The sequence below is a fragment of the Collinsella sp. AM33-4BH genome (assembly GCF_003469205.1).
GTDB lineage: Bacteria > Actinomycetota > Coriobacteriia > Coriobacteriales > Coriobacteriaceae > Collinsella.
The window spans coordinates 57,672-173,014 of record NZ_QSIN01000004.1; the positions used below are offsets into that span (position 1 = coordinate 57,672).

Sequence of the window (115,343 nt, forward strand, 5' to 3'; positions counted from 1 at the left end):
TCTCGGCGGGCGTCACGTGGATGCAGTGGCCGAGCATGGTGTCGGGACCCAGCAGGTTGTGCTGCAGCAGGCGCTCGACGGGACTGATGCCACCGCGGTTGAGGCGGGAGTCCCACACGTCATTCATGCCCTCGCACACATGGATGTGGAAGCCGGTCAGGCCGTTGTTGGCCTCGGCCATCTTGTCCATGGTCTCGTCCGACAGCGTAAAGGTGGCGTGACCGCCAAACATGGCGGCGATCATGTGGTTGTCGTTATCGCGACGCTCCTTGGCGGCCCACTGGGCAAATTCGGCGTTCTCGGCAATGGCCTGGTCGCATTTTTCCTGGCCGCGGCGATCGGAGACCTCGTAGCACAGGCACGAACGCATGCCCAGCTCCTGAGCTGCATCCTTAATGGTAAAGAGGCTTCCCGGGATTTCGCAGAAGCTCGCATGATGATCGAAGATCGTGGTGACGCCATCGCGGATGGAGTCAAGAATCGTGGCATAGGCGCTGGCCTTGGTGCCGTCGAGCGTCAGGTTGTCATCGATCTTCCACCACTGCTGCTCAAGATTCTCCAGGAAGTTGGTGGGGTTGCAGCCCTTAATGGCAAGGCCGCGGGCCAGACCCGAGTAGATGTGGGTGTGGCAATTGATGAGTCCGGGCATGATGAGGTTGCCCTGGGCGTCGACGTACTCGGCATCCGGGTACTTGGCCTTGAGCTCGCACTCGGGACCTACTTCGACGATCGTATCTCCGTCAATGGCGACCGCGCCGTTGGGAATGAACGGGGTCTGAGCGTTGCGGGTAAAAACGGAACCGTTAGCGACCAGAAGCATGAATGCTCCCTTCAACATCAGGGGCGGGGTTTGACACCTCTGACATGGCGGAGTGCGAAGCGCCGGCCTACACCGGAAACGGGCCCTCTCCCGTCAACGCTTCACCAAAGGGACAAACCCTTTGAAGTGCGGCTTGGCGCCGCATGACGTCGGCGGACGAGGCGATGCGCCCGCCGACGAATAGCACCGAATTGGTTACTTCTTGCTCTCGGGCAAGACCAGATCCACGGCAGCGTCCTTGGCAGCATCGATGTGCTGAGCCACGACCGGCGTCTGCGGAAGGATCAGGTTAAGGACAATGGCCATAATGGCGGTGGGGGTTACGGCATTGGAGCCGATGACGGTGGATACCCAGGCGGGCATACCCTCGCCGGCAAGGCAACCGCTGGCCATCCAGATACCCAGGCCAAAGACGACGGAGGTACCGACGATGGTGGTAGTGCGCTGCGTGAGGCCCTCGCGGGTGAACATGCGCACGCCGTTCATGGTGATGGTGCCGAAGACGCCGACGGTCGCGCCGCCGATGACGGGCTGCGGGATAGCGGAAAGGACGGCAGAGAGCTGCGGGAACAGACCGGCGATGGCAAAGACGGCCGCGATGATCACAAAGACCCACTTGTTGACGACCTTGTTGGAGCAGATGATGCCCACGTTCTGGCCAAGGGCGCTGGTGGGAAGACCGCCCAGCAGGCCGCCGACCATAGAGGTGAGGCCCTGGGACACGATAGCGCCGGAGAGCTCGCGCTCGGTGGGCATACGGTCGATGGAGCCCAGGCAGGCGGCGGAAACGTCGCCGATAACCTGGATGGCAACCATGGGGAACACGACAGCGAGGGTAATGCAGACCTCGGGATCAAACTCGAGCGCGTAGGGCATGAGCTTGGGAAGGGCGAAGACCTGAGCGGTGGCGACGCTGGAGAAGTCGATCATGCCAAAGGGGATGGAGACGATCATGCCAACGATCATGCCAAAGAACACGGATCCCAGCTTGAGCGTGCCCTTGCCAAAGTTGGCGAGCGCAAAGACCACGGCGAAGGTGATAAGAGCGACGCACCAGGCCTGCGGGGTGCCCCATAGCGGCGTACCCATACCGCCGGCCATATACTTGACGGCCGTGGGATAGAGAGAGACGCCAATGGAGAAGATGACCGTACCGGTCACGACGGGCGGGAACAGCCACTTGATCTTGCTGTAGGCCAGACCAAAGAGGACCGCGACGGCGCCGCCGACGATCTCGCCGCCCAGCAGCGCACCAAAGCTAAAGCCCGAGGCACCCATGGCCTGCAGAGCCGGCAGGAACGCGAACGAAACGCCCATGACGATGGGCAGGCCGCCGCCGATGCGACGGAAGGGAGCGAAGGCCTGAAGGGCCGTGTCGATTGCCGAAAGAATGAGCGCGACCTGGATGATGTCGGTGCTCTGCTGGCTATTAAAGCCGTAGACGCCGGCCATGATGACAGCCGGGGTGATGATGCCGGCAAACGATGCCAGTACGTGCTGAAGGGCACACGGGATCATTTCCTTAACGGGAGGCATGCCTTCACGAGTGAACAGGGCTTCAGTGCCGTTCTTAACCGTCTCCTGGGTCATTTGACCACCAATCCTCGAAATAGTTGTTTTCGCATCTAACGCTCTATTGTGACGCAGTGCGGGGTTGAGGTTGTGCCTTCGTTGCATATCGTATTAAAGATGATTCTCATTCTCAATAATAATTTTTTGTTATCAGACTATTCTTCAGCTGAGATAATGCATTTCCGCAGGTCAGGAACGTGTCTGTTCAAAATAACATCTAACTTTTCTTTTGGTCGACCGTTTACCGCCAAATACCTACCGCTCATCTGTATTACGCAATGTACCTGCGAATATGTGAGTCAATAGACACCGTGTTACCATGAGAAAAAATTGTTATGATCATTTCCGATTTCACCCAAAGGAGTTGCCCGTGAACGAGACCGTACGTCGCTTTTTGCCGATGGTCGATTTTCTGGAGCAGATACTCGGCAAAAACAGCGAAATCGTGCTGCACGATTTCTCGGATCCCGACCACGCCATCGTCGATATTCGCAACGGCATCGTGAGCGGCCGCAAGGTCGGCGGTCCCGCCACCGATCTGGCACTCAAGATCATGCACGACGCCAAGTATCGCGACCTGCCGTTTATTACGGGCTACGAGGGGCGCGGTGCCGGCGGCAAGACGTTGGAGTCAGCGACGTACTTTATCCGCGAGAATGACGAGATCGTCGGTATGCTCTGCGTCAACACCGATCTCTCGACCGTGCGCTCCATCAACGCCATGGCGCAGCAGCTCATGGCGTGCTTCGACGCGGCGCCGACGCGCACGGAGCCCGCCCCTATCGAGGTCGAAAGCCTTTCGGAGTCCACACAGGAGCTCATCGACCGCAGCATTGCCGAGTTGCTGAGCGCGCGCGGGCTGGATGTAGCGTCGCTTGGTCAGAGCGACCGCGTGGACGTCATTCGCCACCTCAACGGCAACGGGGTGTTCATGCTCAAGGGCGCCGTGGCCTGCGCCGCCACCTCGCTGGGCATCTCGGAGCCCAGCGTCTACCGCTACCTGCAAAAAGTCCGCAAGGAGGGCTAACGAGCAAAATGGAGCGCGGCTCCACAAGCGATTCGTCACCTGACAAAAGACCCTGCAGCTCGCACGCGCTGCAGGGTCTTTTTGCATGTCATGTTTAGTTGTGGTCAACGCCTTAGAGAGCGGCGACGACCTCGATCTCGACCAGACCGCCAGCCGGAAGAGAGGCAACCTGGAAAGCGCTGCGCGCGGGGAACGGGGCCTCGAACTTGGAGGCGTAGATCTCGTTCACGGCGGCGAAGTCGGCAATGTCAGCCAGGTAGACTGTGGTCTTGACGACATCGGCAAAGGTGGCGCCGGCAGCGGTCAGCAGGGCCTCGACGTTAGCAAGGGACTGCTTGGCCTGGGCCTCGACGCCCTCGGGCATCTTGCCAGTTGCGGGATCGATGCCCAGCTGGCCGGACAGGAACACCATGTTGCCGGTCTGGATACCAGGGGAATACGGGCCGATGGCTGCGGGTGCGTTATCGGAAGACACGACGGTCTTGCTCATGTTTTTCTCCTTACAAGTAAAAGGGAACGGGAGCGCGGCGTTCACACCGGGAGGCACAGTTCGGTCTGAACACCGCGCTTGATTGGGATAGTACTCAAGGTGTCCGCGCGATGCAAGATTATTATCACGTTGCGAGAATATTTTATCGCCCAACGGTTTCCCCGGACCGCTGAACGGTTCTCATGTGAAGCAGCCAGTCCAAGCTGCTGAAGACTTTATCCCGCTTAGAGCACGGGCATCGCCTGCCGCGACGGCACCACTATACTTTTGATTATCTGAGCATTTTGAAAGGCAGGATATGACCGCAACCGCCAGTCGAACCAACAACCGCAGACCCGAGCTTTTGGCGCCCGCCGGAGGGCCCGAGCCCTTTGCCGCCGCACTCGCCGCCGGGGCAGACGCCATCTACTGCGGCATGGGCAGCTTCAACGCCCGCCGCAAGGCCACCAACTTTACCGACGAGGCCTTTGAGCAGGCCTGCCGCGCCGCGCATCTGGCCGGCTCGCGCGTCTACGTCACGGTCAACATCGTCATCAAGGAATCCGAGATGAGCGATGCGCTGCAGCTCATCCATCGCTGCTCCACGCTGGGCGCCGACGCCTTCATCATCCAGGACTGGGGCCTGTTCTTTGAGGTCAAACGCACGATGCCCAGCATCGAGACGCATATCTCGACCCAGACGAACATCCACGACGACCGCGGAACCCTTTGGTGCCGCGAGCAGGGCGCCGACCGCGTGACCCTCTCGCGCGAGCTTTCCATCGACGAGATTGCCGCCATTCACGATGCCGCGCCCGATGTGGACCTTGAGGTCTTTAGCCATGGCGCCATCTGCTTTTGCTATTCGGGCCTGTGTCTGCTTTCGAGCTTTGCCATGGCGGGACGATCGGCCAACCGTGGCATGTGCGCCCAGCCCTGCCGCTTGCCCTACGAGCTGATCGACGAGAACGGTCGCTCGCTCTCCCCTGCCGGTCGCGAGCGCGCGCTGTGCCCGCGTGACACCAACACCTCGCAGCTTGTTCGCCGTCTGTATGACGCCGGCGCCGCGTCGCTCAAGCTCGAGGGCCGCATGAAGGCGCCCGATTACGTGTACTCCATCGTTGATGTGTATCGTCACGAAATTGACGACATGCTATCCGGAGCCACCGTTGCCAAGGACGAGAAAGCCGCCCGCCAGCGCCAGCTCAAGCGCTGCTTTAACCGCGACTTTACGCACGCCTATCAGGACGGTACCTCGGGTGACGAGATGATGAGTTACGAGCGCTCCAACAACCGCGGCCAGATCGTGGGCACGGTGCTCGGCAGCCACCTGGCCAACCGCGATGTGCGCGGGCTCAAGCCCGACGACCGCCGTCGCCGCGCCGCCATCGCCCGCATTGAGTTGTTTGAGCCCGTGGGCAAGGGCGACCTGCTGGAGCTTCGCCACGACGATGAGTTCGACCAGTTCCTGACCACCATCGCCGCCGATGATGCCGCTGCCGGCGATGTTATCGAGTGTCGCGTGCCCCGTAGCATGCCCGAGGGCTGCCGCGTGCGCGTGATTCGAAGCCAGCGCGCTATTGACGCTGCCAGCGCCGCGCTCAAGCGCGATGTGCTGCGCCGCCGAGCTGTTGATGTATCCGTCGTGGCGCGCCTGGGCAAGCCGTTTACTGTCACGCTCACCTGCTGTGACGACCCCGCGCTCACCGCCACCGCCACGGGCTTCACCGTCGAGGCCGCCAAGACCCGCGCCGTCGAGGCATCCGATCTGGTTGAGCACGTCGGGCGCATGGGCTCCTCTCCCTTTGAGGCCGCGAGCTTTGACGTGGCCCTCGACGAGAGTTGCGGCATGGGCTTTTCCGCCGTGCACAAGGTGCGCGCCGCCGCTTGTAAGGCGCTGGAAGAGGCCATTCTGGCACCGTACGAGGAGCGCGCCCGCACGCTCGAGCTACCGGCGATTGTCACCAATGATTCCCGCCCCGCGCCCGAGCACTACCGCGATGAGCCGCAGATCTGCGCTACCGTCACCTCGCTCGAGGCCGCCGAGGCCGCTCGCGCGGAGGGTGCAACGCGCATCTACATGACCACCGACGCGCTCGAGGCTGTCGGACTCTCCCCTGCCGATGCATTTGAGCAGGGTATTGTGCCCGCACTCGACGAGGTCTGCCGCGCCGTTGACCACGTCCGCGTTGACCCATGGGTTGTTGCCGGCGCCACGGTCGCTATTGGCAACATCTCTGAGCTTGCCCTGGCCGCCCAGGTTGGCGCCACGGCCGAGATTCGCTCTTGCCTGCCGGTGCACAACACGCCCTGCATGGAGGCGCTTGCCGAGCGCGGAGCCGGTGCGTTTTGGCTCTCGCCCGAGATCACGCTCGACGAGATTGTCTCGCTCGGCGCCGCCGCGCCCGCGGCTCTAGGCATCACCGTCTTTGGCCGCCCGCGCGTTATGACAAGCGAGCATTGCATTCTGCAGGTTGCCAACGGTTGCATCCACGATTGTGCCAGCTGCCGCCTGCGTGCCCGTAAGCTCTCGCTCAAGAATATCGACGGAAAGGTCATGCCGGTGCGTACCGACATCCACGGCCGCTCACGCTTGTACGACGCCTACCCCATCGACCTCACGCCGCAGGTACCACAGCTGCTCGACGCCGGCGTCCGTCGTCTTATGGTGGACGGCACACTGCTCGAGACGGATGAGGTGGGCCGCGCCACCGCTCGCGTCCGCCGCGCCGTCGAGGCAGCGCAAGCCGGCCGCAAGCCCGCCGCCCGCCTGCGCGGTGCCACCTCGGGCTGTATGTTTGTGGGAATCAGCTAACCGAAAGGCTTACACGTGAACGAAGAACCTCAAGTCCTCTACTGCGACGCCTGGCTCATGGCCATCGACAAGCCCGCCGGCATGATCGTCCACGGCGACGGCACCGGCGAGCGCACGCTCACCGACTACGCCAGCGACCTGCTGCTGGCGATGGGCGACGGCTTTGCCGCGACCGACATGCAGCCGCTCAACCGCTTGGACCGCGACACCACCGGCGTGGTGCTGTTCTCACTCGACAAGCAGACGCAGCCCGCCTTTGACCAGATGATTATCGACCACGCGTTCGAAAAGCACTACCTAGCGCTCGCCGAGGGCAAAATCGACTGGAACGAGAAGCTCATCGACAAGCCTATCGCCCGCGACCGCCACGATAGCCGCAAGATGCGCGTTGGCGCCAGCGGCAAGCCGTCTCAGACGCGCGTCAAGGTACTCAAGCGCCTTAAGAGCCGCCGTGGCCTGCCTACGCGCTCGTATATTGATGTCGAGCTGCTCACCGGCCGCAAGCACCAGATCCGCGTGCACCTGGCAAGCGAGCATCATCCCTTGATTGGCGACGACCTGTACGGAACGCCGCGTCCCTGCGGCCTGATGCTCCACGCCCACAGCGTATCCTTCACGCATCCCGTAACCGGCGAGCACATCCACATCGAAGCCCCCTGCCCCTGGGAGCCTTAAACCACCACAATGGGGACAGGCACCTTTGCGGTGGTTTTGACGCAATGGCTTAGCCGCGGTCCCAAAACGTCTCGATCTGTAACAGTTAGAGCCCATTTTCCGGTCTATCTGTTACAGATCGAGACATTCGAATCCCCCTCAAGGGAAAATCTCAATCTGTAACAATAACTCGGCAAAATCGATCCCAAATGTTACAGATTGAGACAAAGGAACGGCGCAATTCGGAAGTATTTCAATCAGTAACACCTAGCCCACTTTAAGCGGTCCAGTTGTTACAGATTTAGACTAAACCGGTAGACAACGAAAGCGGCAACGCCCGTAATGGACGTTGCCGCTTTTCTATTGAGAAAACTACTCAGTTTTCATTACTAACCACCACAATGGGGACGGGCACCTTCGCGGTGGTTTTGGCCTTAGCCCGTCCCTGCCGTTAGACCGTGACGACGTTGTCCATTGCCCGGTACTTGGCGGGGACCTCGCCTGCGGTAATAATCGTTGCATCGCGGAAGTCCGCGAACTTGACGGGCGCCACCATGCCAAATTTACTGGCGTCCGAGATTACGAAGCGCTTGGCCGTATGGCGCATCGAGATACGCTTTACTTGCGCCTCCTCGATATCGGGCGCCGTGAAGCCCTGCTCGGCGGCAATGCCGTTAGAGCCCCAAAAGCCGCAGTTGAAGTTGTAACGGTCTAAGGTTGCCAAGGCATCGGGGCCAACGAGCGCCTCGGTCTCGGGTTTGAGCTCGCCGCCCAGCACCACGGTACGCATGCCGCGCAAAGCGAGATGCTGAGCATGGAGCACGGAATCAGTCACATAGGTGACACCTTCAAGGTGTGGAAGATGCTCGATGAGCCTGAGCGTCGTCGAGCCCGAGTCGATGTACACAAAGCTCTCGGGCTCCACCAGCGCCGCCGCACGGGCGCAGATACGTTCCTTGTCGTCGTTATGGAGATCGCTGCGCTCATTAAGCGTTAGGTCGCGCGTCACGTGCGCGCGCTCAAGGCTCGTCGCCCCACCGTGCACCTTGGCGATACGGTGTGCGCGATTGAGCGTCTGCAGGTCGCGCCGAATGGTAGACGCCGTCACGCCCAGGGCCTCAGCAAGCTCCGGTACGGTAACCGAGCCCGTCTGCTGCACCATCGACACGATTGCGTTGAGCCTATCTTCCGCAAGCATCGCTTACTCCTCCTCGGGGTACACGACTCCCCAATCGGCGCGAAGCTTGGTCATAAGCTCCATAACATCAGAAGCATAATCCAGAAGCTCGCGCTTGGAGTCGTCGCCGGCAACGGCCTTCTCAAGATCGGCCATCTCATAACACAGGGCGTAAGCCTCGGTGCCTGCGTGGACCTCCTCGCGGTGGCCGTCCGCAGTCCACACGATGGTCGCGTGATCGGCACGCGGATATTCGTTGACCTCGATGTAGCACTTGTCAAAGCTGATGACCGAGCGCTTGGGCTGCTTGGAGTGAAGCGTAAGGCTCACGACGCCCAGCTGCTGCTCGGCATTGCGGCAGACGATGCCGCCCGCAACATCGACTCCAGTCTCGCAGGTGTTGCCTAGAGACACGACCTCGGCGGGCTGGCTCGCCATAAACAGGCGCATGACGGACAGGGCATACACACCAATATCGAGCATGGCACCGCCGGCAAGGTTGCGATTGTAGAAACGGTTGGTCAGGTCGCCGTACTCCTTGTAGCTACCAAAGTTGAGCTGAGCGAGGTTCATGCGGCCGAACTCGCCGGCATCCATGCGGCGACGCAGCTCTTGATACAAGGGCATGTGGAGCACCGTGGTAGCGTCCATAAGGACCACGTTGTGCTCGGCGGCAATGGCACGGGCCTCATCGAGTTCAGCGGAATTGAGGGTAATGGCCTTCTCGCAGAGCACGTGCTTGCCGGCTGCCAGGGCAGCGCGCAGATAGGTGATATGAGTGTTGTGCGGGGTAGTGATGTAGACGGCGTCGATGCCAGGATCGGCGTAGAGGTCCTCAACCGTGTCGTAGACCTTCTCGATGCCATACTGCTCGGCAAAAGCCTGAGCCTTGGACGGCGTACGGTTGGCGACGCCCGCAAGCTTGCGACCGGCAAGAGCAAGGGACTGAGCCATCTGGTTGGCGATAACGCCGCAACCGATGACGGCCCAATGGAGCTCGGGAGCCGTAAAAATATCGTCGGGGAACGGCTTGTCCTGGACCGAAGCGAACGCTGCTTTGGCGGCTGCCGCGGCGTCGAGCGGAGCCTGCTTGGAATCTGCCATTATGTGCCTCCTGTGTCATAGAACGCCTTGCTTTCTGACAGCTCTATATTCGCACAAACACGCGCTTCTGTGCGCGTTTTTGCGTATCTCACCGCTAAACGGTCATTTTTATCCCGTAAACGGCGCATCTATACGCATATTCACGCAATCCCACGCACGTAAATGCGCACAAATGCGAACCGGTCATTGCTCAGAGACAGGGGCTTATGCTTAGAACTCAAAAGACAGGATGATCCGCTTCGCCTCGTCGCTCATGGCGCGCTGCAGCTCTAAGGACCGTCCCAAACTGCCGACAGAAAAGGAACGTTCCAAACTGCAGACAGAAAAAGAACGTCCCCAGGCGCCGGCATTTCAAGAGCACTCATTTAAGTCTGTCCCCAATGAGTGGGAGTAATCAGAGACCCTTTGCGAGGGAGGCCGGACGTGGCCTTCCTCGTTTTTATTCATGGACTTTAGTCCGTGCCGCGCGGCACGCGCGGCATAGAAAGCCACCCGCTCAGCGGGTGGAGGCCAATTTCCGCTACGCGACAAAAACCTTCCCCCTAGCATGAGGATTGTTCAGGTCATCATACTAGGGGGAAGGTGATTGCTGTGGCCCAGAAAGCCAACAGCCTCGCGCACACGAAATGGCTGTGCAAGTACCGCATCGCACCGAGGCCAAGCTCATCGCCGCCATCGTCGAGAAGCACCCCGAGGTGCGCTTTGCCGCGAGCCGCACCTCGGCCCACGCCGACCTCTACGACCGCATGGAGCAGGCCCTGTGCGAGCGCGTGGCCAACGCGGTGGATGTCGTCCGCTCCGACATCAGCCCCGCGCTTCTTGTCCACACCGGTCCAAACCTCGTGGGTGTGGCGGTCCAGGGACTCTAGTGGAGGCGGGGCGTCCTGCCCCAAAAACAAATGCAAAAGACGAGCACTTCTTGCCGCTCAATTGGCGAGAAGCGCTCGTCTTTTCTTAACGCGTTGTATGGCGGAGAGAGCGCAAGTTACGCGAGCGCCCTTCTTGCCAGCTCGGCCGCGCCGAGGATTCCTTGGTCGCCGCCGCAGCCCGGGGCGCAGATGTAGCTCTCCATGTCCTTAAGCTCGGCGGTCTGGATGTAGCCACCCAGATATTCGAGGGTCTTCTTGCGGACGATGCCGTAGAGCTGCTCCTGGTGCATCACGCCGCCGCCGAGGACGATGCGGCGAGGCGAGTACATGAGCACGAGGTTCGCGCACATCTGCCCCAGATAATCCCCCTCGAGCGCCCACACCTCATCGTTGTCCGCGAGCTCGGCCGCGGGCTTTCCCCAGCGCGCGGCGATGGCGGGGCCGGAGGCGAGCCCCTCGAGACAGCTCGCGTGGCTCGGGCAGACGCAGCGTCCCTCCTCGGTGGGACGGGTCCTTACCAGCATGTGACCGGCCTCGGGGTGCAGCATGCCGTGAAGGAGTCTGCCCGCGCACATGACGCCCGCGCCCACGCCGGTGCCGATGGTCACGTAGACGGCGTCCTCGAGCCCCTTGCAGCAGCCGAAGACCACTTCGCCGAGGCAGGCAACGTTCACGTCCGTGTCGTAGGCCACCGGAATCCCGAGGGCGTCGGCGAACGCGGCGCGAAGACCATGGCCTCGCCACGCGAGCTTGGGCGTCTGGAGGATGGAGCCGTAGCGCTCGTCGTTGGGGTCGACGCAGGTCGGGCCGAAGGCGCCGATGCCCAACGCGTCCACATCGCGGGCGGTGAACCACTCGATCATCTGCGGGACGGTCTTGGCGGGCGTAAGCGTCGGGGTCTCCATACGGTCGAGGACCTCGCCGTCGCCGGACACCACGGCACAGACCATCTTGGTCCCGCCGGCTTCGAGGGCGCCGAGCCTCATTTGCTTTTCGCTCATGTGATCCTCCTTACAAAGGGACGCCCGCAGTCATGGTCAACCGCGGGCGCCCATAACGTTGGCTTGTTTCGAGGCGACCCTACCTGGGCACGCGGTCCTGCCTTGCGGCAAACGGGGCGAGCACGGCGTGCGGCTCGCTTTGGTACCAGTAGGCGACGGTGGAGATGTCGTCCTCGCGCTCGTAGAGCTTGATGTCGTCGTTGCCGAGGTCCTGGAACGTCACGCGCAGGTCCTCCTTGAACGAGATCGGGTCGGGAAGGTGCCACCTGTAGAGGCCGTGCCTGGGCAGCGCGTCGTCGTTAGTCGCGAGCATCGGATTCGGGTTCGGCTTGCCCGCGCTGAAGCGGTCGCGCGTGGCGTCGCGCGTCGAGCGGTACGGGTAGCCGGCGAACAGCGTGTTGAAGCACTGCGCCTCGGGCAGCGCGTGGGGCGGCCTGTCGAGGAAGGCCCAGGCACCGCCGAAGTAGTCCTCGGCTCCCGTCGAGGTGACCGTGGGGAACTCCTCGTCGCCGTCGAGGAAGAACTTCATCTCGCCCTCGCCCCACCAATAGCGCTCCAGGGCGCACAGGGCCATGTAGGTGCCGACGTAGTAGCCCTTGCCGCGCACGCCGTCGAGCACGGTGTAGTCGACGCCCCTGCGGGTGCTGCGCTCGCGGTTAAAGCGGGCGTGGAAGTACATGGCGTCGTCCGGCACGTCGGTGAGCGCGTAGTTGAACGTGTAGAAGATGTACTTAATGAACCCGGGGTGCTCGCTCGTAAGCGTGACCTTGGCGTGCTTCCTGAAGGGCATCTCGAAGTAGCAGTTCATGCCGCCCGTCGGGTTCACGCAGATGGGCATCGAGTTGACGATGGCGCGCTCACCGAAGCCGTTGCAGAAGAAGTCGCCGACAGGGCACTCGACCGAGGGGGTCTCCTCGTCGTCCCAGTAGAAGCGCAGCACGAGGTCACGCATGACGAAGCTGCCGGCGGCGGTCTTGTCGGGGACGGTCATCCAGATGTGGCGGATGATGCCGGGGCCCTCGATGTCCGCGAGCGTGATGGTCTCGCCGGACTCAAGGGGCACGCAGCACGAGCCCTTGCGGCCGACGCCGAGGTGGCTGGCCGACATGGCGGCGCGGCCCTTCTCGCCCGTGATGTTCTCGGGGGTGATGGCGCGGCTTTCCTCACCGCCGTGCATCCACACGTCCTTAAGGAACTCTCTCATCGTCGACCTCCTCTATTCGTCGTCGTCGCACTCGGCGGAACTGGCACCGTTCACGTAGATGATCTGCTGGCGCGCCTCGTTGACGAGGGCGTCGAAGTCGAGTTTCTCGTCGGGGCGCGCGAGCGCGACCGTCATGGCGAGCGGGAGGTTGACACCCGCGATCACGTGGATCCGGTCGGAGGCGAAGCGGGAAAAGCGCTGGTTCACGCTGCCGCCGTACGCGTCGGTGAGGACGACGACCTCGTCAGTGCCCGAAAGAGCCGCCTCGACCGCCGCGTCGAGCCCCTCGCCGTTGTCGTTCACGTAGGCGCACACGGCGTTGACGGCGTCGCCCTTACCCGTAAGGAACTCGAGGGTGTCCTTGAAGCCCTGGGCGAGAAGGGAATGGCTCGCCACAACTATCTTTCTCATTGATTCACCAATCTCTTGGGTCGAAGCTAGGCGAGGATGCCGGCGGCGGAGGCGACCATCGCGAGGACGATCACCACGAGGATGAGGGCCGTCATGCTCGCGTTCTTCTTGGTAAGAAGGTAATACGCGCTTCCCGTGATGGCGGCGGGGATCATGGCAGGCAGGATCTTGTCGAGCAGCGGCTGAATCTCCATCGCGACGTCGCCGAAGCTGAAGCTAATCGGGCAGGTGACGCCGATGACCGAGGCGATGAGGCAGCCGACCACGGTGAGGCCGAGCACGGAGGCGGCGGCAGTGAGGTTGGGAAGCTTCTCGCTGAAGTCGGTGACGAGCTTCACGCCCTGCTTGTAGCCGAACTCGAGGGCGTGCATGCGGACCCAGAAGATGGCCAGGATGAGCGCGAACCAGATGCCGGCTCCCACGGGGTTGCCCTCGATGGCCATGTAAGCGGCGATGGAGCCCATGATGGTCGGGATCATGGTCATGAGCAGGGAGTCGCCGACGCCGGCGAGCGGTCCCATGGTGCCGATCTTCAGGTCTTGGACGGCGTCCGCCGCCGCTAGGCCGTCGCGCTCCTCCATGGCCACGCAGGCGCCAAGGATGATGGCGGCGAGCCAAGGCTGGGTGTTGTAGTAGCGGAAGTGGTTGTTGAGCGCTTGCTTATAGTCCTCGTCGTTCGTGTAGATCTTCCTCAGGACCGGCGAGAGGGCGTAGGCGACTGAGGCGCCCTGCTGGGTCTGGTAGTTGAAGGTGCACACGCTCATGAGCCAGCGCCAGTTCGCGTTGCGCAGGTCCTTCTTGGTGACCTTGTAGCCGGAGGGCTTGCCCTCGGCGACGGCGGTGATGTTCTCGTTTTCCATGGTTACTCATCCTCTCCGATGAAGGCGTCTGCGGAAGCGTGGGCGGCGAGCTCGGTGTCCCTCTCGGCACGCTGGTAGAACGCAATCGCGAGGGCAACGCCGACGATGGCGGCGCCGATGATGGGCACGTTCAGGAAGGCCGAGAGGAAGAAGCCGGCGAGCAGGTACTGGAAGTACTTGGCGGTTGGCATGTAGCGGAGCAGCATGGCGATACCGACGGCCGGGAGCATCTTGCCGGCGAGGGTGAGGCCGGAGAGGAACCACTGGGGCATGACCTCGAGGAGCCAGTTGACGGCGGGCTGGCCGAGCGTCACGGAGACAAAGACGGGCAGGGCGGCGCACAGGCCGAAGAGCGCGGGGCAGACCCACAGGATGGCGTTCATCTGATTGAACTTACCCTCGTTGCAGAACTTCTGGGACTTCTCGACGACAAAGCCGTTGAGGATCTTGGCGACGACGTCGAGCTGGATGCCGAGCATGCCGACCGGCAGGCCGATGGCGAGGCCCGTGTCGGAGCCCAGGGTCACGCCGTAGGCGGTGGCGATGATGGCCATCGTGCCGTAGTCGGGAATGGAGGAGCCGCCGAAGCCCGCGACGCCGAGCTGCATGAGCTGAATGGTGCCGCCGATGACAAGGCCGGTCTTCCAGTCGCCCATGACGACTCCGGTGATGAGGCCCCAGAAAACGGCGTAATTGACGAAGATCATCGGGATGCCGTAGTAGTCCACGTGCTTGATGAAGGCCAGCAGGGTCAAAAGGACGACCTGCAGGATAGTGAAGTTGACCATATTTCCCCCTTAGATGAGGTCTGCGACGGAGACGGGCTTGTCGGCGGGCACGAACTGGGCCGTCACCTTGACGCCACGGGCGATGAGCGCCTTGTAGCTCTGGACGTTCTCGGCGGAGGCGTAGGCGCGCTGGGTGAGCTGGATGCCGTCCTCCTTGACGAGCGAGCCGCCGACGACCAGCGACGGGAGCTCGACGCCCGACTCGACCAGGCGAAGCATCGTCTCGGGCTCCTTGGCGATGACGAAGACCTTCTCGCGGTCGTACTTGCCCGCGGCGAAGTTCTTGAGCGCGGTCTGCTCGGAGATGATCGAAACGGCCATGCCCGCGGGGCGCGCCATCCTCATGGTGGACTTCAGGACCTCGTCGCCGGCGACCTTGTCGTCGATGACCATGACTCGGGTCGCGCCCGACACCGGGGCCCACTGCGTCACGATGATGCCGTGAAGCAGGCGATTGTCGATTCGTGCCATAACAACACTCATGTTTGCTCCTATCAAATGAAGTTTTACGTTCGGTACTGCCTCGGCGCTATCCGGATTCGCGCCGGGCAAGGGGTTATCGGATTATTGAGGACGCGCGGTCAGCTTGCGGCGGCGCGGGGAAGGTCACTCGTCGAGCAGGAGGTCCGAGGAGCCGAGGCGCTCTTCTCGCGCCGGGGCGGCGCTCACGCTTATGTAGTCGAAGACATATGCGATCTCGCTTACGGGAACCTCTACGCGATAGCGCGTCGAGATGCTCGAGAAGCTCTGCCTGAAGGACTCGATGAAATCGGCGCGTTCCTCCTCGAAGCGGTCCTGGCCAACGTAGGTCTCAATGGGGTTTCTGGTAACAAGGCGCTCGACGAGACAGCAGAGGTGAACGTAGAGCCCAATGATGGCGTTGCTGCCGATCTTCTCGCCTGTCCTGCGCTGAAGCTCGTGCACGGCGCTCTCGATCTCATGGAATAGCCGCTCCGGGTCGAGGATGGTGATGGAGCGGATGACGTTCTGCAGCGTCATGTTCGAGAGCAGCTTCTCGTGGAAAGAAGAGAGCTCGGAAGCGTCAAGCCACCTGCCGAACACGACATCAACCTTAGAGGCGGACGCCGTCGACATGATGTCCTCGAGGGCGACGAAGGGGACGGAGGCGACCCCGGGGTCTCCCGTGCCGATGACGGCGCAGACGCGGTGCTCGGAGAAAACGGCGTCGTTCGACCCGTTCGCGACGAGCTGCTTGAAGGGCCTCGTGAGCAGGCGCGCGCCTATGGTGCGCGGGAGGCTCTGCGAGACGAGCTGGCGTATCCTCTCCGCGGCGTCGACCCCGGACTCGGAGCAGAAGACGATGGCGTCCTCACGGTTGACGCGCTCGATCACCTTGCAGTGCGTCACGCACGCGGCGGTCGCATCGCCAAGAACCTCGGCGATGGACTTGCCGCCGAGCAGCCCGACCCCGATCTCGAGCGCAAGACCGGTAGAGACGTTGTTCACCACGCCGATAGTGGAGTCGGTAACGTTCTCGAGGGCCTTATAGGCCTCCTCCAAGGAGCCCATGTCGACGAGGAACACGACCCCGGTGCAGTAGGAATGGCGGTCGACGAGGCGCTGGAGCGGACCGACGATGTCCTTCAGCTGCTGGTCGTAGGGCATGTCGACAGCCTCGTACACATGCATGCCGAGCATACGGTTCGCCGCGTCGGCGATGCTCGTCGCCGTTGAGTAGCCGTGGGACAGGATGACGCAGAGCGTCCGAAGGGCCTTCGCATCGCGAGACTCCGATGCGACGCACAGCGTCAGAAGCGTCTTCGTGAAGTGATCGAGCGAGATTCCCAGCGCCCCTTCCACGTCTGCGGCGACCTGATCGGAGACACTCGAGGCAAACGGCAATTCGGAGGTCACGGCACCGAGGAGATGGGAGATTTGCTCCGCACAGGCAGACTTTCGCTTAGCCAGGCCGATACCCGGCCACAACTGCAGGCAAATCTCCTGGGCCAGTAGAAAAGCGACCTTCCTCGAAAGCTCGATGCCATAAGAAGAGCCTGCGTCGGCAAGGACCGCGCCCACGACGCGCTCGAAGGCGCGCGACCTCGAGGAGGCGACGCCGTGGTCGAAGATCAAGTGATCCTCAACGCCGCGCACAGCGGAGACAGCTTGCGAGACAAGCTCGGAGACAGAGAGCTCCCCGGCGCAGAATCGCTCATCGAGGGAGCACAGGGCATCGAGCGCCTGCTCGACCGGCCCTGTGCTCTCGGCGGCATCCAGAGACGCGTCGATCAGAACGCCATCGTCGGGCTGTTGATCGATCTGCGCGGAGGAGAGGAGCCCGCTGGGAAGAAGATACGGGCGAACGACGACGTAGTCGCCCTCGCGATTGAGGAACGCTTTGGCGCAGCAGTTCGTCACGCAGGCGCGCAAGCCGGCGATGTTATCGGAAAAGTCCGCGTTCACGAGGCAACGGTATGCGCCGCGGCTGATCTTCACATCAGAACCGATTCGGCACCCCTCGCTGCGCAGGAAGCTCAAGATGAGATCCTCGCGCTCCTCGGGGGTCCGCTCCTTGAGTGAGGGGACGCGGGCACAGATGGGCATTTTGCTGTAGGCCGAGGAAACCTTCAGGTCATCGGCGGATAGCGTCGTCGAAAGAACGAGGCGAGCGCGCGGCGCATCCTGGGAGGCATCGAGCCCGAGGGCCGTCGCAAGGCAGTGCTCCATCGCAGAGGGAGAGAGTGCCTCGATGCCGTTGACAAAGACCACACCCCCGCGCGCATTCGCGATCGACTCGTCAAGAAGCCCGTTGAACGAGGCGGCGTCCGGGACCCCGGCGCAGTCGATGCGCACATAGGAGGAGTCGCGGGACAGCAAGCCCTGGTTCTTGCCGTACTCGTACACAAGGCGAGAAAGGAAAGACTTACCGACACCCACGCCGCCGCTCAAGAGGATGGGCAGGCCAAACGGAGGGTACTGAACCGCAGCCTTGCACTGCTCGACAACGGAGCTGAGGCTCATGTCGAAGCCCACGGCACGCGCGAAGTCGCGGTGATCGGCGATTCCCGTCGTCTGGATGAGGTCGGCGAGCGAGGCGTACTCGCTTGCAGAGAGCTTTACCTGAAAACGCTTCTGGAACGCGCGGCGATGAAAATAACGGACAGGCCTGCCCGCCACCTTAACCACAAGACCGGCGCGAACAAGGTCGTTGAGGTACTGGCTCGCCAGGCTCCTGGAGATGATGAGTGTCTCGGCGATGTCGGAGGTGGACAGACGGGCAAGGTCGTCGAGCGAGACGGCAGAGGTGAGGGCCTCGAGATGCTCGAGAATCCTGTCCCTCATGTCGACGGGTTTCTTTGCCAAGCTGTCCTGTGTGGTCTTGTCCATGACTTCTTACCTCCTCGTACAAGGAGTATAAGGGGAGAACAGAGAACGGAAGGGGGCGCGTGGGGGAATCAACAGCTCCGAGGAAAAGTCCACCACTTGAGGGGCAGAAAACAACGGCCATTGAACATTCAGGGCCGACGCTCAACACTTCGGCTCGACACTTCGCTTTGGAAAGGGCCCCGGCGCGCCGGGGTCCCAACATAAAGAAGGGCCCCGGCGCGCAGGGCCTAAAGCTTAACCATGCGCGCGGCGATGCGGGCGCAGTCGCAGGCGGCCTTCTTCTCGAAGGTGTTGTAGTCGACGACCCGGCCCTCGGCGCAGGGCTTGTCGCTGATGGCGCGCACGACGACGAGGGGCACGCCGTTGAGATAGGCGGCCTGCGCGATGGTGCAGCCCTCCATCTCGCAGCACAGGTCGCCGAAGATCGCGAGGATTCGCTCCTTCTGTTCCGCGGGCGAGACAAACTGGTCGCCGGAGACGACGCGGCCCTTGAGGACCTTAATGTCGGGGGCGACGGCGGCCGCGGCGGCGCACGCCGCCAGCAAGGGCCGGAGCGGATCGCGCAAGATCAAGGCGTCGCCCGGGAGGTCGGGCGTTACCGTCAGCCGGCGCCGCGTCTGCCGCATCATGAGGGAGAACGGCCTGGCCGGCGCATACGGCAGGAAAAGGTTCAAGGTGCACCCCGGGGCGATCAACGAGGCCGACGTGTCGAACGTCGTCGCGCGCGGCTTCGGCGGCAGGGCGCCGTACACCCATATATGCAGCGACTTGGCCTGCGTGCGCGTCGGGGCGTCGTGGAACTACGTCTGCCTGCTCGTCGACCTCTGCAACGGGGAAATCGTCGGCCACTCCGAAGGATCGAGGAGGGACGCGCGAGCTCCGAGCCAAGCTCTTGGATTACGTGCACTGGTACAACAACTTCAGGATCCACTCGACGCTGGGCTACATGTCGCCGGTCGAGTTCAGGGAGGCGGGGCCGTCCCTCCCGGAATCGTCCAAATAAGTGTTGCCAATCCATAGCCAATCCAGCCATCATCTTCGCGAAGGCGGACGTCAGGAAAAGCTCGGCTTGAGCTCGGTCGGACGCGGTCTGTGGGGCATCATTCAGGCTCAGGGGGTCTCCTTGTCTTCTTCGGTCGCAACCTGAATGATAGGGACGGCCCCTTCTCTCTTTCCCCTTCGTTTTCGACGCGTCACCCTCTCGGCGGGCTTAAGGCCCGCGCTCGCGGGTGCAGGGGCTACGCCCAAACCCCAAAAACGTAACGCCGTGCTCGAAGCGTTTCCGGACGTCAGCGTAATCTCAAATCCCGTTCGTCAACTCATGGGCAAGCCACCTGAGACTACTCATTTCTCCTACTGGCAATGAAGACCTGCGACCTGCAGTTTTGCAAACTGCTTGAAAGCCACCTGCGTTGATTCACTTCCTATTGCAGCTGGCGGCTTGCACGCGAAAAGGCATTTAAGTTTCAAAACGGGCGTTTTCGGCGCTATCGAGCCTCCAAAGGCATCCCGTCGCGCCCTTTGGGACAAAAACAAAAACTCAAAGCCCTGAGTTCGAAAATAGTTTTTGGAGTTGTCCCGACTTTTGTCCCCGAAGCCGACGAAACGCGACAGGGTGTCACCTGGCGGCACTCGATTCGAGACGGCACCGAAAACTGGATGCAACCGGAATGACGGGACGGCAGAACCGAAGCCATCGAGTGGGGATAGAAAAAGGCCCGGGTGCCGTGGCATCCGGGCCTTTGCTAGCAACTTGATGTTGCGGGCAGCTTAGAACTTGTGGCCGCACTTCTTGCAGACGCGCAGCTTGTTCTTGCCGTCCTTCTCGTGACCGACGCGGGTAACCTTACCGCACTCGGGGCAGACGAGATTGACGTTGGAGGCGTCGATGGGAGCCTCCTGCGAAACGATGCCGCCCTGCTGGTTGGCAGCGTTGGGCTTGACGGCCTTCTTGACGACCGAAACGCCCTCGACAACGACCTTGTTCTCGGCGGGGAGAGCACGCAGGATAACGCCCTGCTTGCCGCGATCCTTACCAGAGAGAACCTGAACCTTATCGCCCTTCTTGATATACATATATCTCCCCTAACTACAGGGTCTCGGGAGCGAGCGAGACGATCTTCATGTACTTCTTGTCACGAAGCTCGCGAGCGACGGGCCCGAAGATACGGGTGCCGACGGGCGAACCATCGTTGTTGATGACAACGCAGGCGTTCTCATCAAAGCGAATGTAGGAGCCATCCTTGCGGCGGATCTCCTTAACGGTGCGAACGACGACGCAACGGACAACGTCCTTCTTCTTGACGTTGGCGCCAGGGGTAGCCTCCTGGACAGCACCGATGAACACATCGCCGATGCCTGCATAACGACGCTTGGAACCGCCAAGCACCTTGATGCAGCGAATCTTGCGAGCGCCGGAGTTGTCGGCGACGTTCAGCATGGTTTGCATCTGAATCATGGTAGATGTTCCTCCGAACTAAGAACCGAAGAGAGGTGCGCAGCCTTTATACGGCCCGTGGTATGCAAGCCAGGCATACGCACATCTTCGGAAACGTACAAGTCGTATGAGCGACTGCTTATTTAGCGCGCTCGACGACCTCGATGAGGCGCCAACGCTTCATCTTGGACATAGGACGGGTCTCCATAACGCGGACGGTGTCGCCCACGCCAGCCGTGCACTCCTCGTCGTGAGCGTGCAGCTTCTTGGAGCTGGTCATCATCTTGCCGTACTTAGGGTGACGCTTACGCTCGGTGATGGTGACAACGATGGTCTTGGCACCGGAGACGGAGGTAACGACACCCGTACGGACCTTACGCGAGTTACGCGAATCAGTCATGTTCTCTCCTTAGGTCCTACTCGGCGACAGCGGACTTCTCCGCTGCGATCTCGCGGGCGCGCTGCTCCGTGAGGACGCGAGCGATGTCCTTCTTCACGGTGTTGACGCGAGCGGTGTTGTCCAGCTGGCTGGTGGCCATCTGGAAACGAAGGTTAAAGAGCTCGGCGCGCATTTCCTTCAGCTTCTCAACGAGCTGAGCGTCCGAGAGCTCACGAATCTCTGCGGGCTTCATTAGTTCTCCTCCTTGGCGGCGGCGGCGTCCTCAGCAGCCCACTTGGCCTCGAGAGCGGCCTCCTCAGCCATCTCCTTCTCGATGCGCTGCTCAGCGTTCTTGGCAGCAACAATCTTGGTCTTGATGGGAAGCTTGTGCTGTGCAAGACGCAGAGCCTCGCGAGCGACCTCCTCGGGCACGCCCTTGACCTCGAACATGATGCGGCCGGGCTTGACGACGGCCACCCACTCCTCGGGGTTACCCTTACCAGAACCCATGCGAGTCTCGGCAGGCTTCTTGGTGATGGGCTTATCGGGGAAGATCGTGATGTAGACACGACCGCCACGCTTCATGTAGCGGGTCATGGCAATACGAGCGGCCTCGATCTGACGGTTGGTGATCCAATGGGCCTCGAGAGCCTGGATACCAAACTCGCCGAAATGCAGCTCGGTATTACCCTTGGCCTGGCCCTTCATGGAGCCACGCTGCACCTTGCGGTGAAGAATACGCTTAGGGGCAAGCACTACTGACCCCTCCTCTCGGAGTTACGACGACGAGGACGGGAAGAGCCCTCGAGTGCAGGGTTGGGAACAGGCTGGCCCGGGAGCTTCTCGCCCAGGTAGATCCAGACCTTCACGCCGCAAGCGCCCATGGTGGTGCTGGCGACAGCCGTGCCGTAGTCGATCTTGGCGCGGAGGGTGTGCAGAGGCACGCGACCCTCACGGTACCACTCACGACGGCCCATCTCGGCACCGCCGAGACGACCGGAGCACTGGATACGGATGCCCTTAGCGCCGGCCTTGCGGGCGGACTGGACAGCCTTGCGCATAGCGCGACGGAAGGCAACGCGGCCCTCAAGCTGCTCGGCGATAGACTGAGCAACGAGGTTAGCGTCGAGCTCGGGGCGCTTGATCTCGACAACGTCGACGGAGAGCTGGCCCTTGGAGACGCCAGCGACCTTCTCGAGCTCGGTGCGGAGAGTATCGATCTCGGCACCCTTCTTACCGATGACAACGCCGGGGCGAGCGGTGAGGATGATGACCTTCACCTTGTCGCCAGCGCGCTCGATCTCGACGCGGGAGACAGCTGCGCGGGAAAGACGCTTCTCGAGGTACTTGCGGATCTCGAGATCGTTACCGAGGGTCTTAGCGTAATCCTTCTCTGCGAACCAGCGGGAGCGCCAGTTCTCGGTGATGCCAAGACGGAAGCCGGTGGGGTAGACTTTCTGACCCATACAGCTTTACGCCTCCTTTCGAGGAGCAACGACGACGGTGATGTGGGAAGTACGCTTCAGAATGCGAGAAGCGGAACCCTTGGCGCGGGGACGGATGCGCTTAAGCGTCGGACCCTCGTCAACATAGGCAGCGGCGACAACCAGGTTGTCGGCACGCAGACCGTTGTTGTTCTCGGCGTTCGCAACGGCGGAACGGAGAACCTTCTCGACATCCACGGCGACGGCGCGGTCGCAGAAGTGGAGGATGTCGAAGGCCTGAGCGACAGGCTTGCGGCGGATCAGATCGACCACCAGGCGGGCCTTGCTGGGGGAAACACGCACGTACTTAGCGACGGCGCGAACCTCGGTGGCCTCAGTTTCAATAGACTTAGTTGCCATTTACGGTTAACCCCCTATTTGGCCTTGTGGCCACGGAACGTACGAGTCGGCGCGAACTCGCCGAGCTTGTGACCAACCATGGACTCGGTAACATACACGGGCACATGCTTGCGGCCGTCGTGGACGGCGATGGTGTGACCAACCATCTCGGGGAAGATGGTGGACGCGCGGGACCAGGTCTTCACGACGTCCTTCTTGCCAGCCTCGTTCATCGCGGTGATACGCGAGAGAAGGCGAGTCTCCACGAACGGGCCCTTTTTGAGACTTCTGCTCATAAGTGCTTTCTCCTAAAACTCGGTATCCGAAATTACTTCTTACGGCGACGAATGATATGCTGGTTCGAGACCTTCTTCTTCTTGCGCGTACGAAGGCCCTTCGTCGGCTTACCCCAGGGGGTAACAGAGGGACGACCAGAGGTGTGGTTCTTGCCCTCGCCACCGCCGTGCGGGTGGTCGACAGGGTTCATGACGGTACCGCGGACGGTCGGGCGCACGTTCATGTGACGCTTACGGCCGGCCTTGCCGATGACGATGTTGGCGTGATCGGCGTTGCCGACCTCACCGACGGTGGCGCGGCAGGTAACGAGGATGCGGCGCATCTCGGAGGAAGGCATACGGACGATAGCGTACTTGCCCTCCTTACCCATCAGCTGGCAGGAGTTACCGGCGGAACGGGCGATAGCAGCGCCCTTACCCGGCTGGAACTCGACGGCGTGGATGAGCGTACCGACGGGGATGTCGGCGAGGGGCAGAGCGTTGCCCGGCTTGATGTCGGCGTCAGAACCGGACATGATGGTCTGACCGACCTCGAGGCCCTTGGGGGCCAGGATGTAGCGCTTCTCACCGTCAGCGTAGTGCAGCAGAGCGATGCGAGCGGAACGGTTCGGATCGTACTCGATCGTGGCAACCTTGGCGGGCACGCCGTCCTTGTTGCGCTTGAAGTCGATCACGCGGTAACGACGCTTCACGCCGCCGCCCTGGTGGCGGGTGGTGATGCGGCCGTTGTTGTTACGACCGGCCTTCTTGGGCAGGGGCTCGAGAAGAGACTTCTCAGGCTTGGTGCAGGTGATCTCGGAGAAATCGGAGATCGTCTGCCAACGCCTACCAGCGGAGGTCGGCTTAAGGTGCTTTACAGCCATTACAATCCCTTTCAATAGGAATCCGTTAGCCATCGCAGACAGGGATTCGAGGTTCTGCCTCGGGTGCGATGACACCGGACGTATACACGGTTCCGGGCGTGTCCATTTTATACGCCCAAAACCTTGAGCTCTCGCCTCCCCTATTTGGGAGGCATGAGCTCACTCAACAGCAGCGAGTCTTAGGCCTGGTTGCCAAAGACCTCGATGGTGTCGCCCTCGGCCAGCGTGACGATGGCCTTCTTCCAAGAACGGGTCTTGCCAGCGACATAGCGCACGCGCTTGGTCTTGGGCTTGACCGTCAGGGTGTTCACGCGAACGACCTTGACGCCGAAGATCTCCTCGACAGCGTCCTTGATCTGATACTTGTTAGCATCCTTGGCGACCTCGAACGTGTACTTGTTCTGCTCCATGCCGGAGAAGGAACGCTCGGACACGATCGGACGGATGATGATCTCGTGGGCGGTCATTTATGCAAGCACCTCCCCGAAGTGAGCGGCGATGTCGGCGGGCATCAGCACGGCGTTGTTGTTGACGAGATCGTAGGTGTTGGCCTCGTCGGCAGTGATGATGAACGTCTTGGGAATGTTGCGGAACGACAGGTAGGCGTTGACGTCCTCATCGCGAACGATGATGGTCAGACGCTTGCCCTCAAGGCCGAGAGCCTTGAGCATGGCGACGGCAGCCTTGGTGGAAGGCTTCTCGAAGCCGTAGTCGTCGACGAGCACGAGCTCGCCATCGGCCAGCTTGGCGGACAGCGCGGAGCGCATAGCCAGCTTGACCTCCTTGTTGTTCATACGCTTAGCGTAGGAACGGGGCTTGGGGGCGAAGACAACGCCACCGTGACGCCACTGGGCAGCACGGATGGAACCCTGGCGGGCACGGCCGGTGCCCTTCTGACGCCAAGGCTTCTTGCCGCCACCGGAAACCTCAGAGCGACCCTTAGCAGACTGGGTGCCCTGACGCCAAGAGGCCATCTGGCACTTGACGATGTGGTGCATAACGTGGATGTTCGGCTCGATGCCGTACACCTCAGCGGCGAGCTCGGCCTCGGCGACCTTCTTGCCCTCGCTGTTCTTTACTTCAAACTTTGCCATTTAAGTGTTCTCCTTGGTATGACGCTGGGCTAAATGGGCTGGGCCCTTAGGCCATACGGATGGCGACGAGACCATTCTTGGCACCCGGGACAGCGCCCTTGACCAAGATGAGGTTCTGCTCGGCATCGATGCGGACAACGGAAAGGTTCTTGACGGTAACGCGCTCGTTACCCATGTGACCGGCCATCTTGACGCCCTTGAGGACGCGCGCAGGATAGGCGCACTGACCGATAGAACCGGGGTGACGCTGGAAGTGAGAACCATGCGTCATAGGACCGCGGCGCTGACCCCAGCGCTTGATGCGACCCTGGAAGCCCTTACCCTTGGAGGTACCGATGACGTCGACCTTCTCGACATCAGCGAAATCAGCGACGGTGACGACCTCGCCGACCTTGTGCTCCTCGCCGTTCTCGACGCGGACCTCACGAAGGAAACGGACAGGCTCGACGCCAGCCTTGGCGAAGTGACCAGCCATGGGCTTGTTCACGTTCTTGGCCTTGATGTCGCCGAAACCGATCTGGACGGCGTCATAGCCGTCGGTTGCCTGAGTTTTAACCTGCGAGACAGCGCAGGGGCCAGCCTGGATGACCGTGACGGGAACGACGTTATCGTTCTCGTCCCAAACCTGGGTCATGCCAATCTTGCGGCCGAGAATCATGCTGATCAAGATATGATCCCAACTCTCGCGTGGTCTTGGGACAATGCGTACACCACCGAGCGTACGCCCCTAGAGGACCACTACTTACACGACGTGCTCCCCAGCCTTGTATTTCGCCCGGACTACCTGACAACCCTATTAAGCAGGCATTTTGTCCAGCCAGAATACTCCCCTGGTTACACACAGCTGTTTAGTATACACGGCTGCGGGCGTATCCATCGAGATTCATATTTCACTCACATTGTTTACGCAGGTAAAGTGCGTGGCACGTTCCCAGTGTGCGGCGGAGGGGGCGGGCCTGAGACATATTAAGGTTACTGCTCTACAGTCCTGCTCACGACGGAGAGCACATTAAGTGCTCTCCTGTTCGTGCGGAACTCGCGACAACCTTAATATGTCTCAGGCCCGCCCCCTCCGCCGCACACTGGGAACGCCACGTTGATGTCTGCTTAACTCTGCTCGTTCAGGCTAATGACTTTGTTGGGGGTCCACAATTTGCTGCAACGTGAACTTGCATTGGGGCGCATCGTCCTCTTCTCGCGCATCATCAAAATCGAAGATCATGATGGCGCAATTGGGTAGTTTTGTTGGGAGCTCGAAGCCCTCTGGGGCTGCAGCCTTGATGAATTGGCGGCTGGCACTGCCGTGGCTTACTGCTAGGAGGGTTTCGATGCCCTCGGCGCCCATGAGATTGGTGAGGGTGCCTGCCATGCGCTCCTGTAGCGCCTGGCTTCCTTCTCCTCCGAAGGGGACCAAGTCCTCGCCCGGGTCCCAGACATCGGTGGGCAGGGCGTCGTGGGGGCCTTCTTCGAAGGTACCGTAGCTGCGCTCGATGATGCCTTCGCAGGGCTCGACTGCTGCGTCCGGGCCAAGGAGTTCAATTGCGACGAGACTTGCCGTGTCCATGGCTCGGCCTAAGGGCGAAGAGACCACTTTGTCGGGAACGACGCCGTGGTCCTTGAGCCATGCGGCTGCCATTCCCGCTTGTTTGCGGCCCAGGTCGGTCAACGGAGAATCACAGCGGCCCTGGACCAGCTTTTTGACGTTGAACTCAGTTTGACCGTGGCGGAGTAGATATAGCTTCTTCATGCTCTCCCCTTCTGCATCAGTTGCTTTATCGGCTCGGCCCTACTCGTGGGTATGGCCGACATAGTCTTCGTCGATCGTGATCTTGGCAATCGACTTGGGATATTCAGATTCGACCTTCTGGGCCAATGCCCGTTTGAGGTCATCGGCGCCCATGTCCAAATCTGAGGGACGCACGCAGTCAAATATCACATTGGTGTGCGTGGGGCCCGGCACGCAGCGCAGATCGTGAATCGAAAGGCGGCTATCAATCTGTTGGGCCATGGCTTGAATGCGCAAGCGCATGCTCGCCACCTTTGAATCGTCGGTCACGATGGGATCGTAATGGAGCGTGACGATCATTCCGTCTTCGTTTCTAAACGACTGCTCGATGTTATCGAGCGTGTCGTGACTTTCCAGCGGGCTGGCCTCGGCTGCCATCTCGGCGTGAGCGCTTGCGAACTTCCTGCCCGGGCCGTAGTCGTGAACCATCAGATCGTGGACGCCCAAAACGCCGGGGTAGCTCATGATCTTGTCTCGAATGTGCTTAACCAGCTTAGGATCGGGCGCCTGGCCCAAAAGCGGGCTCACCGTATCCTGGATGAGTTCAAAGCCGCTCCAGCCAATATAGGCGCCAACGGCAAGGCCGACCCATGCATCAAGATTGATGTGCGTCACCTGCGAAACAATTGCGCACGCCAGCACAGCACCCGTGGCTAGGACATCGTTCTTTGAGTCCTGAGCGGTCGCATGCAGCGTCTCGGACTCAATACGATCGCCGAGCTTTTGGTTGAGGGCCGCCATCCACAGCTTAACGACCATCGAAAGCGCAAGGACTGCCACCAGGGCAAGCGAGAACTCGACAGGCTCGGGGTTGACAATTCGCTCCACCGACGACTTCACCAGCTCAACGCCAATCAGCAGCACGAGTGCCGCCACGACCAGACCCGAGAGATACTCGTAGCGACCGTGGCCGTAAGGATGCTCGGGGTCGGCCGGCTTGCTCGCCAACTTAAAGCCCAGCACGCTCACGATATTCGAGCTGGCATCGGACAGGTTGTTCATGGCATCCGCCACGATCGAAACCGATCCCGACAGCACGCCAATTGCACCCTTCGCAGCGCATAGTGCCACATTGGCGAGAATACACACCATGCCCGTCAACGTACCCACGCGTGCACGGTCGCCCTGCGCTCGCTTAATAATCCACTCGACCATCTTTACCTGTCCCCAACGGCCTTACTCGTACACCCATTTGTCCAATAGGTCAGTAGTGTAGACCCTTTATCCCATCGGCACAAAAAAGGCCGCAACCCTTAGGGCTGCGGCCTTGCAAATCGCACTATCGGACAAAAAGCTTAGAGCTTGATGTCGATGTCGACGCCAGCGGGGAGGTCGAGACGCATGAGCGAATCAACAGTGCCCGAGGTGGGGTCGAGGATGTCGATGAGGCGCTTGTGGGTGCGCATCTCGAACTGCTCACGGGAGTCCTTGTTCACGTGCGGCGAGCGGATAACCGTGTACAGGTTGCGCTCGGTGGGCAGGGGGACAGGACCGGAAACGCGAGCGCCGGTCTTCTGAGCGGTCTCGACGATGAGCTTCGCGGACTGATCGACGACCTCGTGATCATAGCCCTTGAGGCGAATGCGGATCTTCTGGGTAGCCAACTTAAACCTCCAAAGAGTGCGAGAGATGTTCTCGCGGATTACGTAACAGGGAGCTCGAACTTAGGCGTTCTTGCTCATGACCTCGTCCACGATGGACTTGGGCGCGGGCTCATAAGAGTCGAACTGCATCGTGTAGGATGCACGGCCCTGGGTCTGGGAGCGAAGGTCGGTAGCGTAACCGAACATCTCGCCCAGCGGCACCTTGGCACGGATGAGCTTGCTGTTCTTGCGATCCTCCATGCCCTCGATCTTGCCGCGGCGACCGGAGAGGTTGCCCATAACGTCGCCCATGTACTGCTCGGGGGTCTCGACCTCGACAGCCATGATCGGCTCGAGCAGCTGCGGATCGGACTTCTTGAGGGCGTCCTTGATAGCCATGGAACCGGCGATCTTAAAGGCGGCCTCGGAGGAGTCGACCTCGTGGTAAGAACCGTCGAACAGGGTGACCTTGACGTCGAGGACCGGGAAGCCGGCGATAACACCGGTGTTCAGGGCCTCCTGGATGCCCTTGTCGATGGACGGGATGTACTCCTTGGGCACGACGCCGCCGACGATAGCGTTGACGAACTCGTAGCCGAAGCCCTCCTCCATCTTCTCGAGCTTGATGACGGCGTGGCCGTACTGACCGCGACCACCGGACTGACGGACGAACTTGCCCTCAGCCTTCTCGACGTCGTGACCAGCGGTCTCGCGGTAGGCAACCTGGGGCTTACCAACGTTAGCGTCAACCTTGAACTCACGGAGCAGACGGTCGACGATGATCTCGAGGTGCAGCTCGCCCATGCCGGCGATGATGGTCTGGCCGGTCTCGTGGTTGGTGGACACCTGGAAGGTCGGGTCCTCCTCGGCGAGCTTGGTCAGAGCCAGGGACATCTTGTCCTGCTCGGCCTTGGTCTTGGGCTCAATGGCAACGTCGATAACGGGCTTAGCGAACTCGATCTTCTCGAGGACGATCTCCTTGCCCTCGGCGCACAGGGTGTCACCGGTGGTGGAGTTCTTGAAGCCGACGCAAGCGACGATGTCGCCGGCGGCAGCGTCGTCACGGTCGATACGCTCGGCGGCGTTCATCTCGAGAATGCGGCCGAGGCGCTCGCGCTGACCGTTGGAAGCGTTGACCACGTAGGAGCCGGACTCAGCGCGGCCGGAGTAAACGCGGACGTAGGTGAGCTTACCGACGAACGGGTCGGTCATGATCTTGAAGACCAGGCCGGAGAAGGGCTCGTCGAAGGAAGGATGACGCTGGATCTCCTCGCCGGTGTCCGGATCGGTACCGGTGACGGCCTCAACGTCGAGCGGGCTGGGCAGGTAGTCGACGACAGCGTCGAGCAGCTCCTGGACGCCCTTGTTCTTGTAGGCGGAGCCCACGAAGACGAGGTTAAGCTCGTTGGCCAGAACACCCTTGCGCAGAGCAGCCTTGAGCTCCTCGACGGTGAAGTCCTCCTCCATGAGGATCTTCTCCATGAGCTCGTCGTCAAAGCTGGCAGCAGCGTCGAGGAGCTCCTCGCGCTTGGTGGCAGCGATGTCGGCAAACTCAGCCGGGATCTCGTCCATCGGCTCGGGGTAGGTCATGCCCTTCTCGTCGGCCTTGAAGTCCCATGCAGTCATGGTGACGAGGTCGATGACGCCCCAGAAGTTGTCCTCGGCGCCCATCGGGACCTGAGCGGCCACGGCGTTAGCGTCGAGACGATCCTTCATGGTCTCGATAGCGTTGAAGAAGTCAGCGCCCACGCGGTCATACTTGTTGATGAAGGCGATGCGGGGGACGTTGAAGGTGGAAGCCTGACGCCAAACGGTCTCAGACTGGGGCTGAACGCCGGCAACGGCGTCGAAGACGGCGACAGCACCATCGAGGACGCGCAGGCAGCGCTCGACCTCGGCGGTGAAGTCAACGTGGCCCGGGGTGTCGATGATCTGGATGCGGTAGTCCTTACCGTCCTTGTTCCAGAAGCACGTGGTAGCAGCGGAGGTAATGGTTACGCCGCGCTCCTGCTCCTGAACCATCCAGTCCATGGTGGCAGCGCCCTCATGAACCTCACCGATCTTGTGGGTCTTACCGGTGTAGTAAAGAATACGCTCGGTCGTGGTGGTCTTACCGGCATCGATGTGGGCCATGATGCCGATGTTACGGGTATCGGAAAGCTTGTACTTAGGCTTAGCCATGTTAGTTCCTTACCTTAACTTACCAACGATAGTGAGAGAACGCGCGGTTGGCCTCGGCCATCTTGAAGACGTCCTCACGCTTCTTGACGGAAGCGCCCAGGCCGTTGGAAGCGTCGAGGATCTCATTGGCGAGACGCTCGGCCATGGTCTTCTCCTTGCGAGCGCGGGAGAAGTTGACGATCCAGCGGATACCCAGAGCGGTGGAACGACGGGAGTTAACCTCCATCGGGACCTGATAGGTAGCGCCACCGACACGCTTGGGCTTAACCTCGAGCGTGGGCTTGACGTTGTCCATAGCCTTCTTGAAGGTAGCGAGAGCGTCGCCACCCTCGGACTTCTCGGCAACGATCTCGAAAGCGGTGTAAACGATGCGCTCAGCGGTGGCCTTCTTGCCGTCAAGAAGGACCTTGTTGATGAGCTGAGTCACCAGGCGGTTGTTGTAAACGGCGTCAGGCTGAACCTCACGACGATTAGCTGCTGCACGACGCGGCATGTGAAATCTCCTTAAGTGTCTACCGTGCGGCGCTTAGGCGGCACACGGCGAAAGTATCAAAACGTTATCTGGCTTATTTAGCCTTGGGGCGCTTAGCACCGTACTTGGAACGGGCCTGCATACGGTTCTGGACCGGAGCAGCGTCGTAGGCGCCACGGATGACGTGATAACGGACACCAGGGAGGTCACGGACACGACCGCCGCGGACGAGCACGATGGAGTGCTCCTGCAGGTTGTGGCCCTCACCCGGGATGTAAGCAGTAACTTCGATGCCGTTGACGAGGCGAACACGGGCAACCTTACGAAGAGCCGAGTTCGGCTTCTTGGGGCTCGTGGTGAAGACGCGGGTGCACACGCCGCGCTTCTGGGAGTTGTGCTGCAGAGCAGCGTTCTTGGACTTCTTGGGCACGGAACGACGGCCCTGGCGAACCAGCTGGTTAATAGTAGGCAAAGCGTACTCCTTCTCGAATGATTCCAGCTTTCTGTAAAGTGCAACGGCTTGAATCGAGGGGTCAGCATCCCCCTACGAAACACGCAGTTCGATAGGATACGTGGCGTTAGCTGTGACGTCAACAGACCACGCCGCCGGGCGTATCCCAAAATTGGCACATTTCCGCAAAGCCTACACAAAAGGAATCCCCTCCTGTGCGTTTGGGAGGATCCCCGGACCGGGCGGCCCAGGTTTTAAGTTTGCTGCTCTACAGTCCTGCGCAAGACGGAAAGCACATTAAGTGCTTTCCTTTGCGTGCGGAACTCGCGACAAATTTAACCCCGCGCCGCCCGGGCCGGGGATCCGACGTGCTCGTCGGGGCAACGTTACCTGCCAAAACGGGACAGGTTTATTTTGGTCGGTTTTATCTGCGGAAACGTCGCGCTCCAGCGGTGATCCGCCCTCATCTGTCATAGGGAAATCGGCGGCGTTTTCGGAAGTATGCGGCAAATTCTGGACCTGCCGAGCACACCGGGGTTTTTCGATAATAAACCCGCAGGTAGAGCGCTTGAGCATATGCGGTGTGGTCGACCCATCGAGATTTTGCCGCATACTTCCGAAATTCAGGCGAATATCGCTCAAAATAACCGTCCATATAACGCAAAAATGGCCGCTTCCCCTAGTGGGAAGCGGCCTCAAGCCTTACGAGTAGACGATGGTAAAGGGTACTTCTGTTTCGGTCTCTCCTGTTGATGTGCACCTCGTTCCCTCAAGGGTTACCGATACAACCTGATCGACATTGATGAGCCTTGTCGGAACCCAGATGTTCTCTCCGCTATTGCGCGTATAAGAAAAATATAAGTTGAACGCCCCTGCGTCGTCATCTTCGATAATCTGCTCCGATCCATCCTTGTAGGTAACCGTCAACTTCTTCGTGACTGCGTCAATGCCCAGATCATCGATGTGCGTCTGGATGGAAAACGGACTGATCTCGAGAGACGAGTCACCGGAGCGGAGTTCCTTTGTATCGACGTACGCTCCAACGCTAAACTCGGGCGTCGATGCTTTAAACTGCCTCGCACTCTCACCTTCGCCCTCGGTCCACTGGATATTCCAGGTGACCGCATGTTGAAAACCTCGCTCGCGATCCATAGAAGCAAAGTACATCGTGCCATTAATGACAGTATCGCTTGATGTGTCCTTATCAATGGTGCAGCGTGTGTCAGCCCATTCCTCGCCGAACTTCATGTCGGGCGTGCCGATGCCTTGTTCTTCTTCACCATAGAGAACAAGTTCGCCAGTCTCTGCTGCCGGCTTGTAGTAGTTAACACCATTTGGATTGGACAACGTAAACGTCACGGCACCGCAACCGTTTTTATCGATAGCCATATCATGAATGTCGAGCGTATAGCCGTTGCCCTCGACGGACAGATTGACCTTCTGGACTGCACCCTCCAGGCTTTGGGGCGCGATACCATCACCAAACTCTCTGGTGTAGGTATATTTCGTCCCCGACGAGCCGCCATTTGTCCAGGTAACGGACTCTCCGTTGCCATGGTTTCCCCAGGCAGAGGCAAAATAACTGGAATTGACAACAGCGTAGGCGACCCCTCCGGTCGCCAGCACTCCGGCAAGACATCCGATTACGGCAACATACAGAGGCTTCGCGTGACCCTTTCGGCGAAGCGGCTCGCCAGCAGCGGCATAAAGAACACGGTCAGCAAGATCGCTATCGGCTTGGACGGACTCGAAGGCCTGCTTGATCTGGTTGGATTTCACGGTCGCCCTCCTCTAGGATGAACTTGAGCTTCGATCTGCCGCGAGCTAAACGCGTTCGAACGGTCGCGGCTGGCACATGCAGTAACTCGGCAATTTCTGAAGTCGAGAAGCCCAGATAGTAATAGAGCACGATGGGGATACGGAATCGTTCCGGAAGCCGCATGACATCTGACAGGACGGCCTTGGTCTCATCCTGCGCTGTCGAAAGCGAATCGGCCAGATTCTCAATATCCTCCACGCGCCTCCACGGCTTTCGAAAGAGAGATTTACATTCATTGATCGTGACCCGGATAAGCCATCGACGAAGATGCTCCCAGTTTTCAAATTGCGCGTCGCTTTTGAGTAACTTCAGAAAGACGTCTTGAGCAACATCGTCGGCGTCAGCGCGATCACGCAGATACGTCAATGCGATCCGAAACACGACATCCCGGTGGTCTTCGACCGCCTGTCTAAAAGCTTGTTCTTCCATAATCACCTCCCGGTGACGTTAATGCTTCTCGATGAGGCCCTCACCTTAGATACGCTCTTGTCGGGCGAAATGTTTCAAATCCAAGCAGGAAAAACCTACCAAAAAATAAATCCGTCACTTTTTGGCAAGGGATCAACGAAACGCAACAGGTTGAACATACGCAAGCGAGCGGCCCCCAGAGCGTACAAGGTGGCATGAAAAAGGCAGGGCATTGACCTTTTGGTCATGCCCTGCCTTTTGAATGACAGATTGTAGCTCTGGGGGCCGCGCAGCGACGGAGGTCGCCGCCGTTCGTTAGAACGGCGGAACTAGTTACTCCTCGTCGTTGTCCTTGGCCTCTTCGGCGTCATCGGTGTCCACGAGCTGGTTGAGCAGCTCGTCGAGGGAAGCCATGTCCTCGTTGATGGCACCGTTGGCGGGAGCCTTCTTGTCGTCGATCGGGGCGCCCAGGAGCTCCTCGTCGGCGTCGGCGTGATGCGTCGGCGTGGCGGAGGTGCCCAGCAGGATGTCGTCCGGACCGTCGGGGCTAAAGACCATCTGCAGCAGCTGCGAGAGGTCTTCCTCGTCGGCAACGTCGTCGTTGTTCTCGAGGATGTAGAGCAGGTCGTGGGCCTCCAGGCCGTCGCGGAGCTCCTCGATCGCCTTGGCACCGATGCCATCGATGCGCAGCAGATCCTCCTCGGACTTGCCGACCAGGTCGCCGACCGTCTCGATGCCGACCTCGCTGAACTTGTTGGTCCAGCGCTGCGACACGCCCAGGTCGTCGAACAGGTACAGGCGAGCCTTCTCGGCGGAGATGGTGTGGCCGTTGCGGGTGAACGAACCGTCAGCACCACCGAACTCGTCGTAGCCGGCCCAGTCGAGCTGCTGCGGGAGCTGCTCGTCCAGGTCCTTGAGCTCAACCGGAGCCCACTCGGGCAGCGACTTGGCGTTGGGCGAAGCCGGGCCGTCGATGTCCACGTAGCCGTCGGCCGTACGATACGTCAGCTTGGCGTTGGCGTACGGCTTGAGGCCGGTACCAGCCGGGATCTTCTTACCGACGATGACGTTGGACTTAAGGTCGAGCAGGTGGTCGACCTTGCCCTCGATGGCAGCCTCGGTAAGGACACCGGCGGTGCGGATGAACGAAGCGCTCGACAGCCAGGAGTCGATGTTGGACGCGACCTTGAGCGTACCCAGGATGACGGGCTCGGCCACGGGAGCCTGACCACCCAGACGGGCAACGCGCTCGACCTCGTCGGCGAACTCGTAGCGGTCGACGTACTGACCAAGCAGGTACTTGGAGTCACCGGGGTTGGTGATCTGAACGCGACGCAGCATCTGACGTGCGAGCACCTCGATGTGCTTGTCGTTCAGGTCGACGCCCTGGCTGGTGTAGACGTCCTTGACGCTCTCGACGAAGGTGTGCATCGTCGACTCGATGTCGGTCAGCTTGCGCAGGTTGCGGAAGTTGACGAAGCCCTTGGTGATCTGATCGCCGGCGCGAACCTCGCAGCCGTCCTCGATCTCGGGCATAAAGCGCACCGAAGCGGGGACGCGACGCTCGTCGAGGACACGGGTGTGATCCTCGGAGTCGGTGAGCGTCAGCACGTACTCGGACTTCTCGGGCTTAATCGAGAGGTGGCCGGAGTACGGAGCCAGCTCGGCCTCGCGACCCAGGATCTTCTCGTTGACGTTGCCGACGATATCGAACATACGGCTGACCGTAGGCAGACCCTGCGTAATATCGTCGACGCCAGCGACGCCGCCGGAGTGAATGGTACGCATCGTAAGCTGCGTACCGGGCTCGCCGATGGACTGGGCGGCAATAATGCCGACCGCGGTACCGATGGCGACCGGACGACGGGTGGAAAGATCCCAGCCGTAGCACTTCTGGCACACACCGTACTTGGAGCGGCAGGTGAGCAGCGCGCGAAGGGTGACCTTCTTAAGACCCGCATCGACCATCTTCTGGATGTCGGCGACCTTCTCGATGTAGCCGTCCTGCTCAAAGAGCACGGTGCCATCGGGAGCCACGACGTCCTGGATGAAGCAACGGCCAACAAGGTCGGTGTTGAGGTCGGTGGTGCCGGGGATGATGAGGTTGTAGGTGACGCCCTCGTGCGTACCGCAGTCCTCCTCGCGGACGATGACGTCCTGGGCCACGTCAACCAGACGACGGGTCAGGTAACCAGAGTCCGAGGTGTGGGATGCGGTATCGACCAGGCCCTTACGGGCGCCGTAGGTCGAAATGAAGTACTCGAGCGGCAGCAGACCCTCGCGGAAGTTCGCCTTAATGGGAAGGTCGATCGTCTCGCCGGACATGTCTGCCATCAGGCCACGCATGCCGCCGAGCTGACGCAGCTGGGTCTTAGAACCACGGGCGCCGGAGTCGGCCATCATGTACAGCGGGTTCTCCTCGTCGAACATGTCGAGCATGAGCGCTGCGACCTTATCGGTACAAGCGGTCCACTCGTTAACGACTTCGATGTGGCGCTCCGTCTCGTTGATGAAGCCCTCCTCGAAGTACTCGTTGATCTGGTCGACGTTGGCCTGAGCGCGGTCGAGCAGCTCCTGCTTCTCGGCAGGGATAAGAGCGTCCCACACCGAGATGGTGAGGCCGGCGCGGGTAGCGTAGTGGAAGCCAGAGTACTTGATGGCGTCGAGGATCGGGCCGACCTTGGCCTCGGGGTAACGATCGCAGCAGTCCGCAACCAGCTTGGCCACGTCGCCCTTGACCATCTTGTAGTTCATGAACTCATAGTCTTCGGGCAGGCACTGGCGGTTGAAGATGATGCGGCCGATAGAGGTCTCGAAGCGCGCGGTCTTGTTGCCGGTGACGTCGTAGTCGACAAACTCGTTCTTGCCGTTCTTAACGCGGAAGATACGGGTGCCGTCCTCGTTGATGACATTGGCGTCGGCAGCGGACACGCGGACCTGAATCTTGGCCTGCATGTCGACCTCGGAGCGGCAGTCATAGGCGTGCAGCGCGTCGTCGAAGCTGGCGAACACGTGGTTCTCGCCCGGCAGACCGTCGCGGACCTGGGTCAGGTAGTACACACCAATAATCATGTCCTGCGAGGGGATGTTGACCGGCTTGCCGGATGCCGGCGAGCGCAGGTTGTTCGCAGAGAGCATGAGCACGCGAGCCTCGGCCTGAGCCTGGCTGGACAGCGGCACGTGGACGGACATCTGGTCGCCGTCGAAGTCGGCGTTGAAGGGCGAGCAGACCAGCGGGTGCAGGTGGATGGCCTTGCCCTCGACCAGCACCGGCTCAAAGGCCTGGATGGACAAACGGTGCAGGGTCGGTGCACGGTTGAGCAGCACGACGCGGCCGTCGATGACCTCTTCGAGGATGTCCCACACAAAGGTGGCACCACGGTCGATAGCACGCTTGGCGCCCTTGATGTTCTCGACCTTGCCGAGCTCGACCAGGCGCTTCATGACGAAGGGCTTGAAGAGCTCCAGCGCCATGGTCTTGGGCAGACCGCACTGGTGCAGCAGCAGCTTGGGGTCGGTAACGATTACCGAACGGCCGGAGTAGTCGACACGCTTACCCAGCAGGTTCTGACGGAAGCGACCCTGCTTACCCTTGAGGGCCTCGGCGAGCGACTTGAGCGGGCGACCGCCACGGCCAGAGACCGGGCGACCACGACGGCCGTTGTCGAACAGGGCGTCCACGGACTCCTGGAGCATGCGCTTCTCGTTGTTCACGATGATCGCAGGGGCGTCCAGGTCGAGCAGGCGCTTGAGTCGGTTGTTGCGGTTGATCACGCGACGATACAGGTCGTTGAGGTCGGACGCGGCGAAGCGGCCGCCGTCGAGCTGGACCATCGGGCGCAGATCGGGCGGAATGACCGGGATGACGTCCAGAATCATGTTCGCGGGGCTGTTGCCGCCCTTCAGGAAGGCGTCAACGACCTCGAGGCGCTTGACGGCCTTCTCGCGCTTCTGCTTCTGGGAGTCCTCGTCGGCGATGATGGCCTTGAGCTTCTCGGCCTCGGAGGGCAGATCGATGGCGGCGAGCAGGTCGCGGACGGCCTCGGCACCCATGCCACCCTTAAAGTACATGGAGTAGTAGCGGGTCATCTCGCGGAACAGCGGCTCATCGGAGATGAGGTCGCGCTCGGTGAGCTTCATGAAGGCGTTGAAGGCGTCCGTGCGGAGCTGCTTCTCGTCCTTGCACTCTTCCTCGATGTCGACGATGCCAGAGGCGATCTCCTCGGGGGTCAGCGGCTCCTCGTCGGAGAACTCGTCAAAGTTCTCGGGGTCGCCCTGCTCCTTGAGGGACTCGATCTGGCGGGCGCACTCGGCATCGATCTCTTCCAGATCGGCGGCGAGCTCCTCGCGCAGGTCGTCGGCGTCGGCCTCGCGAGCCTCGTAGTCAACCTCGGTGATGATGTAGCTGGCGAAGTACAGAACCTTCTCGAGGTCCTTGGACTTGATGTCGAGCATACGGCTCATCGGGAAGCTCGTGGGGCTCTTGAAGTACCAGATGTGGGACACGGGAGCGGCGAGCTCGATGTGACCCATGCGGTCGCGACGCACCTTGGCCGAGGTGACCTCGACGCCGCAGCGCTCGCAGACGATGCCCTTAAAGCGGATGCCCTTGTACTTGCCGCAGGAGCACTCCCAGTCCTTGGCGGGACCGAAGATCTTCTCGCAGAACAGGCCGTCCTTCTCGGGCTTGAGGGTACGGTAATTGATGGTCTCCGGCTTCTTGACCTCACCGTGCGACCAGGAACGGATCTGGTCGGCGGAGGCAAGGGAGATCTTTACCGAGTCAAAATCAGTAGCTTCGAAATCTGCCACAGTCAACTACTCCTTATCAGTGGTCGTGGCGGCGACAGCCTCGGGCGCCTCGGCGGTCTCGGCATCCTCGGCCTCGACGTCGGCGTCAACGCCGGCGAGCGCAGCCAGGTCGTCGAGAGCGGAGGTCTCCTCGGCGGTCACAGGGGCGGAGGCGTCCTCGTCGGCATCGTGCATGGGCTCGATGTCCAGTGCGAGGGAGCGAATCTCCTTGACGAGAACCTTGAAGGACTCGGGGATACCCGGGACAGGAACGTTCTCGCCCTTGACGATGGACTCGTAGGTCTTGACGCGGCCCACGGTATCGTCGGACTTGACGGTCAGGATCTCCTGCAGGACGTTGGAAGCACCGTAAGCGTACAGTGCCCAAACTTCCATCTCGCCGAAGCGCTGGCCGCCGAACTGGGCCTTGCCGCCCAGAGGCTGCTGGGTAACCAGGCTGTAAGGGCCGGTCGAACGGGCGTGGATCTTGTCGTCGACCATGTGGCCGAGCTTGAGGATGTAGGACGTACCCACGGTAATGGGCTCGCGGAACTCCTCACCGGTGCGGCCGTCGAACAGACGGGTCTTGCCGCGCTCGTCAAGCTGGGTGACGAACTCGGGGCGCATGTGATCGCCAAAGGCAGCGGTGGCCTTGTTGAGCATGTTCTTGTTGGCACGACGGATGACCTCGGCGATCTCGTCCTCCTTGGCGCCGTCGAAGACGGGCGTGGCGGTGAAGAACGGACCGGGGACGTACTTGTCGGAGTCGGCCTGTTCGGTATCCCAACCGCAGGCAGCAGCCCAGCCAAGGTGGCACTCGAGCAGCTGGCCGACGTTCATACGCGAAGGAACGCCCAGCGGGTTGAGGATAACGTCGATCGGGGTACCGTCAGCCATGTAGGGCATGTCCTCGACCGGCAGAACGTTACAGATAACACCCTTGTTGCCGTGGCGGCCGGCGATCTTATCGCCCTGCTGGATCTTACGACGCTGGGCGACGTAGACGCGCACCTGCTCGTTGACGCCGGGGGCCAGGTCGTCGCCGTTCTCGCGGCTAAAGCGGACGACGTCGATAACGCGGCCGTAAGCGCCGTGAGGCATCTTAAGGGAGGTGTCGCGGACATCGTGCGCCTTGGCACCGAAGATGGCGCGCAGCAGGCGCTCCTCGGCGGTCAGAGCGCTCTCGCCCTTAGGCGTGACCTTACCGACCAGGATGTCGCCAGGGCCGACCTCGGCGCCGATGCGGATGATGCCGTCCTCGTCGAGGTTGGCAAGCATGTCCTCGGAGAGGTTCGGGATCTCGCGGGTGATCTCCTCGGGGCCGAGCTTGGTGTCGCGGGCGTCGATCTCGTGGCGGGTGATGTTGATGGTCGTCAGCAGGTCCTCGGCCACCAGGCGCTCGGAAACGACGATACCGTCCTCGTAGTTAAAGCCTTCCCACGGCATGTAGGCCACGGTGAGGTTCTGACCCAGTGCGAGCTCACCATGATCGGTCGAAGGACCGTCAGCCAGGGGCTCGCCCTGCTCAACGGTGTCACCGACGCGCACGAGCGGACGGTGGTTGATGCAGGTGGACTGGTTGGAGCGCTGGTACTTGGCCAGGTGATACTCATCCATGCCGCCGGCATGCTTGACGATGATCTTGGCGGCGTCGGCAAAGATAACCTCGCCGGCATTCTTGGCCAGGGTGACCTCGCCAGAGTCCAGGGCGGCGCGGCGCTCCATGCCGGTACCGACATAGGGAGCGGCGGGGTGAACCAGCGGCACAGCCTGACGCTGCATGTTAGCGCCCATCAGCGTACGCTTAGCGTCGTCGTGCTCAAGGAACGGGATCAGCGTGGCTGCGACGGAGAGCATCTGACGCGGCGAGACGTCCATGTAGTCGACGTCCTCGACGGGCACGTCGGCGGGTGCGCCGAAGGAGCCGTCGAAGTCGCGGGTACGGGCGATCACGGCGTGCGGACGGACAATCTTGCCCTCGGCATCGGTCGTGATGAACTCGTTGGTCTTGGGATCGAGCGGCGTGTTGGCCGGCGCGATGACGTGCTTCTCTTCCTCGTCAGCGGTCATCCAGTCGATCTGATCGGTGGCAACGCCGTTCTCGACGCGACGGAACGGGGCCTCGATGAAGCCATACTCGTTGACGCGGGCGTAGAGGGCGAGCGAGCCGATCAGGCCGATGTTGGGGCCTTCGGGGGTCTCGATCGGGCACATGCGGCTGTAGTGCGAATTGTGAACGTCGCGGACGGCCGTCGGCACGTTGGTACGGCGACTGGAGCCGGACTTGTGGCCGGCAAGACCACCAGGGCCGAGTGCGGACAGACGGCGCTTGTGGGTCAGACCGGTCAGGGGGTTCGCCTGGTCCATGAACTGCGAGAGCTGCGAGGAACCGAAGAACTCCTTGATGGAGGCCACGATCGGGCGGATGTTGATGAGCGACTGCGGGGTGATCTCGTCGATGTCCTGGGAGCTCATGCGCTCACGGACGACGCGCTCCATACGGCTCATACCGATACGGAACTGGTTGGCGACGAGCTCGCCGACGGTGCGGATACGGCGGTTGCCGAAGTGGTCGATGTCGTCGACCTTGAAACCCTGCTCGCCGGCAGCGAGGGACAGGAGGTAGCGCAGCGTCGCAACGATATCCTCGTCGGTGAGCACCGTGACCTCTTCCTCGGTGGTGAGGTTGAGCTTCTTGTTGACCTTGTAACGACCGACGCGGGCCAGATCGTAGCGCTGCGGGTTAAAGAGCAGACCCTCGAGCAGGCTGCGGGAAGCGTCCACGGTGGGAGGCTCGCCCGGGCGCAGACGACGGTAGATCTCGATGAGGGCGTCCTCGCGGGTAAGGGCGGTGTCGCGCTCCAGGGTGCGCTTGATCACATCGGAGTTGCCAAGCAGCTCGATGATGTCATCGTTGGTGACGGCGATGCCAAGGGCGCGCAGGAACATCGTGGCGCTCTGCTTGCGCTTACGGTCGATGGAGACCATGAGCTGGTCGCGCTTGTCGACCTCAAACTCAAGCCAGGCACCGCGGGACGGGATGATCTGGGCCTTGTAGATCTGCTTGCCCGAATCCATCTCGGAGCTGTAGTACACGCCCGGGGAGCGGACGAGCTGCGAGACGACGATACGCTCGGTACCGTTGATGATGAAGGTGCCCTGATCGGTCATCATGGGGAAGTCGCCCATGAAGACGAGCTGCTCCTTGATCTCGCCGGTCTCCTTGTTGGTGAGACGGACGTCGGTCAGAAGCGGAGCCTGATAGGTCATATCCTTCTCTCGGCACTCCTCGACGGTGTGCGCGGGGTCGCCAAACTGATGCTCGCCGAAGGTAACCTCGAGAACATGGTTCTGGCTCTGGATGGGGCTGGATTCCTTGAACGCCTCACGAAGGCCCTCGTCCTTAAAACGCTCAAAGGATTCCCTTTGAACAGAGATAAGGTTGGGGAGCTCCATGGCCTCCGGGATTTTCCCGAAGCTGACGCGTTTGCGCTCAGTGGCAGTGTATGCGTAGGTCACCAGGTTTTTCCTCCTTCACGGAAATGCTCGGTGGGTTGGCGAGGCATAGCTTCGCCAGTTATCGCAACTTAATAGTTTATCAGGTACCGACCGTTGGGCAAGAAAAGCCTTGACGCGATAGAGTTTTTGGAGTAGCAAAGTTTTTCGACAGAAAACACGCAGGTAGATGTATGTGTATCGAACATCTGTTCATATATTTTCTGTGAACAGAGCTGCTGATGCATACCGCTGAGTTGCGAAATGGAAGCGCGGGCACAGCCCAAATAAAAAACGGGTGCAGACCGAAGTCCGCACCCGTTTGCCTACCGCCCCGGACAACCACGCGAAAAATCGGAACGCACGTGTCTGAGCGATAGACGAAAATGAAATTCAGCCGCTAGGCAGTTGCTGAGCGTTGCGAGCCCTCGAGGCGTTTCTCGTATTCCTTGTGCATCGCTCGCGACCTGTTCTCAAGCATCTCGGAGAGCTGGCGAAACGTGTTGTCAAACGCCACGATTTGATAGCCATCGTCGACAAAAGAGCCCTTGAGGTAGTTTTTGTCGACGAATCCGTTCCACCCATCGAAGCAATCGAGCCAGCACAGATTTTTCTTTGCACAGAAGAATTCATCCTCGTCCTTGCTCGAATCGCAATAATGCTGCCAGATTTTTTTGAGAACCAGGTCATACCTCTCCCCCGAATACCGGAGAAATGATTGATGCCCACTAGGAACGGGCATGAAATTGCCAATGGTTGCAACCGCATGGGCGAAATCATTCAGATCATTTAATTCGTCATCGTATTCGGCCTCAGATGCCTCGACGCGCAACGAATCCCAATCGATTTTTCTGCTTTTGATATACGGCTGGTTCTCGGTCTTGCATCTCCAGAACGCCGCGCTTGCAGAAACCAAGGTTTCCGCGGAATCAACGATGTCTCTCGGATACTCATCAACAGGCCACAGGACTTCATACATATCCTGAACGGGCTTGAAGCTATATCTCTTGGCACTCGTCTTGCTGCAGTCAAGATCAAAATCACCCGAAAGCTTGTAGCACGCGAGACGCTCCAGGGCCGTTGAGGTTTCGCTCGTGTAATTCAAGATGGAGTAATCGACCAGCGTCCTCAGGTCGGTGAATTTTACTTCCTCGTCTTCTTCTCTGAGGTACACATCTACGGGACACCTCCCACCCGCGTTGCCTTTGTATAGCTCCACTGGTTTTGCCATTTCTTCTCCCCTCTCCCGCTCGCGGAATCAGCCGGCATACAGCCCAAGCTCTGCATCCGGGTAGTTAAAACCTAACACATTCGTCCGCCCTTTTAGAGCTTCCAGCCGTTGGCCTCGGCGTTTTTCAGCAGTTGCTCCCGCTCTTCGAGACGGTCGATCGCGTACTGAAGGTAGGCATCCAGAAACCCCGGAACATGAAAAGGATGAAACCTTTCGTCAAAGCCAGAAACCCCTTTGATGTGATGGAACTCAATCTCTCCGCCTTCAAAGAAGCATTCTAGACAGTTTCTCTTCGCCCAGGACTCAAGGTCTCCAAGGGCATACTTCCCCTGTTCGGCGCCCAGCATCAAATCTGCCAAGGTCGGAGGCATCTGGTCGCAGCATCCGCCCCAATCCGAGGCGAAACGGGTTTTTCTCCCGAGACCGTCCCCGTTGCAACAGTCAACAAGGGGGTAAAGCCCTCGGTGCTGCATCCATCCTTCTGGCAGGATCCACATATTTGCTCGAGTGTACGCAAGCCCCAGAAACATGTGGAGGAGAGGATATTCCTCTTGCGGCAGGAGCCCTTCCAGCATCTCAGCAGTAAGTTTGCCCCGATAGATATCATTCTTATACCAGCGCTCGCCGCGTAGACTCAATAGCTCCCGTATGATCATCCAGGGGCTGAACATGATATCCGCGCGCCCTTTTTCATCAGATCCGAGATGCTCCTTCAGATAAAGGTAATCGATCTCGTACCCGGGATGCTGCCAATAACGGACCCAGTTGCTCAGCGGTCGATTGGGTTGGTACTCCTTCCCCAAGTACGAAGCCATCAAGTTGGCCGATGGCATCGAAATCACATCTACCATGTTTTCTCCTCCTCACACAACCGGGGTCCGGGGCGAATCGAACCACCTCGGACCCCATCATCGCACTAGCCTGTGCCGGCTACGCCCTTAACTGTCACTCCATAGGACGCTGTCAAATCAACCTTTCCGACATTCACGTTCTTGTATCCCACCTGGGTGGGCACCGTGACAACATAGGCCCCGTTCGCTCAGGTAGCCTCGCCGTCACTCCAAGTGCCGCCCGTGCTATAGAGCTGGGCGGCAACGTGGGTGCCGGCCTGCTCCTTCAACGTATCATCCTTGGCAGTCTCAGACTGCACCTCGGACGGGGTGGCGGGGCAAGCCACCGCATCGCAACTATTTAACGGTGAGATGCCAGTCGAATGTGGCTGTGCCCGCTGGGGTCTTGCCGTCCTCGGCGAGTACGGAAGTCCAGATAGTTCGAGCCGCGTACTCGCCCGAATCAAGTTTCTTCGAAAGTTCTATATGCCGAAGCTCGGCACCAGCGCGGAGGTAGGCACCCTCGGAGTTAAAAACCACCTCAGAGGACTCAAAGGAGCCATTATTGTTGAGGTCTACCGCTATGGCGGGCGCTGACAGGATGGGGTTAGACCCTTCTTTCCCGTCCACGGTACAGGTGGCGGGGAGCAAGAGCGTCATATCCTGCCGTGTCTGTCCCGCCCTCCACACGATGTCAGGGGTTGCCGAATAGCTCGCATAGGAGGTCGTCAGGACGGGCTTAAAAGTGGCGCCAGATATTGAGGTCTGCCCTTCGAGGAACGCGGCAGGGCTGGAATCAGAACCGCAGAGGGTGAGGCTCAGGAGCAGCACAGCAAGGAGCAGCGGCAGCAGGAGCGGCCAGCGGCGCACATGCAGGACGGCGGCGTAGGTCGAATGGCCTGATTGGAACTCCTTAATCTCGACCACACCGCCCTCACGGACGAACAACGCACGCAGCGGGCGGCGGGCTTGCGGGTCGCGATGGTTGAGGACGTGCATAAACTCGCCATGCATGACACTCTCAACATCGCCGTGGCGCTCAAAAAAGCGGCTGAAAGCCCGGCCATAAAACTTTGCCCGCGAGAAAGCATAGAATTCGAGGTCAGGGCGCTCGGCATCATCGGCGGGCTTGCGGGCGGGGACTCGGCCAAGAACCCCATAGCGGCGAACATCTTTCCGCGAAACGTGCAGGCGTTCTACCGTTTCGGGGGCATCCTCGAACCGCCACCATTCAGGCTTATCGGATACGGTGTACAGCCACATTAGAACACCTCGGCATCCTCGAAACCATCATCCACGCCATTCGGGAACAAACCATCGAAGATACTCGGGTCGATACCCTCGTTTCGGGGGTCGGAACGATAGGGAAACATGAGGTTATATGGGTCATAGGCGGCGGGGGCATCGGCGGGAACGGCATCGCCTGCGACTATGAGAACGTCCTTGAAACCCTCGTGCGCCAAGATATAGGAGCGGTGGGCATCCTGTAGCAGCGGCAGGCATCTACGGGCTAGATTGACGGTAAGATGAGTCTTGATAGCGGACATTTCAGCACTTCCTTTCAGTGCGTAAAGGGTTCGGACGGGGGCGAAACGACCCAGGGCAGCGTTTGCAACCTCGCTACTTTCTAGGGCACCGAGAAATGAATAGCAGCTATCACCACTAATTCTTTTTCATTCGCGCCATCAGATACCTCACATCGACGCTCGCTCTTCCAGGTTCTCGAACATCCATCCGTATGCCTTTGTATACTTCAAATCGAAAACGCTGTCGTCCAGCTCTTCCTCAGAGCAGAGGCACTTCTCGAGAAACCGATTGAACCTTTTCTTGGTAAATCCGCCCCCCATCGTTCGACGGCAATAAGCCTTCAGCCCCCTTAAAACATTAAAGTCCTCGGATGCCTTATAAAACGTCAGGTCGATCTTGGCGTCATAGAGCGGAAAACCGTCTTTATCGGTCATCTCCGCCCAGTTGTCGGTCCAAAATACGGGGTCATCAATAGAGCTTGGATACACCGCATAGGCTCCATCGTATTGCTTGATACCAAAACGCGTGATGAACACATCGTGGCCACACGCGTCTTCGAGCTCAGCCACGACGTTGACCTTGAATGCCCGGTAAAACGTTTGCAGCGAAGCTGGATTGATGCGCTTGTAATCTTCGAAAAAGCTATCGAAAATCAGCCTGAGTTTCTTGTAGGCCGTTTTGTCGGAGCCCTGAAAACGCTGGAAGCCATCGCTGTTTCCCGTGAAGCCGATTACACTACTGCCCCCACCGTATCCATCGGGAGAACAGTAATAGACACCGTTGACGATGCTGTCGAGATGTCCGGAGCCAAAGCAGCCTTCGATTTCGTTGTACTTTTTCGCCGGAATAGAAACGCGCACATCCATAAGCGACTCCTCTTTCTGCCCACAAAATCGTTATCAATCCGAGCTCGTGCGAACGACATCAGGCGCGGCCCATTCGGCTCCCCTTGCTGTACTCTCTGCGGTTTTCAAGGTACGATGGTCCTCTTAGCCCAAACCCTTTCCCCGTGAACGTCGTCTGACACACCCGTCTCGCCTGAGACTCGCTCGCCCTGCTCGGCACATTTGGCATAATAGGGATTTGTATGCACAGGATTTTGTGCATAGTTTCAGATCTTCAGTAGGAGTTGAGCATGTACTCAAAACTTCTCGCGCCTTTGCTCATTGTCGAAATCTTGCGGGGGCGTACAAGCGAAGATAGCCCGATGTGCCAGAGCGATATCCAAAAGGAGCTTAAACGGGTATACAATCTTTCGCTAAGCAGAAATACGATTAGTAGTCACATCGCCACGCTCCTGGAGCACTATCCAGACAATCTGGGATACCATGAGCGTATACGAGTGCAGCCCGACGGCAGCAAGCAGACAACGATTACGCGTCTGTATTGGATACACGATTTCAGCGAAGCCGAGATCAGATTTCTCGGAGATGGAGCAATGTCGGCACCGCTTCCGCAGGTGCAGAAACGCGAGCTGCTCGACAAACTTGCATCCCTTAATCCCCAGTCGGGGGTCAGCACTCTCAAGAACGTGGTCTCGGCTGACGCCCGCAAGGAACGAACGGTTGTCAATCGGCTGCTCACCAATATCGGCATACTCGACCAGGCCATCACTCAAAAGAAGCGCATAAGGTTTCTATGGGGCAGATACGCTCCAGAGGGAAAAACACTTGCCCTCAGAAAAACGGAGCACATGAGCGAGGTCGACCCCAGGCAAATCGTAACGAGCGGTGGAAAGTACTACTTATTGGCAACGTACCCCAACAATGCCAAACAAATCTACCATTTTAGAATCGATGTGCTGTTTGATATCGAGCTGGTCGATATCAAGGTGAATAGGTCGCTAACAAAGCAGGATCTCACCGACTACCAGCAAAAACACTTTATGATGTTTCAAGGCGACACACCGGTAACCATTCGCGTACGCAACACCGCCCGCGCGCTTCTGCGCGTCTTTGACGCCTTTGGGGTACATGCGCACGTCATCGCGTGCAACAGCGAGTTTATTGATCTTCAGGTCGAGGCGAACCTCAACGCCATACGATATTGGATCAGGCAAAACTCAGAGAACATCGAGACGCTCGCCCCGGAAGAGCTGCGCAAGGAGCTTGCAAAAGACGCTCAATCGATGCTTGCCCAGTACAGCAGAAATATCCCCTGATAACAAGAAACCACCGCGGTGTAGAAAACCACGGTGGTTTGTTGATCTTAGCTATTTGAACAGGCCTATCCCAAGCGTTGCCTTACTTGCGCATCAATCCGCCGCGCTCGTCGATGGCGTCCCAGAAGGCGCTGGCAAAGCGAGGATCGCTTGCGGCCATGAGGGCGTTGGTGGCCATCCAGCCAGACGGGGTGCCGGTGTCGTAGCCCGAGAGCGGGTCGATGACGACAGCGTACATGGCCTCACGATCGAGCGAGCGGGCCATGGCGTCGGTAAGCTGGATCTCGCCGCCCTTACCGGCCTGCTGATCAGCGAGCAGGTCCATGACCAGCGGGCTCAGCAGGTAACGACCGACGATGTACAGGTTGGACGGAGCCGCCTCGGGAGCAGGCTTCTCGACCAGACCGCCGATGCGCCAGACAGCGCCCGGCTCGGCATCGGCAACGCCCTCGGCGCCCTCGAGCGAACCGACGCGCTCGCCGGCGATAACGCCGTAGCGGCTGACTTCCTCGGGCGAGCAAGCAGCGACGGCGATAACCGAAGCGCCACCGTGCTCCTTGGAAACGGCGAGCATCTTGTCGCAGATGTCGCGGTTAGGCACAACGTAGTCGCCCAGAAGAACCAGAAAGTTCTCCCCCGCTACAGCGTCGGCGGCAGAGCGAATGGCGTGACCGAGGCCCTTGGGCTCGTACTGATAACGGAAGTCGACCGGCATACCACCCGCATGGGCGACGGCGTCGGCGTAGGCGTCCTTACCGCGCTCGCGCAGCAGGTTCTCGAGCGAACGATCGGGCTGGAAGTAGCTCAGCAGCTCGGGCTTGCCGGGCGAGGTAACGATGATGGCGTCGTCAACCTCCTCGGGGTCGAGCGCCTCCTCAACGACATACTGGATGACCGGCTTGTCGAGCACCGGCAGCATCTCTTTGGGCGTGCACTTGGTGCCAGGCAGAAAACGCGTGCCAAGACCGGCGGCGGGGATGATTGCCTTCATGTTATTCAAGGATCCTTTCGCAGGCGCAGAATGCGCCCTGTGCGTGCGGCACGGTGGCCGCAGACCAAATTGCGATACCGAAGTATCTTACCGCCGGAGACATACGTCGCCGTAAGGCAAACGCAATTCTTCAGCAGGTCAACGCAAATTATTGCTCGAATGGTGCAATTTTGCGCCCCAGCGGCAACGGGATTGGCACGGCGAAGACAACGGTGTTCTGCGTTCCGAGCAATGGGGATGAGGGGCCAAAACAAAAAAGACGGGGCTCGCAATGCGAACCCCGTCTGCAAAGAAATCTGGCGAGAAAGCCTGATTACTTGAGGGTGACAGCAGCGCCAGCAGCCTCGAGCTTCTCCTTGGCAGCCTCGGCGTCCTCCTTCTTGGCACCCTCGAGAACAGCCTTGGGAGCGCCCTCGACGACCTCCTTGGCCTCCTTCAGGCCAAGGTTGGTGAGCTCACGGACGGCCTTGATGACCTGGATCTTGTTGTCGCCGAAGCCCTCGAGCACGACGTCAAACTCGGTCTTCTCCTCGGCCTCAGCAGCGCCAGCAGCGGGAGCGGCGACAACAGCGGCAGGAGCAGCGGCGGAAACGCCGAAGGTGTCCTCGATAGCCTTGACGAGCTCGGAAGCCTCGAGAAGGGTCATTTCCTTAAGAGCATCGATGATCTCATCGGTGGTAAGCTTAGCCATTTCTAAGTCCTTTCGGTTTCCGTGTCTGTGCACGGAGATCAGTTAAAACACGGCGCGAATGCGCCTGGGGTGCGGCGTTGCCGCCGCGGGTGAAAACAGCGACTAGGCTGCCTTCTGCTCGGAGACCTGCTGGATCGAACGAGCGAGACCAGAGGAAACGCCGTTGACGCAGACAGCGATGTCGCGAGCGAAACCGGAGATGAGACCGGCGATCTGGCCGAGAAGCTGATCCTTGGTGGGCAGCTCGGCGATAGCCTTAACATCATCAGCGGAAACGGCCTTGCCGTCGGAGATACCGCCCTTGATCTCAAGGACGCCCTTGGACTTAGCGGAGAAGTCCTTAAGGGCCTTAGCGGCCTCGACCGGCTCGGTCTCGTAGAACACATAAGCGACAGGGCCGGCGAGGATCTCGTCGAGCTCGGGCTGCTCCTGGTTCTTGAGAGCGATCTTGACCAGGTTGTTCTTGTAGACCTTCATCTCGGCGCCGCACTCGCGAAGCTGATGACGCAGCTCCTGAGCCTGCTTAACCGTCAGACCGTTGTAGTTGACAACGAACAGACCGGCGTTCTCGGCGATACGGGACTCGATCTCTGCAACCTTGTCGATTTTGTACTGCTGGGGCATGAATTACACCTCCTCGAATTCTTTCCGGGCACGGTCCGCCACAAGGACGTGACGGGGGCATGTCCAAAAAGAAAGCCCCCGCGCTGCATGAGCGACGGGGGCGAGAAGACATATCTACTCGACCACCTCGGCTGGCGGGATGTCCCATTAAGCTTGCGGGCAAATGCCCGTTTGCGCCGGCTGTCTCTGGCAGCGGATTCGTGCGTGAACCGAAATTATTATGGCGGGGACCCCGGCGTCGGTCAACGGACACGAGGATTCGTACACAAACCCTGCATACGCTCCGACCGGGAGGGGCAGGGCGAGTTTTCCGCTCGGTCAAGTCCTGGGCTCGCACGAAGGCCACATTAAGTGGCCTTCGGCTCGTGCGGAATCTACGGAAAACTCGCCCTGCCCCTCCCGGTCGGAGCTACGTTGCCTTTGCTGCGAATCCTCGTGTCCGTTGGCCGGCGCGCCCCACTCATAATGCTTGGGTCGGTGGGCTGATGTGTTGCATCCCTGAGGACTACAAAGTCGAAATGAAGGTGGACAGGCGGTGGAGGCCTTCGTCCAAATCTTGGTCGGAGACGCAGTAGCTGAGGCGGATGTGGCCTTCGGTTCCGAAGCAGTTTCCGGGAACTAGGGCTACGTTGGCCTCTTTGATGGCTTTGATGCAGAAGGCTTCGCTTGTTAGGCCGTACTGTTTGATGCTGGGGAAGGTATAGAAGGCTCCTGCGGGCTCTACTGCATCGAGGCCCATGGCGTTTAAGGCTGCGAGTACGCGTTCGCGGCGGGCTCGGTAGACTTCGAGCATGGGGGTTGGGTCGACGGTGAGGGCTCGAGCTGCGGCGTCCATTTCGAAGGAGACGGCACTCGATACTAGGTATTGGTGAGCTTTTGCGACCTCGGCGATAACGGGAGCTGCGGCTGCGAGCCAGCCCAAGCGCCAGCCGGTCATGGCCCAGGGCTTGGAGAAGCTCTCGATGACCACCGTCTGCTCGCGCAGCTCCGGGTGGCGCTGGGCAAAGCGCTCGTAGCCATCCACATAGACGAGGCGGTTGTACACGTCGTCGCAGACCACGTAGATGCCCGTCTGTTCCGCCACGCGCGCCACGGCATCGAGCGATGCCGCGTTGAGGATGCAGCCCGTGGGATTGTTGGGCGAGCAGATGACGATGGCCTTGGTCGCTGGGGTCACACAGGCGCGAAGCGCTTCCTCGTCAACCTGAAATTGCGCAGGTTCCGTATCCAAAAAGACCGCTTTGGCGTGATTGGCCACGACGATGCTCTCGTACAGACCAAAAGCCGGCGTGGGGATAATAACCTCGTCGCCGGGGTTGAGCATAGCCATGAATGTTGCCGACAGGGCCTCGGTCGCGCCGTCGGTCAGGATGACCTCGTCGGCGGAAAACGCCAGGCGCGCATCCCCCATGTAGGCAGACAGTACCTCGCGCAGGGCGGGGCGACCGTTGTTGGGCGGATAGTGCGTGTCGCCGCGGTCGAGCGAGGCCGTCACCTCGGCGCTAATCACATCGGGCGTGGGAAAATCGGGCTCGCCAAGCGCAAGCGCGATGCACCCTGGGTGCTGGGCGGCGAGCGCGTTGATCCGGCGGATGCCGGAGGGCTTGAGCGTGGCAAGCGAGGTGTTCATAGGCAGACGCATGGCGTTCCTTTCGTAAGGGTTGCACTAGGATAGCGCGGCGAGGCGCCGCCAGACGGTGTAACCTAAACGGAAACGAACCGGAAAGGAGGCGGCATGGAGACGACCGCACGCGGCGATGTACCAAAAACGTTGCAAACCATTGCGTATATCAGTATTCCCGAGAGCACCGATCTTGAGTTTTTGCTTTGGGACCTGCAGGATGCCATCGCGGCCTATGCCCGGCTTTCCGGCACCGCACTCCCCCACCCGGTTGACTTGAAGACAAATGACGTCGGTGCAGTCGATGGCATAGTGCTCGCCGTTGATGATGCATTTGACGATGAGGCAATGACCGCCGTCGAGCAGATACTCGATCGCCTTGGCGGTACGGGAACGCGTGTCTATGCCATGATTCAAGCCGCACAAGAGGGCGCTGAGCAGGCGCGCGGGGCCGCCGTTCGTCTGCACAAGGCATGCGAGCGCCAGGGCCAATTGTGGTGTGGCGGCGTTGTCATCTGCGCCGGCAGCGGCATTGCGGCGCTTCGTCGCTCCCCGCGCATGGGCCTCTTGCGCCGGCCTTTTTCGGAAGCGATGGATAAGCTTGTGGGCGCTGTGCGCATGGGCTGCTCCATTGAACATGCGCAGTTGCTTGGCGGTGGCAATGCCGGTGGCGTCGATGCCGACGGCATGGTGCGCGTCAAGCCTGCACTGCCCGCACCGATCTGGCATGCCATCATGAAACGCCTCGGCACCCGCGCCCAATCAGATATCTAAATTACAGCGCCGCCCAGCCAACGGCTTCGCGCCAACGCTCAACAAGACGTTCTAGGCGCCAGGCGGCATTGGCGGGGCTTGTCGAGGGCAGTACGATGGCGGGCAGCCCGGTGCGTTCTTGTAGATAGCGCTTGTAGAGCCGGCCAGCTGTACCACCGTTGCATATCACCTGCTCAATGGGAGCTGCGCCGGTAATGCGCTCGATATCTGCCGGTACAACGTTACGAATGCTCGCGTCACTCGAGCCCTTAATGTCGCAGCTCTCGATCACGTCCCACAGGGCCACGCCGCCGTTCAGCAGCATGGATCGCTTGGCGGCAATCGAGGCGTCGAGCGTCGCTGGCTCGTTACCTGCCAAAGCGTCGCCCTCGTTGGGCGGCACAGGCGAACCGAGGCACGCGGCCAGCACGCGCCAAAAGCGGTTCTGAGGATTGCCATAATAAAAGGCATTGGCGCGCGAAAGCACCGAGGGAAACGACCCGAGCACCAAAACGCGCGAGCGCTCGTCAAACACGGGCTCAAACCCATGCTCAATATGTTGATAGCCCTCGTCAGACGCTGCCATGGCCTAGGCCCTCAACAGATAGCGCACCTCGTAGGGCGCAAGCTCAAGGGAGCCCGTCAGCTCGACCGTGGGCACGCCGTCGGCAAGCAAATCGACAAAGGAGCCGTTGAGCTCGCCGGCTCCAAAGGTATAGGGCTCGTTCACGGCATTGACCGCCACGAGCACCGTCGCGTCGTCGCAGGCGCGCTCGAACAGCAGCTGCTTGTTCTGGATCACCACGTTGCGGTACGCGCCATAGTTGAGAGCGCGGGCCGCCGCGTCGTTTGCCGAGCGAAGGTGCGCGAGCTGCGTGACGAACGCCGTCAGCTCGTTAGGCGCAGGCTCATCGAGCGCAGGGCGCAGCGCCCAGTCGCCATCGGGGCCGCCCTTTTCGCCAGCAATTCCCCACTCGCTGCCATAGTAGACGCACGGAATGCCCGGCATGCCAAAGAGCATGCCATAGGCGGGACGCAGGCACGACTTGTCGGTGAGGATGCTTGCCAGGCGCGGCACGTCGTGGTTGTCGACAAACGACAGCAGGTGCTTGCCGCGGTAGATGCACCACGGATCGCCGCCAAACTGACGGTGCAGCGAATGGGCGATCTCGAACATGTTGACCGAGTTAAAGCTGGAGTACAGGCCCTTGTAGCACTCGTAGTTGGTGCAGGAGTCGAGCATCTCGTCGTTGACGATCTGGTTGTAGTCGCCGTGGAGCGTCTCGCCGATCATCACGAAGTCGGGCTTGAGCTCACGGGCAAAGCTATGCAGACGACGCATGAAATCGCGGTCGAGCATATAGGCAACGTCCAGACGCAGGCCGTCGACGCCAAAGACGTCGGCCCAACGGCGCACGGACTCGAGCAGGTAATCGACCACGGCGGGATTTTGCAAGTTGAGCTTCACAAGCTCAAAATGGCCCTCCCAGCCCTCGTACCAAAAGCCGTCGCCATAGCAGGAATCACCGTCAAAGCTAATGTGGAACCAGTCCTTGTACGGCGAGTCCCACTTGCGCTCTTGCACATCGCGGAAGGCCCAAAAGCCACGACCGACGTGGTTGAAGACGGCGTCGAGCACCACGCGGATGCCGTGGGCATGCAGCGTGTCGCATACGGCGGCAAAGTCGGCATCCCCACCCAAGCGACGGTCGATATGGCGCAGGCTGCGCGTGTCGTAGCCATGGCTATCGGACTCGAGCGGCGGATTGATGAGCACGGCGCCAACGCCGAGTTCCTGCAGGTAGTCGGCCCATTGGGCGATCTTCATGATGGGCGCATCGGGGTTGGGCGCAGCGTTGGCAGCCTGGGCGAGTTCATCCTCGGCAACGGGGGCGGCGTTTTCGCGCGGAGCTCCGCAAAAGCCCAGCGGATAGATCTGATAGAACGTCGTCTCGTATGCCCACATAGCAACCTCCCGGTAAGCTCAACACAACGACATCCATTGTATGCCCGGCTTGTATCCTCTCCCCCAAATTAAGTTGCGGTGAAATAGTTCCCGCTTGGGCCTTCAGAGACCTTAAACAGGAACTATTCCACCGCAACTGATGAGGGGACGTGGTTAGGCGACGGGCTTGGCGCGACGGATGGCGGGGAACAGCACGGTGATGGCGAGGATGACGCCCACGACGGCAATCGCCCCGCCCGCGAAGCCAATCCAGGAGATACCGGGACCCGAAACCACGGCGCCGCCGATCGCGGTGCCCGTGCCGATACCGAGGTTAAACAGGCCCGAAAAGATCGACATGGCGACGGCCGACGAATCCGCCGGCGTGTACTTGATGAGCTCGGCCTGAAACGCCACGTTAAAGGCCGTGGCGCAGCAGCCCCACAGCGCGCAAACGCCAAGAACCGCGACGAGCGACGACGCGACAGGACCCATAAGCAGCAAGGCGACCGGCACTCCGGAGAGCGTGATCGCAAGGAACGGAAAGCGGTGCCCGTCGAACAGGCGGCCGAACAGCCAGCTGCCCACCAAGCCGGAGCAGCCGAACGCCGTCAGCGTCATAGTGATGGCGCCCGCGTCGACGTGCGCGACCTGTGCCAGGAACGGCTCGATATAGCTGTAACCCGCATAATAGCCGGTCGCCATAAAGACCGTGACCGCATAAAGCGCGATGAGGAACGGGTTCTTGAGCAGCTCGGGAAGCTGTTTGAGCGTAAAGCGCTCACCCGCCGGCATGGCCGGGAACACCGCTGCCTGGTACACCACCGCGGCGGCAGAAAAGACCCCGACCACGGCAAACGTCATGCGCCAGCCCACGGCCAGGCCGATGGCGCGGCCGATCGGCAGGCCAAAGATCTGCGCGATGGACGAGCCCGTGGCGATCATGCTGATGGCGAGCGCCCCGTGACGGGTGTCGACCAGGCGCGAGGCCATAATCGAGGCGACTGACCAGAACACGGCGTGCGCGCAGGCGACCACCAGGCGCGCGCAGACCAGGATGGGATATGTCGGTGCCATAGCGGACAGGAACTGGCCCAAGGAGAACACGGCGAGCACGCCGAGCAGCATACGCTTGAACTCAAAGCGCGAGGCAAACACCATGAGTGGCAGCGACAGCAGCATGACGCCCCAGGCGTAGACCGAGATCATGATGCCGGCCTGGGCCTCGGTGAGCGAGAACGACGCGGCAATATCAGTCAGAAGGCCGATGGGCATAAACTCCGACGTGTTGAACACGAACGCACAACAGGCGAGCCCGATAAGAGGGAGCCACTGCTTGAGTGAGATGCCATCTTGTCTTGCCTGACTCATATATAACGTCTCCAATCATTTTGAGCGGAGGCGATTATATAGCAACGGCCCCGCATCCGTCAGCAACAGATTCGGGGCCGCAATCAACTCAATACACAGGGGTTGCGCCGTCAATAAATAGCTAAGCCAACCCCAGCAATATGCCCGCCGAATGCACGACAAACGCCACGATCCAGGCGACCGTCACCTGAAACGCGAACACGGCAACGGCATAGCGCGCGCCCAGCTCGCTCTTGACGGCACCGATGGACGCCACGCAGGGCGGGTACAGCAGCGTAAAGACCAGGAACACGTAAGCGGTAAACGGCGAAAACATGGTTGACAGCACCGCGGGCGACGTTGCGCCCAAAAGCACCGTGAGGGTCGAAATGACGCTCTCCTTGGCGATAAGTCCGGTGACGAGCGCCGTCGAGGCGCGCCAGTCGCCGAAGCCGAGCGGGGCCAACACCGGCGCGATGATGCTACCCAGACCGGCAAGCAGACTCTGCGACTGATCGGCGACCACATTAAAGCGGATGTCGAACGTCTGCAGGAACCAGATGACCACCGTAGCGGCAAAGATAATGGTAAAGGCCTTGGTAATAAAGTCCTTGGCCTTATCCCATGCCAGCATCACCGTCGTCTTGACGCTTGGCAGGCGATAGTTGGGAAGCTCCATGATAAACGGTACCGGGTCGCCCTTAAATGCCGTGCGGTTGAGCACCAAAGCCGCGATGCAACCGACTGCAATGCCAATCAAATAGAGCGAGACCATGGCGGGAACTGTCGCCTGCGGGAAAAACGCCCCGCACAGCAGACCGTAGACCGGCAACTTGGCCGAGCAGCTCATGAACGGCGTGAGCATGACCGTCATCTTGCGGTCGTGCTCGGATGGGAGCGTACGGGTCGACATGATAGCCGGCACGGTGCAGCCAAAACCGACGAGCATGGGCACAAAGCTGCGGCCCGAAAGGCCAAAGCGACGCAGCACCTTATCCATAACAAAGGCCACGCGTGCCATGTATCCGGAGTCTTCCAGAATGGAAAGGAACAAAAAGAGCACGACGATAATCGGCAGGAAGGTCAGCACGCTGCCCACGCCCGTAAGCACGCCGTCGACAGCCAGTGAGCGCACCACGTCGTTGGTGCCGAACGCCTTGAGGCCCGCATCGGCCGAGGCGATGATGGCAGCGATGCCGTCCTCCATGAGCCCCTGCAACGCCGCGCCGATCACGCCAAACGTCAGCCAAAAGACGAGGCCCATGATCACCAGAAACGCCGGAATGGCTGTGTAGCGACCCGTCAGGATGCGGTCGATCTTGACGGAGCGCACGTGCTCGCGGCTCTCGTGCGGCTTGACGACGCAACGCCCGCACACGTCGCCGATAAAGCTAAAGCGCATATCGGCCAGCGCGGACAGGCGGTCGGTGCCGGCCTCGCCCTCCATCTGGGTAATGATGTGCTCGATGGCGTCGAGCTCGTTGCGATCCAGGTGAAGCGCCTCGGTTACCAGCTCGTCGCCCTCAACCAGCTTGGTCGCCGCAAAACGCACCGGAATATGCGCCGTCGCGGCATGGTCCTCGATAAGGTTGGCGATGCCGTGAATGCAGCGATGCAGCGCGCCGCCGTCTGGACCATCGGGCGCGCAGAAGTCCAGGCGACCGGGGCGCTCGCGGAACCGCGCCACGTGCAAGGCATGATCCACCAACTCGCCGATGCCCTCGTTGCGGGCAGCGCTAATGGGGACAACAGGCACGCCCAACAGGCTCTCGAGCAGGTTGACGTCCACGGCGCCGCCGTTGGCCGTCACCTCGTCCATCATGTTGAGCGCGATGACCATGGGGCGGTCGAGCTCCATAAGCTGCAGCGTCAGGTACAGGTTGCGTTCGATGTTGGTGGCGTCGATGATATCGATGATGGCGTCGGGGGTTTCGTCCAAGATGAATTGGCGGCTGACGATCTCTTCGCCCGTGTACGGTGACAGGGAGTAAATGCCGGGCAGGTCGGTAACGCTTGCCTCAGGATGGTTGCGGATGGTGCCGTCCTTGCGGTCGACCGTTACGCCGGGAAAGTTACCAACGTGCTGGTTGGAGCCCGTAAGCTGGTTGAACAGTGTGGTCTTACCGCAGTTTTGGTTGCCGGCGAGGGCAAAATGCAGCGGTGCGCCCTCGGGCACGGCCGTCTTGGCAGCACGAGGCGAATACGTCCCCTCGCCCAGTGCCGGGTGATCTGTCGTGCCGATTGCGGCGTTAGCGCGCGGACCCGTATCTGTATCGTGAACACCCACGAGCTCGATGCGAGCGGCATCGTCCTTGCGCAGCGTCAACTCGTAGCCACGCAGGCGAATCTCGAGCGGGTCGCCCATAGGAGCGTACTTCATCATGGTGACTTCGGTGCCCGGCGTTAGGCCCATGTCCAAAATATGCTGTCGGAGTGCCTGATCGTCCGATGCCACCGATGCGACAACGGCGTCCTTTCCAATCTCGAGTGTATCGAGCTTCACGCGCTCATCCTTTCGTTAGACGCGGTTAACCGTTTACCGGGGCTAACCAACTCGTAACGACAAATGATAGCGCTCTGGACTTTTTTATAAAGTCAAATACCGATGTTTACCTGCGCAAACTTTATGCGGTGCGCCCCGAAAGCTCTTTGCGCATACCGCTCAGCGAGATCGAAATGGAACCCGACCGCGCGGTAGCAGTGAGTCGATCACCCTCGACTGACCCCGTGCATGTAAAGGGCGCCTTGCCCATCAAGACGTGGGAGATAGTACCCGAGAGTTCAAAGAAATCGCCCTCAGCGCGGGCACTCGAGAGAGCGATATTGAGACCCCTAACGTTTAGTACTGCCCTGAGCACGCCGTTCACCCCATGTGAAAACGTCACCTCGCCGCGTTTACTCCCCACCGGCGTCTGGGCCGAAACCACATACGTACCCTCAAGCATGGCTCCTCCTCTGAGTAGGCTTTTTGAAATGGCCATCTAGTCTACTTTGCTGCGAGACGGCTTGCCCAGAAACCTCGAGCACACAATGACGTTCAATCAACAGATTGCTGCAAGGGAAACAAGCGTGCAAGGGGGACAGATTACTTTTGACACCATTTGCGCCAACGGACGGGATGCGGAGCGACGACCGTGCAGGTGGATTCCGGATCGTCGCTTCCTCCGTCCCCCAGCGAATCAAAACGAAGTTGCGGTGGAATAGTTCCTGTTTGAAGCTTTAACCAGCAAAAACAGAAACTATTTCACCGCAACTGCAAAAGCCCGCGCTGGCAACAAATGTCACCTGCGAGGGCTTGGTGGGCGCTCACAATGGCACGTTATTGAAACCCACATCAGTTATGGAATTCCGAACAGCACCGACATGCGATGTCCCCGTCGGCATACCAAGCAATGAAGCTCACCCTAGCCTTAGACGATCGGCGCGATGCCGGCAAAGTGCAGATACAGCGAGATGGCCGCCACGACAATGACCACTGCCGCGATCAGCTTGTCGTGCAGATGCGGGAGCACCTGCTTGCCGCGGCCTCGCTCGCCCGCAATATAGACGGGAATGGCCGGAGCAAAAAGGATCGTCGTGATCATGACGCCCTGGAGGCCCGTCGACCACACCAGGAACAGCGTGTAGATAAAGCCGAGCGTACCGAAGAAGCGTGCTTTGCCGACACTCGGCGCATGCGGTCCGTCCAGATGCTCGTTCTTCCAGCCAATCACCATGTAGTAAGCACCCGAGCAAACATAGGGAACCAAGATCGTGTTGACCGCGCAGCTGTAGAAGAACTGGTAGGTGCTCGCCGCTACATACGACACAATCAGGAAAAGCTGCGTGATGCCGGAGCTCACAAGAACCGTTACCACCGGGGCGTCATGTTTGTTTGTCTTAGCAAACGCCAGCGGGAAGGAGCCCTGACGTGCAGCCTCGAATGGCGTCTCGGATGCAATGATGACGTAGCCCAGCATCGCACCGACCAGCGAGAGAATAACGCCAAGGTTTACGATGGCTGCGCCAACCGGACCGATTGCGCACTCAAGAATTCCCGCCATGGAGGGCGTTGCAAGTTGTGCCATCTCCTCGCGCGGCATAATGCCGAGCGACAGCATCGAGATAATCAGATACAGCGTAAACACGGCTGCAAATCCAAGCGCCGTCGAACGACCGACGTCGCGCACATACTTTGCACGGCCAGAAATGACGACAGCGCCTTCGATACCCGTAAAGACCCAGACAAGGGCAATCATGGTCGAGACAACCTGCTCACCAAAACCGGGGCCAGCCGGCTCTCCCCAGAAGTTGTCCATAAAGATATCGACGTTGAACTTACCCAGGAGCACAATGCTCAGCACAAAGAGCCCCAGCGGCACCAGCTTCGCCAAGGTGACGATCGTGTTGATGCCGGCAGCTTCCTTAACGCCGCGAAGCACGAGAGCGGTTAGGAACCACAAAAACACGCTGGCGCAGACGATGGAAAGCATATTGTTGCCCGTACCGAACGCAGGGAAGAAATAGCCCAGCGCGCTAAACAGCAAGAGCGCAAAGCTCACATTGGAAAGACATGCGCTGATCCAGTAGCCCCAAGCGGAGTTGAATCCAACGTAATCGCCAAAACCGGCCGCAGCGTATGCATAGATGCCGCCAGTCAGGTCTGGACAAGCCTGAGATAAACCGTTGAATACCATCATCAGCGCAAAGACGCCAATGAAGCAAATTCCCCACGAAACGATAACCGCGCCGGTATTGGCTCCGCCTGCCGCCATATCGCCGGCAAGAGAAAAGATGCCGCCGCAAATGCTCGCAGTGATGACCATCATGGTCAGACGAAAGAGATCCAGACCATTGGGGTCGATAATCTCATCGTTACAAGTTTTAGAGGCCATATATGTGCACCCCCTCAATCAAACGACCGCATAAAGATGGCCCGGACGTCCCGAATCGGGTGCCGGGCCATCGGTCAAGCGATCATTAAGCTAGTACAGCGACCACATTAGAAGCGCAGCGACAGGCAAGAAAGGCCGCCGTCGACCTTGCGGTACTCGGAGGTGTCGACAACGAGCGTCTTGTAGCCCAGATCCTGCACGGCCTTGAGCACGGTCGGATAGCCCTCGGCAACGATGACCGTACCGTTGACCCAGATGCAGTTGGCGCCGTAAGCCTCGTCCTCGGGCACGACGATCTTGTTGTACTGGGCAAAGTCGGGCTTATCGATGAACTCACCGGAGACGAGCATGTTGTTGTCCTCGATGTAGTTGACGCCCGTCTTGAGGTGCAGGACCTCCTCCAGAGGCACCTCGGAGCCCTCGAGGCCCCAGCCCTCGAGAATCTCGCAGAACTGGCAGATACCCTCTTCGTTGGTGCGAGCAGAGCGACCGACGTAGAAGTGGTCGCCGACCATCATGACGTCGCCGCCGTCGAGCGTGCCGGGGGAAACGATGTGCTTGACATGCTCGTCGTCAAAGAAGCGACGGACGACCGGCTCGATTTCGTCCTTCTCGCCATTACGACTGTCGGCGCCGGGGTTGGTAATGATGGCGCCGCAGCGAGTGATAACGGCCGGATCCTCGACAAAGCAGCTGTCGGGATACTGCTCAAGCGCCGGCAGCACCGACACGTCAACGCCACACTGCTCGAGCGCATGCTCGTAATCGTAGTGCTCCTCGATAGCGCGCTCGTAGATGGGCTGGCCAAGCTCGGGGGCGCTCGTGATGCCATTGCTCAGGGACTTGCCGGGACGACGGATGATGACGTGGCTGAACTTAGTCATGATGATCCTCCTTGGATCTCATAGTACTGAGCGGACTTCCTTGCGTCCGCCTTCCTTCCGATGGCTTTATCTTAGGGTGTCTTTACTGTTTTGTATATTGTATACAATCCTGAACGGTAGATATTTGTCGGTAAGCGTATTATTGCTTCTTCTGGTTTGGTAGCGCGATTTAACTGGTCGTTCTATAATTCAATTAGCCTATTGAGGCGAAACGTATTTATTTTTGAAAATATACAGTTGAGGAATATAAGCTCATGGAAACGCTCCGAAGACCCTTGAAGGATCATGTATACGACTATATTTCGAGTCGCATAGACGCCGGCGAGCTTTCGGCCGGCGACCGCGTGAGCGAGCAGGCGATCTGCGATGCCATGGGCGTGTCGCGCACGCCGGTTCGCGAGGCGCTCATCCAGCTGGCAAGCGACGGCTATCTGGACAATCTCCCCCGCCGCGGATTCCGCGTCCGAGGGTTCGATCAGCAAAACGCCGTTGAAGTCTTTGAGATTATGGGGCCTCTCGACGGGCAGGCGGCATACCTCGCCTGCCCTCTCCTAACCGACGAGGACATCATGCAGCTGAAGTTTTTGGTTGGGTCCATGGACCTTGCGATCCAAGGCGGTCTTATCCGAAAGTACGACGACATTCAGCGGGACTTTCACCTCACGTACTTCAACCGCTGCGGCAACGACCGTCTGCGCGACATGATTTCGCAACTCGAGCGCTGCTTTATCAAGCGCGATTACGAGACTGTCGACCAGGAGACGGCGTGCGAACTGCTCAATAAAGCCAACAACGAACATGCTCATATTCTTGAGTTGTTCGAAGCACGAGATGCGACGGGCGTGCGCGACTACGTTCGCGATGTCCATTGGAACACAGAAAACGCCCAGTTCACCGTCTGGTAGGAAAGCAACAAGGGACGACGTCGGTCTTAAACCTTGGCGACAGCACCGCCCAAACTAATCCGCTTTCCTCCGTCCCCGAGGGATCATTCTTCTGGCAGCCAAGACAACGCCGATGCTTTGGCGCGGACAGCGAAAGCCCGCCAGAGCGAGCAAGGTGCCTTGAAACGAGGCGGCATTGACCTTCTGGTCATGCCGCCGAAGTTGAAAGGCAGATTGCCGCTCTGGCGGGCTTGCAGCGTCGAGCTGTTACGCGGTTTGGTAAAACCGCGTAACTAGAAACCGTGGCGCTCCAGGAAGCGGAAGGCTAGGCGGATCCAAGGACGGACTGCCACCTGCTTGTCCTCGTTGTCGACCGCAGTATTGGCGTTGCCGAGCGAAAGGCCGTGGCCACCCTGGTCAAAGACGTGCATCTCGCATGCAACACCCTCCTCGGCCATGCGCTGCGCAAACGGGTAGACCTGCGCGACCGGCGCCGTCTTGTCGTCCGAAACGCCCCACACAAAGGTCGGGGGCATCTGGCGCGAAACGTGCGTGGTAGGGCAGATGTCGGCCAGGTGCTCATCGGTCGCCTCGCCGCCCGTCACCATCGACAGATAGTCGTTGAGCAAATCGCGCCCCGTCTTGCCACCCGTCTTGGGCACGCGCAGGTCGATGCGCGGGTCGCGCGTCTGCATATCGCGCACATAGGCAAGGTCGAGCAACGGATAGCCCAGCACCACGGCGTCGGGACGAATATCCTCCGGACGAGCCCCGGCAAGGCCCGCGAAGGGTCCGGTCTTCCACTGCGTTGCCAACGAGGCGCAGATCATGCCGCCCGCCGAGAAACCCACGATGCACACGCGCTTGGGATCGACATGCCACTCGTCGGCGTTAGCGCGCACGGTAGCGACCATCTTGGCGAGGTCCGCCTGCGGGTGCGGAAAGCTCACGTCGCCCGTGGCGCTCGTCACATAGTTGAGCACAAAGGCCTGGTAGCCGCGGTCCAAAAACGCAAACGCCACCGGGTCCTGCTCGTGCGGAGCGATATGCGTAAACCCGCCTCCGCCGCAGATGATCACCGCGGGGCGGCGGCCATTGGGCTTGTCGGGCAGCGGCTCGGCACCCAGATACGTAAACGTCGCCGGATAATCCTCGGTCGGCTCCTCGCCCCACAGCGCATGGTTCTCAATAATCATAGGTGCTCCCTCCGCGCAGATTATGCACACTCATTTTTCGCATCTAAGCGTACCCCAGTTGTGCGCAGGACGCAGAAACACTCCAGCAATAAGTTTCCCTTCAACTGATATATCACATAATCCCAGTTCAGAGGTATCGTTGAGCAGCGTAAAATAGGGGCGTTGACCAAGCCGTGAAACACATATGAAACGTTTCCGGCAAACCAAGCGCGCGCTATGCGCCTATTTAAGTTGGAGGCAACTATGGGTCTGCTCGATTCGCTTAAGTCCACCTTCACCTCGACGGGCGAGGCATCCGTTCCGCCCGCGGCAAGCTTCGCCACCCGCGAAGGCGTCATCTACGCCCCCGTCAACGGCGTGCTCGTCAACCTGGATGAGGTTCCCGACGAGACCATCGCCTCGGGTATGCTCGGTCAGGGCTACGGCATCGAGCCCATTACCGACACCATCTATGCGCCCGCCAACGGCCGCATCGGCGCCACCACCGTCACCAACCACTCCATCGGCATGATCACCGAGGACGGCCTTCGCGTGTTCATCCATGTTGGCCTGGGCACCGTGGAAATGAACGGCAAGGGTTTTGCCCGCTTTGTCGAGATGGGCGATGAGGTCAAGGCGGGGCAGCCGCTCATCAGCTTCGACCGCGAGGCCATCAAGGCCGCCGGTCACGAGGACATCGTGACCGTCATCGTCTCCGAGCTCGATCGTCTTAAGAGCATCGACCATGTCGGCGAGTCCGGTACGCTTATCGGCGGCAACCCACTCGTCAAGCTGGGCGACCCGCTGCTGGTAGCCAAGACCAAGTAGCAAACCGCCGTCATCACATAACGGGCCAACCGCCTGTGCATCTTTGCCGCATCTGTGTTGTTGTTTTTGCCTATGTAGAGGTTCTGAAACGTTTCTACCTAGACAGCTAAGCATCAACGCAGGTGCGGCTTTTGCGTAGCGAAGCATCGCCCTGTGACATGTTGTTCAACCGCACCAACCCCCTTCCCTTGTCCGCGCAGAGCGCTAGACTGCTAGGTCGACATTGGAGGAAAGAACGATGCAAAACACACCCACGGGCACCGCACACGCAGTGCTCCAACGCAGCCAACGCATCGCCGCACTCGACGGGCTTCGCGCCCTCGCCATCGCCGGCGTCGTCCTATATCACCTTCGCCCCAGCCGCCTGACCGGCGGTTTTTTGGGCGTTACACTCTTCTTTACGCTGAGTGGCTATCTCGCCACCAATAGCATTATGCGAGCAACGGCACGCGACGGGTTCTCGTACCCGCACTATATCGCCCGCCGCGTCACGCGCCTCATGCCACCGATTCTTGTAACCATCGCGCTTACCGCCGTGGCCACCTATATCGTAGCCCCGAGTCTGCTGCCCAAGGCGCAGCAGGACGCTCTGCCGTCAGCATTGTTCTTGAGCAATTGGTTCTATATCTTTCGCAACGTCTCGTATTTTGCCGCCGCGGGACTCCCCTCGCCGCTCACGCACCTGTGGTTCTGCGGCGTCCAGATGCAGTTCTATCTGGTATGGCCAGTCATCCTTATGGTGCTCTGCAGCAAGACCCGCTCGCGCAACACCGCCATCGGAGTCACGATCACGTTCATACTTATATCAACAGCAGCGATGGCCCTCATGTTCGACCCCGCTGCCGACACATCGCGTGTCTACTACGGAACCGACGCCCGCGCCGCCGAGCTTTTGTGCGGCGCCCTGGCCGCCATCGCCGCGCCGCGTCTGCGCGAGATGCTGAGCGGTGACATCCATACCCCCGGCGCCGACAAGGGCATCTCAAAGGTCAACGCGATTTCTATCGCGTGGCTCGTTGCCGTTATAGCCGGCGCACTCATGCTGACCGGAGAGAGCGCCTGGCTCTACCGCGGCGGCTTTTTGCTGTTTGCCCTCGTCACCGGACTCCTCATCATCTGCGTGCAGAATACGGAGTGCATCGTGCGTCGCCTGTTGTCGGTCAAGCCGCTCGTCTGGCTGGGTCAGCGCTCATTCTCGGTCTATCTGGTGCACTATCCCCTACTGCTTCTTATGAACCCCGCAACCCGCACTACCCGCATCGCCTGGTGGGAGCAGGTATTACAGCTTGTACTGATCCTTGCGGTAGCCGAGGTTTTCTATCGCCTAGTCGAACGCCCTTGGCCCCACAAGCCGGCCCAACAGGACAGCACGGCAAGAAAGCACGTCCTCGCGTCCGCCATGGTGCTCCCCGCGCTTGGCGCCGCATGCGTCCTCGCACTCGCCTTCGCACCGCTCGACTGGACGGGCATCGCCATTGCCCGCGCCGAGCAGCTCCGTCCCGAGCTTACCCAGAACGCGACCTCGTCCCAGGACAACGGAGTCAACGACAAGGGCGCCGAGCCCGCATCCGGTAAAGATTCCCAACCCAGCGACACCGCATCCGATGACGCCACCAAGCAAAAACCCAAAGAAGGGCCTATCGCCGAAAAGGTCCCCAAGAACTTGGACTGGAAGAGCTTTACCTACGACGAGGCGACCGGGACCTGCGATGCCCGCGTGCTCATGATCGGCGACTCGGTCACTGCGGGCGCACAGTCCGGTATTCAGGCGGCGCTTCCCAACGCCTACATCGACGGCGTGGTGAGCCGCCAGTTCTACACCTTCCAGGATGTCTACGCGCAGGACAGCGCCAACTACGACCCGAGTGTGGTCATCTGTGCGCTTGGCACCAACGGCCTCATCCGCGACCCCCAGCAGGTACAGGACGTGATTAATGCCGTGGGCGGCAAGCCCATCTACTTTGTGACCGTGCGCGTGCCGCTCGAGCTGCAGGACCGCAACAACCAGACGATCCGCGACGTATGCGCCCAAAACGACAACGCCGGCGTCATCGACTGGAACGGCGCGTCCGAGGGCCACAGCGAATACCTCGTCGACGACGGCACGCACCTCACCCAGGCGGGAATCGACAACTACGCAGCCCTCATCCGTCAAGCCATCTGCGGGCACTAGACAACGTAAAGCCGGAACCTGTTTGGCGCCCACGCCACGCCCATACATCGGCACCGCCGTTTTGCTACGCTCCCGCTCGCGGGTTAGAATGGTTAACTGTTTGGAAATAATCCGTACAACCGCTCTGGGAGGATACGTGAACCGCACCAAAATCGCGCAGCTCTATGCCGACGCCGAGTCGCTCGGCGGCCAGACCGTCACCGTCGCCGGCTGGGTCAAGTCCGTCCGCGACATGAAGAACTTTGGCTTTGTTACGCTCAACGACGGCAGCTGCTTCCGCGACCTGCAAGTCGTCATGAACCGCGAGGCACTCGACAACTACGACGAGATCGCCCATCAAAACGTCTCGGCCGCACTCATTTGCACCGGCACCGTCAAGCTGACCCCCGATGCGCCCCAACCTTTCGAGCTTTCTGCCACCTCCATCGAGGTCGAGGGCGTCAGCGCCCCGGATTACCCGCTGCAGAAGAAGCGCGCAACCGTCGAGTTCCTGCGCACCCAGCAGCACCTGCGCCCGCGCACTAACCTGTTCCGCGCCGTGTTCCGCATCCGCTCTGTCGCGGCTGCCGCCATCCACCGCTTCTTCCAGGAGCAAGGCTTTGTCTACGTCAACACCCCCATCATCACCACGAGCGACTGCGAGGGTGCCGGCGAGATGTTCCGCGTGACCACGCTTGACCCCAAAAACCCGCCCCTCACCGAGTCCGGCGAGGTCGACTGGAGCCAGGACTTCTTTGGCAAGCACGCGAGCCTTACCGTGTCCGGCCAGCTCAATGCCGAGAACTTTGCCATGGCCTTTGGCGACGTGTACACCTTTGGCCCCACCTTCCGCGCCGAAAACTCCAACACCACGCGCCACGCCGCCGAGTTTTGGATGATCGAGCCCGAGATGGCCTTTGCCGACCTGAACGACTACATGGATAACGCCGAGGCCATGCTCAAGTACGTCCTTAAGGACGTCATGGCAACCTGCCCCGACGAGCTCAATATGCTCAACAAGTTTGTGGACAAGGGTCTGCTCGAGCGCCTGGTCCACGTGGCAAACTCCGACTTTGCCCGCGTCACCTATACCGAGGCCATCGAAATCCTGGAGCAGGCCGTCGCCGCCGGTCACAAGTTTGACTATCCCGTGAGCTGGGGCATCGACCTGCAGACCGAGCACGAGCGCTTCCTGACCGAGGAGCACTTTAAGCGACCGACTTTTGTGACCGACTATCCGGCCGAGATCAAGGCGTTCTACATGCGCATGAACGAGGACGGCAAGACCGTCGCCGCCGCCGACTGCCTGGTTCCCGGTATCGGCGAGATTATCGGCGGCTCCCAGCGCGAGGAGCGCCTGGATCTGCTCGAAGCCCGCATCAAGGACCTGGGCATGAATCCCGAGCAGTACAAGTACTACCTTGACCTGCGCCGCTACGGTTCCTGCAAGCACGCCGGCTACGGTCTGGGCTTCGAGCGCTTGGTCATGTATCTGACCGGTGTGGGCAACATCCGCGACGTCCTGCCGCACCCGCGCACCGTGGGCAACGCCGACTTCTAATCGCCACAGCGCCACCAAACGCGTTCCAGCGCATCACGCCAGCGCCTCTCGGCAAGCCGAGGGGCGCTTTTTTCAACAGCATCCGTCAAGCTTTTGGCAAGTTTTTGGTCAGTTGGGCAGGGCTGTTGAAAACTCGACCCGCCGCTTGCCGACGGCTACCGACCGCCCAGGGCGTACTGCGCCCCTGGGAAAGCCCCTCGTCCTAGGCTCCATACCGTCGCCACCCAAAACGGAAAGGACGTGGGCGCCATGACCGAAACCGCTGTTGAAACTTACGAGACCACGACGAGGGGCGCCGCCTCGATGGCAGCCTATCGCGCCGTTCGCATCCTGCAACTATTGAGCGAAAACACCGGTGAGGACAAGGCCATGCTTTCCGATGAGTTGATCCGGCGCCTCGCCCATCCCGACGACCCCGCCCGCATGCCCATCTCGGCGGCGCGGCGCAGCATCTACACCGCCATCTCCGCACTTCGCCATGCTGGATACGAAATTGAGTACAAGCGCGGCGTGGGGTATCGGCTCTTGACCCGTCCGCTCACCGACGAAGAAATCATCCGACTCCACGGCATGGTCATGCGCAACCGCTCTACGCCCATCGCCATTCGAAAAAGCATGGCGCAGCACCTGGTCGCCATGGCGAGTGCCGACGTTCGCGGCTACCTCGATGCACCCGAGCCTGCTCCAAGCGCAGGCGGCAAATCCACCAAGGCCACACGCACGCCCGTCAAGCGCATCGATGCCTGCGAGCTCATCGAGCAGGCCATCGACCACGGAACCACGGTGAGTTTTGATATTTCGAGTGTCACGGCACGCGGAGAGGTCGAAGTGGCACGGATGACACTCCGGCCCTTTGCCATCAAGCAACGAGACGGCATCTCGTATTTGCTGGGAACGGTCTATGACGCGCGAGGCGCCGATGACACGTTGCGTACCGTTGAGATCGGCCGCATGAGAAACGTCACCACACGTCTCCTCGACGGCAAGAAGCTCTTCGCCGCCCTGGACGAGGACGACGCCGCCTCCGCCGCATAAGACCCTCCGCCGCCCATTCGACTACCCGTACCGCCCATCCGATTCTGTATTAAAAAACCCGCCAGGCTGTTGTAAAAATGGACATCAGCGCTACTATAGTCCCACTTGCACTTTGTCCCAGTGCAGTGTTTCCAGCCATTTTTATACTGGGGGTAATGATATGAAGGACATCACCATCAGCCGCAGGAGCCTTCTGGTCTCCGCCGGCCTGCTCGCGCTCGCCCCGCTCGCCGGATGCGGCGGCAACTCTGGTTCCGGCTCTGCTGCCGCCGGTTCCGACTACACCATCGGCGTTCTGCAGCTCACCGAGCACTCCGCACTCGACGCCGCCAACGATGGCTTTGTCAAGGCCATCAAGGAGAGCGGCCTTAAGGTCAAGATCGACCAGAAGAACGCTCAGAACGACCAGTCCACGTGTAAGTCCATTGCCGACAAGTTTGTGGGCGACAACGTCAGCCTGATTTATGCCATCGCCACGCCCGCCGCGCAGGCTGCCGCCGGCGCCACGGCCGATATCCCCATCGTGGGCTGTGCCATCACCGACTACGCCGCCTCCGGCCTGGTCCAGGACAACGACAAGCCCGGCACCAACGTCACGGGCGCTTCCGACCTCACCCCGGTCGCCGAGCAGCTCGAGATGATGCAGAAGGTCCTGCCCGACGTTAAAAAGGTCGGCCTGCTCTACTGCACCGCCGAGTCCAACTCCGACGTCCAGATCAAGGCCGCCAAGAAGGAGCTCGACAAGCTGGGCCTCGAGTACACCGACTTCACCGTCTCGAGCTCCAACGAGATTCAGTCCGTCGTCGAGTCTGCCGTGGGCAAGGTCGACGCGCTGTACTCCCCCACTGACAACACCATCGCCGCGGGCGCTTCGCAGGTCGGCCAGATCTGCAAGGAGAATAAGCTCCCCTTCGTGACCGGCGAGGAGGGTATGTGCATGGCCGGCGGCCTGTTCACCCTCTCCATCAACTATAAGGACCTGGGCTACGCCGCGGGCGAGATGGCCGTTAAGATCCTGAAGGGCGAGGCCAAGCCCGAGGATATGCCGATCAAGCACCTCTCGAGCAAGGACCTGGTCGTCGTCAAGAACGACGAGATGGCCGAGGCCCTAGGCATCGACCTTTCCGCTCTGGACGAGTAGCGCCATGCGCGGTAACGCATCTAGGGTTCGTTCTCGCGCCATAGCTGCGTTATTTAATATCTGAGCCATTGGGGCGAACGTCATAGACCGGCGTTCGCCCCAATGGCTCAGATATAACAAAACGTTTGCCTGCCGTTCTTATATTCATTGTTACCGCTATTATGGAAAATCACGTGTCCACCCTATCCTAGGAGGTATGAAGCATGCTCATTGCATTGCAGGGCGCCGTTTCGCAGGGCGTCCTCTGGGGCATTATGGTGCTTGGCGTGTTTATCACGTTCCGCCTGCTCGACATCTCCGATATGACCTGCGACGGCAGCTTTGCCCTCGGCGGCTGTGTCTGCGCCGTACTCATCGTCAACAATAACGTCGACCCCTTGCTCGCCGTGCTGGCCGGCATGTGCGCCGGCGCCATCGCGGGCGCCGTCACGGGCATCTTGACCACCGTCTTTGAGATTCCCGCAATCCTCGCCGGAATCCTTACGCAGATCAGTCTGTGGTCCATCAACCTGCGCATCATGGGCAAGTCCAACACGCCCATCCTTGCCAAGGGCACTATCTTCTCATCCGTCAGCAACATGACGGGCCTGCCGCAGTCCACTGTTGCCATTATCCTAGGCATCGTGCTGGCCGTGGCCATCGTCGCCATCCTGTACTGGTTCTTTGGCACCGAGATCGGCTCGGCACTGCGTGCCACCGGCAACAACGAGTACATGATCCGCGCCCTGGGCGTTAACACCAACACCACCAAAATGATCGCCCTCGTGCTCTCCAACGCCCTCATTGGCCTTTCGGGTGCGCTCATCTGCCAGAGCCAGAAGTATGCCGACATTGGCATGGGCACCGGCGCCATCGTTATCGGTCTTGCCGCCATCGTCATCGGCGAGGTGCTCGGCCGCCTGCTGCCCGGCGGTCTCACGCAGTTCTCCGTCCGTCTGGCCTCCGCCGTCTTTGGCTCCGTGGTGTACTTCCTCATCCGCGCCATCGTGCTGCAGCTGGGCATGGACGCCAACGACATGAAACTGCTCTCTGCTGTGATTGTCGCCGTGGCCCTGTGCGTGCCCGTGGTTTGGGAGCGCTATAAGCTCCGCAGCTCCTACACGAAGGGAGATGAGGCAGATGCTTAAGCTCTCGCACGTCAAGAAGACCTTTAACAAGGGCACCGTCACCGAGAAGCGCGCGCTCACCGGCGTCGACCTTACCCTCAACGACGGCGACTTTGTAACTGTGATCGGCGGCAACGGCGCCGGCAAATCCACGCTGCTCAACATGATTGCCGGCGTATATCCGCTCGATTCGGGCGTTATCGAGCTCGACGGCACCGACATCTCGCGCCTGAGCGAGTCGCAGCGCGCCAAGTACCTGGGCCGCGTGTTCCAGGATCCCATGCGCGGCACCGCAGCCGACATGCAGATTGCCGAGAACTTGGCCCTCGCCAAGCGTCGCGGCCAGCGTCGCGGCCTTTCGTGGGGCGTCACCAAGGCCGAGAAGGACGAGTACGTTGAGTTGCTCAAGCGCCTGGACCTTGGCCTGGACACGCGCCTCAACGCCAAGGTCGGCCTGCTTTCGGGTGGCCAGCGCCAGGCACTCACGCTGCTCATGGCCACGCTCACCAAGCCGCGCTTGCTGCTGCTCGACGAGCACACCGCGGCACTCGACCCCAAGACCGCCTCTAAGGTGCTCAATCTGACCGAGGAGATTGTCGACGAGAACCACCTGACCACGCTCATGGTCACGCACAACATGAATGACGCCATCCGTCTGGGCAATCGCCTGATCATGATGCACGAGGGCCACGTTATCTACGACGTGGCGGGCGACGAGAAGAAGTCGCTCACCGTCGCCGACCTGCTGCAGAAGTTCGAGGAGGTCTCGGGCGGCGAGCTCGCCAACGACCGCATGCTGCTGAGCTAAAACCTGCCAATAAGGGACAGGTTTATTTTGGCAGGTTTTATCTGCGCAAACGTCAAAACCGCCGCAAAGAAACAGATACCTTTGCGACGGTTTTCGCATATCATGTCGATAATCCAGCGTCAGCAGGAACCACTGGTTAAGAACTAAGGAAACTGCCATGAGAAGACTCCTTCCCCGTCTTGCTTGACCGCCGCACTCCTTGCCGGCGTGCTCGCCGGCGGCCCAGCTTACGCCACCGCGGCCACCCCATCTCAAGTTATCGGCCCATCCGATGTGATCGGACGGGCTTTTTGGTGGGTATCATGGTTGAATGATCATTAGGAGGTTTTCCCTACATGGAATTGTTTGAACCGATTCTTCATTTCTTTGAGCAGCGCTGGGTCCACAACATCATCTGGGCCGTCATCTTGGTAATAGTCACCGCCATCGCCGCCAAGGTGGCATCCAAGACCCTGCGCCACCTACTCAACCGAGACGACAACCCGCTTCCCGCATCGAGCATCTTCATCAACATCGCGCGTGCCGTCATTTGGATGATCGGCGGCAGCTTTATCCTCGACAACTGCTTTGGCATTAACGCAAACGCGCTCGTCGCCGCTCTTGGCGTCGGCGGCATCGCCATCTCGCTCGGCTTTCAGGACACGCTGTCAAACCTCATCGGCGGCATGCAGGTGACGTTTATGGGCATTATCAAACCCGGCGACAATATCGAGGTCGGCGGCGTGTCGGGCGTGGTCCAAGATATCACCTGGCGCCATGCGACCATCGAGGACGCCTGCGGGCAGACCATCATCGTCCCCAATTCAAACATCTCCAAGAACACGCTCGTGCACTTGATGCCCTTTGGGCGCGTTACCGTGCCCGTTGCCGTAAAGGACACGTCCAAGTGGGCCTCGCTGGATGCGCTGGCAGATGAGCTTACCGACGCCACCAAGGCCGCGGTGCTTCCCATCTCTGGCTTTGACAAGGAGCCGTACGTGCTCTTTAGTGAGATCGGCGACTTTGGCGTCAAGGGCAAAATCATCTTTATCGTCAGCGACGATAGCACCACCTTCACGGCAGCCGACGCCTGCATCCGCGCCATCGCCCCCATCATCGCCTAAAACCACCACAAAGGGGACAGGCACCTTTGTGGTGGTTTCGCATCGTGGTACCATGGTTCATATCGTTGTTTAAACGACTAAGGGAGTAGACACCATGGAAGAGGCCTATCGTCAAGCACGCAAGCGCGGCGAGCAGGGACGCCGTCGCGCCATCAGCCAAAGCGAGCACCCGTACCTTACGGACCTCGACAGCTTGGTTGCCCAGCTCCCCTTAGGTCAGCGAGAGAGCGTCGGCCTGCGGGATATTCCGCTCGAAATGGTCGTCGGCACGGTTACCAAGGGCCGTCAGTCTGCCTTTTCGTGCAACTTTATGCCCCTGTTGCCATTTAGCACCGAGTTCGCCCGCAAGTGGTCCAACCTCTATGACATCCAGGTGACCGAGGGCTATCGCGACCCCATCATCGTCACCGAGTTCATGCATCGGTTCTACGTCCAGGAGGGCAACAAGCGCGTCAGCGTCCTCAAATTCCTGGACGCCCCGACGGTTTCGGCCAAGGTCACCCGCCTCTACCCCGGCACATGGGATTCCGTCGAAAGTCGCCTGTACGGCGAGTTCTGCGCGTTTTGGCGCGTCTGCCCCCTATACGAGATCGAGTTCTCGCGCGAGGGAAGCTATGAGACGCTCGCCAAGATGCTCGGCCAGGACCTTGTCGAAAAGTGGCCACAGAAAAAGGTCGACTACCTGCGCCATACCTTCCTACTCTTTAAACGTGCCTACCTGCGCGCCGGCGGCGACCATCTGGACATTACGCCCGCCGACGCCATGCTCGTCTACCTCAACGTGTACAACCAAGACCGTCTACTGGATACGCCGACGGATATCGTCGTCAACCGTCTGTGCAAGATTTGGCGCGAGCTGGTCATTGCCGGCAAAAATGACGAGGACAAGGTCGATCTTGTCGAAGCGCCGAGCGTCGATGAGGAAGAGGCGCCCGCCAAGCCCACCTCCGGCGTGCTCAACTTCTTTATGGGCAAGACCGTCTACTCGGCGGCCAACCCCCTACGCATCGCCTTTATCCATGAGTTCCCCTGTTCGACGTCGAGCTGGGACAGCCTGCACGATCAAGGGCGCCAGTATCTCGATGAGCACTTTGGCGGTATCGTGCGCACCGAGGCGTTTGAGGACTGCCACGATCCAGACGTGTTCTACGCCGCCGTGGAAACGGCTGTCAAACATGGAGACAACGTCATCTTCTCGACCTCGCATCGCCTGATGGAATACACGCTCAGGGCAGCCGTTGAGTATCCCCAGGTTCGGTTCCTCAACTGCTCCATCGGCCTTCCCCACCAAAGCGTGCGCTCGTATTTTGGAAAGATGTACGAGGCAAAGTTTCTGCTGGGCGCTCTTGCGGCCAGCATGGCGGACAACCATCGCATTGGCTACCACGCGTCCGTCTTTGCGTCGGGCGCGCTTAGCGAGATCAACGCCTTTGCCATCGGCGCCTCGCTGCTCGACCCCCGCGCGCAAATTATCCTGACCTGGGGCGATGTGCCCGCCGGAGGCCTTTCCGAGGCCATGTGCCGCGAGGGCGTGAGCGTCATGACCGGCGCTGACATGTCAAAGTCGCTCGAAGACCCAACGGCCTACGGGCTTCACCGCTTGGTCGACGGAAAAGTCACCGGCATCGCCATGCCCGTATGGAACTGGGGCCGTTACTACGAGCTCATCGTTCGCAGCCTTCTGCACGGCACGTGGGACGAGACCAGCGACGACAACCAAGTGCGCGCCGTCAACTACTGGTACGGCATGAGCTCCGGCGTTATCGACATCCGTTACGCTCCGGGCCTACCCTACCAGACGCGCAAACTCGTGCAGTTGCTCCGCAACGGCATTGTCGAGGGCTCCATCAACCCCTTTGGCGGCGAGCTCCACAGCCAGAACGGCGTGGTACAGATCGAAGGCTTCCCTCCGCTGCCGAGCACGCAGATTGTCGAGATGAATTGGCTAGCGGACAACGTGGTGGGCACCATTCCGCAGCTCGACGATGAGCCGAAAGTCCCTGTCCTATGAAAATCCTTGCCATAGCCGATACCGAAGAACGATGCCTTTGGGAGTGCTTTCGCAAGGAACGCTTTGAGGGCGTCGACCTGATTTTGTCCGCCGGCGATCTGGACCCGGACTATCTTGAGTTTTTGGTCACCGTCATCAACAAACCGCTCATCTACGTGCGCGGCAATCACGATGACCGCTACGCACGTCATGCACCGGGCGGATGCATCTGCGTAGAAGACAGCGTGTACACGTACCGAGGGATTCGCATTGCGGGCCTTGGCGGGTCCATGCGTTATCGCGACGGCGCCAACATGTACACCGAACGCGAGATGTCCAAGCGCATGCGTAAGCTGTCACGTAAGGTTAGGATGGTCGGCGGGTGCGACATTCTGCTTACCCATGCACCCGCCGCCGGTATGGGCGATCTGGATGATCTACCGCATCGAGGATTCGAATGCTTTAACACGGCACTCGAATCCTGGAATCCCGACTACATGGTGCACGGGCATGTGCACCAAAGCTACGGTTGCGATTTTCACCGCGAGCGTCAGCACGCATGCGGGGCAACGATCATCAACGCCTGCGGCTATACGCAGTTTGAACTCGACGAGACGCACTACCCCATCCGTGGCTGGCAAGCAGCCTGGCTCAATTCGCAAACCATGCGCCGCGAGCTCAAGCGCCACGAGGCCATCGAGTCCTCAACCGCCAGAACCCCCTGGTAACTGCCAACAACCACCACGAAGGGGATAGGCACCTTTATGGTGGTTTTGCTGACTCGTCCGACCTGTCCATCACGGTGCTTGTGTAATTAACGAGAACACTCATTGTTTTGTAAGGACGGCGCTCACGTGCCGTCTTTTTTTGTCAACTTATGCAGTCTCGACCGTGTTGTATGTAGAGGGACCTCGCGAGACGCCTTCCCTATATCCACCACGACCAATTGGAGGTGACACTATGCCTGCACGCCGTAACCGCAATAGCACGCTCCGATGCGATGCCGATCAGATCGAGCGGGAAGCAAAGCGCTTGGTCGACACGTATTCCGACCTCATCCTTCGATTGTGCTATTCGGCCCTTGGATCCGCTGACGACGCTCAAGACATCTGCCAGGACACGCTGATCAAGATTCTCCAACGCACTCAACCGTTCGACTCGCTCGAACACGAACGTGCTTGGGTGATCCGAGTCGCACTGAACGCATGTCGCGATATCGGCCGTACGCACGCGAATCACCCGGTTGTCGACCTCGATTCGCTCCCCGATTTCTGCGCACCCGTAACACATACCGAGCAAGAATTCGCGCAACGCGACTGCGCCATTCTTTCCGCTGTCACGGCCCTGCCTCAAGCACAGCGCATCGCCATCTTTTTGCACTACTACGCAGGCATGAGCATCAGGAAAATCGCAGACGCCGTTCACGCGACGCCAGCTGCAACCGCCCAGCACCTTAGCCGCGGACGTGCGTCACTTCGGCTTTCCTTGAAAGGAGACCACAATGACTACGAATTCGAATGACTATCGCCACGCCCTGGAGCACATTTCGTTTACCGATAATGCGAAGCAGCACATGGCAAACTCGATTGCTCAGTCCGTCGCCTCGAGCGATGCGGCGACCGCTCAAAGCAACTTTAATGGCACGCGACGCAAGCCGCGCATCGCCCGCCATCCCGTAAGAACAGTCGCTCGCATTGCCGCTGTAACGGCAGTCCTCGCTATCGTCATTGGAGGCGCTGGCACGGCTATGGCAACAGGCGTCCTGCCGCTTCCTTCTGACATGCTTTCCGACATCTTTGACGGACCTGCTTCTCAAACCGAGATCATCGACCGTATTGGCCGGCCCGTCGGTGCTAGCTGCTCCAACAACGGAGTCACCGTGACCGCCGACGCCATCATGGGCGACAAGGATATGGTTACCATCGCCTATACGCTTACGTTCGACGATCCCGCTGCCCTGAAAAAGCTTTCCGAGCCGGGCGAGAACGGAACTATCGCCGGAAGTGTCGAGGGAAACGTATACGTTGATGGCGAGCATGGCGGCCAAGGCCAATCATGGCTCATTGACAAGAACCCCAATGACTCCAGCATTCAATACTTTGCACAGTTCAGCGTTGAATCACCCGGCCTTATGGGCAGGACCGTCCGCACGCATATCAACTCTCTCGTTGTGCCACGCGCTGGCAAAGAGCTTCCCGAGTATAAGAAAATACTTACGGGCCCATGGGATCTTAAGTTCCAGCTGAATTACGAAGATACATCCGTTACGATTCCCGCGCCCAAATCGGTCAACTTTAACGGCACCAAGGCGACGATTCAAGAGGCCACCGTATCCTGCGTTGGCGTTTCAGTCCGCTACAACATAGATCGTTCCATCAAACACGACAACAACAGCGGCAAGATGTCTCAAAACATGGAGGAGTCTATGGATGCCGTTGGCAACATACCCCTCATCGTGACGTTCAAAGACGGTCATGTTGAGGACGCAACCAGCCACAGCGGCTATTTCGCAAATAAACTGGATAACGGCACCACTGATGTCCACAAGACCTGGCCGTTCTCGCAAGTTTGTGACACAGACAAGATTGCAAGCGTACAAATTGGCGATACGGTCATTCCCATGAATTCGTAACGCTACGCGGCTCGTATATGCACCCGGTTCCGCACTTCGCGTCTAAAGATGCGCTGTCATCGAGCAGCGTGAGCGCAAGGCCGCCCGTATGGTCGGCTGGGAACACCTCGTTGCGCTAAAAACCACCACGAAGGGGACCGGCACCTTTGTGATGGTTTTGCTGACTCGTCCGACCTGTCCCAACGGTTTGTCTCAATCTGTAACAGGTAGGGCCCAAATAATCGGTTAGCTGTTACAGATCGAGACAGACCACGGATGCTCGGCCGAAAATCTCAATCTGTAACAGGTAGGAACGATTTTGCCCCTTAGATGTTACAGATTGAGATATTTGACAGCTTGAATCGGCATCGCCTACAGCGCGGCGACGACCTTGTCGCCCATCGTCGTGGTGCCGAGGATCTTATCTGCCGGGGTGTTGACATCGGCGATGTCACGGGTGCGCCAGCCCTCGTCGAGCACGCGCGCCACGGCGCTCTCGATCCACGCGGCTTGCTCGCCCATGTCGAGCGCGTAGGTCAGCAGCATCGCCACCGACAAGATTTGAGCCAGCGGATTGGCCACGCCGAGCCCCGCGATGTCAGGAGCGCTGCCAGCGCTCGGCCCAAACAGCGATACGCCATCATCCAGCGAGGCAGAGGCAAGCATACCGAGCGATCCGGTAATCTGAGCCGCCTCATCGGACAGGATGTCGCCGAACATGTTCTCCGTCACCACGACGTCAAAGTCTGCCGGTCGACTGATGAGCTGCATGGCGGCGTTGTCGACGAGCAGGTCCTCAAGCTCCACGTCGGAGTACTCCTCGTCTTGCACGCGATGCACGATCTCGCGCCACATGCGGCTCGTCTCCAGCACGTTGCGCTTATCAACGCTCGTCACCTTGCCGCGACGTTTGCGCGCCGCCTCAAATGCCTGGCGCGCAATGCGCTCAATCTCGTACTCGCGATACTCCATCACGTCGACCGCACGCTGACCGGCCGCACCCGCAGCGCCCGCGCAGGTCACGGATGCGGGCGCCAAAGTCCCACGGCATGTTGTAGCCCATCGTATCGGGGATGTTCACGACCGTGGCACCGGCCTTTACGGCCGCCTCGATAATGCGCACCAGAAACTCCTGATCGGAGCGGCCGGCATCCTCGGCATAAAACTCAACATCGTCAACGAACTTGCGAGCATGTTTGACGGCATGGATCGCTCACTCAATTGCCCTTTCCTCAGTCATATGGAGCTTGTCGCGCAGGTGACTGGTGCTCACACCCAGCCCTGTATGGATACGGGGCCTCTGGGCCGTTTTGAGCGCCTCTGCAGCCACTTCGATATCCCTGTCGACAGCGCGCGTCAGGCCGCATACCGTGCATCGGTCGCCCGCAATCTTGCCAATCTCCTGTACGGAGCGAAAGTCACCAGGACTCGAGATGGGAAAGCCCGCCTCGATAACGTCCACGTTCATGCGCACCAGCTGGCGGGCGATGAAGAGCTTTTCCTCGGTATTCATGCTGGCGCCCGGCGACTGCTCACCGTCGCACAGGGTGGCGTCAAAGATTGTGATTTTGTGGCTTATATGTTCCTCCTGATTGACCGTTTTATGACAGATGGCTTTCAGGAGAGAGAAGGCCTAGAGATAGAAAAATACCCGTGTCGCTCATCACGCCTGAAAGCGGCAGACGATAGCGCACCCGGGTACAACAAATCGTTATAGCGAGATTACAACCCTAGCGCGCTATCCAATCTAGTAGCGCTAGGCCTAGGAGCTGTTGCGTGTTCTTAAACATGTTGGGCTCCCTTCGGCCTCGGGTAGTACTACATCGCGCTAAAGTACAACACAAGTAAAACCACCACAAGGGTGCCTGTCCCCTTCGTGGTGGTTTCGTTGACTCAAAAGCAAGAGACCCGGTCCTGCGCAGGGCAGAACCGGGTTTCTTTAGCAATGCTTGCTTTGCTCAGGCAGTAACTAGCAGTTACTCAGCCAGGAAGTCACGCTGGACAGCGGGATCGACCTTGACGCCAGGGCCCATGGTGGAAGACACGGAGATGGACTTGACGTACTTGCCCTTAGCAGAAGAGGGCTTGACGCGCAGGATCTCGGTGTACAGGGCAGCGTAGTTCTCGACGAGCTGCTGCTCAGAGAAGGACTTCTTGCCCAGGGGAACGTGGCAGATGCCGTAGCGGTCAGCGCGATACTCAACGCGGCCGGCCTTGAGCTCGGAGACCATCTTGGCGACGTCCATGGTCACGGTGCCGAGCTTGGGGTTCGGCATAAGGCCACGGGGACCAAGGATCTTACCGATGCGGCCAACCTTGGCCATCATGTTCGGCGTAGCGATAGCGGCGTCGAAGTTGATCTCGCCCTTCTGGATCTGGGCGACGAGCTCGTCGGAACCGATGATGTCGGCGCCGGCGGCCTCGGCCTCGCGGGCCTTCTCGCCCTCGGCGAAGACGGCAACACGAACGGTCTTGCCGGTGCCGTGGGGCAGGGAGATGGAACCACGGATGTTCTGGTCAGCCTTACGAGTATCGATGCCCAGACGGAAGTGGGCCTCGACGGTCTCGTCGAACTTGGCGGTGTCGAGCTCCTTGATGAGCTTGGCAGCCTGAAGGGGGGTGTAGAGCGTGGCGCGATCGATCTTCTCGGCAGCGGCGTTATAGCTCTTACCATGCTTAGCCATGTGCATTACCTCCTGTGGTTAAACGGGCGTGAGCCCTCCCACATCGTATCGTGTGCCCTATTGCACACGTTTAACGGGCGCCCAGGTCGGAGCACCCGTCGTTACCATAAGAAATCGCTACTCAGCGATGGTGACGCCCATGGAACGGGCGGTACCGGCGATGATCTTCTTGGCGGCGTCAATGTCGTTGGCATTGAGGTCCGGCATCTTGATCTCGGCGATCTTGGTGAGCTGCTCCTGGGAGAGCTGACCAACCTTGTCGGCCTGGGGCTTAGCGGAACCAGACTTGAGGTTCAGCTCCTTCTTGATGAGGTGAGCCGCCGGCGGGGTCTTGGTGATGAAGGAGAAGGACTTATCCTCGTAGACAGAGATCTCAACGGGGATGATGTCGCCCTTCTTGTCCTGCGTCTCGGCGTTAAAGGCCTGGCAGAACTGCATGATGTTCACGCCAGCAGCGCCCAGAGCGGGGCCGACGGGAGGAGCGGGGTTAGCTGCACCAGCAGGAATCTGGAGCTTAATGACGTTGGCAACCTTCTTCTCAGCCATGGTCATTCCTTTCGAATCACGAGTGTGAAGTACTTGCTATATCGTAAGCACGCACGTGTTAGAAGCACTCCTGAGATGAGCAGTCACAGAAGAAGCACGCTCGCGCGAACGGACGAAAACTTAAGCGATGACAGCGACCTGGTTAAAGTCGAGCTCGACCGGCGTCTCGCGGCCAAAGATCATCAGCGTGACCTTGAGCTTGCCAGCCTCGGTGTTAACCTCGGAGACCTTGCCATCAAAGTCGGTAAGCGGGCCATCGGTGACGCGGACGGACGTGCCGACCTGAATATCAACCGAGGTGCGCTTGGGCGAATCGCCCTTACCGGGACGACGAGTCATCTTGTTGTACTCGTCGCGGGAAAGCGGAGCGGGCTTGCCGTTGCCGCCTAGGAAACCGGTGACGCCGGGCGTGTTGCGAACACACGTCCACGCATCGTCATCCATCTCCATGCGAACCAGGACATAACCCGGAAAGATCTTAGAATCCTTGGTCTCGCGCTTGCCACCCTCTTTGATCTCGGTGACGCGCTCCATAGGAATCTCGATATCAAAGATACGGTCCTGCATGCCCATGGTCTCGATACGATGCTCGAGATCGGACTTAACGCGGTTCTCGTATCCAGAGTAAGTGTGAACGACGTACCAACGCTTAGACATGGTTTAGCCCCTCAATCCAGAGAACAGAGCAAGAGCCTCGCCAAAGCCAGCATCGAGCAGAGCGATGACGACGCCGACGACGATCAGAGAAGCGCAAACGACGACCGAGTAGTTCACGAGCTCCTTCTTATCGGGCCACGTGACACGCTTCATCTCGGACTTCACCGAAGCGAAATACTTCTTGGTGCGGGCGAAGAAACCAGGCTTCTCGTTCTTCTTGGGCTTCGCAGCCTTCTCGTTCTTCTTGGCAACGGCCTTCTTGGCCTCAACCTTGGAGTTGGCGGCAGCGTTATTGGCAGGTGCCGGCTGCTGAGCCTTCTTCTTGTTCTTCTTGTTGGCCATTTGGGTTACCTCCGCGCAATGCGCTTATACATGAGTAAACCGTAAGCCCCCAATTGGGAGCTTACGGAATAATGACTGGCACGCCAGGAAGGACTCGAACCCTCAACACTCGGTTTTGGAGACCGATGCTCTACCAATTGAACTACTGGCGTATATGACTAAAGACTAGCGAGTCTCTTTGTGCAGCGTGTGGTGACGGCACCAGGGGCAATACTTCTTGATCTCCATACGATCAGGCATGTTCGCCTTGTTCTTGGTGGTCGTATAGTTGCGGCGCTTGCACTCAGTGCACGCAAGAGTAACTAGAGTACGCATGAATCCTGAACCTTTCATATCCGCCCCGTACGGGCACGAGATGGTACTTTATCAGCTCTATGTAAGTGCTGTCAATGAAAACCTCGAATCAATTGGTTCTCGCTGAATCCATTCATATTTGGAACACATCAATGAAGCCAGCGAGATCTAATCGACGGTGCAACCAGGACCATTATTGATCCTCTCGACACCAGCAACGGCTCAATATCCATTGCAGAAAAGAACCCGGCACCCATATAAGTGCCGGGTTCTCTAAGTCAACTATCAGAGAGCTAATTTACTCAATGATCGTGGAGACGATGCCCGAACCGACGGTGTGGCCACCCTCGCGGATAGCGAAGCGCAGGCCCTCCTCCATGGCGATCGGGTGGATGAGGTCGCCCTCGATGGTGATGTGGTCACCAGGCATAGCCATCTCGGTGCCCTCGGGGAGCTTGACCGTACCGGTAACGTCGGTGGTACGGAAGTAGAACTGAGGACGATAACCATCGAAGAACGGGGTGTGACGGCCGCCCTCCTCCTTGGTCAGAACGTAGATCTCGCCGGTGAACTTGGTGTGCGGGGTAACCGAACCGGGCTTGCAGAGAACCTGGCCGCGCTCGATGTCCTCGCGCTTGATGCCGCGGAGCAGCAGACCGACGTTATCGCCAGCCTCGCAGAAGTCCATGGACTTACGGAACATCTCGATACCGGTAACGACGGTGTTCTGGGTATCCTTGATGCCGACGATCTCGACGGGCTCGTTGAGCTTGAGCTCACCGCGCTCGACACGGCCGGTAGCAACAGTACCACGGCCGGAGATGGTCATAACGTCCTCAACGGCCATCAGGAACGGGAGGTCGTTGTTACGAGCAGGCGTCGGGATGTACTCGTCGACGGCGTTCATGAGCTCGCGGATAGCGTCCATCCACTTGGCGTCGCCCTCGAGAGCGCCCAGAGCGGAACCACGGATGACGGGGATGTCGTCGCCGGGGAAATCGTACTCGGAGAGGAGCTCACGGGTCTCCATCTCGACGAGGTCGATGAGCTCGTCATCGTCGACCATGTCGCACTTGTTCAGGAAAACGACGATGTAAGGAACGCCGACCTGACGGGCGAGCAGGATGTGCTCGCGGGTCTGAGCCATGGGGCCGTCGGTAGCGGCGATGACCAGGATAGCGCCGTCCATCTGAGCAGCACCGGAGATCATGTTCTTGACGTAGTCAGCGTGGCCCGGGCAGTCAACGTGAGCGTAGTGACGGGCAGCAGTCTCGTACTCGACGTGGGAGACGGAGATCGTAATGCCGCGCTCGCGCTCCTCGGGAGCCTTGTCGATGTTCTCGAACGCAGTGAAGTCAGCCTTGCAGCCCTCGGTCTCGGAGAGAACCTTGGTGATGGCGGCGGTCAGCGTGGTCTTGCCGTGGTCGACGTGACCAATGGTGCCGATGTTAACATGCGGCTTAGTGCGCTCAAACTTCTCTTTGGCCATAAAGCCCTCCTCTAAACAGGTCGTCCCCGGACGGGACTTTGCCTTTATACCATAGTGGCCTCTCAACATACTATTGAGAAGCCACCGTGTTACCTATGGTAGCGGTGACTGGATTCGAACCAGTGACGCCACGGGTATGAACCGTGTGCTCTAACCAACTGAGCTACACCGCCGGATGGAGCCTGCAACCAGACTTGAACTGGTGACCTCTTCGTTACCAACGAAGTGCTCTACCGACTGAGCTATACAGGCACTTGACGGGTGGGAGCTATAGGATTCGAACCTATGTAGGCAGAGCCAACGGGTTTACAGCCCGTCCCCATTAACCACTCGGGCAAACTCCCAATCGTTCAAGTATCCGCAGGTTCTTTGGTCTTTTGGACCGCCGCCCCCGCGAACGAAAAAGATAATACGATGCAACCTTGGGGGCTGTCAACGAAAACCTCTAGATACACGGTTCCGGGCGTATCTATATAGCCTTGACCTGCGGTTTTGCTGTGTTTGGATATGAAGGACGGTGAATTTGCATGTAGCGGTGACATTTCCCGAGGGAACACTTTGTCGTAGTAGAGTACGCTGGCTGGAACGAACTTCGATAACGACCCTCTTGCACTATTACACAGGTTGCAATCGGGCTTCCACGGCACGATCGAGCGTGGATAATCTCCCGCTTTTAGCGCGGCTCTAAGGCCAAAGTGGCAGATTTTCCACGCTCATTCTCCAGGCGGGAGAACTATAGAGCCGCAACTACTCGGGCCAGGCCAAAGTAGACCCATAGAGCGGCTCCCCCTTGGTGCAGGGGTAGCGACTCAAGTAACACGACGATAGCAAGTCGAAGAAATAAGTCATGGCGTATTTCGAATAAACGCCGAGTCGGTCAATTCCGTTTCCCGCATTACCAAGACGATATACACGGTCAAAAGACCTCGATTTGTCATCGTTGCTAAACGCAGTTATTAGAATCTTCCTGCCCGAACGGCAATCAAGATACTCACGCGCCTGTGACGCAAATAGCCCGGAGACCGATACGAGAATTATCAATGACTGCGAAGCGTCTCCCATGTTTTTCAATTCCGCGACGTTAGCCCCAGCAACTATGCGAACTATCTTGCCCGCATAAAACATTTCCTGCTGAAATCGTACGAGATTGGCGCTCACATTATTGGTGCACCAGATTTCAACGTTTTTATGGCCATCAATTTCGTCGGCAAGGTGCTTAATAGCAATATCGGACACGCCGCTTTCAACCTCAGCGAACATCTCGATCATGCGAACGTCGAGCTCTGCCCTGTACTCCTCGTAGCCAAATTCCTCCTCTCGATGGCTTAAGTCGCTTGGAAAGACTGATTGAGTAAATGATTCTTTCAAATCGCTAAGAGACTGGTAGCCCAATCGATTGCAGAAACGACGAACAGCGGAACGGGTCACGAATGCATCGCGGGTTATTGCGGCAACATTGATTTCGCTCGAACGCCTAATGTGAGCGACGAGATATCGAGCGATGGCGGCATCGTTTGACCCAAACTCGCTGTTGATGATGGAGCTAATGCGATTGAGCACATCGAAGTCATTGATATTCACGTGATCCCTCTTTCCGCTCTCCTCGAAATCATAGTTCATTTATTGAATCAAACAGCTTTGGTCGTTCTCCTATGATTCAAATCAGTTGACGTCATCTTAATCGTAATTCCGCCACACGTATCCACCGTGTTGAATGATGGAAAGGGGATTCATGGGCAACGTGAACAACATGCCGTTTCTCTGGGGTTCCGCCACGGCGTCTTATCAGTGCGAGGGTGCCTGGAACGAAGACGGCAAAGGCCTTGGCGAGTGGGATTTCTTTAGCCACACAAGCAATAAGAACATCAACCATGTTGACGGTGATGTATCTTGCGACTTCTACCATCGCTATGAAGAAGATATCCGCATGATGAAAGAAGGCGGACAAAACACCTATCGCTTCTCTCTTTCATGGAGTCGAATCATCCCCACGGGTATCGGCGAAGTGAATGAAGAGGGTATCGATTTTTATAATCGGGTCATTGATTGCTGCCTCGAAAATGGCATAGAGCCCAACGTTACGCTGTTCCATTACGATCTGCCATTCACGCTTGCTTGCAAAGGCGGATGGCTGAACAATGACATGGCAGAGTGGTTCTGCAAATACGCCAAGATTTGCTTTGAGCGCTTTGGAGACCGCGTCAAAATCTGGGCTACCGTTAACGAGCCGCATTTCTACAGCTACTGCGTAAACATGTTGGGCAACTATCCCCCCAATCGATCGCTCGACGTTCAGTCGTACATGCAGTTTCAGTACAACCTGATGCGCGCAAGCGCACTCGCAGTCCGAACATATCGTCAAATGGGCTACGACGGCATCATCGGCGCCGTCCACGATGGCGGCGTTGTCGAACTCGACCCGGCAACCGAGCACCCTGATGACGTATTTCGATACGCAGACTTTTTCGCCAATCGCATGATTCTGGCACCAGCGCTTCAGGGTCAACTGCCGCCAGAAATGGACGAAATCCTTGAAAAACTTGGCGTCTCGCTCTATCGCTCCCCAAATGACGTAGAAGAATTCAGAGACGGTAAAGTCGATTTTATTGGACTCAACGTGTATTGCCGAGAGTATGTAACCGACTGGCACGGTGGAGAGCTTGCCGTTTCGGCGAACAATAAGGGCGGTTCGAGCAAAAAGGTCGAAGGAAAATGCATTGCGCCCTTGTTTGAAAGCGCCCGCGACAGCAATGTTCCCCGCAATAAATGGGGCCGCGAAATACTCCCAGGTTGCATGTATTCAACCATCATGGATGTCCACGAGCGCTATGACGCGCCCCGCATCTTTATTACGGAAAACGGACATGGCGCCTATGAGCAACCAGACGCAGACGGAATGGTCCACGATGATGACCGCATCGAGCTTCTGGGCCAGTTCATCGAGCACATGATGAGGGCCAAGCGCGACGGCGCGCGCGTTGAGGGCTACTACCTCTGGTCGACGATGGATCTGTATAGCTGGATCAACGGCTACGAAAAACGATACGGACTTGTCCATATCGACTTCGAAAACAATCTGGAGCGCACCCCCAAAAAGAGCTGGTATTGGTACCGAGACCTTATCTCGAAGTATCAGGAGCAGGAAGGTTAGGAGAAAGAGATGAAATATCAGGCAATGTCCGAAACAGTCCTAAAGGCTGTTGGCGGCAAAGAGAACATTACATCGGTAACTCATTGTGCGACGCGCCTTCGCATCGACGCACGAGACACCTCGATCATCGATCTCCAGCTCGCCAAATCGGCCGATCAGGCGCTCGGGGCAGTAGTCAGCGGTGGCCAGCTTCAGGTGATCATCGGCCCCAACGTCACCGAGGCTTACAACGACTTCCTCGACTTCGCGGGAATCGAAGTCGGCGGTGGCACGGTTGCCGACGATGCCCAAACGGCCAAAGACCTTGCAGAAGGCATTAAAAGCGGTAACACCGCCATGGGCTTGATTGAGAAATTCGGGAACGTCTCTGCACAGGTATTCATGCCCATCGTCCCGGCGCTCATCGTTGGCGGACTCATTCTTTCGATCAAGAATCTCCTGGTCAATTATTGCGGATTGAGCACCGATAGCGGAACCGCCCAGGTCCTGTTGGCGATCTTTAGCGCTTCGTTTAGCTTCTTGCCCGTTTATCTTGGTTATCAGCTCGCAGCCGTCATGAAGATGCAGCCCATCATGGGCGCATTGCTGGGCGCGATCATGATCAGCTCGTCCATTAGCGGTGCTGAGGGTCTCGACTTTCTTGGCATCCCCATCCCGACGAATGACTACTCGAGCACGGTGGTGCCAATCGTACTGGGCGTCGTGTTCATGTACTTCGTCGATCGCGGTCTTCAGAAAATCATTCCCGACGTTACCAAACTGTTCTTGAAGCCGCTGCTCACCATGATCATCGTCGTGCCCGTCGAGCTGATTATCCTTGGCCCCGCCGGCAGCATGATGGGCTACGCGCTGAGCGATGCCGTCACGTGGCTTATGGACAACGTGGCATTTATCGCCACTCCGATCCTGGCAGCCCTTAACCCCTATTTCGTCATGCTCGGTCTCGATAAGGCTTACATCGCAATCGAAGTTACGAGCCTGGCGCAGCTCGGTTGGGCACCCATTATCTTTGGATTCATCTCGAACCTCTGCATTGGCGGCACGAGCCTCGCCCTGGCAACTGCCATGAAGGGAAACAAAGAGAAGAGGGGTATGGTCACCACGGTTGCCGTCACCGCACTCTGTGGCGTAACCGAGCCCGCGTTCTACGGTTGCCTCATCGAGCGTCCCCGCCTGCTTGTCGGCACGGCAATCGGCGCGCTCTGCGCTGGACTCCCTGCAGGCATCTTTGTTCTGAAAGAGTATGTTGCGGGAGCATGCCCCGGCCTTCTTTCGGCACTCATCTTTATCGCTCCCGATGGGTCCATGGGCAACTTCGTGCTGGCATGCGTTGTCGCCATCATCGCCATCGTCGTCTCCTTCATCGCTGCACGCGTGATCATCAAGAAGAACCCCAGCTATATTGAGTAGATGCCCGCTGTTTGCATTGGGGACATCCTCGGCAGACCATTAGCAAGAACCCAAGAAGTCCCTTAGGAGCTCGATTAATCCATTCGGATTCCTGAGGCACAAACGACCCCGATTCCACAATGAAATCGGGGTCGTTGCTTCTAAAGCCGTGGATAGACAATCGGTGTTTACCTTAGCTCCCTATCCAAGTTTATTATCCACGCTCGTTCTCCGGTCGGGAGATTTTCTTCGCTCGCGTGTCCAGAAATCCACGCTCGCGCAGGACATCCAGGTCCGCACCCGCCCTTGTCTCGATCTGTAACAGCAAGAGGCCTATTCCGCTTCTACATGTTACAGATCAAGATATTCCTAAAACACCCTAAGTTTCATCTCAATCTGTAACAGCTAGATGCCAAATATCGGTCTTGGTGTTACAGATTTAGACAAACTAGAGGACGAGACAAACCAAAAACGGGATGGGCGCCAACCCGATGGCGCACCACCTAAATAGAAACGGGCCCTGTCCCACAAGGGAACAGAGCCCGAAACTCTCATGGAGCCAGTGACAGGAATCGAACCTGCAACCCACTGATTACAAATCAGTTGCGCTACCGTTGCGCCACACTGGCACACTTGGCGCTTTCGCGCGAAGCCAGTTAAGAATAAAGGAATTGCGGACGAGGCGCAACAGGCCCTTCGCCCGACCACATCTCAAAACTATTCGCCAGAACGAATAGTTTTATCCGTTCGCCAAAACCAAAAACTATTCGTTTTGGCGACGGCAACCCACAGTCCATTGATTACAAATCAACGGGCTGACCAATTGGGAAACGGGTCTCTATGGATAATCCCCTACCTCCCGCGCAGGGCCTTGAGCTTGGCCAGGGCATCGGGGCTCAGGCGACTGCCCAGAGTCATCTTGATCTGCGGAGCTTCCTCTGCCTCGTGAACGTCGTTATCGATCTGTTTGATCTCGTCCACCAGCATGCGGCTCGAGATGCGCGTGACGCCCTTGCCCATGACGACGGCCTGAATCGTACCGTCGCTCGATACCACGGAGCACGCGCGGCCTTCCTCGCGCGCCTCGATGCAGAGCTTCTGCACCACGGTATCGGCAGAGACGCCCGTCGGCGAAAACTCAATGCGCACGCCGCGGGCCGGTAGGTTGGGGCGCTCGCTGGAGATGTTGCCCGCGCCGTCGAACACGATCACGGCCTCGTAACGGCCCTGGGCAAACGCCGCGACATCGTTGATGAGCGCAGTACGAGCCATATCGTGGACGTCGCTGGAATACGGATCGTCGGAATGGTCGTACACGAGCTTTTCGTAGCGCGGCGTGCAGTGAATCACGTTGTAGCCGTCGACCACCAGCAGCTCGGGCTTATTGGAGTGCACCGTCGAGACCGGATCGGCGATAGCCTGCGCAAACGCATTGCCGCCCACGCCATAGGTCGCGGCCGAAACAATTGGCTTGGCCGAGCCCTCGCCAAAGCGCTTGGCCTTGGACTTGGCGCGGTTCTTCTTGGACATGCGCTACTCCTCCCCCATGAGCTCGCCGGCATTGCGGCGCAGCCACTCGAAGCACAGCGCGGTGGTCGCCTGGGCCACATTGAGACTCTCGGTCATGCCGCGCTGGGGAAGCTTGGTCAAAAAGTCGCATTTCTCGAGCACCAGGCGCGAGATGCCGTCGCCCTCGGAGCCCATGACGAGCGCAACGCGGCCCTCGAAGGGAGCATCCCAGCAGCCGCCCTCGGCGTGCTCGGAAGCACCGCCCACCCAAAAGCCGGCGGCCTTGAGGTCGTCAAGCGCGCGGGCGATGTTGGGCACCTGCGCGATGGGTAGGTGCATGACTGCACCGGCGGAGGTCTTGTAGCTGCCCACCGTTACGCCGGCGGCGCGCTTGTTGGCGATGATGACACCCGCCGCGCCCACAACCTCGGCAGAGCGCACGATGGCACCAAAGTTACCGTCATCGGTCACGTGGTCGAGCACGACGACAAGAGCCGGTCCTTCACCCGCGCGATCGAGAATATCGGCGACATCGGCATAGGGGAAATTGCCCACCTCGAGCGCAATGCCCTGGTGAGCGCCATGGCTCGACAGCGCATCGAGCTGCGTGCGCGGCACATACTTAATGCGGACGTCCGCGGCGTTGAGGTCGTCGACCAGGCGCGACAAGGCGGCATCGCGCTCCCCGCCCTCGGCGATGAGCGCGCACTTGACGGGAAAGCCGGTACGCAGTGCCTCGGCGGCAGCACGACGACCTTCGATAAACTCGCCCTTGGGAACCTGAACGTTGTCGCGGTTGCGATCTCGCTGCGAACGCGCAGCCTGGGCTTGGGAGCGCTCGCGCTGGCCCTTGGGAGTGGCAGCGCGGTCGTTGCGGCGAATCGGACGCGAGCCAGAAGCAGTCTGCTTGCCACCACGAGGCGAACGCCTGCGATTGTCGGCCATAAAGCGACCTCCTAAATACAACTATCAAACGAAACAAAATAAACGACCGCCCATGAATATTAATTCGGGCGGTCGGTACGGGTTTTCCAAGTGCCCGAGATTGCCGTGAAAGAGGAGCGACGCGTACTTGAGTACGCGAGCGACGGTTTGAACGGCAAGATCGGGCACTTGGAAAACCCGCAGGGATTAGAGAGATTTAATACGAGTGCCCGCGGCAGTATCTTCAATCGTCAGGCCCAGGTCCTTGAGCTGGTCGCGGATGGCGTCGGCCAGATCCCAGTTCTTGGCGGCACGGGCCTCGGCACGGGCCTCGAGAATCTTGGCAGCGGCCTCGTCCACGTCGTCACCCGTGTAGGCGACCAGGCCGGCGGCAACGCCCAGCAGGCCCAGCGGCAACTCGACCTTGGGCTCGGGGAGCTCGACGCCAAACGTATCGAGCAGCTCGACCAGCGTATCGGCAGCAGCAAGCGCAGCGGCCTTGTCGGCAGCATCGCCCGCCTGCTCCAGGTACTGGTTGCACTCGGTCACAAAGCCAAAGACAGCACCCATGGCACCGGCAGTGTTAAAGTCGTCGTCCATGCACTCCTTAAAGGCGGCACGGGTCTCGGCGGCCTTGGCGGCAAACGCCTCAGATGCTGCCTCATCGGCATCGGCCGCCGCATGGTTCGCGGCCCAGCGCAGGTTCTCGACCGTACCGGCGATACGCGTAAGCGAGTTCTCGGCACCCTCCAGGCGCTCCCAAGAAAAGTCGAGCGGCGAGCGATAGCTCGTCTGCAGCATCAGCAGACGCAGAGCAGCAGCGGAGTGCTGCTCGAGGACCTCGGCCAGCGTAAAGAAGTTGCCGAGCGACTTGGACATCTTCTCGCCGTCTACCAGCAGCATGCCCGTGTGCATCCAGGTGTTGGAGAAGCCCTGGTGCCAGGCGCAGGTGGCCTGGGCGCACTCGTTCTCGTGATGCGGGAAGGCAAGGTCGGAGCCGCCGCCGTGGATGTCGATCGGGGTGCCCAGGTAGCGATGCACCATGGCGGCGCACTCGGTGTGCCAACCGGGACGGCCTTCGCCCCAGGGGCTCGGCCAGCTGGGTTCGCCGGGCTTAGCGGCCTTCCACAGGGCAAAGTCGAGCGGGTCGTTCTTGTCCTCGTTCTCCTCGATGCGCGCGCCAACCATAAGGTCGTCGATGTTGCGGCCCGAGACCTGACCATAGTTGGGATCGCTGCGCACGGCAAAGTACACATCGCCGTTATCGGCTGCGTAAGCGTGGCCCTGCTCGATAAGCGTCTTGATCATAGCGATCATGGGGCCGATCTCCTTGGTGGCGCGGGGGCGCACATCGGGATCGAGCACGTTGGCGGCACGCATGACGCCGATGAACTTGTCGGAGAACTCCGTCGCGACCTCGGCGGCCGTGCGGCCCTGCTCGTTGGCGCGCTTGATGATCTTGTCATCGACATCGGTGAGGTTCTGGGCGAACGTGACCTCGTAGCCGCTCGCGATGAGCCAGCGACGAATCACGTCAAAGCTGATGAACGTGCGGGCATTGCCGATGTGGATGTTGTCGTAGACCGTGGGGCCGCACACGTACATGCGGACCTTGCCGGACTCGATGGGCTGGAACTCTTCCTTTTTATGGGTAGCGCTGTTGTAGATACGCATTCGTTACTCCTTAACGGTTTTCTGTAGCAGGCAGACGGCCCAGGCACCGATTCCCTCGCCCTGGCCTTCCCAACCGAGCTTTTCGGTCGTAGTGGCGGCGACGCCCACGTTTTCGACGTCAACGCCCAGAGCATGGGCGAGGTTGGCGCGCATGGCATCGCGGTGCGGGGTGATCTTAGGCTGCTGACAGGCAATGGTGCAGTCGGCATCAACAAACTCAAAGCCCAGCTCACGCGCATAGTCCATCACGCGGGCAAGCAGCACCATCGAGTCGGCACCCTCGTAGGCGGGATCGGTATCGGGGAACAGTTTGCCAATGTCTCCCCCGCGGCAGGCGCCCAGAATGGCGTCGGCCAAGGCGTGCGCAAGCACATCGGCATCCGAGTGGCCCAGCAGGCCGCGCTCGTAGGGGATGTCAACCCCGCCGATGATACATCGACGCCCCTCCACCAGACGGTGAACGTCGTAGCCATGGCCAATGCGCAGGTTACTGAACATGGGGAAGGTCCTCTCCCTCGGCCATGCGACCGAGCAGAATCGCGGTTACGGGACGCAGGTCCTCGGGCACCGTCACCTTAAGGTTATCGCGCGGGCTCTGGACACAGCGAACGCGTCCTCCCATGCGCTCGACCAGTGACGAATCGTCCGTACCGATAAAGCCCTCAGCAATCGCCGCGGCATGGGCGCGTTTCATGGCGTCGACACTAAAGATCTGCGGCGTCTGCGCGGCCCAGTACAGCTCGCGCGGCGGCGTCTCGACGATGTTGTCGCCATCGACGATCTTGAGTGTGTCGATGGCAGGCTGGCCGCACACGACACCGTCGAGGGCACGGTCGCTCACGAGCACGTCGATAGCGTGATCGATGGCCTCGGTCGTAATGAGCGGACGAGCGCCATCGTGAATGGCGACGTATTCAAAGCCCGCCGGCACCGCGTGCACGCCTGCGCGGGTGGAATCCTGGCGAGCCTCGCCGGCATCGGCAAAGCTGATGGGCGTGTTATACGAATACGGGTCGATGGCCAGGCGGCGCATCTCGGCACGACGCTCGGCAGGGCAAACCACGACGATGTGGCCGACCTTATTGCTACGGTCAAATGCGCGGATGGACCAGCTCATAAGCGGACGACCCGCTACATTGACGAGCTGCTTGCCACCGGGGTTACCAAAGCGCTGGCCGCTGCCACCGGCAACGACCACGGCGCATACGGGCGCCATTATGCGTTCCCCTGTTTGGTGCCCTTCATGCGGTACAGGGAGTCCGCAAGAATGGCAGGGTTGTTAACACCGAAGTCGCCTAGGCGCTCCGGATCCTCACTGATGTCGTCCATGAGCTCCTGCAGCGAGCCATACTCGTCGACGATCTTCTCGGCCACGCCGTCGCGCACGACGGACACGCGCGAAAGCGTGCGCAGGCCCAGCGGTGTCATGACGGAGTCCTCGTCCAGGTCGTCGTAGCCCAGAACTGCCGCCACATGCTGCGGGTCGGACAAGTCCTTGGGCGTCATACGGCTCAGGTTGGCGCGGATCTTTTCGGCATTGGCCTCGGAGGAATCGCTCGCATAGTCGCGAATCATCAGGTCGTACTCGGTATCCATACTGGAGCCGGCGAGCTGCTCGAGCTGCATCTGCACGAGCTTGCCCTGGTTGCCCAGCTTGACAATGCAATCCTTAAGCTCAGTCTTTGCCTGCTGCATGATCTCGAAACTCGAGAAAATGCCGGTAATGTCGGCGAGCGTAACGTAGTCGTCGAGCTCGAGGGCCGTCAGGCGCAGCAGGGAGCGGTCGAGCGACTGACGGGTAGTCTGGAGCGTGGCGACGAGCTGGTTGACCGAGCTCATGATGGTGGTGACGGGCTGGATCTCGTAGCTCTTGCCGTGAACGTACACGTTGACGACGGCACGACGGGCCGAGACCGAGATCACGATGGCATCCGTGAGCACCGACATGCGGGCGGCGGTGCGGTGACGCATGCCCGTCTCACTCGTGGCAAGCGAGGGATCGGGATTGAGGTGGAAGTTGGCGCGCAGGATCTGGGTGAGGTCGCCGTCGATGACGATGGCGCCGTCCATCTTGGAAAGCTCGAACAGGCGGTTCGAGGTAAACGAAATGTTGAGCGGGAAGCCGTCGTTACCAGCAGCGAGCACGTTTTCGGTGTCGCCGACGCAAATAAGAGCGCCCAGGTGACCAGCAATGATCATGTCGAGGGCGGTGCGGATCGGCTGGCCAGGTGCCGTCAGGCGGATGGCCTGTTCCATACGCTTTTGCAGCTCGTTCTTATCCAAGGCATCGCTCCCATCGTATACGCTCCATAAACGCTAAATAGTTTCTCACGGTTTGTCCCCGCAGCGCTTGCGAAATCCGATGCTTACAGAATGAGCGAACACCGCTGGGGTAGTCAAAAGAGCCCCAACCCAAATGAGCTGCTTATGTGGTAGCATCGGGATTCACATATATGAGGGAGTAGTCGCGTAGCCGGGTTCGCCTCCGGTGGCGCGGTAAGTCAACACACTGGCCGATGCGGCCTGGCTTGCCTTAATGAACGAGACTCGTGGCTGTGCGCGCAACGCGTACGCCACGGGTCTTTTTTTGTTACTCCCCCAAGAGGTACACGCGGGCCTGCCCGCAGAGAGGGAGCCAGACTATGGGACTCGCAGAGCTCGTGCTGCTCGCCGCTGGCCTTTCGATGGACGCTTTTGCCGTTTCCATCTGCAAGGGTCTCGGCATGAAAAAGATCAACCTTAAAGTCGCCGTGGTGCTCGGCCTGTTCTTTGGCGGGTTTCAGGCCGGCATGCCCGTAATCGGATGGGCGCTCGGAAGTCAATTCATGGCCATCATCGGACCTATCGACCATTGGATCGCCTTTATCCTTTTGGCCTTCATCGGCGGCAAAATGCTGTGGGAGGCTTTTACCGAGGACGAGGATGAAGGCGACGGCAAGAATGCCGAAAAGATTGAACTGAGCGAGTACCTGATCCTCGCCATCGCCACCTCAATCGACGCCCTGGCCGTGGGCATCTCGTTCGCCGCGCTTTCGGTCGACATCGTTCCCGCCGTATCGCTTATCGGCGTCACAACGTTTATCTTCTCCGTCGCCGGCGTAGCGATCGGCCACACCTTTGGCGCGCGCTACGAAAAACCTGCCACCATCGTGGGCGGCATCGTGCTCATCCTCATCGGACTTAAGATCTTGCTTGAGCATCTGGGGATTTTGGCGCTGTAACGCCAAACACAATCGCTCAAAACTCAACGCCAGTACAAGGCCTCATGCAAAGTTTTGCATGAGGCCTTTTCGTGCAGACTTTTGCATGTCATACTGATATGCAAAAGTCTGCACGTTAGGAGATCGCCGTGAATACCCTTCCCATCACCACACCGCGCCAAGTTGGCATCTACGTGCGCCAGGCACGCGAGGCTCAGGGTCTCACCCGTGCCGCCCTCGCCAAAACGGCCAGTGTTTCGGAGCGCCTGCTCGCATCGCTCGAGCTAGGAGACGCCACCGGCATTCGACTCGACAAGTTGCTGTCCGTCTTTAACGCACTCGGCATAGGTCTCTTTGCGCAAAGCGATAACGACTCCATCGCATCGCCCTCCGAACATCCGACGACGAAAGCGGACCTCCCTATCGCGAACTCGAATGCCCTGCCAAAGCCAAGCGTAGGCAGACGACCCGCTCGACAGGGAACGCCATCTTCCTATGGTGCCTTGCTGGCCCAAATCGCAGCCGAGCAAGGCCTTTCCGACACTTCAGACCTCTCCTTTGGCTGTAAGGTTGTGAAATAAATGGCAGAGATGGAGCTTGCGACCCTCATTTGTGGCGAAATCGCAGGCACTCTCCGGCAAGACGAGCATGGACTCTGCAGCTTTGTATACGCCCCAACCTATCGCGGAGCACCACTATCGCTTACAATGCCGCTTTCCAATCGCACGTATGGCCATAACATCGTCCGCCCGTTCCTATTTGGCCTTTTGCCCGACAGCCAAGAGCAGCGTCGCGCTATTGCCGCCGAGTATGACGTTGCATCCAACAACCCCGTCGCCCTCTTGTGCCATATCGGTCTTGACTGCGCAGGGGCCGTTCAGTTTTGTCGAACCGATCAATTAGGCGCCGCCCGCGGCAGGGTCTCGGCATACCGCCCGCTTACCAATTCTCAAATCGCTCACAAGCTCAAAGCAATTCGCGATGACGAAAGAGAGACATGGATGGGCTCCAACGAAAGCTGGTCCCTGGGCGGCAACCAAGGCAAATTTGCACTAGCTTGGCATGATGGCCAATGGTGCGAATGTCTAGGGTCATCCCCCACTACCCATATCTTCAAAAATGGTGTCGTTGGGTTCAAACATCAGGCCTTAAACGAATTCGTCTGCATGAAAACGGCTCGGCGTGTTGGCATTCCAACTGCCAACGTCTCCTATTGCACATTTGAAGACGAAGCCGCGCTCGTCGTTGAACGGTACGACAGAATGGTCAATAGCAGCGGAAATATCGAAAGGCTGCATCAGGAGGACTTTTGCCAGGCGCTCGGTGTATTGCCAAGCCAGAAATACACCGCCGACGGAGGACCAACCACACGAGACATCCAAGAACGACTGATTAACACAGTCCCCCACCACATGAATCTTGTGCTTTTTACCTATATGTTGTTCTATAACGCCATTATCGGAGCGCCTGACGCACACGCTAAAAACTACTCGCTCATCCTAGGCAAAGGCACAAACGCAGCGCTCGCACCCATGTACGATGTCGCATCGGGCTTGGCGTACGAACGTATGCGCCGCCGGGCGCGCCTTGCCATGAGCGTTGGCGGCGAAAATCGAGTGGGGCGCATCGGTCCAGGCGCTATCCGCCGATACCACGGTATGGGCGACCCCGCGCTGGAGGCGGCGCTCACCGATGCCGGGCTATCCGAGAAGTTTTGCTTTGCGACCATGATGGACCTCGCCTACGAGGTGCCCATTTGTATGGAAGAGATCATGGACGAATACGCCGACCTGCCCGGCATGGCGGACCTGCGCGAGCATATGCTCGGCCCCGTCCGCGAAAACTGCCAGCGCACCCTCGACCTCATCAAGGCGGATATGGGCTAGGCGCCAATCAATCCACATTTCTTAAAAGAAGAGGGGGGCACCCGTCGCAAAAGTTCGGATGCCCCCTCTCGTAATGTCATTTGCAATCCGCTAGCACGTGGCTCGAACTGCTGCTAGCGCGACCTTTACGCGGCAAGGCGCTTGAGGACGTCGATGAGCAGCTCGTAGAAGCGCTCGGCAGAAGCGAGCTCCATGCTCTCGTCCGGGGTGTGGACATCGGAGAGCGTCGGGCCCACGGCGATGGCGTCCAGGCCGTGCAGGGCCTCGGCAAACAGGCCGCACTCAAGGCCGGCGTGAATGGACTCGATGCGCAGCTCGGAGCCAAAGAGCTCGCGATAGCTCTCGACAAAGACGTCGCGGATCGGCGAATGCTCGGCATAGCTCCAACCGGGATACTCGAACTCAAACTTGGCATCGAAGCCCAGGACATCGGCCAGCATCTGCAGGCGGTCCTTAAACTCGTTCTGCAGCGAGGTAATCGAGGAGCGCGGGGACAGCATGATCTTGACCTCGTCGTCAGAGGTGGCAACCACACCGATGTTGGAGGAAACCTCGACGGAGCCGTCGGTGGCGACGTTGCGGCGGATCACGCCGTTGGGGGCAAGACGCAGGGCGCGGATGAGGGCAAGCGCGGACTTCTGGTCCATGGCCTCGACCTCAGCGTTGTCGGCAATCTCGACGGTGCAGGTAAAGCCGGGGTCGAAGACCTCGAGCTCGGCGGTGACGTCGGCGATGATGCCACGGGCGACCTGCGCCGCGGCCTCGGCGGCAGCGTGATCGGCATAGACCAGAACGGCCTTGCACTCACGGTTGATAGCGTTGTCCTTGGTGCCGCCGTTGAAGCTGACGATGGCGGGCTCGCCGGCAACCATCAGGCGGTCGATGATGCGGGCCATGATGAGGTTGCCATTGCCTCGCTCCAAGTGAATATCGCTGCCGGAGTGACCACCCAGCAGGCCGGAGATGTCGAGCGTGAGGGTGCTACCGGTCTTGTGCTCGCGCACGATGGGGCAGGTGTAGGTAACGACGACGCCGCCGGCGCAGCTGACGGTGGCAACGCCCTCTTCCTCGGAGTCAAGGTTAATCATGGTGCGGGCGCTAATCTGGGACTTGTCGAGCGTCTCGGCGCCGACCAGGCCAGTCTCCTCGTCGGTGGTGAATACGCACTCGAGGGCGGGGTGGGCAATCGAATCGTCGTTGAGCACGGTAAGCATAAGCGCGACAGCAATGCCGTTGTCGGCGCCCAGGGTGGTGCCGTTAGCGGTGAGGACGCCGTCCTTGACGACCAGATCGATACCATCGGTCGTAAAGTCGTGCTCAACGGAGCCCAGCTTGTCGCACACCATGTCGATATGGCCCTGCAACATCACGGTCGGGGCATTCTCGGCACCGGCAGATGCGGGCTTGCGAATGATGACGTTGTAGACCTCGTCCTGGTACACATCGAGGCCGCGCTCCTTGGCAAACGCGACCAGGAAATCGCTGATGCCCTTCTCGTTGCCAGACCCACGGGGGATCGCGCTGACCTCCTCAAAGAAATGGAACAGCTGGGCGGGCTCGTAGCCGGTAATCTTGTAGTCCATGGTGCCTCCTTGGCGCAACTGGTTAGACAATAAGACATGCGCCTTGTATATTCCCAGACTTCGTTTGCATAAACCAGTCGAAAACGCCGAGCGCCCTCGCATCATCGGCTAACGGCGGGGAAACGCTACTTTATTAGAATAAAGTAGGTTAGACGGGCCGCGCCAAAGGGACGTTGGACCCTTCAACCAACCTCAACGCTTGATCAACGTTTATGCATACGCCATTGATATGTTTAATGAGATCTACTTTGAACGAAGGGTCCTTTTTCAACAGAAAAAGGGCGCTCCTTTGGAACGCCCTCGTGGACACAAGGTTTTGTTACGCCCTACAGCGCGCCAGAGCCGGTTTGCATCATGCCGCCGGGGCCCGAGGTCACGCCGCCGCTCACGGGCGCGGCGTTGCCGGTGTGCGGTGCCGCCGGGGTGGTATCGCCACCGAGCGTGCCCGCCGGACGCGGTGCCGGGATCTCGCCCGTACCGTGGCTAAAGACAAACTTGCCGTCGGCCACGTCGCACAGGACGGTATCGCCCTCGCCCCACTCGCCGGCCAGCAGCTCCTCGGATAGCGGGTCCTCGATGAGCTTTTGAATAGCGCGGCGCAGCGGACGCGCGCCATTGGTAAGATCGGTACCCTCGGCCACGATTTTGTCATAGGCCGCATCGGTGAGCTTGATGTTCATGCCGTTGACAATCAGGCGCTGACGCAGGTCGTCCACCAGCAGGTGCGCGATCTTGGTGAGATTCTCGCCCGAAAGCTTCTGGAACACCACGATGTCATCGATACGGTTGAGCAGCTCGGGGCGGAACAGGCGCTTGAGCTCGCCCATGGCGCGGCCGCGGATCTCACTCGAGGTGAGGCCCCGCTCGCCGGTGGTGCCAAAGCCAACGCTTGCATCCTGCGCAATCTCGCGGGCGCCCACGTTGGATGTCATGATGATCACGGTGTTGCGGAAGTCGACCGTCTTGCCCTGGCTATCGGTCAGACGACCCTCCTCCAGCACCTGCAGCAGGATGTTGAAGATATCGGGGTGCGCCTTCTCGATCTCGTCGAACAGCACGACCGAGTACGGGTGGCGACGAACGGCCTTGGTGAGCTGGCCGCCCTCGTCGTGACCGACGTAACCCGGAGGGCTACCGATGAGCTTGGAGACCTCGAACTCGCTACCGAACTCGGACATGTCGAAGCTGATGAGTGCGTCCTTGCTGCCAAAGAGGTACTCGGCGAGCGTCTTGGCGAGCTCGGTCTTGCCCGTGCCGGTGGGACCCAGGAAGATAAAGCTGCCGCCGGGGCGACGCGGATCCTTGAGCGGCGAGCGGCTGCGGCGCACGGCCTTGGCAACTGCCTCGACAGCCTCATCCTGACCGATGATACGTGTCTTGAGCACGCTTTCGGCCTGCAGCAGGCGCCGGCTCTCGCTCTCGGTAAGCGAGGACACCGGCACGCCCGAGGTCACGGACACGATATCGGCGATCTGGGAGACATCGATGGTGAGCGGGCTGGCGTCGAGCTCGGCGGTCCAGGCAGCCTTGGCCTCGGCGAGTTCAATCTCGGCAGCCTTCTGCTGCTCGGTGATCTCGGCGGCCTTGTTCATGTCGTCGCTCTCGGTGGCCTCCTGCGCGGCGGCCTTGAGCTCCTCTATGCGATGCTCGGCCTCGCGCACCGGCTCGGGCGCGCGGTTGGCGGCGATGCGGGCGCGGGCACCGGCCTCGTCAATGAGGTCGATGGCCTTATCGGGCAGGAAGCGATCCTGAATGTAGCGGTTGGAAAGGTTCGCGGCGGCCTCGATAGCACCCTGCGTATAGCGCACATGGTGGTGCTCCTCGTAGCGCGGCTTGAGCGCGGTCAGGATCTTGACCGTGTCCTCGACGCTCGGCTCCTCGACATCGATGGTCTGGAAGCGACGCTCGAAGGCCGGGTCCTTGGTGAGGTACTTGCGGAATTCCTCGGCCGTGGTGGCGCCGATAATCTGGAAGGCACCGCGCGCGAGCACGGGCTTGAGCATGGAGCTCGCGTCGATGGAGCCCTCGGCAGAACCGGCACCGATGATGGTGTGCATCTCATCGATAAACAAGATGACGTCGTCGGCCTCGGTGGCCTCTTGGATCACGTTCTTGAGGCGCTCCTCAAACTCACCGCGATACTTGGCGCCCGCGACAAGACCCGGCAGGTCGAGCGTCCAGATATTCTGGTTCATGAGGTTCTCGGGCACGTTGCCAGCAGCAATCTGCTGCGCCAGGCCCTCGACGATAGCCGTCTTGCCCACGCCGGGATCGCCCAGGATAAGCGGATTGTTCTTGGTGCGGCGCGAAAGGATCTCCATCATGCGCTGGACTTCCTTTTCGCGGCCGATCACCGGATCGAGTTCGCCGTCGCGCGCCTTCTGCGTAAGGTTGGTCGCGAACTGCTTAAGCGTATCGGTGCCGCTCCCCTTTTGCTGGGAGGCATCCGAGCCGCTAAAGAACGGCAGGCCCGTACCGGGACGACCAGCACCGGCGCCAGCGAGCGGGCGCTTCTTATCCTGGTCCTTGGCGGTGAGTTTCTCGATAGCCTTTTTGATGGAGGCGGACGACACACCCAGGCGCATGAGGATGTCCATGGCCATGCCGTTGCCCTCTTCGACGATGCCGATCAGCAAGTGCTCGGTCGACACGTAGGTCTGGTTGTTTTCACGCGCCACGCGGAATGAACGCTCCATCACGCTAATGACGAGCGGCGTAAAGGCGAGCTTGGCCGCCTCGGTCTCCTCGCTGGGCTCGGGCACCGTGGTCTGGACCTCCTTGAGGGTGTCCATGATATCGTCGTAGGAGATATCGAGCGAGCGCAGCGCCTCGGCAGCGATGCCCTCGTCCTCCTTGGCGAGTGCGAGCAGCAGGTGCTCGGTACCCACCTTATTTGAATGTAGATCGAGCGCCTCTTGCTTGGCCATGGACATGACCTTGCGCGCGCGATCGGTAAAACGGTCTAACATGCTAGTTCCTCTTAGACGAGCTAGTTTTTCAAACGCAAAGCGCCACCCCGCGGCAGCGCTTTGGTCTCTTTACCCATATGGAGTATATGTTAACCGTTGGGACCTTTCCTGCCCGTAGCCGCTCGACAACGTCTACAAAAAAGGAATTGCCAGGTGCGTCTGCATCGGCCCAACGAGCGTGGATTTTCGGACACCCATTCCACGAGCGTGGATAATCTCCCGTTTTGAGCCCGTAAACAGGCCAAAAACGGGAGATTATCCACGTTCATGTTTTGCGGATCAGTTTCATTTGCACCAATTAGCTGGTGTGGCGCCAGCGAGAGTCGGTGAGGGTTCTCGCCACGCCCAGGCCAACGGGCAGAAACGCCACAATGAGCACTGCACGCACAAACCAGCCGAGCATATTGACCGTGTCGAAGGTGCACATGTAATACATCGAGCGATACAGATACAAGCCCGGCACCATAATGACAATCGATGGCACCGTGAGGGCGATACGTGGGTAGGTGAGCTTGATTTCGGCTAAGCTCGCGAGCAGCCCCGATACCAGCGCGCCGATAAACGCTGCCGCCTCGGGAGGCATACCTACGCTCAGGCCCAGAAAGGGAAACAGCGTCGGCGCATCGACGAGCGTAAGGCGCAAGGTATTGGACACGGCGCCGATCAGCCCAGCTGTCGCGGCCATCTTTACCGGGCTGTTGAACATCACCGAGAAGCCGAATACGCCAACAAAGCTCATCACCACGCGCAGGAGCGTAAGGGCAAGCGGCGAAAGGCCGAGCGGGGCAAAATCATCCGGTGCCAGCCCCACACACTCGGCAACCATCCAGCCCACAAGGGTCGCCATCACAATAATCGACACGGCATACGAAAGACGCTCAATGCCGCTTCGCATATCGAGCTTAGCGATGTCGAGGCCTGCCGTAATGAGGGGAAAGCCGGGAATCACAAAGAGCATGGCGCCGATATAGCCTTCTTGGTGCGACATTGCCCCCGGTACGACCTGGCCAAGGCCGAGCAATGCCAGCAGATACGAAACGCAAGCGAGCGCAACGCCAATCGTCAGCGCGCTAAACTGGCCAAGACCCTGCTTGAGAATATGAGAGCGAGCAAAGTTGCCAACACCAGCGCCTACGAATGCGCAGGCCATCTCGATAGGGCCGCCGCCGAGCAAAAAGACGAAGGCGCCGCAAGCACAAGCTGCCGCAAGGCCCTGTTGCCAGGGAGAGTAATCGGGTTTTGAACTCTCAACGGTCTTGAGCATCTCGTGGTATTCGTGCACGGTAAACCGGCGCCCATACGTCTCGATTTCCTTTAGGAAGCTCTCCATCATCCAAATGCGATGGGTATTGACTCCCGTTGTGGGCAGGCTGACAACCTCGTTAAAGCAGTGGCCATCTTCGATGCAAGTGCACTCAAACGACAGAAGACTCAGGTCGACGTGAATCGTGACGCCGAGTACGGCAGCAACACGATTCATGGTATCGCGCACGCGCCAGGCACCTGTTCCGCTTGCCAGCATAAGCATGCCGGTGCGGCAGATGATGGATGATTTATCGGTGAGCGGCGCATCGACGGCAAGCTCATCGCCTGCCGTCACGATCTGGTGCCAATCAGTTTTCATATGGAGTGCGCCGGCACGAACACCGTGGTGCATGGGGGCTCTCGAAAGCAGCGAGTCAAGGCGCGAAGACTGTGGGGGCTCCGTTGATTCGTCCTCAACCTCATCAGTCTCTTCATCGACCAGATCAAAGGAATCAAGCGATGCCGGCTCGCGACGATCGATTAGCTCCTCATCCTCATCGTCAAAGTAATTGAACTGATCGAGCATGTCCTCTTCGATTGCACGCTCGCTCGCGTCGTCCATATAGACGCTCCCTTCCTACCGACTAACCCCCATCCTAGGCAGCAACGGCTAAAGGAAACATAAAAGAGACGACTGTCATGCATAGAAGGCGCAAACCCCCAATGCGTCGGTAGATCCCCAACGACTAGGACTGTCCCCAAGTGCCGGCAGAAAAGGAACGTCCCTAAGTGCCAACCAGGGCAACACCGCAGATAGAGGACGGACAGCGAAAGCCCACCAGAGCGAGCAAGGTGCCTTCAAGCAAAATGGCGCCGCAGGTTGAGTATAAGTCAGCGAGCGGGTCGCATTTGAGACAAGGTGACGTGAAACGAAAGGGCGCTGACCTTCTGGTCGCGCCCTTGAAGTTGAACGTCAGATTGTCCAAATGCGGCCCGCGCAGCGTCGAGCCGTTACGCGGTTCGTAGAACCGCGTAACCCCCTAGTACATCTTTGCGCCGGCGGGGATGGAGGCGTCGAGCTGGATCAGGTTGAGACGCTCCTCACCATCCTCCTCGTGGATAGCGCTGATGAGCATGCCGCAGCTGGGAATGCCCATCATCTTGCGCGGAGGCAGGTTGGTGATGGCGAGCAAGGTCTTGCCGACCAGGTCCTCGGGCTCATAATAACCGTGAATGCCGGAGAGGATGGTGCGGTCGGTGCCGGTGCCGTCGTCGAGCGTAAAGTTCAGCAGCTTCTTGGACTTCTTGACGGCCTCGCACGCCTTGACCTTCACAGCGCGGAAATCGCTCTTGGAGAAGGTATCAAAGTCGACGAACTCCTCAAACAGCGGCTCGACGGCGATCTTGGAGTAATCGAGCGTGGGCTTAAGCGACTTAACGAACGGGCTCGCGGCGTTGCCGGCCTCGGCAGCCTTGGCGGCAGCGGCACCGGACTGGAAACCCTTCTCGGGCTTCATGTGCGGGAACAGCAGCACGTCGCGGATGGAAGCCTGGTTGGTGAGCAGCATGACCACGCGGTCGATACCGATGCCGATGCCGCCCGCGGGAGGCATACCGTACTCGAGGGCGCGCACGTAGTCCTCGTCGTACTCCATGGCCTCATCGTCGCCACCAGCCTTCTCGGCCATCTGGGCGGCAAAGCGCTCGGCCTGGTCGACCGGGTCGTTGAGCTCGGAGAACGCATTGGCGTACTCGTGACCGGCGATAACCAACTCAAAGCGGTGCGTCAGGCGCGGGTCGTCCTCAAAGCGCTTGGCAAGCGGACTGACCTCGATGGGGTAATCGCACACGAACGTGGGGTTGACGATGGTGTCCTCGCCCAGCTCATCGTAGATCTCGGCGATAATCTTGCCGGCGGTCCACTCGGGCTTAATCTCCAGGCCCTTCTCGCGCGCGGCAGCAGCAAGCTCCTCGACCGGCGTATCGATGGTGACCTGTTTGCCGAGCACGTCGGAGACGATGTCGGTCATGGGACGGCTGGCCCACTCACCAGAAAGGTCGATGGTCTGGCCCTGGTACTCGATGACCTCGGGGTTGCCGATGGCCTTGTTAGCCGCCTTAATGACACCTTGGGCGAGCGCCTTCATGCCCTCGAGGTCGGAGAAGGCACGATAGGCCTCCATCGTGGTGAACTCGGGGTTGTGGGTAAGGTCCATGCCCTCGTTACGGAAGATACGGCCGATCTCGAACACGCGCTCAAAACCGCCGACGATGCAGCGCTTGAGGTGCAACTCGGTAGCAATGCGCAGGTAGCACTCCTGATCGAGCGCGTTGAAGTGCGTGATGAACGGCTTGGCAGTAGCGCCGCCCTGGATGGTCTGCAGGATGGGGGTCTCGACCTCCATGTAGCCGTCGGACTCCATAAAGCGACGGAAGGTGGAGAGAATCTGCGAACGCTTACGGAAGGTCTCGCGAACGTCGTCGTTGGCGATCAGGTCAACATAGCGCTGGCGATAGCGGGTCTCCTTGTCGGAAAGACCGTGGAACTTCTCGGGCAGCGGACGAACGGCCTTGGCAAGCAGGGTCGCGCTCTTAGGGGCAACGGAAAGCTGGCCGCGCTGGGTGCGCACAACCACGCCGGTCACGCCCAGGATGTCGCCCAGGTCGAGGGACTTGAGCGTATTCCAGGCGGCCTCGTCCATGTCGTTGATGCGGCAGAACAGCTGAATCTCGGCAGTCGCATCGCGTACGACGATGAACATGATCTTGCCCTGACCGCGCTTGGCGACCACACGGCCGGCGATCTTCACGACGTCCTCGGTGTCCTCGCCATCGGCAAGCTCGGCGTACTTAGCCTCGATATCGGCAACGTAGTCCTCAAGCTCAGAGTGCTCGGGATAGGGGTTCTGGCCCGCCTCGAACAGGGCGGCGCGCTTGGCCAGGCGGGTGGCGCGCTCGTCGTTGAGCGTCGATGCCTGATCTGCGGCGTTCTGGTTCTCTGCCATAAGTTAGCTCCTCAAACTAAAACGCTCCCCAGGATTCGGTCCCAGGGAGCGAAAACAAACCTTTACGCGGGACCGTGGTCTAGCGTGCAATCTTGGCGATGGTGTAGACGCGAGTCTTGCCGGAAGGCGTAACGACCTCGACGGAGTCGCCCTCGCCGTGACCGATGATGGCGTGACCGACCGGAGACTCGTTGGAAATCTTGTGCTCGAGCGAGTTGGTCTCGGTGGTACCGACGAGCGTGACTTCCATGACCTCGCCGTTGGGATCAATCAGCGAAACGGTGGAACCGATGGAGACGGTCAGATCACCTGTGGTGGCAGCAACCTGAGCGTTGGCGAGGATGGCCTGGATCTCGGCAATACGAGCGGCGTTCTGGGCCTGCTTGTCCTTGGCGGCGTCGTACTCGGAGTTCTCCGAAAGGTCGCCGAACGCGCGGGCTTCCTTGATGTCCTCGACGATCTCCTTGGCGTAATCGCCCTCACGCCAAGCGAGCTCCTCGACGAGCTTCTGGCGGCCCTCAGCGGTCAGTACGATCTGGCTTGCGTCCATACGGATATCTCCCCAACTCTGATCAAACAATCAACTGTCAACAAAACGAAAAAGACCGGCTAGCCTGCGGGCAAGCCGGTCAGGTGCTCACCCCAAAGGGATGGGACTACTCTGCGTCCGCGTCGCTGTCCTCTGCCTGCTTCTTCTTGGCAGCAGCGAGCTTGGCCTCGAGCTCAGCGATCTCCTTGTCCTCCTCGGACTGCTCGACCACGACCTCCTCGGCCTGCTTGGTCTCGGCCTTATCGTCGCCCTCCATACCCTCACGGATATTCTTGACGGTAGAGCCGAGGGACTTGCCGAGCTTCGGCAGGTTCTTGGGCCCGAAGATAATCAGGACAACGACGAGAATAATGATGAGCTCAGGAGCCCTCAGTCCAAACATTTAGACCTCCACAATACAGCGAGACAAGCTCGAATGAGTATACCGCGGGTATCGCGGTATCACAACAATAGCTAAAAAAAGGGACCGCAAGAAGCGGTCCCTCCTCATGCTCTGGTCGGGTTGACTGGATTTGAACCAGCGACCCCTGCGTCCCGAACGCAGTGCTCTACCAAACTGAGCCACAACCCGTTAGCTCGACTATAGTAACAAAGATTTTCGCCGCGTGCTAGAGAAAATTTTATTTCTTTGGCGCGTCGATTTGAACCGTGTTGGGAATGAGCTCCGTCGCGCAGGACCACCAGCCGTTTTGCTGGGCAGCGTCGGCAAGCCTTTCGGCCGTGGCGGCGGTGTCGCAAATGGCAAATGAGCAGGCACCCGATCCGCACACATCTACAGCAACGGTGCCGTCCTGTTTACGCAGCCAATCGAGAACCATTTGAATCTGCGGCTCCATCTGTGCGGAAATGGCACCCAGGTTGTTGTGGACGAGCGCGTAGGCCGCCTCTGCGTCTCCCGAGCGAAGGGCAGATGCGATCGCGCCGGGCTTGTCTGCAGGCACCGGAGCCTCGTCAAAACGTCGATAGGCTTCAATTGTCGAAACGCTTGCCTCGCGCGGCTTGACCAACACGCCGGGCGTTGCGGGCAGCGCGGGATACTCAGTTGCCAGCACGTCTCCCCCACCTACGTAGAACGCAGGGCTCGCGTGCAAAAAGAACGGGACGTCAGCACCAATACCCCGCGCAATGTCGTCGAGCGCGGGGTCGGTGCGATCAATTCCCCAGAGCTCCGCCAAGGCGACAATGACCGCGGCCGCATCCGTCGAGGGGCCGCCCAAGCCGGCGCACAATGGAATGCGCTTCTCAATCATCACGCAGATGTTTGCCTCGCGACCATAATGCTCGGCCATAGCAACCGCAGCCCGATACGCCGTATTCTTTTGCATGAGAAAATCTGATGCCGGAACCGTCTGGACGGTCAGCGCCTGCGCCGGCGCGACCGTCACGGAATCGGAAAGACCGACGGCTGCCATCAGGGAATCGACCCTGTGGTAGCCGCGGTCATCGCGCTCGGTATGAACCCCCAGGTAGAGGTTAATCTTTGCCGGCGCGGAAAGAGTCAGGGACCGATCGGTCACCGCTAGTGCTCCTCGAGCTGATTGCCGAGCGGGGTAAAGATATGCTCGCCGCTCTCGGGGTCGAACAGCTCGACCTGACCGGTGAGGACATCGATATACTGGTAGGACTGACGCGACTTGCGGCCGCGGCGCTCGTCAACCTCGACGATAAAGACTGCCGGATGGACGCTCTTGATGGTGCCCATGCGCTCGACGACGCGGGTGCGGCCCATGTTGGCCTTCACCTTAACGCGATCGCCCACCATATCGGTCAGCTTCTCGTGGATGTCGTCGACGTGATTGACTTCCATCTCTTCCATGAACAGGGCCTCCAGAAGATGCAATTCAAAAAGGGGATAATACCCCTAAGATAGACAAAACTCTAATACTATAGCACCCTGTTGCGACCACGCGCAAGTAGCTAATTTGGCTACTTACAGATTGTCGGTATCGAGGACGATGGTGAACGGACCGTCGTTGACCAAGTCGACTTTCATATCGGCGCCAAAGATGCCGTGCGCCACGTGTTCGACATCTTTGCGAACGAGCGTCAAGAAGTACTCGTAGAGCTCGTTGGCAACATCGGGGGCGCCGGCATCGGTAAACGATGGGCGGCGGCCGTGACGGCAATCGGCGAACAGCGTGAACTGCGACACTACGAGAACCTCGCCGTCGACATCGGCAAGTGCCAGGTTGGTCTTGCCGTTCTCGTCCTCGTTAATGCGCAAGCCGCGGAGCTTGCCCCACAGCTTATCAGCCTCGGCGCGCGTGTCGCCGTGGCCCACGCCCAACAGCACCAGATAGCCGCGCCCAATTTTGCCCACGCACTCGCCGTCGACTGTCACGCCGGCATTGAGTACGCGCTGCACCACCGCACGCACGGCTTACTCCTCGCCCGTCAGTTTGGCGGATAGGTGCTCGAGCGCATGGAATCGATGGCTGATGGCGTTCTTCTCGTCCGCCGTGAGCTCGGCCATAGTCTTGCCCGGCGTATCGACCGGCAGGAACAGCGGGTCGTAGCCAAAGCCGTGATCGCCGCGGCCCTCGTGCGCGATAACGCCCTCACAGGCGCCCTCGCCATAGGTGACCAGGCCGTCCGTATCGATGAGCGCAACGACGCTCATAAAGCGCGCGGTGCGGTCCTCGTCTGCCACGCCTTCCAGATTCACGAGCAGCTTGGCATTGTTGGCGGCATCGTCGCCGTGAACGCCCGCGTAGCGCGCGCTATACACACCGGGCTCACCGTCCAGCGCGTCGACGACCAGGCCCGAATCGTCGGCAATGGCCATGAGCCCCGTCTCTTCGACGGCAGCCTGCGCCTTGATGATGGCGTTCTCCAAAAACGTCGTGCCGTTTTCCTCGGGGTCCTCAAATTCGCCCAGCTGGCCGAGCGCCACAAAGCGCACCTCGGGCATGACCTTGCCCAAAATGGCCTCGATCTCGGTGAGCTTATGGGCGTTGCCCGTTGCCACGACAATGGTCGCCGCCGGGTCGAGGGTGTCGATGTCGATCTTCTCAAGTGCCATGAGTGGTCTCCTTGTCTCTATAGCAATGCCGCGCCGAGGGCGACGAGGGCCTCCGCCTCTCCCCTCTCAATCAACGGCAGTCTTATACTTCGACGTTTTCCCAGATAAAACCTGCCAAAATAAACCTGTCCCTTTTTGGCAGGTTAGGCGATGGCTTGGCGCTGAAGCTCGATGAGCTCGGCGATGCCTTTGTCGCCCAAGTCGAGCAGGGCGTTGAGGCGCTTACGGTCAAAGGGCGCCTGCTCGCCAGTGCCCTGGAGCTCGATCATCTCACCGGTGTCGGTGGCGACGAGATTCATGTCGACCTCGGCGTGGCTGTCCTCGGAATAATCGAGGTCGAGCATGGTGTTGCCGTCGACAACGCCCATGGAGATGGCGGCCACCTGGCCGGTAAGCGGGATGCGCTCGATCTTGCCCGCCTCGACCCACATGGCGAGGGCGTCGTGCAGCGCCACCCAGGCGCCGGTAATGCTCGCCGTACGCGTACCGCCATCGGCCTGAATCACATCGCAGTCGACGGTGACGGTGTACTCGCCGAGCGCTTTCATGTTGACGACGGTACGCAGGCTGCGGCCAATGAGGCGCTCGATCTCCATGGAGCGGCCCTTGCGGTTGGCGTGTTCGCGCTTGCAGCGCTTGCCGGTCGACGTCGGCAGCATGGCGTATTCCGCGGTCACCCAGCCGGCCTTAGCTCCCTTTCGCCAGCCCGGCACGCCCTCCTCGATGGTGGCGGCGCACAGCACGCGCGTGTCGCCGAACTCGGCCAAGCACGAACCGTGGGCGTGCTTCATGACGCCACGGGTGAGCTTAACGGGACGCAACTCGTTGGCGGCGCGGCCGTTGGCGCGGTTGACCTGCATGTACTCCATAGAAATATCCTTTCGGCAAAAGATGTGGCGAAGGCTTTGGCGGCTGCCTTACATCTATTCCAGCTCATCGATATCGATATGTTCGATGCTCTTGAGCGGCTGACCAAAGATAAAGCTGCCCGCCACCGCAAACTCGGCAATGTTATCGGCCGTCGTGGCAAAACGATGCTGCGGCTCGGCGGCGTCACCCGCCAGCTGCTCGCGGCGCGTGAGGATATCGGTCAGCTCTCGTGTGGTCTCCTCGGCGGAACTCACGACGCGCACCCCAGACCCCAGCGCATGGCGGATAGGTCCCACCAACAGCGGAAAATGCGTACAGCCGAGCACCACGGTATCGATACCGTGGTCGCGCAGTGGCTCAACCGTGGCACCCACCAGCGCACGCACGGCAGGCGTATCGAAGATGTCCTCGTTCTCAAGCCACTGCTCTTGCAGATGCGCACCCGAGGCGAGCTCGTGTTCGACAACCTCGACAAAGCTCGAGGCGGGGCAGCCGTATACGTCGACGCCGGCATCTAGATCCTGAATGGCGCGCGTGTAAGCGCCCGAGCGAATGGTGAGGTTGGTGGCGAGCACGCCCACGCGACGCGAACGGGTGCTGTTGATTGCCGCACGGGCACCCGGCGCGATCACGCCGATCACGGGAACGTCGAGCACCTGCTGGGCCAGACGTAAGGCCGCAGCTGTCGCCGTGTTGCAGGCGATGACCATAATCTTGACGTCGTGCTTCGACAGCCAACGGCCCGCCTGCAACGCAAACGAGCGCACCTCATCCTCGGTGCGCGTGCCGTAGGGGCAGCGTTTGGTGTCGCCGAAGTAGTAGACGGACTCGTGCGGCAGCGCCGTCGCGATGGCGCGCGCAACCGTCAGACCGCCCAGGCCAGAATCGAACACACCGATCGGGCGCGTGTCGCCTGCCGGATTCTCGATATCGGACATTACCTCACCAGTCTCTCTCGAAAAGACATATCCAAGTGCGGCGACGCCGCGCTACGAACGCGCCGCGACCAGCAGCTCTGCCGTCGCCGCCCAACCGTCGACAATTTTGCCGCGCGTAACGAAAGCGTTCTCGCAAGCAGCCAGGAACTCGGGCGCGCCGGCGCTCGTCAGGCCATTCTCGACCAGACAGAACGTGCCCACGTGATCGGCCATGTAGAAGTCGGACTCGGAGTCGCCGAGCGCGAGCGTCTCCTCGCGCTCGATCCCCAGGTGCTCGCAGAAGCGCGCAATGGCGACGCCTTTGTTGAGACCCGCGGGGTTGATGTTGAACGCGCGACCGTCCTCGACGCGATCGAGCTCGAGCGTCGTCGGCTTGGACAGATGCGTCAGGTGACCGTTACAGGCCCACACCAGGCCGCAGCCGGCCTCGTCGAGGATGGCCTGGACCTCATCGTCGGGCACATCGCCGCGCATGCCGACGGTGACCTCGCGGTACTTGTAGCCGGTCGACATGTCGTTGTGATACTCGATCTTGTGCGGCCAGCGGGCGAGGATCTTCTCGCACACGCCGGTCTGCTCGATCACCTGGTGCGGAGTAAGGCCGCAGACGGGGTCGTAAGGCATGTCGCCAGTCAGATACTCCCAATCGTTGGCTTTGAGGTCGTACATGACCAGGCCGCCCATCTCACCAATGTAAGAGTTGAGGCCGAGCACGCGCGCGTCCTCGTGGATCATGGTACGGTTGCGGCCCGAGGTGGGAACCACCTGAATACCAGCGCGGGCAAGTGCCACGACGGCCTCGACGAGTTTGGTCGAGGGGTTGCCGTCGTTGTCGCACAGCACGCACGAGCCGGGTGCGAGCATCGTGGCATCCAGGTCGGTAAAGACGTACTTGACCTTGGCCAAGCGCTCGCGCATCTCGCCCGAAAGCTCGGCAACGGTCGGCAGGGTGTTGTGGGACATGGTTACTCCGTTTACGTAGAAGGGTTTGGACTTGGACGGCATGTTTTGATTGAGGGAACACGCTTATGGCGACAGCGCACTCAGGGCGCCGCCGCCATCATGGTTCATTAGTCAAACTGGGTAACATCGATCAGGCGATTGGCCAACGAAAGGTCGCTCTCGATAGGCACGAACTCGTCACCCACGTGCATGAGCTCCTCGTCACCCTTTGCCAGCAGCAAGACAATGGTGGGAGCATTGGGGCTGACGTACTCCTCGCGCGCCGCCTTGAACGCCGCATGCACAGCGGCTTCGCGATCGAGGATGATCTCGTTCGGCGTATCGTCGGGAACATGCTCGGCAAGCTCGCGACAGACCTTCATCGGGTCCTCGTGAGCCGGGTCCTCGTTGGCAAAGATCATCAGGTCGGAATATGGTGCGGCCTCGCGCGGAAGCTGCTCGCGGCGCTCCTGCGCCTTGCCGCCGGCAGCGCCAAACACTGCAATGACTGGACTAGTGGGAAACGCGCGCTTGACCGACGAGAAAAGCGAACGGAACGAAAGCTGGTTGTGCGCATAGTCAACGACGCAGATCACGCGGCCGTCCTTCGACTCCACGACCTCCATACGGCCCGGCACACGCAGTTTGGAGAGGCCCTTCTTGATGGCATCGATACCGATGCCGATCTCGTGCGCAGCGGCGATAGCGACCAGCGCGTTTTCCACGTTAAAGTCGCCCGCGATGCCCAGCAGGACCTTCTCCCCCGCCTCGGACTCGTCGGCACACAGGCCATGCAGGTTAAACTCGATGTTAAAGCCGACCATGCGCACATCGCTCGCCCACAGGCTTGCCTCGGGATGCTCGACGCCAACGGTCACCAAGCGCTCGGCCGTCGACGCTGCCTCCAACACACGGTCAACCTCTTCGGTGCCCAGATTCACCACGGCGGTCTTCGCCTGGTCAAAGATCCTGAGTTTGCTCTCAAAATAATCCTCAAACGTGGGGTGTTCGATCGGCGAGATGTGGTCACGGCCGATGTTGAGGAAGCACGCCACGTCAAACGGCAGATTCTCGACGCGTTGGTACTTGAGTGCCTGGCTCGAGACCTCCATGACCATGGACTGGCGACCGGACTCACGGCAGTTGGCGATATGGCGCCAGACCTCGGGGGCCTCGGGCGTAGTATTGGTGCTCTCGTAGCACTCGATGCCATCGTCGGTACTCACCGAGCCGATCATGCCGCAGGACTCGCCCGCCGCTTTGATAATCGACTGGAGCATAAAAGCGGCCGTGGTCTTTCCCTTGGTGCCGGTGATGCCCACGATCTTGACGTCGTGGTCGGGACGGTCGTAGACCTCCGGCGGCAACAGGGCCATGGCCGTGCGAACGCTATCAACAACCAGCATCGCAGCACCGCTCTCCTGCGCCAGCGGCTCCAGAGACTCGACCAGCGACTCCTCGCACACAAATGCGACGGCGCCCGCATCGAGCGCCATGCTCAAAAACGCGGGCTTAAAGGCAACACCTTTGCAAAAGAACACGTCACCTGCCGAGACCGCACGCGAATCAAACGAGCAGCCGGTCACGGCACGCTCGTCAACCTGCTCTGATGCGCGCAGCTCGCCGCACACATCGAGAAGCTTGGCAAGCGTATCGACCGTGGTCACGGTCGCGGAATCCGAATGGTGCATCTTTCGCCTTTCTCAGCCATTTGGCAGGGACGGTTTTTATAGTAACTGAAACGCACCCACGCAAAAACGGCTCCCGGAGGAGCCGTTACGCGCAGGCGTTCGTAAGCCGAGGCTAGGCAGCCTGAACAGCGGGCTGGTCCTCGTCGATAAAGAAGCGCTTGTACCACACCAGGAACACGAGCGGCGTATAGATCTTGCGCTGGAAATCGCCCTTGCCCGCAAAGTGCAGATCGAGCAGGTGCATGAGCTCGTCGGTATCGAAGAACTCGCTTGCCCACGGCGCGGTGAAGTACTCCTTGACATAGTCGTACCACTTTTGCTCGCGCAGCCAGTAGACAATCGGCACCGGGAAGCCCACCTTGGGACGGGTGGCCCACTCATCGGGCAGCGACTTGTTGGCAGCGTGGCGGAGTACCTGTTTGTTGCCGTTCTCGTTGATGCGGTAGCGGTCGGGAATGTGCTCGGCGAACTCCATGACTTTGCGGTCCAGGAAGGGCACGCGCAGCTCCAGCGAGTGCGCCATGCACATCTTGTCGGCCTTGAGCAGAATGTCGCCCGGGAGCCACATGTTCATGTCCAGGTACTGCTTCTTGACCAGCTCGGGCTGGCCCTTCACGCGTGCATAGATGGGTGCAGCGAGCTCAAAGGCGCCGTCGCCGGTGTTGTACTCGGGCTTGAGTACGCCGTCGACCTCGCGCTCAGGCCATACCAAGGCCTGGCCCAGGAACGACTTCTCGGGGATCTCGGCACCCTTGACCAGGAAGTTATGGCCCTTGAAGTACGGCATATGCAGCGCCAGGTTACCGAGCGCGCGGCGAATGGGCAACGGCACCATCTTTTTGTATTTGCGCACCGGAACCGTGTCCTCGTAGTAGGCGTAGCCGCCAAAGAGCTCGTCGGCGCCTTCGCC

The 115,343-nt window shown here is 59.8% G+C and carries 105 protein-coding genes, 6 tRNA genes and 2 pseudogenes (2 of these 113 cut by a window edge); 25 read left to right on the forward strand and 88 right to left on the reverse strand.

The annotated features are described in order from the left end of the window. Both ssnA and DW821_RS04245 read right to left on the reverse strand, forming a co-directional pair. On the reverse strand, positions 1-820 hold the 5' portion of the coding sequence (gene ssnA, locus DW821_RS04240; RefSeq protein ID WP_118065784.1) for a putative aminohydrolase SsnA. 536 nt of this gene lie to the left of the window's left edge; 820 of the gene's 1,356 nt are visible here — the first part of the coding sequence; the start codon lies at positions 818-820; its stop codon lies beyond the left edge, outside the window. A gap of 195 nt (positions 821-1,015) precedes the next feature. Further along, positions 1,016-2,410, reverse strand: coding sequence for a uracil-xanthine permease family protein (locus DW821_RS04245; RefSeq protein ID WP_089572468.1), 1,395 nt, complete (start codon positions 2,408-2,410; stop codon positions 1,016-1,018). A 352-nt stretch (positions 2,411-2,762) separates the two neighbouring features. On the opposite strand from DW821_RS04245, the gene DW821_RS04250 reads away from it, so the two are divergent. Continuing rightward, complete coding sequence (locus DW821_RS04250) at positions 2,763-3,419, forward strand: transcriptional regulator (protein WP_233506701.1); 657 nt, start codon at positions 2,763-2,765, stop codon at positions 3,417-3,419. Positions 3,420-3,531: 112 nt separating this feature from the next. Here DW821_RS04250 and DW821_RS04255 read toward each other — a convergent pair whose 3' ends face one another. Next, positions 3,532-3,909 (reverse strand): RidA family protein, encoded by a 378-nt coding sequence (locus DW821_RS04255; RefSeq protein WP_117583058.1) that lies wholly within the window; start codon positions 3,907-3,909, stop codon positions 3,532-3,534. Between the two features lie 298 nt (positions 3,910-4,207). Here DW821_RS04255 and DW821_RS04260 point away from each other — a divergent pair, with 298 nt between their 5' ends. Continuing rightward, positions 4,208-6,703 carry a U32 family peptidase gene (locus DW821_RS04260; protein ID WP_118065786.1) on the forward strand — a complete coding sequence of 832 codons (2,496 nt, stop codon included), beginning with the start codon at positions 4,208-4,210 and terminating at the stop codon, positions 6,701-6,703. 15 nt (positions 6,704-6,718) lie between these two features. Continuing rightward, positions 6,719-7,378: an RluA family pseudouridine synthase gene (locus tag DW821_RS04265; RefSeq protein ID WP_233543350.1), complete on the forward strand. Its 660-nt coding sequence runs from the start codon at positions 6,719-6,721 to the stop codon at positions 7,376-7,378. A 430-nt stretch (positions 7,379-7,808) separates the two neighbouring features. Here the strand turns inward: DW821_RS04265 and DW821_RS04270 are convergent, their stop codons facing one another. Next, positions 7,809-8,555 carry a DeoR/GlpR family DNA-binding transcription regulator gene (locus DW821_RS04270; RefSeq protein WP_117778548.1) on the reverse strand — a complete coding sequence of 249 codons (747 nt, stop codon included), beginning with the start codon at positions 8,553-8,555 and terminating at the stop codon, positions 7,809-7,811. Between the two features lie 3 nt (positions 8,556-8,558). Next, complete coding sequence (locus DW821_RS04275; RefSeq protein WP_117778549.1) at positions 8,559-9,638, reverse strand: Gfo/Idh/MocA family protein; 1,080 nt, start codon at positions 9,636-9,638, stop codon at positions 8,559-8,561. A gap of 632 nt (positions 9,639-10,270) precedes the next feature. Between DW821_RS04275 and DW821_RS04280 the strand changes: the two genes are divergently transcribed. After that, positions 10,271-10,507, forward strand: a complete 237-nt coding sequence (locus DW821_RS04280; protein ID WP_117817123.1) for a DegV family protein — start codon at positions 10,271-10,273, stop codon at positions 10,505-10,507. A gap of 116 nt (positions 10,508-10,623) precedes the next feature. On the opposite strand, the gene DW821_RS04285 is transcribed toward DW821_RS04280, so the two are convergent. From DW821_RS04285 to DW821_RS04320, 8 genes are all read right to left on the reverse strand, one after another. Beyond that, positions 10,624-11,508 carry an ROK family protein gene (locus tag DW821_RS04285; RefSeq protein WP_197032763.1) on the reverse strand — a complete coding sequence of 295 codons (885 nt, stop codon included), beginning with the start codon at positions 11,506-11,508 and terminating at the stop codon, positions 10,624-10,626. Between the two features lie 79 nt (positions 11,509-11,587). Then, complete coding sequence (locus DW821_RS04290) at positions 11,588-12,712, reverse strand: glycoside hydrolase family 172 protein (RefSeq protein WP_172676343.1); 1,125 nt, start codon at positions 12,710-12,712, stop codon at positions 11,588-11,590. 12 nt (positions 12,713-12,724) lie between these two features. Further along, entirely contained in the window at positions 12,725-13,123 is a 399-nt protein-coding gene (locus DW821_RS04295; protein WP_089572475.1) for a PTS sugar transporter subunit IIA, read from the reverse strand. A 26-nt stretch (positions 13,124-13,149) separates the two neighbouring features. Further along, positions 13,150-13,983, reverse strand: a complete 834-nt coding sequence (locus DW821_RS04300; protein ID WP_089572476.1) for a PTS system mannose/fructose/sorbose family transporter subunit IID — start codon at positions 13,981-13,983, stop codon at positions 13,150-13,152. 2 nt (positions 13,984-13,985) lie between these two features. Beyond that, complete coding sequence (locus tag DW821_RS04305; protein WP_089572477.1) at positions 13,986-14,771, reverse strand: PTS sugar transporter subunit IIC; 786 nt, start codon at positions 14,769-14,771, stop codon at positions 13,986-13,988. 9 nt (positions 14,772-14,780) lie between these two features. Next, positions 14,781-15,254, reverse strand: coding sequence for a PTS sugar transporter subunit IIB (locus DW821_RS04310; protein ID WP_089572478.1), 474 nt, complete (start codon positions 15,252-15,254; stop codon positions 14,781-14,783). Between the two features lie 123 nt (positions 15,255-15,377). Further along, complete coding sequence (locus DW821_RS04315) at positions 15,378-18,119, reverse strand: PRD domain-containing protein (protein WP_118065788.1); 2,742 nt, start codon at positions 18,117-18,119, stop codon at positions 15,378-15,380. Positions 18,120-18,346: 227 nt separating this feature from the next. Then, positions 18,347-18,691: a 5'-methylthioadenosine/S-adenosylhomocysteine nucleosidase gene (locus DW821_RS04320; RefSeq protein WP_233543590.1), complete on the reverse strand. Its 345-nt coding sequence runs from the start codon at positions 18,689-18,691 to the stop codon at positions 18,347-18,349. 329 nt (positions 18,692-19,020) lie between these two features. Here DW821_RS04320 and DW821_RS10300 point away from each other — a divergent pair, with 329 nt between their 5' ends. After that, positions 19,021-19,122: an IS3 family transposase gene (locus tag DW821_RS10300; RefSeq protein ID WP_231501554.1), complete on the forward strand. Its 102-nt coding sequence runs from the start codon at positions 19,021-19,023 to the stop codon at positions 19,120-19,122. A gap of 767 nt (positions 19,123-19,889) precedes the next feature. Here the strand turns inward: DW821_RS10300 and rplX are convergent. The 27 genes and pseudogenes from rplX to DW821_RS04460 all read right to left on the reverse strand — a co-directional run bounded on the left by rplX (position 19,890) and on the right by DW821_RS04460 (position 46,451). Further along, a complete protein-coding gene (gene rplX, locus DW821_RS04330; protein WP_099432059.1) occupies positions 19,890-20,195 on the reverse strand; it encodes a 50S ribosomal protein L24 in 306 nt (101 codons plus the stop codon). A 13-nt stretch (positions 20,196-20,208) separates the two neighbouring features. Further along, positions 20,209-20,577: a 50S ribosomal protein L14 gene (gene rplN / locus DW821_RS04335; protein ID WP_006235041.1), complete on the reverse strand. Its 369-nt coding sequence runs from the start codon at positions 20,575-20,577 to the stop codon at positions 20,209-20,211. Between the two features lie 118 nt (positions 20,578-20,695). After that, complete coding sequence (gene rpsQ, locus DW821_RS04340) at positions 20,696-20,956, reverse strand: 30S ribosomal protein S17 (RefSeq protein WP_006235040.1); 261 nt, start codon at positions 20,954-20,956, stop codon at positions 20,696-20,698. Positions 20,957-20,972: 16 nt separating this feature from the next. Beyond that, positions 20,973-21,188: a 50S ribosomal protein L29 gene (rpmC, locus tag DW821_RS04345; protein WP_006235039.1), complete on the reverse strand. Its 216-nt coding sequence runs from the start codon at positions 21,186-21,188 to the stop codon at positions 20,973-20,975. Between the two features lie 107 nt (positions 21,189-21,295). Beyond that, a pseudogene (gene rplP / locus DW821_RS04350) lies at positions 21,296-21,691 on the reverse strand (50S ribosomal protein L16); the annotation flags it as partial. After that, positions 21,691-22,401 (reverse strand): 30S ribosomal protein S3, encoded by a 711-nt coding sequence (rpsC, locus tag DW821_RS04355; protein ID WP_006235037.1) that lies wholly within the window; start codon positions 22,399-22,401, stop codon positions 21,691-21,693. The pseudogene rplP and the gene rpsC, both read right to left, overlap by 1 nt. A gap of 6 nt (positions 22,402-22,407) precedes the next feature. Then, complete coding sequence (gene rplV, locus DW821_RS04360) at positions 22,408-22,779, reverse strand: 50S ribosomal protein L22 (RefSeq protein WP_006235036.1); 372 nt, start codon at positions 22,777-22,779, stop codon at positions 22,408-22,410. A gap of 14 nt (positions 22,780-22,793) precedes the next feature. Further along, the gene (rpsS, locus tag DW821_RS04365) at positions 22,794-23,054 is read right to left on the reverse strand and encodes a 30S ribosomal protein S19 (RefSeq protein ID WP_006235035.1); all 261 of its coding nucleotides are present in this window, start codon (positions 23,052-23,054) and stop codon (positions 22,794-22,796) included. A 32-nt stretch (positions 23,055-23,086) separates the two neighbouring features. Beyond that, positions 23,087-23,917, reverse strand: a complete 831-nt coding sequence (gene rplB, locus DW821_RS04370) for a 50S ribosomal protein L2 (protein WP_055250219.1) — start codon at positions 23,915-23,917, stop codon at positions 23,087-23,089. Positions 23,918-24,096: 179 nt separating this feature from the next. Next, complete coding sequence (gene rplW, locus DW821_RS04375) at positions 24,097-24,384, reverse strand: 50S ribosomal protein L23 (protein ID WP_006235033.1); 288 nt, start codon at positions 24,382-24,384, stop codon at positions 24,097-24,099. Further along, positions 24,385-25,011: a 50S ribosomal protein L4 gene (gene rplD, locus DW821_RS04380; protein WP_006235032.1), complete on the reverse strand. Its 627-nt coding sequence runs from the start codon at positions 25,009-25,011 to the stop codon at positions 24,385-24,387. 46 nt (positions 25,012-25,057) lie between these two features. Continuing rightward, positions 25,058-25,678 carry a 50S ribosomal protein L3 gene (gene rplC / locus DW821_RS04385; RefSeq protein ID WP_089572481.1) on the reverse strand — a complete coding sequence of 207 codons (621 nt, stop codon included), beginning with the start codon at positions 25,676-25,678 and terminating at the stop codon, positions 25,058-25,060. Between the two features lie 459 nt (positions 25,679-26,137). Next, positions 26,138-26,758 carry a histidine phosphatase family protein gene (locus tag DW821_RS04390; RefSeq protein WP_118065790.1) on the reverse strand — a complete coding sequence of 207 codons (621 nt, stop codon included), beginning with the start codon at positions 26,756-26,758 and terminating at the stop codon, positions 26,138-26,140. Between the two features lie 39 nt (positions 26,759-26,797). Next, positions 26,798-27,952, reverse strand: a complete 1,155-nt coding sequence (locus tag DW821_RS04395) for a cation diffusion facilitator family transporter (protein WP_118065792.1) — start codon at positions 27,950-27,952, stop codon at positions 26,798-26,800. A gap of 140 nt (positions 27,953-28,092) precedes the next feature. After that, positions 28,093-28,401, reverse strand: a complete 309-nt coding sequence (gene rpsJ, locus DW821_RS04400) for a 30S ribosomal protein S10 (RefSeq protein ID WP_022094184.1) — start codon at positions 28,399-28,401, stop codon at positions 28,093-28,095. A gap of 60 nt (positions 28,402-28,461) precedes the next feature. Continuing rightward, the gene (fusA, locus tag DW821_RS04405; RefSeq protein WP_022094183.1) at positions 28,462-30,561 is read right to left on the reverse strand and encodes an elongation factor G; all 2,100 of its coding nucleotides are present in this window, start codon (positions 30,559-30,561) and stop codon (positions 28,462-28,464) included. 19 nt (positions 30,562-30,580) lie between these two features. Beyond that, positions 30,581-31,054 carry a 30S ribosomal protein S7 gene (gene rpsG, locus DW821_RS04410; protein WP_006235013.1) on the reverse strand — a complete coding sequence of 158 codons (474 nt, stop codon included), beginning with the start codon at positions 31,052-31,054 and terminating at the stop codon, positions 30,581-30,583. Between the two features lie 73 nt (positions 31,055-31,127). Further along, complete coding sequence (rpsL, locus tag DW821_RS04415) at positions 31,128-31,505, reverse strand: 30S ribosomal protein S12 (protein ID WP_006235012.1); 378 nt, start codon at positions 31,503-31,505, stop codon at positions 31,128-31,130. 681 nt (positions 31,506-32,186) lie between these two features. After that, entirely contained in the window at positions 32,187-33,263 is a 1,077-nt protein-coding gene (locus tag DW821_RS04420; RefSeq protein ID WP_118065794.1) for a DUF4179 domain-containing protein, read from the reverse strand. Next, entirely contained in the window at positions 33,214-33,732 is a 519-nt protein-coding gene (locus tag DW821_RS04425; protein WP_233524901.1) for an RNA polymerase sigma factor, read from the reverse strand. The genes DW821_RS04420 and DW821_RS04425 overlap by 50 nt, the downstream gene beginning before the upstream one ends. Before the next feature lie 312 nt (positions 33,733-34,044). Further along, positions 34,045-38,523 (reverse strand): DNA-directed RNA polymerase subunit beta', encoded by a 4,479-nt coding sequence (locus DW821_RS04430; RefSeq protein ID WP_199584268.1) that lies wholly within the window; start codon positions 38,521-38,523, stop codon positions 34,045-34,047. A 6-nt stretch (positions 38,524-38,529) separates the two neighbouring features. Beyond that, positions 38,530-41,958 carry a DNA-directed RNA polymerase subunit beta gene (locus DW821_RS04435; protein ID WP_233552998.1) on the reverse strand — a complete coding sequence of 1,143 codons (3,429 nt, stop codon included), beginning with the start codon at positions 41,956-41,958 and terminating at the stop codon, positions 38,530-38,532. 439 nt (positions 41,959-42,397) lie between these two features. After that, entirely contained in the window at positions 42,398-43,228 is an 831-nt protein-coding gene (locus DW821_RS04440) for a hypothetical protein (protein ID WP_118065800.1), read from the reverse strand. Between the two features lie 92 nt (positions 43,229-43,320). Continuing rightward, positions 43,321-44,079 carry a hypothetical protein gene (locus tag DW821_RS04445; RefSeq protein ID WP_118065802.1) on the reverse strand — a complete coding sequence of 253 codons (759 nt, stop codon included), beginning with the start codon at positions 44,077-44,079 and terminating at the stop codon, positions 43,321-43,323. A 336-nt stretch (positions 44,080-44,415) separates the two neighbouring features. After that, positions 44,416-45,321, reverse strand: a complete 906-nt coding sequence (locus DW821_RS04450) for a hypothetical protein (protein WP_118065804.1) — start codon at positions 45,319-45,321, stop codon at positions 44,416-44,418. Beyond that, positions 45,321-45,605, reverse strand: coding sequence for a hypothetical protein (locus DW821_RS04455; RefSeq protein ID WP_118065806.1), 285 nt, complete (start codon positions 45,603-45,605; stop codon positions 45,321-45,323). The genes DW821_RS04450 and DW821_RS04455 overlap by 1 nt, the downstream gene beginning before the upstream one ends. A 147-nt stretch (positions 45,606-45,752) precedes the next feature. After that, a complete protein-coding gene (locus DW821_RS04460; protein WP_118065808.1) occupies positions 45,753-46,451 on the reverse strand; it encodes a hypothetical protein in 699 nt (232 codons plus the stop codon). Positions 46,452-46,720: 269 nt separating this feature from the next. Between DW821_RS04460 and DW821_RS04465 the strand changes: the two genes are divergently transcribed. Next, on the forward strand, positions 46,721-47,746 hold the full coding sequence (locus tag DW821_RS04465) for a YafY family protein (RefSeq protein WP_118065810.1): 1,026 nt from the start codon (positions 46,721-46,723) through the stop codon (positions 47,744-47,746). A gap of 82 nt (positions 47,747-47,828) precedes the next feature. On the opposite strand, the gene DW821_RS04470 is transcribed toward DW821_RS04465, so the two are convergent. The 4 genes from DW821_RS04470 to DW821_RS04485 form a co-directional block, all read right to left on the reverse strand. Then, complete coding sequence (locus tag DW821_RS04470; RefSeq protein ID WP_117716442.1) at positions 47,829-48,737, reverse strand: UTP--glucose-1-phosphate uridylyltransferase; 909 nt, start codon at positions 48,735-48,737, stop codon at positions 47,829-47,831. Between the two features lie 313 nt (positions 48,738-49,050). Continuing rightward, positions 49,051-49,428 carry a 50S ribosomal protein L7/L12 gene (rplL, locus tag DW821_RS04475; protein ID WP_006235005.1) on the reverse strand — a complete coding sequence of 126 codons (378 nt, stop codon included), beginning with the start codon at positions 49,426-49,428 and terminating at the stop codon, positions 49,051-49,053. Positions 49,429-49,530: 102 nt separating this feature from the next. After that, positions 49,531-50,052, reverse strand: a complete 522-nt coding sequence (gene rplJ / locus DW821_RS04480; RefSeq protein WP_089572500.1) for a 50S ribosomal protein L10 — start codon at positions 50,050-50,052, stop codon at positions 49,531-49,533. A gap of 505 nt (positions 50,053-50,557) precedes the next feature. Continuing rightward, entirely contained in the window at positions 50,558-51,694 is a 1,137-nt protein-coding gene (locus DW821_RS04485; protein WP_118065812.1) for a pyridoxal phosphate-dependent aminotransferase, read from the reverse strand. A gap of 93 nt (positions 51,695-51,787) precedes the next feature. Here DW821_RS04485 and DW821_RS04490 point away from each other — a divergent pair, with 93 nt between their 5' ends. After that, complete coding sequence (locus tag DW821_RS04490; RefSeq protein WP_118065814.1) at positions 51,788-52,447, forward strand: hypothetical protein; 660 nt, start codon at positions 51,788-51,790, stop codon at positions 52,445-52,447. A gap of 1 nt (position 52,448) precedes the next feature. Here the strand turns inward: DW821_RS04490 and DW821_RS04495 are convergent, their stop codons facing one another. The 7 genes from DW821_RS04495 to DW821_RS04525 form a co-directional block, all read right to left on the reverse strand. Further along, positions 52,449-53,012 carry a DNA-deoxyinosine glycosylase gene (locus tag DW821_RS04495; RefSeq protein WP_117635358.1) on the reverse strand — a complete coding sequence of 188 codons (564 nt, stop codon included), beginning with the start codon at positions 53,010-53,012 and terminating at the stop codon, positions 52,449-52,451. 3 nt (positions 53,013-53,015) lie between these two features. Next, positions 53,016-54,392 (reverse strand): alpha-amylase family glycosyl hydrolase, encoded by a 1,377-nt coding sequence (locus tag DW821_RS04500; RefSeq protein WP_117635359.1) that lies wholly within the window; start codon positions 54,390-54,392, stop codon positions 53,016-53,018. 153 nt (positions 54,393-54,545) lie between these two features. After that, positions 54,546-55,742, reverse strand: a complete 1,197-nt coding sequence (locus DW821_RS04505; RefSeq protein WP_118065816.1) for an MFS transporter — start codon at positions 55,740-55,742, stop codon at positions 54,546-54,548. 121 nt (positions 55,743-55,863) lie between these two features. Continuing rightward, the gene (feoB, locus tag DW821_RS04510) at positions 55,864-58,224 is read right to left on the reverse strand and encodes a ferrous iron transport protein B (RefSeq protein ID WP_118065818.1); all 2,361 of its coding nucleotides are present in this window, start codon (positions 58,222-58,224) and stop codon (positions 55,864-55,866) included. A gap of 121 nt (positions 58,225-58,345) precedes the next feature. Further along, positions 58,346-58,666, reverse strand: coding sequence for a hypothetical protein (locus DW821_RS04515; protein ID WP_118065820.1), 321 nt, complete (start codon positions 58,664-58,666; stop codon positions 58,346-58,348). 465 nt (positions 58,667-59,131) lie between these two features. After that, a complete protein-coding gene (locus tag DW821_RS04520; protein WP_117843506.1) occupies positions 59,132-60,595 on the reverse strand; it encodes a basic amino acid/polyamine antiporter in 1,464 nt (487 codons plus the stop codon). A gap of 107 nt (positions 60,596-60,702) precedes the next feature. Next, complete coding sequence (locus tag DW821_RS04525) at positions 60,703-61,479, reverse strand: dimethylarginine dimethylaminohydrolase family protein (RefSeq protein ID WP_117843507.1); 777 nt, start codon at positions 61,477-61,479, stop codon at positions 60,703-60,705. A gap of 254 nt (positions 61,480-61,733) precedes the next feature. Between DW821_RS04525 and DW821_RS04530 the strand changes: the two genes are divergently transcribed. Next, on the forward strand, positions 61,734-62,384 hold the full coding sequence (locus DW821_RS04530; protein WP_118065822.1) for a GntR family transcriptional regulator: 651 nt from the start codon (positions 61,734-61,736) through the stop codon (positions 62,382-62,384). Positions 62,385-62,656: 272 nt separating this feature from the next. Here the strand turns inward: DW821_RS04530 and DW821_RS04535 are convergent, their stop codons facing one another. Further along, a complete protein-coding gene (locus DW821_RS04535; RefSeq protein ID WP_117758641.1) occupies positions 62,657-63,559 on the reverse strand; it encodes an alpha/beta hydrolase in 903 nt (300 codons plus the stop codon). A 243-nt stretch (positions 63,560-63,802) separates the two neighbouring features. Between DW821_RS04535 and DW821_RS04540 the strand changes: the two genes are divergently transcribed. From DW821_RS04540 to DW821_RS04595, 12 genes are all read left to right on the forward strand, one after another. Next, positions 63,803-64,366 carry a PTS glucose transporter subunit IIA gene (locus tag DW821_RS04540; RefSeq protein WP_233552994.1) on the forward strand — a complete coding sequence of 188 codons (564 nt, stop codon included), beginning with the start codon at positions 63,803-63,805 and terminating at the stop codon, positions 64,364-64,366. Between the two features lie 238 nt (positions 64,367-64,604). Next, a complete protein-coding gene (locus tag DW821_RS04545; protein WP_118065826.1) occupies positions 64,605-66,539 on the forward strand; it encodes an acyltransferase family protein in 1,935 nt (644 codons plus the stop codon). A gap of 136 nt (positions 66,540-66,675) precedes the next feature. After that, entirely contained in the window at positions 66,676-68,079 is a 1,404-nt protein-coding gene (asnS, locus tag DW821_RS04550; protein ID WP_118065828.1) for an asparagine--tRNA ligase, read from the forward strand. Between the two features lie 249 nt (positions 68,080-68,328). Beyond that, positions 68,329-69,114: a hypothetical protein gene (locus DW821_RS04555; protein ID WP_117736550.1), complete on the forward strand. Its 786-nt coding sequence runs from the start codon at positions 68,329-68,331 to the stop codon at positions 69,112-69,114. A 160-nt stretch (positions 69,115-69,274) separates the two neighbouring features. Continuing rightward, positions 69,275-70,255 (forward strand): ABC transporter substrate-binding protein, encoded by a 981-nt coding sequence (locus DW821_RS04560; protein ID WP_117736549.1) that lies wholly within the window; start codon positions 69,275-69,277, stop codon positions 70,253-70,255. A gap of 203 nt (positions 70,256-70,458) precedes the next feature. Further along, entirely contained in the window at positions 70,459-71,382 is a 924-nt protein-coding gene (locus DW821_RS04565; protein WP_118065830.1) for an ABC transporter permease, read from the forward strand. Beyond that, on the forward strand, positions 71,375-72,169 hold the full coding sequence (locus DW821_RS04570; RefSeq protein WP_022093887.1) for an ABC transporter ATP-binding protein: 795 nt from the start codon (positions 71,375-71,377) through the stop codon (positions 72,167-72,169). The genes DW821_RS04565 and DW821_RS04570 overlap by 8 nt, the downstream gene beginning before the upstream one ends. A gap of 335 nt (positions 72,170-72,504) precedes the next feature. Continuing rightward, positions 72,505-73,272: a mechanosensitive ion channel family protein gene (locus DW821_RS04575; protein ID WP_118065832.1), complete on the forward strand. Its 768-nt coding sequence runs from the start codon at positions 72,505-72,507 to the stop codon at positions 73,270-73,272. A 94-nt stretch (positions 73,273-73,366) separates the two neighbouring features. Next, on the forward strand, positions 73,367-75,283 hold the full coding sequence (locus DW821_RS04580) for a BMP family ABC transporter substrate-binding protein (protein ID WP_118065834.1): 1,917 nt from the start codon (positions 73,367-73,369) through the stop codon (positions 75,281-75,283). Beyond that, on the forward strand, positions 75,280-75,990 hold the full coding sequence (locus DW821_RS04585; protein ID WP_118065836.1) for a metallophosphoesterase: 711 nt from the start codon (positions 75,280-75,282) through the stop codon (positions 75,988-75,990). The genes DW821_RS04580 and DW821_RS04585 overlap by 4 nt, the downstream gene beginning before the upstream one ends. 232 nt (positions 75,991-76,222) lie before the next feature. Further along, the gene (locus tag DW821_RS04590; protein ID WP_118065838.1) at positions 76,223-76,783 is read left to right on the forward strand and encodes an RNA polymerase sigma factor; all 561 of its coding nucleotides are present in this window, start codon (positions 76,223-76,225) and stop codon (positions 76,781-76,783) included. Further along, positions 76,764-77,894, forward strand: coding sequence for a DUF4179 domain-containing protein (locus DW821_RS04595; RefSeq protein WP_118065840.1), 1,131 nt, complete (start codon positions 76,764-76,766; stop codon positions 77,892-77,894). The genes DW821_RS04590 and DW821_RS04595 overlap by 20 nt, the downstream gene beginning before the upstream one ends. A gap of 351 nt (positions 77,895-78,245) precedes the next feature. On the opposite strand, the gene DW821_RS04600 is transcribed toward DW821_RS04595, so the two are convergent. The 13 genes and pseudogenes from DW821_RS04600 to DW821_RS04660 form a co-directional block, all read right to left on the reverse strand. Continuing rightward, a complete protein-coding gene (locus DW821_RS04600) occupies positions 78,246-78,911 on the reverse strand; it encodes an isocitrate/isopropylmalate family dehydrogenase (protein WP_226790685.1) in 666 nt (221 codons plus the stop codon). After that, positions 78,820-79,386: pseudogene (locus DW821_RS04605) on the reverse strand (hypothetical protein). The gene DW821_RS04600 and the pseudogene DW821_RS04605 overlap by 92 nt, the downstream one beginning before the upstream one ends. A 463-nt stretch (positions 79,387-79,849) precedes the next feature. After that, complete coding sequence (rplA, locus tag DW821_RS04610; RefSeq protein WP_022093892.1) at positions 79,850-80,557, reverse strand: 50S ribosomal protein L1; 708 nt, start codon at positions 80,555-80,557, stop codon at positions 79,850-79,852. 117 nt (positions 80,558-80,674) lie between these two features. Then, positions 80,675-81,103 carry a 50S ribosomal protein L11 gene (rplK, locus tag DW821_RS04615; protein WP_022093893.1) on the reverse strand — a complete coding sequence of 143 codons (429 nt, stop codon included), beginning with the start codon at positions 81,101-81,103 and terminating at the stop codon, positions 80,675-80,677. A gap of 120 nt (positions 81,104-81,223) precedes the next feature. Continuing rightward, positions 81,224-81,760 (reverse strand): transcription termination/antitermination protein NusG, encoded by a 537-nt coding sequence (gene nusG, locus DW821_RS04620; RefSeq protein WP_006234984.1) that lies wholly within the window; start codon positions 81,758-81,760, stop codon positions 81,224-81,226. Positions 81,761-81,763: 3 nt separating this feature from the next. Then, positions 81,764-82,102 (reverse strand): preprotein translocase subunit SecE, encoded by a 339-nt coding sequence (secE, locus tag DW821_RS04625; RefSeq protein ID WP_118065842.1) that lies wholly within the window; start codon positions 82,100-82,102, stop codon positions 81,764-81,766. A gap of 76 nt (positions 82,103-82,178) precedes the next feature. Continuing rightward, positions 82,179-82,254: transfer RNA gene (locus DW821_RS04630), tRNA-Trp, on the reverse strand. Positions 82,255-82,267: 13 nt separating this feature from the next. After that, positions 82,268-82,417 (reverse strand): 50S ribosomal protein L33, encoded by a 150-nt coding sequence (gene rpmG, locus DW821_RS04635; RefSeq protein ID WP_102372646.1) that lies wholly within the window; start codon positions 82,415-82,417, stop codon positions 82,268-82,270. A gap of 277 nt (positions 82,418-82,694) precedes the next feature. Beyond that, the gene (gene tuf / locus DW821_RS04640; RefSeq protein ID WP_117563790.1) at positions 82,695-83,885 is read right to left on the reverse strand and encodes an elongation factor Tu; all 1,191 of its coding nucleotides are present in this window, start codon (positions 83,883-83,885) and stop codon (positions 82,695-82,697) included. Positions 83,886-83,981: 96 nt separating this feature from the next. Further along, a tRNA-Met gene (locus tag DW821_RS04645) sits at positions 83,982-84,058 on the reverse strand. 3 nt (positions 84,059-84,061) lie between these two features. After that, a tRNA-Thr gene (locus tag DW821_RS04650) sits at positions 84,062-84,137 on the reverse strand. 10 nt (positions 84,138-84,147) lie between these two features. Then, positions 84,148-84,229: transfer RNA gene (locus DW821_RS04655), tRNA-Tyr, on the reverse strand. 403 nt (positions 84,230-84,632) lie between these two features. Next, positions 84,633-85,466: a MurR/RpiR family transcriptional regulator gene (locus tag DW821_RS04660; protein WP_158551291.1), complete on the reverse strand. Its 834-nt coding sequence runs from the start codon at positions 85,464-85,466 to the stop codon at positions 84,633-84,635. A 151-nt stretch (positions 85,467-85,617) separates the two neighbouring features. Between DW821_RS04660 and DW821_RS04665 the strand changes: the two genes are divergently transcribed. After that, positions 85,618-87,036: a glycoside hydrolase family 1 protein gene (locus tag DW821_RS04665; protein WP_118065844.1), complete on the forward strand. Its 1,419-nt coding sequence runs from the start codon at positions 85,618-85,620 to the stop codon at positions 87,034-87,036. A 9-nt stretch (positions 87,037-87,045) separates the two neighbouring features. Next, a complete protein-coding gene (locus DW821_RS04670; protein WP_117646058.1) occupies positions 87,046-88,446 on the forward strand; it encodes a PTS transporter subunit EIIC in 1,401 nt (466 codons plus the stop codon). 533 nt (positions 88,447-88,979) lie between these two features. Here the strand turns inward: DW821_RS04670 and DW821_RS04675 are convergent. The 7 genes from DW821_RS04675 to disA form a co-directional block, all read right to left on the reverse strand. Then, positions 88,980-89,054 (reverse strand) — tRNA-Thr (locus DW821_RS04675). Between the two features lie 223 nt (positions 89,055-89,277). Further along, entirely contained in the window at positions 89,278-89,955 is a 678-nt protein-coding gene (locus tag DW821_RS04680; protein WP_006234978.1) for an NYN domain-containing protein, read from the reverse strand. Positions 89,956-89,958: 3 nt separating this feature from the next. Further along, positions 89,959-90,879, reverse strand: a complete 921-nt coding sequence (gene rlmB / locus DW821_RS04685) for a 23S rRNA (guanosine(2251)-2'-O)-methyltransferase RlmB (RefSeq protein WP_118065846.1) — start codon at positions 90,877-90,879, stop codon at positions 89,959-89,961. Between the two features lie 186 nt (positions 90,880-91,065). After that, positions 91,066-92,532, reverse strand: coding sequence for a cysteine--tRNA ligase (cysS, locus tag DW821_RS04690; protein WP_089572522.1), 1,467 nt, complete (start codon positions 92,530-92,532; stop codon positions 91,066-91,068). 3 nt (positions 92,533-92,535) lie between these two features. Continuing rightward, positions 92,536-93,030, reverse strand: coding sequence for a 2-C-methyl-D-erythritol 2,4-cyclodiphosphate synthase (gene ispF / locus DW821_RS04695; protein ID WP_006234975.1), 495 nt, complete (start codon positions 93,028-93,030; stop codon positions 92,536-92,538). Next, positions 93,020-93,748 carry a 2-C-methyl-D-erythritol 4-phosphate cytidylyltransferase gene (gene ispD / locus DW821_RS04700; RefSeq protein ID WP_118065848.1) on the reverse strand — a complete coding sequence of 243 codons (729 nt, stop codon included), beginning with the start codon at positions 93,746-93,748 and terminating at the stop codon, positions 93,020-93,022. Before ispD ends, ispF begins: the two co-directional genes overlap by 11 nt. Next, positions 93,748-94,788, reverse strand: coding sequence for a DNA integrity scanning diadenylate cyclase DisA (disA, locus tag DW821_RS04705; RefSeq protein WP_369831362.1), 1,041 nt, complete (start codon positions 94,786-94,788; stop codon positions 93,748-93,750). Before disA ends, ispD begins: the two co-directional genes overlap by 1 nt. 386 nt (positions 94,789-95,174) lie before the next feature. Between disA and DW821_RS04710 the strand changes: the two genes are divergently transcribed. From DW821_RS04710 to DW821_RS04720, 3 genes are all read left to right on the forward strand, one after another. Next, entirely contained in the window at positions 95,175-95,753 is a 579-nt protein-coding gene (locus DW821_RS04710) for a manganese efflux pump MntP family protein (RefSeq protein ID WP_118065850.1), read from the forward strand. A 128-nt stretch (positions 95,754-95,881) separates the two neighbouring features. Next, positions 95,882-96,313, forward strand: coding sequence for a helix-turn-helix domain-containing protein (locus DW821_RS04715; RefSeq protein ID WP_158567544.1), 432 nt, complete (start codon positions 95,882-95,884; stop codon positions 96,311-96,313). Further along, entirely contained in the window at positions 96,314-97,618 is a 1,305-nt protein-coding gene (locus DW821_RS04720) for a type II toxin-antitoxin system HipA family toxin (protein ID WP_117843608.1), read from the forward strand. A 125-nt stretch (positions 97,619-97,743) separates the two neighbouring features. On the opposite strand, the gene DW821_RS04725 is transcribed toward DW821_RS04720, so the two are convergent. From DW821_RS04725 to asnB, 16 genes are all read right to left on the reverse strand, one after another. After that, positions 97,744-99,201: an aminoacyl-histidine dipeptidase gene (locus DW821_RS04725; RefSeq protein ID WP_118065854.1), complete on the reverse strand. Its 1,458-nt coding sequence runs from the start codon at positions 99,199-99,201 to the stop codon at positions 97,744-97,746. A 326-nt stretch (positions 99,202-99,527) separates the two neighbouring features. Further along, on the reverse strand, positions 99,528-102,170 hold the full coding sequence (locus DW821_RS04730; protein ID WP_118065856.1) for an ATP-dependent Clp protease ATP-binding subunit: 2,643 nt from the start codon (positions 102,168-102,170) through the stop codon (positions 99,528-99,530). Positions 102,171-102,468: 298 nt separating this feature from the next. Next, on the reverse strand, positions 102,469-104,037 hold the full coding sequence (locus tag DW821_RS04735) for a threonine/serine exporter ThrE family protein (protein ID WP_199584278.1): 1,569 nt from the start codon (positions 104,035-104,037) through the stop codon (positions 102,469-102,471). Positions 104,038-104,455: 418 nt separating this feature from the next. Continuing rightward, the gene (lysS, locus tag DW821_RS04740) at positions 104,456-106,420 is read right to left on the reverse strand and encodes a lysine--tRNA ligase (protein WP_117563801.1); all 1,965 of its coding nucleotides are present in this window, start codon (positions 106,418-106,420) and stop codon (positions 104,456-104,458) included. A 79-nt stretch (positions 106,421-106,499) separates the two neighbouring features. Continuing rightward, a complete protein-coding gene (greA, locus tag DW821_RS04745; protein WP_006234960.1) occupies positions 106,500-106,970 on the reverse strand; it encodes a transcription elongation factor GreA in 471 nt (156 codons plus the stop codon). Between the two features lie 106 nt (positions 106,971-107,076). Then, positions 107,077-107,352 carry a twin-arginine translocase TatA/TatE family subunit gene (gene tatA, locus DW821_RS04750; RefSeq protein WP_022094895.1) on the reverse strand — a complete coding sequence of 92 codons (276 nt, stop codon included), beginning with the start codon at positions 107,350-107,352 and terminating at the stop codon, positions 107,077-107,079. A 112-nt stretch (positions 107,353-107,464) separates the two neighbouring features. Next, positions 107,465-107,541, reverse strand: a tRNA-Pro gene (locus DW821_RS04755). A 49-nt stretch (positions 107,542-107,590) separates the two neighbouring features. Beyond that, positions 107,591-108,487 (reverse strand): 4-(cytidine 5'-diphospho)-2-C-methyl-D-erythritol kinase, encoded by an 897-nt coding sequence (gene ispE / locus DW821_RS04760; RefSeq protein WP_233552996.1) that lies wholly within the window; start codon positions 108,485-108,487, stop codon positions 107,591-107,593. Between the two features lie 2 nt (positions 108,488-108,489). After that, positions 108,490-108,786, reverse strand: a complete 297-nt coding sequence (locus DW821_RS04765; RefSeq protein WP_006234957.1) for a Veg family protein — start codon at positions 108,784-108,786, stop codon at positions 108,490-108,492. 114 nt (positions 108,787-108,900) lie between these two features. Then, positions 108,901-109,347 carry a D-aminoacyl-tRNA deacylase gene (dtd, locus tag DW821_RS04770; RefSeq protein ID WP_117635962.1) on the reverse strand — a complete coding sequence of 149 codons (447 nt, stop codon included), beginning with the start codon at positions 109,345-109,347 and terminating at the stop codon, positions 108,901-108,903. A 3-nt stretch (positions 109,348-109,350) separates the two neighbouring features. Continuing rightward, entirely contained in the window at positions 109,351-109,992 is a 642-nt protein-coding gene (gene rdgB / locus DW821_RS04775) for an RdgB/HAM1 family non-canonical purine NTP pyrophosphatase (protein ID WP_117635961.1), read from the reverse strand. A 143-nt stretch (positions 109,993-110,135) separates the two neighbouring features. Continuing rightward, the gene (rph, locus tag DW821_RS04780) at positions 110,136-110,861 is read right to left on the reverse strand and encodes a ribonuclease PH (protein WP_118065858.1); all 726 of its coding nucleotides are present in this window, start codon (positions 110,859-110,861) and stop codon (positions 110,136-110,138) included. A gap of 54 nt (positions 110,862-110,915) precedes the next feature. Then, positions 110,916-111,800, reverse strand: coding sequence for a glutamate racemase (gene murI / locus DW821_RS04785; RefSeq protein WP_117563805.1), 885 nt, complete (start codon positions 111,798-111,800; stop codon positions 110,916-110,918). Positions 111,801-111,851: 51 nt separating this feature from the next. After that, complete coding sequence (locus DW821_RS04790) at positions 111,852-112,763, reverse strand: HAD family hydrolase (RefSeq protein WP_117563806.1); 912 nt, start codon at positions 112,761-112,763, stop codon at positions 111,852-111,854. A gap of 107 nt (positions 112,764-112,870) precedes the next feature. After that, positions 112,871-114,433: a Mur ligase family protein gene (locus DW821_RS04795; RefSeq protein ID WP_117563807.1), complete on the reverse strand. Its 1,563-nt coding sequence runs from the start codon at positions 114,431-114,433 to the stop codon at positions 112,871-112,873. Positions 114,434-114,545: 112 nt separating this feature from the next. Further along, positions 114,546-115,343: the 3' end of an asparagine synthase (glutamine-hydrolyzing) gene (asnB, locus tag DW821_RS04800; RefSeq protein WP_117563808.1), read on the reverse strand. The gene runs 1,083 nt beyond the window's last position; only the last 798 of its 1,881 coding nucleotides appear in the window; its start codon lies off the right edge, out of view; the stop codon is at positions 114,546-114,548.

Coding starts and splice junctions, on each gene's coding strand:
- DW821_RS04245 (WP_089572468.1), bottom strand. CDS start 2,410: ATGACCCAGGAGACGGTTAAGAACGGCACTGAAGCCCTGTTCACTCGT.
- DW821_RS04255 (WP_117583058.1), bottom strand. CDS start 3,909: ATGAGCAAGACCGTCGTGTCTTCCGATAACGCACCCGCAGCCATCGGC.
- DW821_RS04260 (WP_118065786.1), top strand. CDS start 4,208: ATGACCGCAACCGCCAGTCGAACCAACAACCGCAGACCCGAGCTTTTG.
- DW821_RS04270 (WP_117778548.1), bottom strand. CDS start 8,555: ATGCTTGCGGAAGATAGGCTCAACGCAATCGTGTCGATGGTGCAGCAG.
- DW821_RS04275 (WP_117778549.1), bottom strand. CDS start 9,638: ATGGCAGATTCCAAGCAGGCTCCGCTCGACGCCGCGGCAGCCGCCAAA.
- DW821_RS04285 (WP_197032763.1), bottom strand. CDS start 11,508: ATGAGCGAAAAGCAAATGAGGCTCGGCGCCCTCGAAGCCGGCGGGACC.
- DW821_RS04290 (WP_172676343.1), bottom strand. CDS start 12,712: ATGAGAGAGTTCCTTAAGGACGTGTGGATGCACGGCGGTGAGGAAAGC.
- DW821_RS04295 (WP_089572475.1), bottom strand. CDS start 13,123: ATGAGAAAGATAGTTGTGGCGAGCCATTCCCTTCTCGCCCAGGGCTTC.
- DW821_RS04300 (WP_089572476.1), bottom strand. CDS start 13,983: ATGGAAAACGAGAACATCACCGCCGTCGCCGAGGGCAAGCCCTCCGGC.
- DW821_RS04305 (WP_089572477.1), bottom strand. CDS start 14,771: ATGGTCAACTTCACTATCCTGCAGGTCGTCCTTTTGACCCTGCTGGCC.
- DW821_RS04310 (WP_089572478.1), bottom strand. CDS start 15,254: ATGAGTGTTGTTATGGCACGAATCGACAATCGCCTGCTTCACGGCATC.
- DW821_RS04315 (WP_118065788.1), bottom strand. CDS start 18,119: ATGGACAAGACCACACAGGACAGCTTGGCAAAGAAACCCGTCGACATG.
- rplX (WP_099432059.1), bottom strand. CDS start 20,195: ATGTATATCAAGAAGGGCGATAAGGTTCAGGTTCTCTCTGGTAAGGAT.
- rplN (WP_006235041.1), bottom strand. CDS start 20,577: ATGATTCAGATGCAAACCATGCTGAACGTCGCCGACAACTCCGGCGCT.
- rpsQ (WP_006235040.1), bottom strand. CDS start 20,956: ATGACTGATTCGCGTAACTCGCGTAAGGTCCGTACGGGTGTCGTTACC.
- rpmC (WP_006235039.1), bottom strand. CDS start 21,188: ATGAAGCCCGCAGAGATTCGTGAGCTCTCGGACGCTCAGCTCGTTGAG.
- rpsC (WP_006235037.1), bottom strand. CDS start 22,401: ATGGGTCAGAAAGTCTACCCCACCGGCTTCCGTCTTGGCATCACCGAG.
- rplV (WP_006235036.1), bottom strand. CDS start 22,779: ATGGCAACTAAGTCTATTGAAACTGAGGCCACCGAGGTTCGCGCCGTC.
- rpsS (WP_006235035.1), bottom strand. CDS start 23,054: ATGAGCAGAAGTCTCAAAAAGGGCCCGTTCGTGGAGACTCGCCTTCTC.
- rplB (WP_055250219.1), bottom strand. CDS start 23,917: ATGGCTGTAAAGCACCTTAAGCCGACCTCCGCTGGTAGGCGTTGGCAG.
- rplW (WP_006235033.1), bottom strand. CDS start 24,384: ATGACCGCCCACGAGATCATCATCCGTCCGATCGTGTCCGAGCGTTCC.
- rplD (WP_006235032.1), bottom strand. CDS start 25,011: ATGGCAAAGTTTGAAGTAAAGAACAGCGAGGGCAAGAAGGTCGCCGAG.
- DW821_RS04390 (WP_118065790.1), bottom strand. CDS start 26,758: ATGAAGAAGCTATATCTACTCCGCCACGGTCAAACTGAGTTCAACGTC.
- DW821_RS04395 (WP_118065792.1), bottom strand. CDS start 27,952: ATGGTCGAGTGGATTATTAAGCGAGCGCAGGGCGACCGTGCACGCGTG.
- fusA (WP_022094183.1), bottom strand. CDS start 30,561: ATGGCTAAGCCTAAGTACAAGCTTTCCGATACCCGTAACATCGGCATC.
- rpsG (WP_006235013.1), bottom strand. CDS start 31,054: ATGCCGCGTCGTGCAGCAGCTAATCGTCGTGAGGTTCAGCCTGACGCC.
- DW821_RS04425 (WP_233524901.1), bottom strand. CDS start 33,732: ATGGAAGAACAAGCTTTTAGACAGGCGGTCGAAGACCACCGGGATGTC.
- DW821_RS04435 (WP_233552998.1), bottom strand. CDS start 41,958: ATGGAGCTCCCCAACCTTATCTCTGTTCAAAGGGAATCCTTTGAGCGT.
- DW821_RS04440 (WP_118065800.1), bottom strand. CDS start 43,228: ATGGCAAAACCAGTGGAGCTATACAAAGGCAACGCGGGTGGGAGGTGT.
- DW821_RS04445 (WP_118065802.1), bottom strand. CDS start 44,079: ATGGTAGATGTGATTTCGATGCCATCGGCCAACTTGATGGCTTCGTAC.
- DW821_RS04450 (WP_118065804.1), bottom strand. CDS start 45,321: ATGTGGCTGTACACCGTATCCGATAAGCCTGAATGGTGGCGGTTCGAG.
- DW821_RS04455 (WP_118065806.1), bottom strand. CDS start 45,605: ATGTCCGCTATCAAGACTCATCTTACCGTCAATCTAGCCCGTAGATGC.
- DW821_RS04460 (WP_118065808.1), bottom strand. CDS start 46,451: ATGGATGTGCGCGTTTCTATTCCGGCGAAAAAGTACAACGAAATCGAA.
- DW821_RS04465 (WP_118065810.1), top strand. CDS start 46,721: ATGTACTCAAAACTTCTCGCGCCTTTGCTCATTGTCGAAATCTTGCGG.
- DW821_RS04470 (WP_117716442.1), bottom strand. CDS start 48,737: ATGAAGGCAATCATCCCCGCCGCCGGTCTTGGCACGCGTTTTCTGCCT.
- rplL (WP_006235005.1), bottom strand. CDS start 49,428: ATGGCTAAGCTTACCACCGATGAGATCATCGATGCTCTTAAGGAAATG.
- rplJ (WP_089572500.1), bottom strand. CDS start 50,052: ATGCCCCAGCAGTACAAAATCGACAAGGTTGCAGAGATCGAGTCCCGT.
- DW821_RS04485 (WP_118065812.1), bottom strand. CDS start 51,694: ATGCGTCTGCCTATGAACACCTCGCTTGCCACGCTCAAGCCCTCCGGC.
- DW821_RS04490 (WP_118065814.1), top strand. CDS start 51,788: ATGGAGACGACCGCACGCGGCGATGTACCAAAAACGTTGCAAACCATT.
- DW821_RS04495 (WP_117635358.1), bottom strand. CDS start 53,012: ATGGCAGCGTCTGACGAGGGCTATCAACATATTGAGCATGGGTTTGAG.
- DW821_RS04500 (WP_117635359.1), bottom strand. CDS start 54,392: ATGTGGGCATACGAGACGACGTTCTATCAGATCTATCCGCTGGGCTTT.
- DW821_RS04505 (WP_118065816.1), bottom strand. CDS start 55,742: ATGAGTCAGGCAAGACAAGATGGCATCTCACTCAAGCAGTGGCTCCCT.
- DW821_RS04515 (WP_118065820.1), bottom strand. CDS start 58,666: ATGCTTGAGGGTACGTATGTGGTTTCGGCCCAGACGCCGGTGGGGAGT.
- DW821_RS04520 (WP_117843506.1), bottom strand. CDS start 60,595: ATGGCCTCTAAAACTTGTAACGATGAGATTATCGACCCCAATGGTCTG.
- DW821_RS04525 (WP_117843507.1), bottom strand. CDS start 61,479: ATGACTAAGTTCAGCCACGTCATCATCCGTCGTCCCGGCAAGTCCCTG.
- DW821_RS04530 (WP_118065822.1), top strand. CDS start 61,734: ATGGAAACGCTCCGAAGACCCTTGAAGGATCATGTATACGACTATATT.
- DW821_RS04535 (WP_117758641.1), bottom strand. CDS start 63,559: ATGATTATTGAGAACCATGCGCTGTGGGGCGAGGAGCCGACCGAGGAT.
- DW821_RS04540 (WP_233552994.1), top strand. CDS start 63,803: ATGGGTCTGCTCGATTCGCTTAAGTCCACCTTCACCTCGACGGGCGAG.
- DW821_RS04545 (WP_118065826.1), top strand. CDS start 64,605: ATGCAAAACACACCCACGGGCACCGCACACGCAGTGCTCCAACGCAGC.
- DW821_RS04555 (WP_117736550.1), top strand. CDS start 68,329: ATGACCGAAACCGCTGTTGAAACTTACGAGACCACGACGAGGGGCGCC.
- DW821_RS04560 (WP_117736549.1), top strand. CDS start 69,275: ATGAAGGACATCACCATCAGCCGCAGGAGCCTTCTGGTCTCCGCCGGC.
- DW821_RS04565 (WP_118065830.1), top strand. CDS start 70,459: ATGCTCATTGCATTGCAGGGCGCCGTTTCGCAGGGCGTCCTCTGGGGC.
- DW821_RS04570 (WP_022093887.1), top strand. CDS start 71,375: ATGCTTAAGCTCTCGCACGTCAAGAAGACCTTTAACAAGGGCACCGTC.
- DW821_RS04575 (WP_118065832.1), top strand. CDS start 72,505: ATGGAATTGTTTGAACCGATTCTTCATTTCTTTGAGCAGCGCTGGGTC.
- DW821_RS04580 (WP_118065834.1), top strand. CDS start 73,367: ATGGAAGAGGCCTATCGTCAAGCACGCAAGCGCGGCGAGCAGGGACGC.
- DW821_RS04585 (WP_118065836.1), top strand. CDS start 75,280: ATGAAAATCCTTGCCATAGCCGATACCGAAGAACGATGCCTTTGGGAG.
- DW821_RS04590 (WP_118065838.1), top strand. CDS start 76,223: ATGCCTGCACGCCGTAACCGCAATAGCACGCTCCGATGCGATGCCGAT.
- DW821_RS04595 (WP_118065840.1), top strand. CDS start 76,764: ATGACTACGAATTCGAATGACTATCGCCACGCCCTGGAGCACATTTCG.
- rplA (WP_022093892.1), bottom strand. CDS start 80,557: ATGGCTAAGCATGGTAAGAGCTATAACGCCGCTGCCGAGAAGATCGAT.
- rplK (WP_022093893.1), bottom strand. CDS start 81,103: ATGGCTGAGAAGAAGGTTGCCAACGTCATTAAGCTCCAGATTCCTGCT.
- nusG (WP_006234984.1), bottom strand. CDS start 81,760: ATGTCTAAGCGTTGGTACGTCGTTCACACTTACTCTGGATACGAGAAC.
- secE (WP_118065842.1), bottom strand. CDS start 82,102: ATGGCCAACAAGAAGAACAAGAAGAAGGCTCAGCAGCCGGCACCTGCC.
- rpmG (WP_102372646.1), bottom strand. CDS start 82,417: ATGCGTACTCTAGTTACTCTTGCGTGCACTGAGTGCAAGCGCCGCAAC.
- tuf (WP_117563790.1), bottom strand. CDS start 83,885: ATGGCCAAAGAGAAGTTTGAGCGCACTAAGCCGCATGTTAACATCGGC.
- DW821_RS04665 (WP_118065844.1), top strand. CDS start 85,618: ATGGGCAACGTGAACAACATGCCGTTTCTCTGGGGTTCCGCCACGGCG.
- DW821_RS04670 (WP_117646058.1), top strand. CDS start 87,046: ATGAAATATCAGGCAATGTCCGAAACAGTCCTAAAGGCTGTTGGCGGC.
- DW821_RS04680 (WP_006234978.1), bottom strand. CDS start 89,955: ATGTCCAAGAAGAACCGCGCCAAGTCCAAGGCCAAGCGCTTTGGCGAG.
- rlmB (WP_118065846.1), bottom strand. CDS start 90,879: ATGGCCGACAATCGCAGGCGTTCGCCTCGTGGTGGCAAGCAGACTGCT.
- cysS (WP_089572522.1), bottom strand. CDS start 92,532: ATGCGTATCTACAACAGCGCTACCCATAAAAAGGAAGAGTTCCAGCCC.
- ispF (WP_006234975.1), bottom strand. CDS start 93,030: ATGTTCAGTAACCTGCGCATTGGCCATGGCTACGACGTTCACCGTCTG.
- ispD (WP_118065848.1), bottom strand. CDS start 93,748: ATGGCGCCCGTATGCGCCGTGGTCGTTGCCGGTGGCAGCGGCCAGCGC.
- disA (WP_369831362.1), bottom strand. CDS start 94,788: ATGGAACAGGCCATCCGCCTGACGGCACCTGGCCAGCCGATCCGCACC.
- DW821_RS04710 (WP_118065850.1), top strand. CDS start 95,175: ATGGGACTCGCAGAGCTCGTGCTGCTCGCCGCTGGCCTTTCGATGGAC.
- DW821_RS04720 (WP_117843608.1), top strand. CDS start 96,314: ATGGCAGAGATGGAGCTTGCGACCCTCATTTGTGGCGAAATCGCAGGC.
- DW821_RS04725 (WP_118065854.1), bottom strand. CDS start 99,201: ATGGACTACAAGATTACCGGCTACGAGCCCGCCCAGCTGTTCCATTTC.
- DW821_RS04730 (WP_118065856.1), bottom strand. CDS start 102,170: ATGTTAGACCGTTTTACCGATCGCGCGCGCAAGGTCATGTCCATGGCC.
- DW821_RS04735 (WP_199584278.1), bottom strand. CDS start 104,037: ATGGACGACGCGAGCGAGCGTGCAATCGAAGAGGACATGCTCGATCAG.
- lysS (WP_117563801.1), bottom strand. CDS start 106,420: ATGGCAGAGAACCAGAACGCCGCAGATCAGGCATCGACGCTCAACGAC.
- greA (WP_006234960.1), bottom strand. CDS start 106,970: ATGGACGCAAGCCAGATCGTACTGACCGCTGAGGGCCGCCAGAAGCTC.
- tatA (WP_022094895.1), bottom strand. CDS start 107,352: ATGTTTGGACTGAGGGCTCCTGAGCTCATCATTATTCTCGTCGTTGTC.
- DW821_RS04765 (WP_006234957.1), bottom strand. CDS start 108,786: ATGGAAGAGATGGAAGTCAATCACGTCGACGACATCCACGAGAAGCTG.
- rdgB (WP_117635961.1), bottom strand. CDS start 109,992: ATGGCACTTGAGAAGATCGACATCGACACCCTCGACCCGGCGGCGACC.
- rph (WP_118065858.1), bottom strand. CDS start 110,861: ATGGAGTACATGCAGGTCAACCGCGCCAACGGCCGCGCCGCCAACGAG.
- murI (WP_117563805.1), bottom strand. CDS start 111,800: ATGTCCGATATCGAGAATCCGGCAGGCGACACGCGCCCGATCGGTGTG.
- DW821_RS04790 (WP_117563806.1), bottom strand. CDS start 112,763: ATGTCCCACAACACCCTGCCGACCGTTGCCGAGCTTTCGGGCGAGATG.
- DW821_RS04795 (WP_117563807.1), bottom strand. CDS start 114,433: ATGCACCATTCGGATTCCGCGACCGTGACCACGGTCGATACGCTTGCC.